At 64.1% G+C, this 111,499-nt stretch carries 105 protein-coding genes, 7 tRNA genes and 1 riboswitch (1 of these 113 cut by a window edge); of the genes, 71 read left to right on the top strand and 41 right to left on the bottom strand.

What is annotated here, in order from left to right; translation table 11 throughout:
* Nucleotides 1–193 carry the beginning of a TonB-dependent receptor gene (locus ACVOLQ_RS06425; protein WP_481527488.1) on the bottom strand. It extends 1,982 nt beyond the left edge of the window, so only the first 193 of its 2,175 coding nucleotides appear in the window; the start codon lies at nt 191–193; its stop codon lies beyond the left edge, outside the window.
* Between the two features lie 70 nt (nt 194–263).
* Nucleotides 264–359: riboswitch (TPP riboswitch) on the bottom strand.
* Between the two features lie 43 nt (nt 360–402).
* On the bottom strand, nt 403–1,539 hold the full coding sequence (locus tag ACVOLQ_RS06420) for a phosphotransferase enzyme family protein (protein ID WP_481527487.1): 1,137 nt from the start codon (nt 1,537–1,539) through the stop codon (nt 403–405).
* A 343-nt stretch (nt 1,540–1,882) separates the two neighbouring features.
* On the opposite strand from ACVOLQ_RS06420, the gene ACVOLQ_RS06415 reads away from it, so the two are divergent.
* The 3 genes from ACVOLQ_RS06415 (at nt 1,883) to ACVOLQ_RS06405 (ending at nt 2,967) form a co-directional block, all read left to right on the top strand.
* Nucleotides 1,883–1,958 (top strand) — tRNA-Gly (locus ACVOLQ_RS06415).
* Between the two features lie 72 nt (nt 1,959–2,030).
* Nucleotides 2,031–2,104, top strand: a tRNA-Cys gene (locus ACVOLQ_RS06410).
* A 491-nt stretch (nt 2,105–2,595) separates the two neighbouring features.
* Nucleotides 2,596–2,967, top strand: coding sequence for a hypothetical protein (locus ACVOLQ_RS06405; RefSeq protein ID WP_481527486.1), 372 nt, complete (start codon nt 2,596–2,598; stop codon nt 2,965–2,967).
* A gap of 24 nt (nt 2,968–2,991) precedes the next feature.
* Here ACVOLQ_RS06405 and ACVOLQ_RS06400 read toward each other — a convergent pair whose 3' ends face one another.
* The 3 genes from ACVOLQ_RS06400 to ACVOLQ_RS06390 form a co-directional block, all read right to left on the bottom strand.
* Nucleotides 2,992–4,191 carry a leucine-rich repeat-containing protein kinase family protein gene (locus ACVOLQ_RS06400; protein WP_481527485.1) on the bottom strand — a complete coding sequence of 400 codons (1,200 nt, stop codon included), beginning with the start codon at nt 4,189–4,191 and terminating at the stop codon, nt 2,992–2,994.
* Nucleotides 4,192–4,396: 205 nt separating this feature from the next.
* Entirely contained in the window at nt 4,397–5,479 is a 1,083-nt protein-coding gene (locus ACVOLQ_RS06395) for a 4Fe-4S dicluster domain-containing protein (RefSeq protein ID WP_481527484.1), read from the bottom strand.
* Entirely contained in the window at nt 5,476–5,763 is a 288-nt protein-coding gene (locus ACVOLQ_RS06390) for a hypothetical protein (RefSeq protein ID WP_313171387.1), read from the bottom strand. Before ACVOLQ_RS06390 ends, ACVOLQ_RS06395 begins: the two co-directional genes overlap by 4 nt.
* A gap of 181 nt (nt 5,764–5,944) precedes the next feature.
* Here ACVOLQ_RS06390 and ACVOLQ_RS06385 point away from each other — a divergent pair, with 181 nt between their 5' ends.
* From ACVOLQ_RS06385 to ACVOLQ_RS06365, 5 genes are all read left to right on the top strand, one after another.
* Nucleotides 5,945–6,328, top strand: coding sequence for a group III truncated hemoglobin (locus tag ACVOLQ_RS06385; RefSeq protein WP_481527483.1), 384 nt, complete (start codon nt 5,945–5,947; stop codon nt 6,326–6,328).
* Nucleotides 6,329–6,414: 86 nt separating this feature from the next.
* On the top strand, nt 6,415–7,827 hold the full coding sequence (gene hemN, locus ACVOLQ_RS06380; protein ID WP_481527482.1) for an oxygen-independent coproporphyrinogen III oxidase: 1,413 nt from the start codon (nt 6,415–6,417) through the stop codon (nt 7,825–7,827).
* An 82-nt stretch (nt 7,828–7,909) separates the two neighbouring features.
* Nucleotides 7,910–7,996 (top strand) — tRNA-Leu (locus ACVOLQ_RS06375).
* 22 nt (nt 7,997–8,018) lie between these two features.
* Nucleotides 8,019–9,308 (top strand): nucleotide sugar dehydrogenase, encoded by a 1,290-nt coding sequence (locus ACVOLQ_RS06370; protein ID WP_481527481.1) that lies wholly within the window; start codon nt 8,019–8,021, stop codon nt 9,306–9,308.
* A 31-nt stretch (nt 9,309–9,339) separates the two neighbouring features.
* A complete protein-coding gene (locus ACVOLQ_RS06365; RefSeq protein WP_481527480.1) occupies nt 9,340–10,962 on the top strand; it encodes an FMN-binding glutamate synthase family protein in 1,623 nt (540 codons plus the stop codon).
* 204 nt (nt 10,963–11,166) lie between these two features.
* On the opposite strand, the gene ACVOLQ_RS06360 is transcribed toward ACVOLQ_RS06365, so the two are convergent.
* Together ACVOLQ_RS06360 and ACVOLQ_RS06355 are read right to left on the bottom strand one after the other, a co-directional pair.
* Nucleotides 11,167–12,396 (bottom strand): TIGR03862 family flavoprotein, encoded by a 1,230-nt coding sequence (locus ACVOLQ_RS06360; RefSeq protein ID WP_481527479.1) that lies wholly within the window; start codon nt 12,394–12,396, stop codon nt 11,167–11,169.
* Nucleotides 12,380–12,811 (bottom strand): FKBP-type peptidyl-prolyl cis-trans isomerase, encoded by a 432-nt coding sequence (locus ACVOLQ_RS06355; protein ID WP_481527478.1) that lies wholly within the window; start codon nt 12,809–12,811, stop codon nt 12,380–12,382. Before ACVOLQ_RS06355 ends, ACVOLQ_RS06360 begins: the two co-directional genes overlap by 17 nt.
* A gap of 61 nt (nt 12,812–12,872) precedes the next feature.
* On the opposite strand from ACVOLQ_RS06355, the gene ACVOLQ_RS06350 reads away from it, so the two are divergent.
* The 3 genes from ACVOLQ_RS06350 (at nt 12,873) to ACVOLQ_RS06340 (ending at nt 15,448) form a co-directional block, all read left to right on the top strand.
* Nucleotides 12,873–13,238: a DUF6164 family protein gene (locus ACVOLQ_RS06350; protein ID WP_481527477.1), complete on the top strand. Its 366-nt coding sequence runs from the start codon at nt 12,873–12,875 to the stop codon at nt 13,236–13,238.
* Nucleotides 13,239–13,562: 324 nt separating this feature from the next.
* Complete coding sequence (locus ACVOLQ_RS06345; protein ID WP_313171906.1) at nt 13,563–14,318, top strand: sulfurtransferase; 756 nt, start codon at nt 13,563–13,565, stop codon at nt 14,316–14,318.
* 137 nt (nt 14,319–14,455) lie between these two features.
* Nucleotides 14,456–15,448: an LLM class flavin-dependent oxidoreductase gene (locus ACVOLQ_RS06340; protein WP_481527476.1), complete on the top strand. Its 993-nt coding sequence runs from the start codon at nt 14,456–14,458 to the stop codon at nt 15,446–15,448.
* Between the two features lie 208 nt (nt 15,449–15,656).
* Here ACVOLQ_RS06340 and ACVOLQ_RS06335 read toward each other — a convergent pair whose 3' ends face one another.
* Entirely contained in the window at nt 15,657–16,331 is a 675-nt protein-coding gene (locus tag ACVOLQ_RS06335; RefSeq protein WP_481527475.1) for an exopolysaccharide biosynthesis protein, read from the bottom strand.
* A complete protein-coding gene (locus ACVOLQ_RS06330) occupies nt 16,315–17,658 on the bottom strand; it encodes a hemolysin family protein (protein WP_481527474.1) in 1,344 nt (447 codons plus the stop codon). Before ACVOLQ_RS06330 ends, ACVOLQ_RS06335 begins: the two co-directional genes overlap by 17 nt.
* Nucleotides 17,659–17,933: 275 nt before the next feature.
* On the opposite strand from ACVOLQ_RS06330, the gene ACVOLQ_RS06325 reads away from it, so the two are divergent.
* Complete coding sequence (locus ACVOLQ_RS06325) at nt 17,934–18,560, top strand: DUF47 domain-containing protein (RefSeq protein WP_057628278.1); 627 nt, start codon at nt 17,934–17,936, stop codon at nt 18,558–18,560.
* Between the two features lie 12 nt (nt 18,561–18,572).
* The gene (locus tag ACVOLQ_RS06320; protein ID WP_313171518.1) at nt 18,573–19,694 is read left to right on the top strand and encodes an inorganic phosphate transporter; all 1,122 of its coding nucleotides are present in this window, start codon (nt 18,573–18,575) and stop codon (nt 19,692–19,694) included.
* Between the two features lie 263 nt (nt 19,695–19,957).
* Here ACVOLQ_RS06320 and parE read toward each other — a convergent pair whose 3' ends face one another.
* Complete coding sequence (parE, locus tag ACVOLQ_RS06315; protein WP_313494903.1) at nt 19,958–21,847, bottom strand: DNA topoisomerase IV subunit B; 1,890 nt, start codon at nt 21,845–21,847, stop codon at nt 19,958–19,960.
* A 158-nt stretch (nt 21,848–22,005) separates the two neighbouring features.
* On the opposite strand from parE, the gene ACVOLQ_RS06310 reads away from it, so the two are divergent.
* From ACVOLQ_RS06310 to truD, 7 genes are all read left to right on the top strand, one after another.
* The gene (locus ACVOLQ_RS06310; RefSeq protein WP_481527473.1) at nt 22,006–22,257 is read left to right on the top strand and encodes a hypothetical protein; all 252 of its coding nucleotides are present in this window, start codon (nt 22,006–22,008) and stop codon (nt 22,255–22,257) included.
* A gap of 129 nt (nt 22,258–22,386) precedes the next feature.
* Nucleotides 22,387–24,051: a CTP synthase gene (locus tag ACVOLQ_RS06305; RefSeq protein WP_313171524.1), complete on the top strand. Its 1,665-nt coding sequence runs from the start codon at nt 22,387–22,389 to the stop codon at nt 24,049–24,051.
* A 342-nt stretch (nt 24,052–24,393) separates the two neighbouring features.
* Nucleotides 24,394–25,686 (top strand): phosphopyruvate hydratase, encoded by a 1,293-nt coding sequence (gene eno, locus ACVOLQ_RS06300; protein ID WP_293707299.1) that lies wholly within the window; start codon nt 24,394–24,396, stop codon nt 25,684–25,686.
* 5 nt (nt 25,687–25,691) lie between these two features.
* Entirely contained in the window at nt 25,692–26,069 is a 378-nt protein-coding gene (ftsB, locus tag ACVOLQ_RS06295) for a cell division protein FtsB (RefSeq protein ID WP_293707297.1), read from the top strand.
* The gene (gene ispD / locus ACVOLQ_RS06290) at nt 26,066–26,764 is read left to right on the top strand and encodes a 2-C-methyl-D-erythritol 4-phosphate cytidylyltransferase (protein ID WP_313171529.1); all 699 of its coding nucleotides are present in this window, start codon (nt 26,066–26,068) and stop codon (nt 26,762–26,764) included. The genes ftsB and ispD overlap by 4 nt, the downstream gene beginning before the upstream one ends.
* A gap of 46 nt (nt 26,765–26,810) precedes the next feature.
* Entirely contained in the window at nt 26,811–27,311 is a 501-nt protein-coding gene (ispF, locus tag ACVOLQ_RS06285) for a 2-C-methyl-D-erythritol 2,4-cyclodiphosphate synthase (protein WP_313171530.1), read from the top strand.
* Entirely contained in the window at nt 27,308–28,399 is a 1,092-nt protein-coding gene (gene truD, locus ACVOLQ_RS06280; protein ID WP_481527472.1) for a tRNA pseudouridine(13) synthase TruD, read from the top strand. Before ispF ends, truD begins: the two co-directional genes overlap by 4 nt.
* Nucleotides 28,400–28,552: 153 nt before the next feature.
* Here the strand turns inward: truD and ACVOLQ_RS06275 are convergent, their stop codons facing one another.
* Nucleotides 28,553–29,092, bottom strand: coding sequence for a Smr/MutS family protein (locus tag ACVOLQ_RS06275; RefSeq protein WP_313171534.1), 540 nt, complete (start codon nt 29,090–29,092; stop codon nt 28,553–28,555).
* A 181-nt stretch (nt 29,093–29,273) separates the two neighbouring features.
* Here ACVOLQ_RS06275 and surE point away from each other — a divergent pair, with 181 nt between their 5' ends.
* The 4 genes from surE to ACVOLQ_RS06255 are packed head-to-tail and all read left to right on the top strand — an operon-like array spanning nt 29,274 to nt 32,134.
* Nucleotides 29,274–30,053: a 5'/3'-nucleotidase SurE gene (gene surE, locus ACVOLQ_RS06270; RefSeq protein WP_313171536.1), complete on the top strand. Its 780-nt coding sequence runs from the start codon at nt 29,274–29,276 to the stop codon at nt 30,051–30,053.
* Nucleotides 30,050–30,727, top strand: coding sequence for a protein-L-isoaspartate(D-aspartate) O-methyltransferase (locus ACVOLQ_RS06265; protein WP_313171538.1), 678 nt, complete (start codon nt 30,050–30,052; stop codon nt 30,725–30,727). Before surE ends, ACVOLQ_RS06265 begins: the two co-directional genes overlap by 4 nt.
* Nucleotides 30,728–30,746: 19 nt before the next feature.
* On the top strand, nt 30,747–31,361 hold the full coding sequence (locus ACVOLQ_RS06260) for a YqaA family protein (RefSeq protein ID WP_313171540.1): 615 nt from the start codon (nt 30,747–30,749) through the stop codon (nt 31,359–31,361).
* Complete coding sequence (locus tag ACVOLQ_RS06255; protein ID WP_313171542.1) at nt 31,358–32,134, top strand: peptidoglycan DD-metalloendopeptidase family protein; 777 nt, start codon at nt 31,358–31,360, stop codon at nt 32,132–32,134. The genes ACVOLQ_RS06260 and ACVOLQ_RS06255 overlap by 4 nt, the downstream gene beginning before the upstream one ends.
* Nucleotides 32,135–32,773: 639 nt before the next feature.
* Here ACVOLQ_RS06255 and ACVOLQ_RS06250 read toward each other — a convergent pair.
* The gene (locus ACVOLQ_RS06250; protein WP_313171544.1) at nt 32,774–33,154 is read right to left on the bottom strand and encodes an Mth938-like domain-containing protein; all 381 of its coding nucleotides are present in this window, start codon (nt 33,152–33,154) and stop codon (nt 32,774–32,776) included.
* Between the two features lie 16 nt (nt 33,155–33,170).
* A complete protein-coding gene (gene yhbY, locus ACVOLQ_RS06245) occupies nt 33,171–33,476 on the bottom strand; it encodes a ribosome assembly RNA-binding protein YhbY (protein ID WP_313171546.1) in 306 nt (101 codons plus the stop codon).
* A 64-nt stretch (nt 33,477–33,540) separates the two neighbouring features.
* Between yhbY and rlmE the strand changes: the two genes are divergently transcribed.
* From rlmE to ACVOLQ_RS06170, 15 genes are all read left to right on the top strand, one after another.
* Entirely contained in the window at nt 33,541–34,173 is a 633-nt protein-coding gene (gene rlmE / locus ACVOLQ_RS06240) for a 23S rRNA (uridine(2552)-2'-O)-methyltransferase RlmE (protein WP_313171548.1), read from the top strand.
* Between the two features lie 58 nt (nt 34,174–34,231).
* The gene (gene ftsH / locus ACVOLQ_RS06235; RefSeq protein ID WP_313171550.1) at nt 34,232–36,157 is read left to right on the top strand and encodes an ATP-dependent zinc metalloprotease FtsH; all 1,926 of its coding nucleotides are present in this window, start codon (nt 34,232–34,234) and stop codon (nt 36,155–36,157) included.
* Nucleotides 36,158–36,270: 113 nt separating this feature from the next.
* Complete coding sequence (locus ACVOLQ_RS06230; RefSeq protein WP_313171552.1) at nt 36,271–36,459, top strand: hypothetical protein; 189 nt, start codon at nt 36,271–36,273, stop codon at nt 36,457–36,459.
* Between the two features lie 95 nt (nt 36,460–36,554).
* Nucleotides 36,555–37,451: a dihydropteroate synthase gene (folP, locus tag ACVOLQ_RS06225; RefSeq protein WP_481527471.1), complete on the top strand. Its 897-nt coding sequence runs from the start codon at nt 36,555–36,557 to the stop codon at nt 37,449–37,451.
* Complete coding sequence (gene miaA / locus ACVOLQ_RS06220; RefSeq protein WP_481527470.1) at nt 37,451–38,404, top strand: tRNA (adenosine(37)-N6)-dimethylallyltransferase MiaA; 954 nt, start codon at nt 37,451–37,453, stop codon at nt 38,402–38,404. Before folP ends, miaA begins: the two co-directional genes overlap by 1 nt.
* Nucleotides 38,405–38,496: 92 nt before the next feature.
* Entirely contained in the window at nt 38,497–38,778 is a 282-nt protein-coding gene (gene hfq / locus ACVOLQ_RS06215) for an RNA chaperone Hfq (RefSeq protein WP_313171558.1), read from the top strand.
* Between the two features lie 14 nt (nt 38,779–38,792).
* Nucleotides 38,793–40,103, top strand: a complete 1,311-nt coding sequence (gene hflX, locus ACVOLQ_RS06210; protein ID WP_313171562.1) for a ribosome rescue GTPase HflX — start codon at nt 38,793–38,795, stop codon at nt 40,101–40,103.
* Between the two features lie 206 nt (nt 40,104–40,309).
* Complete coding sequence (locus tag ACVOLQ_RS06205; protein ID WP_481527469.1) at nt 40,310–40,804, top strand: CinA family protein; 495 nt, start codon at nt 40,310–40,312, stop codon at nt 40,802–40,804.
* Between the two features lie 35 nt (nt 40,805–40,839).
* Nucleotides 40,840–42,519 (top strand): 2-polyprenylphenol 6-hydroxylase, encoded by a 1,680-nt coding sequence (ubiB, locus tag ACVOLQ_RS06200; protein ID WP_481527468.1) that lies wholly within the window; start codon nt 40,840–40,842, stop codon nt 42,517–42,519.
* Nucleotides 42,520–42,570: 51 nt separating this feature from the next.
* Nucleotides 42,571–43,218 carry a transcriptional repressor LexA gene (lexA, locus tag ACVOLQ_RS06195; protein ID WP_481527467.1) on the top strand — a complete coding sequence of 216 codons (648 nt, stop codon included), beginning with the start codon at nt 42,571–42,573 and terminating at the stop codon, nt 43,216–43,218.
* A 232-nt stretch (nt 43,219–43,450) separates the two neighbouring features.
* A complete protein-coding gene (gene recA / locus ACVOLQ_RS06190; protein ID WP_313171569.1) occupies nt 43,451–44,488 on the top strand; it encodes a recombinase RecA in 1,038 nt (345 codons plus the stop codon).
* A 127-nt stretch (nt 44,489–44,615) separates the two neighbouring features.
* Nucleotides 44,616–45,107 (top strand): recombination regulator RecX, encoded by a 492-nt coding sequence (recX, locus tag ACVOLQ_RS06185; RefSeq protein ID WP_313171571.1) that lies wholly within the window; start codon nt 44,616–44,618, stop codon nt 45,105–45,107.
* A 109-nt stretch (nt 45,108–45,216) separates the two neighbouring features.
* Entirely contained in the window at nt 45,217–47,868 is a 2,652-nt protein-coding gene (gene alaS, locus ACVOLQ_RS06180) for an alanine--tRNA ligase (protein ID WP_481527466.1), read from the top strand.
* 139 nt (nt 47,869–48,007) lie between these two features.
* Nucleotides 48,008–48,211 carry a carbon storage regulator CsrA gene (gene csrA, locus ACVOLQ_RS06175; RefSeq protein ID WP_057628248.1) on the top strand — a complete coding sequence of 68 codons (204 nt, stop codon included), beginning with the start codon at nt 48,008–48,010 and terminating at the stop codon, nt 48,209–48,211.
* A gap of 76 nt (nt 48,212–48,287) precedes the next feature.
* Nucleotides 48,288–48,380: transfer RNA gene (locus tag ACVOLQ_RS06170), tRNA-Ser, on the top strand.
* A 640-nt stretch (nt 48,381–49,020) separates the two neighbouring features.
* Here ACVOLQ_RS06170 and ACVOLQ_RS06165 read toward each other — a convergent pair.
* From ACVOLQ_RS06165 to ACVOLQ_RS06125, 9 genes are all read right to left on the bottom strand, one after another.
* A tRNA-Arg gene (locus ACVOLQ_RS06165) sits at nt 49,021–49,097 on the bottom strand.
* Nucleotides 49,098–49,150: 53 nt separating this feature from the next.
* Nucleotides 49,151–49,227: transfer RNA gene (locus ACVOLQ_RS06160), tRNA-Arg, on the bottom strand.
* A 65-nt stretch (nt 49,228–49,292) separates the two neighbouring features.
* Complete coding sequence (locus ACVOLQ_RS06155; RefSeq protein ID WP_481527465.1) at nt 49,293–50,153, bottom strand: alpha/beta hydrolase family protein; 861 nt, start codon at nt 50,151–50,153, stop codon at nt 49,293–49,295.
* Nucleotides 50,150–50,959 carry a bifunctional hydroxymethylpyrimidine kinase/phosphomethylpyrimidine kinase gene (gene thiD, locus ACVOLQ_RS06150; protein WP_313492600.1) on the bottom strand — a complete coding sequence of 270 codons (810 nt, stop codon included), beginning with the start codon at nt 50,957–50,959 and terminating at the stop codon, nt 50,150–50,152. The genes ACVOLQ_RS06155 and thiD overlap by 4 nt, the downstream gene beginning before the upstream one ends.
* Before the next feature lie 34 nt (nt 50,960–50,993).
* A complete protein-coding gene (locus ACVOLQ_RS06145; protein ID WP_481527464.1) occupies nt 50,994–51,665 on the bottom strand; it encodes a YoaK family protein in 672 nt (223 codons plus the stop codon).
* 12 nt (nt 51,666–51,677) lie between these two features.
* Nucleotides 51,678–52,169, bottom strand: a complete 492-nt coding sequence (locus tag ACVOLQ_RS06140) for a hypothetical protein (RefSeq protein ID WP_481527497.1) — start codon at nt 52,167–52,169, stop codon at nt 51,678–51,680.
* A gap of 5 nt (nt 52,170–52,174) precedes the next feature.
* A complete protein-coding gene (locus tag ACVOLQ_RS06135; protein ID WP_481527496.1) occupies nt 52,175–53,575 on the bottom strand; it encodes a PhoH family protein in 1,401 nt (466 codons plus the stop codon).
* Between the two features lie 82 nt (nt 53,576–53,657).
* A complete protein-coding gene (locus ACVOLQ_RS06130) occupies nt 53,658–54,137 on the bottom strand; it encodes a peroxiredoxin (RefSeq protein WP_481527463.1) in 480 nt (159 codons plus the stop codon).
* 77 nt (nt 54,138–54,214) lie between these two features.
* A complete protein-coding gene (locus ACVOLQ_RS06125) occupies nt 54,215–54,841 on the bottom strand; it encodes a glycine cleavage system transcriptional repressor (protein ID WP_481514875.1) in 627 nt (208 codons plus the stop codon).
* A gap of 95 nt (nt 54,842–54,936) precedes the next feature.
* Between ACVOLQ_RS06125 and dapA the strand changes: the two genes are divergently transcribed.
* The gene (dapA, locus tag ACVOLQ_RS06120) at nt 54,937–55,830 is read left to right on the top strand and encodes a 4-hydroxy-tetrahydrodipicolinate synthase (RefSeq protein WP_481527462.1); all 894 of its coding nucleotides are present in this window, start codon (nt 54,937–54,939) and stop codon (nt 55,828–55,830) included.
* A 32-nt stretch (nt 55,831–55,862) separates the two neighbouring features.
* On the top strand, nt 55,863–56,378 hold the full coding sequence (locus ACVOLQ_RS06115) for a hypothetical protein (protein ID WP_313171581.1): 516 nt from the start codon (nt 55,863–55,865) through the stop codon (nt 56,376–56,378).
* Between the two features lie 87 nt (nt 56,379–56,465).
* Here ACVOLQ_RS06115 and fdxA read toward each other — a convergent pair whose 3' ends face one another.
* Both fdxA and ACVOLQ_RS06105 read right to left on the bottom strand, forming a co-directional pair.
* Entirely contained in the window at nt 56,466–56,789 is a 324-nt protein-coding gene (gene fdxA, locus ACVOLQ_RS06110) for a ferredoxin FdxA (RefSeq protein ID WP_054656826.1), read from the bottom strand.
* Between the two features lie 182 nt (nt 56,790–56,971).
* A tRNA-Glu gene (locus ACVOLQ_RS06105) sits at nt 56,972–57,046 on the bottom strand.
* A gap of 41 nt (nt 57,047–57,087) precedes the next feature.
* Between ACVOLQ_RS06105 and pcnB the strand changes: the two genes are divergently transcribed.
* From pcnB to pgi, 6 genes are all read left to right on the top strand, one after another.
* Nucleotides 57,088–58,470 (top strand): polynucleotide adenylyltransferase PcnB, encoded by a 1,383-nt coding sequence (pcnB, locus tag ACVOLQ_RS06100; protein ID WP_481527461.1) that lies wholly within the window; start codon nt 57,088–57,090, stop codon nt 58,468–58,470.
* Nucleotides 58,471–58,476: 6 nt separating this feature from the next.
* Nucleotides 58,477–58,965: a 2-amino-4-hydroxy-6-hydroxymethyldihydropteridine diphosphokinase gene (gene folK, locus ACVOLQ_RS06095; RefSeq protein WP_313171584.1), complete on the top strand. Its 489-nt coding sequence runs from the start codon at nt 58,477–58,479 to the stop codon at nt 58,963–58,965.
* Between the two features lie 31 nt (nt 58,966–58,996).
* Nucleotides 58,997–59,812, top strand: a complete 816-nt coding sequence (gene panB, locus ACVOLQ_RS06090; RefSeq protein ID WP_313171586.1) for a 3-methyl-2-oxobutanoate hydroxymethyltransferase — start codon at nt 58,997–58,999, stop codon at nt 59,810–59,812.
* Nucleotides 59,809–60,651: a pantoate--beta-alanine ligase gene (gene panC / locus ACVOLQ_RS06085; RefSeq protein WP_481527460.1), complete on the top strand. Its 843-nt coding sequence runs from the start codon at nt 59,809–59,811 to the stop codon at nt 60,649–60,651. The genes panB and panC overlap by 4 nt, the downstream gene beginning before the upstream one ends.
* A 195-nt stretch (nt 60,652–60,846) precedes the next feature.
* Nucleotides 60,847–61,227 carry an aspartate 1-decarboxylase gene (panD, locus tag ACVOLQ_RS06080; protein WP_282268181.1) on the top strand — a complete coding sequence of 127 codons (381 nt, stop codon included), beginning with the start codon at nt 60,847–60,849 and terminating at the stop codon, nt 61,225–61,227.
* Nucleotides 61,224–62,735: a glucose-6-phosphate isomerase gene (pgi, locus tag ACVOLQ_RS06075; protein ID WP_481527459.1), complete on the top strand. Its 1,512-nt coding sequence runs from the start codon at nt 61,224–61,226 to the stop codon at nt 62,733–62,735. The genes panD and pgi overlap by 4 nt, the downstream gene beginning before the upstream one ends.
* A 161-nt stretch (nt 62,736–62,896) precedes the next feature.
* Here pgi and ACVOLQ_RS06070 read toward each other — a convergent pair whose 3' ends face one another.
* Nucleotides 62,897–63,463: a response regulator transcription factor gene (locus ACVOLQ_RS06070; protein ID WP_313171592.1), complete on the bottom strand. Its 567-nt coding sequence runs from the start codon at nt 63,461–63,463 to the stop codon at nt 62,897–62,899.
* Nucleotides 63,460–64,686 carry an ATP-binding protein gene (locus ACVOLQ_RS06065; protein WP_481527458.1) on the bottom strand — a complete coding sequence of 409 codons (1,227 nt, stop codon included), beginning with the start codon at nt 64,684–64,686 and terminating at the stop codon, nt 63,460–63,462. The genes ACVOLQ_RS06070 and ACVOLQ_RS06065 overlap by 4 nt, the downstream gene beginning before the upstream one ends.
* 82 nt (nt 64,687–64,768) lie before the next feature.
* Here ACVOLQ_RS06065 and ispG point away from each other — a divergent pair, with 82 nt between their 5' ends.
* The 3 genes from ispG (at nt 64,769) to ACVOLQ_RS06050 (ending at nt 67,669) form a co-directional block, all read left to right on the top strand.
* A complete protein-coding gene (ispG, locus tag ACVOLQ_RS06060; protein WP_481527495.1) occupies nt 64,769–66,034 on the top strand; it encodes a flavodoxin-dependent (E)-4-hydroxy-3-methylbut-2-enyl-diphosphate synthase in 1,266 nt (421 codons plus the stop codon).
* Nucleotides 66,015–66,704, top strand: coding sequence for a phosphatase PAP2 family protein (locus tag ACVOLQ_RS06055; protein ID WP_313171598.1), 690 nt, complete (start codon nt 66,015–66,017; stop codon nt 66,702–66,704). The genes ispG and ACVOLQ_RS06055 overlap by 20 nt, the downstream gene beginning before the upstream one ends.
* 317 nt (nt 66,705–67,021) lie before the next feature.
* Nucleotides 67,022–67,669, top strand: coding sequence for a response regulator (locus ACVOLQ_RS06050; RefSeq protein WP_481527457.1), 648 nt, complete (start codon nt 67,022–67,024; stop codon nt 67,667–67,669).
* Nucleotides 67,670–68,019: 350 nt separating this feature from the next.
* On the opposite strand, the gene rne is transcribed toward ACVOLQ_RS06050, so the two are convergent.
* Nucleotides 68,020–71,184 carry a ribonuclease E gene (rne, locus tag ACVOLQ_RS06045; RefSeq protein ID WP_481527456.1) on the bottom strand — a complete coding sequence of 1,055 codons (3,165 nt, stop codon included), beginning with the start codon at nt 71,182–71,184 and terminating at the stop codon, nt 68,020–68,022.
* Nucleotides 71,185–71,594: 410 nt separating this feature from the next.
* Here rne and ACVOLQ_RS06040 point away from each other — a divergent pair, with 410 nt between their 5' ends.
* Nucleotides 71,595–72,566 (top strand): RluA family pseudouridine synthase, encoded by a 972-nt coding sequence (locus ACVOLQ_RS06040; protein ID WP_481527455.1) that lies wholly within the window; start codon nt 71,595–71,597, stop codon nt 72,564–72,566.
* Nucleotides 72,567–72,752: 186 nt separating this feature from the next.
* Here ACVOLQ_RS06040 and zupT read toward each other — a convergent pair whose 3' ends face one another.
* From zupT to ACVOLQ_RS06025, 3 genes are read right to left on the bottom strand one after another with little or no spacing between them, the layout of a single operon-like run.
* Nucleotides 72,753–73,562 carry a zinc transporter ZupT gene (gene zupT, locus ACVOLQ_RS06035; protein WP_313171604.1) on the bottom strand — a complete coding sequence of 270 codons (810 nt, stop codon included), beginning with the start codon at nt 73,560–73,562 and terminating at the stop codon, nt 72,753–72,755.
* 20 nt (nt 73,563–73,582) lie between these two features.
* Entirely contained in the window at nt 73,583–73,999 is a 417-nt protein-coding gene (locus ACVOLQ_RS06030; protein WP_296252265.1) for an energy transducer TonB, read from the bottom strand.
* A 1-nt stretch (nt 74,000) separates the two neighbouring features.
* Nucleotides 74,001–74,348: a 4a-hydroxytetrahydrobiopterin dehydratase gene (locus ACVOLQ_RS06025; protein WP_313171607.1), complete on the bottom strand. Its 348-nt coding sequence runs from the start codon at nt 74,346–74,348 to the stop codon at nt 74,001–74,003.
* Nucleotides 74,349–74,436: 88 nt separating this feature from the next.
* Between ACVOLQ_RS06025 and ACVOLQ_RS06020 the strand changes: the two genes are divergently transcribed.
* Complete coding sequence (locus ACVOLQ_RS06020) at nt 74,437–75,036, top strand: NfuA family Fe-S biogenesis protein (RefSeq protein ID WP_313171609.1); 600 nt, start codon at nt 74,437–74,439, stop codon at nt 75,034–75,036.
* A gap of 13 nt (nt 75,037–75,049) precedes the next feature.
* Nucleotides 75,050–76,855: a hypothetical protein gene (locus ACVOLQ_RS06015; RefSeq protein WP_481527454.1), complete on the top strand. Its 1,806-nt coding sequence runs from the start codon at nt 75,050–75,052 to the stop codon at nt 76,853–76,855.
* A gap of 219 nt (nt 76,856–77,074) precedes the next feature.
* Here ACVOLQ_RS06015 and ACVOLQ_RS06010 read toward each other — a convergent pair whose 3' ends face one another.
* Together ACVOLQ_RS06010 and ACVOLQ_RS06005 are read right to left on the bottom strand one after the other, a co-directional pair.
* On the bottom strand, nt 77,075–77,536 hold the full coding sequence (locus tag ACVOLQ_RS06010; RefSeq protein ID WP_481527453.1) for a c-type cytochrome: 462 nt from the start codon (nt 77,534–77,536) through the stop codon (nt 77,075–77,077).
* Nucleotides 77,537–77,545: 9 nt separating this feature from the next.
* Nucleotides 77,546–77,938, bottom strand: coding sequence for a c-type cytochrome (locus ACVOLQ_RS06005; protein ID WP_313171617.1), 393 nt, complete (start codon nt 77,936–77,938; stop codon nt 77,546–77,548).
* A gap of 220 nt (nt 77,939–78,158) precedes the next feature.
* Between ACVOLQ_RS06005 and ACVOLQ_RS06000 the strand changes: the two genes are divergently transcribed.
* Genes ACVOLQ_RS06000 through ACVOLQ_RS05990 form a run of 3 tightly spaced genes read left to right on the top strand, consistent with a single transcriptional unit; the run spans nt 78,159 to nt 85,838 of the window.
* Nucleotides 78,159–79,295 carry an efflux RND transporter periplasmic adaptor subunit gene (locus ACVOLQ_RS06000; protein WP_313171619.1) on the top strand — a complete coding sequence of 379 codons (1,137 nt, stop codon included), beginning with the start codon at nt 78,159–78,161 and terminating at the stop codon, nt 79,293–79,295.
* Complete coding sequence (locus ACVOLQ_RS05995) at nt 79,292–82,762, top strand: efflux RND transporter permease subunit (protein WP_481527452.1); 3,471 nt, start codon at nt 79,292–79,294, stop codon at nt 82,760–82,762. The genes ACVOLQ_RS06000 and ACVOLQ_RS05995 overlap by 4 nt, the downstream gene beginning before the upstream one ends.
* Before the next feature lie 4 nt (nt 82,763–82,766).
* The gene (locus tag ACVOLQ_RS05990; RefSeq protein WP_481527451.1) at nt 82,767–85,838 is read left to right on the top strand and encodes an efflux RND transporter permease subunit; all 3,072 of its coding nucleotides are present in this window, start codon (nt 82,767–82,769) and stop codon (nt 85,836–85,838) included.
* Nucleotides 85,839–86,252: 414 nt separating this feature from the next.
* On the opposite strand, the gene ACVOLQ_RS05985 is transcribed toward ACVOLQ_RS05990, so the two are convergent.
* From ACVOLQ_RS05985 to ykgO, 6 genes are all read right to left on the bottom strand, one after another.
* On the bottom strand, nt 86,253–87,485 hold the full coding sequence (locus ACVOLQ_RS05985; protein WP_481527450.1) for a TraB/GumN family protein: 1,233 nt from the start codon (nt 87,483–87,485) through the stop codon (nt 86,253–86,255).
* The gene (locus tag ACVOLQ_RS05980; protein ID WP_481527449.1) at nt 87,478–88,008 is read right to left on the bottom strand and encodes an N-acetyltransferase family protein; all 531 of its coding nucleotides are present in this window, start codon (nt 88,006–88,008) and stop codon (nt 87,478–87,480) included. The genes ACVOLQ_RS05985 and ACVOLQ_RS05980 overlap by 8 nt, the downstream gene beginning before the upstream one ends.
* Nucleotides 88,009–88,019: 11 nt before the next feature.
* The gene (locus ACVOLQ_RS05975; protein WP_481527448.1) at nt 88,020–88,907 is read right to left on the bottom strand and encodes a carbon-nitrogen hydrolase; all 888 of its coding nucleotides are present in this window, start codon (nt 88,905–88,907) and stop codon (nt 88,020–88,022) included.
* 595 nt (nt 88,908–89,502) lie between these two features.
* On the bottom strand, nt 89,503–90,540 hold the full coding sequence (locus ACVOLQ_RS05970; protein WP_481527447.1) for an agmatine deiminase family protein: 1,038 nt from the start codon (nt 90,538–90,540) through the stop codon (nt 89,503–89,505).
* Nucleotides 90,541–90,610: 70 nt separating this feature from the next.
* The gene (locus ACVOLQ_RS05965) at nt 90,611–90,940 is read right to left on the bottom strand and encodes a hypothetical protein (protein ID WP_313171633.1); all 330 of its coding nucleotides are present in this window, start codon (nt 90,938–90,940) and stop codon (nt 90,611–90,613) included.
* A 196-nt stretch (nt 90,941–91,136) separates the two neighbouring features.
* The gene (gene ykgO / locus ACVOLQ_RS05960; RefSeq protein WP_005409283.1) at nt 91,137–91,262 is read right to left on the bottom strand and encodes a type B 50S ribosomal protein L36; all 126 of its coding nucleotides are present in this window, start codon (nt 91,260–91,262) and stop codon (nt 91,137–91,139) included.
* A 189-nt stretch (nt 91,263–91,451) separates the two neighbouring features.
* Here ykgO and cmk point away from each other — a divergent pair, with 189 nt between their 5' ends.
* From cmk to galU, 8 genes are all read left to right on the top strand, one after another.
* Nucleotides 91,452–92,126 (top strand): (d)CMP kinase, encoded by a 675-nt coding sequence (cmk, locus tag ACVOLQ_RS05955; protein WP_313171635.1) that lies wholly within the window; start codon nt 91,452–91,454, stop codon nt 92,124–92,126.
* 193 nt (nt 92,127–92,319) lie between these two features.
* On the top strand, nt 92,320–93,999 hold the full coding sequence (rpsA, locus tag ACVOLQ_RS05950; protein ID WP_313171637.1) for a 30S ribosomal protein S1: 1,680 nt from the start codon (nt 92,320–92,322) through the stop codon (nt 93,997–93,999).
* A gap of 88 nt (nt 94,000–94,087) precedes the next feature.
* Nucleotides 94,088–94,393, top strand: coding sequence for an integration host factor subunit beta (locus ACVOLQ_RS05945; RefSeq protein ID WP_057628209.1), 306 nt, complete (start codon nt 94,088–94,090; stop codon nt 94,391–94,393).
* A 96-nt stretch (nt 94,394–94,489) separates the two neighbouring features.
* Nucleotides 94,490–94,789 (top strand): lipopolysaccharide assembly protein LapA domain-containing protein, encoded by a 300-nt coding sequence (locus ACVOLQ_RS05940; RefSeq protein WP_481527446.1) that lies wholly within the window; start codon nt 94,490–94,492, stop codon nt 94,787–94,789.
* 6 nt (nt 94,790–94,795) lie between these two features.
* On the top strand, nt 94,796–95,974 hold the full coding sequence (gene lapB / locus ACVOLQ_RS05935; protein ID WP_313171640.1) for a lipopolysaccharide assembly protein LapB: 1,179 nt from the start codon (nt 94,796–94,798) through the stop codon (nt 95,972–95,974).
* Nucleotides 95,975–96,949 (top strand): MraY family glycosyltransferase, encoded by a 975-nt coding sequence (locus tag ACVOLQ_RS05930; protein ID WP_481527445.1) that lies wholly within the window; start codon nt 95,975–95,977, stop codon nt 96,947–96,949.
* A gap of 14 nt (nt 96,950–96,963) precedes the next feature.
* Nucleotides 96,964–98,880, top strand: coding sequence for a polysaccharide biosynthesis protein (locus ACVOLQ_RS05925; protein ID WP_481527444.1), 1,917 nt, complete (start codon nt 96,964–96,966; stop codon nt 98,878–98,880).
* On the top strand, nt 98,880–99,758 hold the full coding sequence (gene galU / locus ACVOLQ_RS05920) for a UTP--glucose-1-phosphate uridylyltransferase GalU (RefSeq protein WP_313171646.1): 879 nt from the start codon (nt 98,880–98,882) through the stop codon (nt 99,756–99,758). The genes ACVOLQ_RS05925 and galU overlap by 1 nt, the downstream gene beginning before the upstream one ends.
* Before the next feature lie 320 nt (nt 99,759–100,078).
* On the opposite strand, the gene ACVOLQ_RS05915 is transcribed toward galU, so the two are convergent.
* From ACVOLQ_RS05915 to ACVOLQ_RS05905, 3 genes are all read right to left on the bottom strand, one after another.
* Nucleotides 100,079–101,287: an acetyl-CoA C-acyltransferase gene (locus ACVOLQ_RS05915; RefSeq protein ID WP_481527443.1), complete on the bottom strand. Its 1,209-nt coding sequence runs from the start codon at nt 101,285–101,287 to the stop codon at nt 100,079–100,081.
* Nucleotides 101,288–101,366: 79 nt separating this feature from the next.
* Nucleotides 101,367–103,739, bottom strand: coding sequence for a 3-hydroxyacyl-CoA dehydrogenase/enoyl-CoA hydratase family protein (locus ACVOLQ_RS05910; RefSeq protein WP_481527442.1), 2,373 nt, complete (start codon nt 103,737–103,739; stop codon nt 101,367–101,369).
* Between the two features lie 34 nt (nt 103,740–103,773).
* Nucleotides 103,774–104,427 carry a TetR/AcrR family transcriptional regulator gene (locus ACVOLQ_RS05905; protein ID WP_293706417.1) on the bottom strand — a complete coding sequence of 218 codons (654 nt, stop codon included), beginning with the start codon at nt 104,425–104,427 and terminating at the stop codon, nt 103,774–103,776.
* 210 nt (nt 104,428–104,637) lie between these two features.
* Between ACVOLQ_RS05905 and ndk the strand changes: the two genes are divergently transcribed.
* Genes ndk through der form a run of 7 tightly spaced genes read left to right on the top strand, consistent with a single transcriptional unit; the run spans nt 104,638 to nt 111,211 of the window.
* On the top strand, nt 104,638–105,063 hold the full coding sequence (ndk, locus tag ACVOLQ_RS05900) for a nucleoside-diphosphate kinase (protein WP_108749396.1): 426 nt from the start codon (nt 104,638–104,640) through the stop codon (nt 105,061–105,063).
* Nucleotides 105,064–105,078: 15 nt separating this feature from the next.
* Entirely contained in the window at nt 105,079–106,284 is a 1,206-nt protein-coding gene (gene rlmN, locus ACVOLQ_RS05895) for a dual-specificity RNA methyltransferase RlmN (protein ID WP_481527441.1), read from the top strand.
* Complete coding sequence (gene pilW / locus ACVOLQ_RS05890) at nt 106,271–107,062, top strand: type IV pilus biogenesis/stability protein PilW (RefSeq protein ID WP_481527440.1); 792 nt, start codon at nt 106,271–106,273, stop codon at nt 107,060–107,062. Before rlmN ends, pilW begins: the two co-directional genes overlap by 14 nt.
* A 6-nt stretch (nt 107,063–107,068) precedes the next feature.
* Nucleotides 107,069–107,905: a RodZ domain-containing protein gene (locus ACVOLQ_RS05885; RefSeq protein WP_313171658.1), complete on the top strand. Its 837-nt coding sequence runs from the start codon at nt 107,069–107,071 to the stop codon at nt 107,903–107,905.
* 55 nt (nt 107,906–107,960) lie between these two features.
* Nucleotides 107,961–108,602 carry a YfgM family protein gene (locus ACVOLQ_RS05880; protein WP_313171660.1) on the top strand — a complete coding sequence of 214 codons (642 nt, stop codon included), beginning with the start codon at nt 107,961–107,963 and terminating at the stop codon, nt 108,600–108,602.
* Nucleotides 108,602–109,798, top strand: a complete 1,197-nt coding sequence (gene bamB / locus ACVOLQ_RS05875) for an outer membrane protein assembly factor BamB (RefSeq protein ID WP_481527439.1) — start codon at nt 108,602–108,604, stop codon at nt 109,796–109,798. The genes ACVOLQ_RS05880 and bamB overlap by 1 nt, the downstream gene beginning before the upstream one ends.
* Nucleotides 109,799–109,810: 12 nt before the next feature.
* On the top strand, nt 109,811–111,211 hold the full coding sequence (der, locus tag ACVOLQ_RS05870) for a ribosome biogenesis GTPase Der (RefSeq protein ID WP_313171664.1): 1,401 nt from the start codon (nt 109,811–109,813) through the stop codon (nt 111,209–111,211).
* The last annotated feature ends 288 nt before the right edge of the window (nt 111,212–111,499 follow it).

Below are 111,499 nucleotides of genomic sequence, written 5' to 3'. Positions count from 1 at the left end.
TTTTCCAGTCGCCGCTGCCGAAGCTGTTGACGCGGGCGTTGTCCGCTTCCGGCTGACGGGCCTGCACGCGTACGGCGGCCAGCTCCGTTGGGGAATGTTCAACAACGGCATCAAGCCCGGTGTCGCTGGCGTACAGCGGCAGGGCGGTGCTCAGGGCGAGGGACAACAAGGTGGGGCGCAGGCAGCGGTTCATTCGATTCGTCTTCATACAAGCCAGGGAGACGAAGCGAAGGCGCGCATGCACAGCGCCGGCGAGGGCGCTGCGACTGCTGCTCAAAGCTCCCTACGCCGGTGCAAACCGGATCAGGTTCCAAGGGACTCTCTCAGCCTGGCAAATCCAGGCACCCCCGCTTCAGGGCGCCATTTCACTACAAATGCGAATGATTTGCGAGTCGGGCTGCTTCAGGCGGCGGCGTGCAGGGCCTGCAGCAAGGTTTGGCCGTGGTGGCTGGCGAACCATTCGGGGTGGCCGAGCATGAATGGCTGCCAGGCGACATCAGCATTGGCGGTGGAACCGGTGATGCCTTCGAAATACTCCACTTCGGACAGTGCAAAGTCGAAATGCACCATCGGCAGCAGGTCGGCCAGCAGGTGTACGCGCTCGGCTGACAAGGGCAGTACCTCGCGGTAACCGTCGAGCAAGGCCAATGCGATATCGATGCGTACCGCCTCGGCGCCGCGCTCCAGTTCCAGCCATGCGATGGCGTTGCGTTCGATGGCCGTCGCCAGATCGAACAGCGCGCTGGTAGGGGAGGCCAGGCCAAAATCGAGCACGGCGCTGACCTGGATCGCGTTCTCGCCATGCCCCCACAGCAGGTTGGAGACATGCCAATCGTTGTGCGCCCACAGCGGAGGTTCGGCCTGCAGGCGCGCGGATAGTCCGGTATGCCAGGGCAGGACGCTGCGCTGCAGTTGTTGCTCCCAGGGAATGCGGGCCAGATAGCGGGCAAGCCCGGGGCGGTTGTGCAGGTCGGCCTTGAGCGCGGCGATTGGGTCCTCGGCGCGGATCAGTTCATCGCGGGCGACCAGCAGATGGGTGCTGCGCTGGGGCGCGTGATAACTGGCCGAAGCGCGGTGCAGGGTGGCCAGCATGCGACCGGCAGCGCGCGCGCGTTCGACTTCGGTCAGCAGCGTCCACGACGGGGCGTCGCGGTACAGGTCCTGGCCCACGGCCAAGGCGTGCAGCTCGTAGGTCCAGTCGCCATGTTCGATGGCGGTTGCGCCGTGCTGGTTGCGCAGGAGTTCGGCAACCGGAACCCCTGCATTGGCGAGGTGGGTGATGAACCGGTGCTCCTCCTGCAGACAGGCGGCTGTACGGACCAAGCGATGATGCCGTTTGATGAAGACCTTGCCGTACGGGCCGGAGGCAATCGCGGCGGCCGACATCGGTCGCGGACTATGCCAAAGCAGGGCGCTGCCGGCATCCAGCTGCGGGTAGTGATCACATAGCCAGGCCAGTTCAGCCGCATCGATGGCGGGCCAGTCAGCGGCCACTTCATCATTGTTGAGGCCTTGCACGCGGTGTGATTGCTGGGTCATCGGAACAGGCTGGGGCAGGTGATGCGGCGGAGGCGCGATGGTACGCCAGCCCCGCCCAAGCTGCAGGCAGCACACACATGTAGTGCCGAGCCATGCTCGGCAAGGGCTTTACCAGCGTAAAGCTCCCCTCACCCCAACCCCTCTCCCGCAAGCGGGGGAGGGGCTAAAACCGTTGTGCCGAGCAATCCTCGGATGGGTACTTTCCCGTAAACGCCCCAGCCGAGAATGGCGGGGCTCTACAGGGATTGCAGAGCCGACGAAGACAGCCATCCAGCCTATGTGAAAGGAATTGTTAAAAAGCGCTGGCGCACCCCTGCCGAAGTCTGTATGATTCGCCCACACCGCGGGAATAGCTCAGTTGGTAGAGCGCAACCTTGCCAAGGTTGAGGTCGCGAGTTCGAGTCTCGTTTCCCGCTCCAAATTGGAAAGGGCCCCCTCAGTGGGGTCTTTTCATGTCGAGGTGATGTTGTGCTTCGACGACGCAGTTGTTTGGCCTGGTAGCAGAGTGGTTATGCAGCGGATTGCAAATCCGCGTACGCCGGTTCGATTCCGACCCAGGCCTCCAAGTAAAAAGCAAAAAGCCCTGAGAAATCAGGGCTTTTTTGTTTTCGGCCATTTGCACCGAAATCCCGGGGAGACCTGTTGAAGCGTGTGGGCTTATCCGCCACTCGCGTTCACGTGGCAAACCCGTGGGGGCATGCGTGCACTGCGTGTACCTGGGTTTGAGCGGCGACATCGTTTGTGCGGTTTGCTTGCCCAGCGCTATGCCTGCAAGCGGGAGTTGAGCGTGTGCGGCGTGGTTTGTTGGGCGCAGGCACTTCGGTCTATAGCACCTACGTTTGTCGACCTTCCGTAACTTAATGGCAAGCCAACTGAGAGTTTTCCGGTTCGTGGTATCCGCGGAACTCGGTAGGCATCAGTCCGCCAAGGTTGTCGAAGGGCTCTCGGCTTTGCATGGACGCGCCTATCCAAGCGGTCGTACGATGTCCGCTTGAAGTTGCCGGGGCATATGATTGTTTCCAGGATCTCAGTGAAGGCAGTTCAGTAGAGAACACCATGAAAGTGATTTTTGCTGTGTTGATCTTCAGCTGTTGCTCGCAATCAGTTCTCGCCCAAGAAATGGGGCTGTTGCCTCGTGCAGAGGATATCGCGACGGTGATTTCGTCTGAGCTCTCCAGGCAGGCAGAGCGGTCCCTGCCTGTCTTGTCCGCGCGCATCGATGTCGTTGACGCAAAGGCGCTGAAGCACGACTGTTCGCTGGTCTCACCGGGATTGGTCGACTGCATGGCGTCAGGGAGTTTTGATGGCTTCCTGTATCTGGATGGAAGTGCCACTTCCGTAGCGCCGAGAGTTTTCGAAGTGAGGCAAAAGCTTCGTCTCAGCATGATTGAAGGGGTCTGGGCTCTGGTGGATGGCGAGGAGGTTTAGCGCGCGACCGCTCCTTGCCGCCGCTCAGCTGCTTGTGCGCGCTGCGATCTCGGCCTCGAGGTGGGCAAATGCACGCCACTCGATGGCTTGCAGCAGTGCGCGATCTGCCGGTGGCAGGGTGTTGCTCAACATGGCTGCACCGAAGTCGCTCAAAACTGCTTCGCCGGTGGCCGGGTTCCACAGAATGTTGTGTGCATACAGGTCGCCATGCAGTACGCCGCGCACATGCAGGTGCTTCAGCGCGCCACGGACGCAGCCCAGCAGCCGCTCGGCAATGGTCGGCGTAAAGCGCGTATCTGCGGCATAGACATCACGCGTGCAACTGGCAAGGCTGGGTGGGCCGGCCAGATTGATGTAGTCCGGGGGGAGCAGGGGCATCGCCACCGCCAGGCGGCCTTCCGGGTGGCCTTCGACCGTTGCCAGCGGTGCAAGCAGGTAGGGATGCCCGGCGGCGGCCAGGCCGGCAGCCAGTTCCGACTGTGGCGTCCCATCGCTGGTAAATGCCGCCTTGAAGACCTTGATGGCCATCGACTGGCCGCTGCGTGTGTGGGTGGCGCGATGGATGTGGCCGCTTGCCCCTTCGCCCAGCAGCGCGCCGATCTCCAGTTCGTCGTAGCGGATGGCGTGGTGATGCGCCTCTGCCAATGCAGTCTGCTCGGCATTTGCAGTCAGTGGATTACCGGCCACCGCCGGCCACGCGAGGTTTGGCAATGCCAGCACGGTCGCGGGAATTTCCTGGAACCGGTTGCTGGCAATGCGCAGCAACTCCAGTGCCTTGCAATTGCCCAGGTCGGGCAAGGTGGCGAGCTGGTTGCAGGAAAGCATCAGTTTCTGCAGCCGCGGCCGCTGTCCCAGCGCAGCGGGCAGTTCAGCCAGCTGGTTGTCGGTGAGGATCAACCAGCGCAGCTGCGCTGGCAGGCTGCGCTCGCTTACCTGGGTAATCGCGCAAGCCTTGAAGCCGACCATCTCCAGCTGCGCGCAGTCGCCCAGCGCCGTAGGCAGTTGCGTAAACGGGTTGTTGGAGCAGAACAGGATGCGCAGCTTGTGCAGCCGCCGCAGGTCTTCAGGCAGTGAGCTGAGCTGGTTGCCGGAGAGGTCCAGTACTTCCAGAGTGTCAGCCAGGGCAAACAGCGCCTGAGGGAACTCGGTGAGGCCAAGGTTGACCAGCCGGACAGCCTGGGCGCCGGCGAGGGCGCCGTTGTTCAGATCTTCAAGGGTATGCATGCGTGGTGAGTGTAACGAGGCCGGCGGCAATGGCCTATGTGGAAGCGGCGCCAGCCGCGAAGCATGCGGATCAGCAGATGACGCTGCTGCCGGGTGTACGGTTGATGCCACTCCCGTTGAGCAGGAGCAGCCCTGTCTCATCGAAGTGAGCAGCATTGCGCGCGGGTAGGCATGCTTCGTGGTGTGCTGTACTCCTTCAAGTCGCTCAAGACAGGCTTGTGGCCGTGAAGGCCGCCAGGCCGATGCACAGCAGCATCAGCCCCGCAAACGCCAACGGCTTGATCCGCCATCCGGATGCGCTGCCGCCTGCTTGGCAGGCCGGGCGGGCGCGATGGATGAGATCCAGGGGGTAGTGTTTGGCGGCCATGGTGTCGTCACAGGCATCCATGCAGTTGCCGCATTCGATGCAGCTGTCCGAGCGACCATTGCGGATATCCAGGCCGATCGGGCAGGCCGCCACGCAGGCGCCGCAATCCGTGCAGTCACCCAGATGGGCCGGGCTGAAGTTGGGCATCGCACCGGCAATGGCGGGGTGCGCGGCGCGGAATACGTAGTCGGCGGCAGTGGTTGCATCAAGCAGGCCGCGGGAGCGATGCAGCACACTGGCGTTGTCCTGATCACGGGGGCCGCGCGGCTCACCGCGTGGCGCGTTGTACTGGATGCTGGGGGTGCGTCCATCGCTGATCAGGCGTTGTACGCGGCTGTAAGGGCACAGGTAACTGCAGACCTGTTCATGCAGATACGCCACGTTGGCCCAGGTCGCCAGGCCGTAAAAAATGATCCAGAAGCATTCCCAGCCGCTGAGCGTGAGCGTGAATACACCATGCACCAGTCCGCCGATTGGGGCGAAGTAGCCGACGAAGCTGATGCCGGTCCATAGCGCGATGGCTGCCCAGAGCGCGTGCCTCAGCGGGGTTCCCAGTGGCTTTGCCCAGCCCTGGAGATCAGTCAGGCGGGTCAGTCTGCGGAACAGGCGGGTCAGTACCGTTTGTGGGCAGGCGTAGGTGCACCACAGGCGACCGTACAGGCTGGTGACAAGGCAGAGCAGGGCCAGTGCTGCCAGCGCCAGCCATAGCAGCGGCAGCGACTGCTCGGGTTGCATCGAGATGCCGGCAATCCGGAACTGGCGCGCATCAATGTCCAGCAGCAGCCAGGGTTTGCCATTCCAGTGCAGCCACGGCAGCCCGTAGAACGCCGCCAGCATCATCGTGGTGGTGAACTGGCGGAGCGTGTCGCGTTTGCGGGCGGTGCCGGCGCAGGCTTCGCCGATGCTGCGCACCGGCTTCATTCGAAGGATTCCTCCGGTTCGCGTGCCGGGCGCAACAGCAGCGCGGTCACGCCGCAGGCGCACAAGGTGCCGGCCCAGAACATGAAGAATCCCAATGAATAGCCCAGTTCGCGGCTGATGACCTGTCGTGGGAAGCTGATCTGCTGCAGTTCCAACGGATCGATGAAGGCAAAGAACAACGCCGACATCACGGCAGCGGTGAAGAAGCTGGGCCAGACCACGGCGCCCAGGCGTTGGATCATCGGCAACGAGCGGCGGGTACTGGAGTCGACAGGGCTGGTCATTGAGGATTCCTGGGGGCCTCGTGGCGAAGGAATAGAATGGGCTGTGGCCACTGTGCGGGATGGCGGCAACTGGTGGCCCGGTGTGCAAGGCTAGGGGCTGTGCCGGTGGGCGTCGTTGATCCTGATCAAGCAGGGCACGGCCGGGTGTAGTCGATTCGGGTTAGGTGACAGGAGGTGTGTGGTGCGGGCTGGGCCGGATGTGTGCACGGAGGAAGAGGTCGAGCTGCTGGTGCGGCGCTTCTACGCGCGGGTGCGCGAGGACGCGGTGCTGGGGCCGATATTCGAAGCGCGGGTGCACGATTGGGAGGCGCACCTGCAACAGCTGGTGGATTTCTGGTCGGCCCTGCTGCGTGGGACCTCGCGCTTCACTGGCGCGCCGATGCCCAAGCATCTGGCTATTCCCGGACTGGAGTGGCCGATGTTCGAGCGTTGGCTGGGCCTGTTCGCGCAGACCACGGCGGAGCTGGGCAATCCGGCGATGCAGGCGCTGGCCGACGAAGCCGCGGCACGGGTTGCCGGTTCCATCTGGCGCCGCTATCACGCCCCATCGTTCCCGATACTCTGAACGGCAGGGCGGTTGGCTCCATTCATGAACGGGCCGAATTGATCTAACTCAAGGCAGGGGTATGCGGGCGCAGGCAAGCTGGCGCCATGAACATGCCGCTGCCGACCTCAAATACCCTGGGCTGGACCTTCGATGCAGACCTGCTGCGCCGGCATGATCGGCCAGGACCGCGCTACACGTCCTATCCAACCGCGCCCCATTTCCATGATGGCTATGGGCAGGCGCAATTCTGTGCGGCGGTGGCGCGCAGCAATGTGGTGGGGCGACCGATGTCGTTGTACGTGCATGTACCGTACTGCAGCAGCCCCTGCTTCTACTGCGGCTGCAACCGCGTCATCAGTCGTGATCGCAGCAAGGGTGAGCGCTACGTCGATCAGCTGTTGGTGGAGGCGGGCGGTTTGGCGCCGCTGTTCGCGCGCGAGCGTGAAGTGGTGCAGCTGCACCTGGGCGGCGGCACGCCCAATTTCCTGGAACCGGCACAGCTGCGCCGCTTGATTGGTGGCTTGCAACAGCTGTTCAACTTCAGCCAGAGCAGCGCACGTGATTTCTCGATCGAGCTGGATCCGCGTTCGGTAAGCGTGGAGGACATCGCTGTGCTGGCAGAGCTGGGATTCAATCGCGCAAGCCTGGGTATCCAGGACTTCGATCCACAGGTGCAGCAGGCGATCAATCGCGTGCAGGCGGTGGATGAAACGATGGCCATCATCCAGGCCTGCCGCGACAACGGCATGCGTTCGGTGAATGTTGACCTTATCTATGGCCTGCCGTTGCAGACGCTGGCCGGCTTCGGCCGAACGCTGGATACCGTGATCGACGCGCGCCCGGACCGGTTGGCGATCTACGGCTATGCGCACCTGCCGCACATGTTCAAGGCGCAGCGGCAGATCCAGGACCGCGACCTGCCTGACCCGGAGCAGAAGCTGGCGCTGCTCGGGCTGGCGGTCGAGCGACTGTCGGCGGCCGGTTATCAGTACATCGGCATGGATCACTTCGCATTGCCGGAAGAAGACCTGTCGCGTGCGCAGCGTGCCGGTAGTCTGCACCGCAATTTCATGGGCTATACCACCCATGCCGACAGCGATTTGTTGGGGCTGGGCGTCAGCGCGATCAGTCATATCGACAGCAGCTACAGCCAGAACCCGCGCGATCTCAAGGATTGGGAAGCAAAGATTGCCGAGGGTGGCGTGCCGGTGTGGCGTGGACTGGAGTTGGACAGCGACGACATGCTGCGCGCGGAGCTCATCCAGCAGCTGATGTGCCATGGCAGCGTGGACGGGCACACGCTGGCGCGACGGCATGGCGTGGATTTCGACAGTTATTTCGCCGAGGAGCTGATCGCCTTGCGGCATTTGCAGGACGACGGCCTGGTCAGCTACGGCGACGGCGTGGTCGCCGCCACCGAGCAGGGACGGCCCTTGCTGCGTTTGATTGCGATGTGCTTTGACCGCTATCTGAAAGCCGCGCAGCAGCCTGCGCGCTATTCGCGCGCCATCGGTTGAGGCCACGGTGGCGGCGGCGTTTGGCGCCGTCGCCAATCTTCGTGATTCACAATTGGGCCGCGATCAGGCACGCTATTGCGATGCCCGGATGGCGAAACTGGTAGACGCATCGGACTTAAAATCCGCCGGCCGCGAGGCCATGCCGGTTCGATTCCGGCTCCGGGCACCAGTTCGCAACCTCAGGGGATGGCATGAGCGCCGAGATCACCGCCGCGGCAGCGCCGCAGATTGCCATCATCGGGCTGGGCTATGTCGGCCTGCCATTGGCAGTCGAGTTCGGCAAGACGCTCGATACCCTGGGGTATGACATCGATACCGCCCGCGTTGCCGAGCTGCAGGCAGGGCACGACCATACGCTGGAGCTGGACGACATCGAGTTGAGTGCGGCGCTACATGCGCGCTATACCGCCGACAAGGCCGAGCTGGTCGCTCGCAATGTGTTCATCGTCACCGTGCCGACGCCGATCGACGCCTACGAGCAGCCGGATCTGGCCCCGCTGCGCAGTGCCAGTGCGTTGATCGCTGGTGTGCTCAAACGCGGTGATCTGGTGATCTACGAATCCACCGTGTATCCGGGTACCACTGAGGAAGTCTGCGTGCCCTTGCTGGAACAGGGTTCCGGGCTGCGTTTCAACGAAGATTTCTATTGCGGCTACAGCCCGGAACGGATCAATCCGGGTGACCGTCAGCGTCGCCTGCCGGATATCAGGAAAATCACCTCCGGTTCCACCCCAGAGGCCGCTGCGGTGGTGGATGCCTTGTACCGGCGCATCATCACCGCCGGCACCTGGCCGGCGTCGTCGTTGCGTGTGGCCGAGGCGGCCAAGGTGGTGGAGAACATCCAGCGTGATGTGAATATCGCACTGGTCAACGAGCTGGCGCTGATCTTCGACAAACTCGGCATCGATACCCTGGATGTATTGGAAGCAGCGGGCACCAAATGGAACTTCCTGCCGTTCCGGCCCGGCATGGTCGGTGGCCATTGCATTGGCGTTGATCCTTACTACCTGCTGCATAAATCCGAGAGCGTGGGTTACCACCCGGATCTGATCCATACCGCGCGACAGGTCAACAACCGTGTGGTGGCGCATGTGGTCAGCCGCGTGCGCGGTTTGCTTGAAGAACGGAACAAGCCGCTGCAGAAGGCGCGCGTGCTGGTGCTTGGGGTGACCTTCAAGGAGGATTGCCCGGACCTGCGCAACAGCCGCGGGCTGGACCTGGTACAGATGCTGGCCGCGGCCGGTGCGCAGGTGGATGCCTTTGATCCCTGGGCCGATCCGCGCAGTGCACATGACATGGGCGATGTGGAACTGGTGAAGGCACCGCAACCCGGTGTTTACGATGCGGTGGTGTTGGCCGTGGCGCATCAACAATTCCGTGCCTTCGACGAAGCGCAGATCCGTGCCCTCGGTGTGCCGGACATGGTGGTCTACGATGTGAAATCAGCCTGGCCGAGGCACCTGGTGGACGACCGGTTGTAGAATCCGCCATCCGTGTAGGTCGAGGACGGTAATGCATCGTTATCTGGTTTATGTGCTGGCGTTGATTCTGCTGCCGGTGTCGTTGGCGCTGGCTACCCATTGGCCTGCCTGGTATTGGGGGGTCGGCCTGTTCGGATTGATGGCCTTGCTGGGCACCTGGGACGTGCTGCAGCGCCGCAGCGTGCTGCGCCGCAACTATCCGGTGTTGGCGCATTTCCGTTACGGCTTTGAATCCATCGGCCCGGAAATCCGCCAGTACTTCGTGCAGAGCGATCTGGAAGACGTGCCGTTCTCGCGCCAGCAGCGCCAGCTGATCTACCAGCGCTCGCGCAACGAGATGGACGTGGTGCCGTTCGGCACCCTGCGCAGCGCCTACGCAGTGGACTACGAATGGATCAACCATTCGTTGTCGCCCACCAGCATCGCCCACCATGACTTCCGTGTGCTGATCGGCCCGGACTGCGCCAAGCCCTATTCGGCCAGTGTGTTCAACATCTCGGCGATGAGCTTTGGGTCCTTGTCGGCCAATGCGATCCGCGCGCTGAACAAGGGCGCCAAGCTGGGCGGCTTCTGCCACGACACCGGCGAAGGTTCCATTTCGCCCTACCACCGCGAGAACGGTGGCGACCTGGTCTGGGAAATCGGTTCGGGCTATTTCGGTTGCCGCGACGAGAACGGCCGCTTCAGCGAGGCGCGTTTCGTCGAGAACGCCAGCTCCGATCAGGTCAAGATGATCGAGATCAAGCTGTCGCAGGGGGCCAAGCCCGGCCACGGTGGTGTGCTGCCGGCGGCCAAGGTCAGCGCCGAGATCGCCGCGACCCGCGGTGTGCCGATGGGCGTGGACTGCGTATCACCTTCCAAGCACTCGGCATTCTCCACACCGATCGAACTGCTGCAGTTCGTCGCCCGTCTGCGTGAGCTGTCCGGCGGCAAGCCGGTGGGTTTCAAGCTGGCCATCGGCCATCCCTGGGAATGGTTTGGCATCGCCAAGGCCATGCAGGAAACCGGGCTGCTGCCCGATTACATCGTCGTTGATGGTGCCGAAGGTGGTACCGGTGCGGCGCCGGCCGAGTTCATCGACCATGTTGGCGTGCCGATGAACGAGGCGCTGATCCTGGTCCATAACACCCTGGTCGGCCTGGGCCTGCGTGACCGTATTCGCCTGGGTGCGGCCGGCAAGGTCACCACGGCCTTCGACATCGCCCGCACCATCGCGCTGGGCGCGGACTGGTGCAATGCCGGACGTGGCTATATGTTCGCGCTGGGCTGCATCCAGTCGCTGAGCTGCCACAACGACAAATGCCCGACCGGCATCGCCACCCAGGACCCGAGCCGCTGGCGTCACCTGGAGCCGGTCGACAAGGGCCAGCGCGTGTTCAATTACCACCAGAACACCATGCGCGCGCTGCGTGACCTGCTGGGTGCGGCTGGCCTGCATGATCCTTCCGAACTGGGCCCGGAGCACATCCTGCGCCGGGTATCGCCGGTGGAGATCCGCTCGTTGGCCAGCCTGTACCGCTATCTCGGGCCGGGCGAATTGTTGAACAAGGTGCCCGAGCACACCGTGTTCCGCGAGTATTGGGCCGAGGCGCGCAGTGATTCGTTCACCCCGCCGGCCCGCATTGCGGCGCTGCGTACCAGCAAGATGCGCTGATCACCGCCAGTTTGTAGGAACGGCGTCAGCCGCGAAGCCCGCAGCGATGAAACTGCGGGCTTTTTTGTGGTCGGATTGATTTTCAGCTTTGCGGCTGACGCCGCTGCTGCAAGGGGCGACGTTACCGGCAAGGCCCTTGCCGACCATGGGTCGGCACTACGGGGCGGCGTTATCGGTGAGGCCGCTGCCGAGCATGGCTCGGCACTACAGCCAGCGGATTACACCTTCTGCGGCGCGCAGGCCGCTGGCATAGCAGGCGGTCAGCAGGTAGCCGCCGGTGGGGGCTTCCCAATCCAGCATCTCACCCGCGCAGAAAACGCCTGGCTGGGCGGTGAGCATCAGTCCGTCATCCATCGCTTCCAGCCGCACGCCACCGGCTGTGCTGATGGTTTCGGCCATCGGGCGTGGCCGCAGCAACTTCAAGGGCAAGCGCTTGAGCGTGCGTGCGACGGCTGCCAGATCATTGCCGGCATCCTTGCCCAGTACTTCAAACAACAACCCGGCCTTGGCGGCGTCCAAACCGGCAGCGCGGCGCAGGTGCTCGCCAAAGCTGCGGCCCTTGCGTGAGCGCCCCAGGTCGGCGAGCAAGCGTGCTTCGTCGCGGCCGGGCACCAGATCCAGCTCCAATGTCACCGCGCCGTCGCGATTGAGGGTTTCGCGCAGATCGGCGACCAGCGCGTATATCAGGCTGCCTTCAATGCCGTACTGACTGACCACGCATTCGCCCTGCAGCGACTGCGCGCACCCTTGCAGATCGGTCCAGTGCGCAACCACCGGTTTGATCGGTGCACCGGCATGGCGGTCGCGGAAATGGGCAGTCCAATCAATGTCGAAGCCGCAGTTGGCTGGCTGTAGAGGTGCCGTATCTACGCCGCGTTGCTGCAGTACCGGCATCCAACTGCCGTCGGAGCCCAGCTCCGGCCAGCTACCGCCCCCCAGTGCCAATACCGTGGCATCGGTGCGAACAGCGATTTCGCCATCGGCGGTGGCCATGCGCAGGCTGCCGTCCGGGTTCCAGCCCAGCCAACGGTGCTGCACGTGGAAACGCACGCCTTGTTCCTTCAGCCGGCGCACCCAGCCGCGCAGCAGCGGCGCGGCTTTGCGGTCCACGGGGAACACGCGACCGGAACTGCCGACATAGGTTTCCACGCCAAGACCCTGCGCCCAACGGCGAAGCGCATCGGCATCAAAGCCGTCCAGCCAGGTCGCTACGGCGGACTGGCGTTCGCGGTAACGGCTGTCGAACAGCGGGCGCGGGTCGGAATGGGTAAGGTTGAGCCCGCCCTTGCCGGCGATCAGGAACTTGCGCCCGGGCGAGCCCTTGGCCTCGTACAGGTTGACCGCCACCCCGGCCGCGCGAAGGCGTTCGGCGGCGAACAGGCCGGCCGGGCCGCCGCCAATGACGGCAACCGTCTTGTCAGCGAGGTTTGACATCAAGCAGTTCTACATCGAAGACCAATGAGGAACCGGCCGGGATCGGGCCAACGCCGCGATTGCCATAGCCATACTCGGCCGGGATCATCAGGGTGCGCTTGCCGCCAACCTTCATGCCGGCGACGCCTTCGTCCCAGCCGCGGATGACCTGCTTGTCGCCCAGGTTGAAGCTGAACGGCTCGCCGCGGTCCACCGAGCTGTCGAACTTCTCGCCGTGCTTGTCGGGTTTGCGCTCGTCGTAGATCCAGCCGGTGTAATGCACGCTGACCTTGCTGCCGGCCACTGCTTCAGCCCCCGTGCCGGGCAGGGTGTCGATCTGCTCGAACTTGGCAATGGTGCCGCCCGGAGGCGGGCCCGGCGGGGTGCAGCCGGCGGCCAACAGCGACAGCAGCAGCGGGATGAACAGACGGCGCATGGCGCGCTCCGTTGGAAAAGGGCGTGCAGGGTAGCGCATCGCTGCCGGGTATCATGGCGGCATGGCCAAATTGCTGCTCAATCTACGTAATGTCGGCGACGACGAAAGCGCCGAGGTCGGCGAACTGCTCGACCGCAACGGCATCGCCTGGTACCGCACCGAAGCCAGCCCCTGGGGCATTTCCAGTGGCGGCATCTGGCTGCGCGACAACGACGACCAGCCCCGCGCGAAGGCCTTGATGGCGACCTATCAGGCTGAACGCGGGCAACGGGTGCGTGAAGAGCGGGAGGCGGCGCTGCGTGATGGCAGTGCCGAGACGTTCGGTTCGATGCTGCGGAGCCGGCCGTTGTTCGTGATGGCGGTGCTGCTGGGCATGGTGGTTGTCTCGGCCCTGGTGTTGCTGCCGTATTTCCTGCTGCGGGGGTGATTGCTCTCAGCTCCCTGCCTTGCTCCGCAGGGGTAGGGGAGGGTTAGGGGGGGCTTTTGGGTCTTTCGGGCATTGCCAGCTTCGCGGCTTACGCCGCTCCTACAAATCCCGTTCACGTATCGGCGGAGGCTTCACCTGTAGTGCCGACCCATGGTCGGCTGAGGCTTGACCGGGAACGCCCTTGCCGAGCATGGCTCGGCACTACACTCCCTCCCTTTGCCACAGGCAAGGGGAGGGGTTGTTTTTGGGCCTTTCAGGCGCTGCCAGCTTCGCGGCTAACGCCGCTCCTACAACGGCTGGGGGCCGCTCGTTTAAACTATGCCCATGATCGTCAATACCGCTGCCTACCTCTTCGTCCCGCTGGCTGATGCCGAAGCCTTGACCGCCACCTTGCATGAACGCGCAAAGGCGCTGGAGCTGCGCGGCACCATCCTGATCGCCGAAGAAGGCATCAACCTGTTCCTGGCCGGTAGCAGCGAAAGCATTGATGGCTTCTACAGCCAGCTCAAGGCCGATGCGCGCTTCGCCGACATGCGCATCAAGTACAGCCACAGCCAGATGCAGCCGTTCGCCAGGCTGAAGGCCAAGTTCAAGCCGGAAATCATCAGCTTCCGCCGTGACGATGGCCAGCCGCTGGATTACCCGCGCGCGCCCAGCGTGGCCCCGGCCACCGTGCAGCGTTGGCTGCGGCAAGGCCACGATGATGACGGCAAGCGCGTGGTGATGCTGGATACCCGCAACTGGCAGGAGTTCGCCCACGGCACCTTTGCGGGGGCGTTGACCCTGCCGATCGCCAAGTTCACCGATCTGCCGGCCGCACTGGAGCCGCACCGCGAGTCGCTGGCCGATGCCACTGTGGTCAGCTTCTGCACCGGCGGCATCCGCTGTGAGAAGGCAGCGCTGTGGATGCAGAACGATGGCATGCACAACGTGCTGCAGCTGGAAGGTGGCATCCTCGGTTACTTCGAGGAGGTCGGTGGTGAAGGCTATGACGGCCGCTGTTTCGTGTTTGATGAACGCGTGGCGCTGGATGCGCAGCTGCAGCCGCTGGTGGATCGGCAGGACGACGTCCAGGCCTGATCCAGGCCAAGGACCACGCCCACACCCACGCTCGGATGGGGGCGTGGGAAACAGTGTCCCGGCGCGCGCCGTGTTGCGCGCATGGAGAATGCAGGGACCAGCCCCATGTCCTTTGCATCGTCCATGGAGACCGCAGAATGATTCCCCTTTCCATCCTTGATCTGGCCCCGGTCTGCGAGGGTTCAACCCCGCAGCAGGCCTTCGCCAACATGCTGGAATTGGCCCAGCATGCCGACCGCTGGGGCTATCACCGCTATTGGCTGGCCGAGCACCACAACATGCCGGGCATCGCCAGCGCGGCAACCTCGGTGCTGATCGGGCACGTGGCCAGCGGCACCTCGCGGATCCGTGTGGGTGCCGGTGGGGTGATGTTGCCCAACCATTCGCCGTTACAGGTGGCCGAGCAGTTCGGCACGCTGGCGTCGTTGTATCCGGATCGCATTGATCTCGGTCTGGGGCGCGCACCTGGTACCGACCAGCCGACTGCGCGCGCATTGCGTCGCTATTTCGACAGCGCCGACCAGTTCCCGGAGGATGTGGCCGAACTGTTGCATTACTTTGCACCGGTGCAGCCGGGGCAGTCGGTACAGGCCGTGCCCGGTGGTGGCATTGCGGTGCCGGTGTGGTTGCTGGGCTCCAGTCTGTTCAGTGCGCGTTTGGCGGCGGCGATGGGCCTGCCGTTCGCGTTCGCCTCGCACTTCGCCCCGGATGCCATGGATGAGGCGCTGGCGCTGTATCGCCGCGATTTCCGTCCTTCCGAGCACTTGCAGGCGCCTTACGCGATTCTGGCGTTGAATGTGGTTGCCAGTGATTCGGAGGCCGAATCCAAGCGCCTGTTCACCAGCCAGCAGCAGGCATTCGTCAATCTGCGACGCGGTACGCCGGGACGAATTCCGGCACCGGTGGATGACATCGAAGCGTTCTGGGCGCCGCATGAGAAGGCCGGTGTCGAACGTGCGCTGGCCTGCAGCATCGTCGGTGATGCGGCACAGGTGGCCGAAGGGCTGGTGGCCTTCGTCGAGCGCCATCGTCCGGATGAAATGATGTTGGCCGCCAATATCTACGATCCGGCCGCGCGGTTGCGTTCGTTCGACCTGGCCATGCAGGCCTGGCAGCGGGTGGCGGCGTAAGCCGTTTGCCCCCTCCCTTTCGCGCAGCGAAGGGGAGGGCTGGGGAGGGGTGATTTTTTGGCTGTAAAGCCTCTGCCGAGCATGGCTCGGCACTACGCTTCTGCTCCCTCCCTTTGGCGTAGCCAAGGGGAGGGCTGGGGAGGGGTGCTTTTTTGCCTGTAAAGCCTCTTGCCGAGCATGGCTCGGCACTACCGACTGCTGGGGGCAGTCAACTGGTCAGGCGCTGGAACAATGCGATGCTTTCGCTGATCAGCTGGCCAGAGCCAAATCCGAAGAACAGGCCGGCAGCAATCGCTGCCACCCAATTGAACGCCATCAGCGCGCCATCGCGCTCGATCAGTGCCAACGCGAACAGCAGCAACTGGAAGCCGAACAGGTAGTTGGTGAACGGGATCGGCAGCGACAGCAGCAGGCCGACCAGCAGCAGCAGGACGCCGCTGAGCATGCGTGCCGGCAATGGCGCGATCAGTACAGCCAGGCGCGGCTTCAACATCCGGTCCAGCCGTTGCAGCGGTCGGCTGATCTTGCTCAGGAACTTGTGCACGGTGCTGCGCTTGGGGCCGCGCCGGGCAATGAAGCCCGGCAGCCAGGGGCGTGACATGCCGAACAGCAGCTGGCTGCCGATCAGGAAGACCAGGGGGCTGCTGACCGCGCCGCCGATGCCCGGGATCGGAATGAAAGCCGGCAGGATGGCGATGAACAGAAAGACGCCAAAGGCGCTTTGGTCCAGGCCTTGCAGCACCTTGCCCAAGGGCAGGTGCTCATCCGGATCGCCGCGCTCAAACATCGCCAGCAGGGTACGGATGCCTTCGTTGCGATAACCGCCGTTTTCTGTGCTGGCAGCGTCCGGCGCAGCGCCGTCCGGATCAACCGGTGGTGTCATCAGCGTCTTCTTCCGGTAGCCGGCGCAGCAGCAGCTTGTCGATGCGGGCACCGTCCAGGTCGACGATTTCGATGCGCCAGCCGGCCCAGTCGAAATATTCGCCCGCGTGCGGAATGCGACCGAAATAGTGCATGCACATGCCGGCCAGCGTGTAGTAATCGCCTTCCTCCGCGTCGGGCAACTCGGCGCCGTTCATCAGCTCCTGCAGGTCATCCACCGGCAGCGAGCCGTCCACCAGCAACGAACCGTCCTCACGGGCCACCACCAGGGCGTCGTCGTCGGTGTTTTCGGTCGCCTGCAGGCGACCGACCACGGCACCCATCAAGTCGGAGATGGTGACCAGGCCCTGGATTTCGCCGTATTCGTCCACCACCAGCGCCATTGACTGGTGCTCCTCGCGGAAGATTTCCAGCAGCTTCATTGCATGGGTGGACTCGGAGACGTACAGGGTCTCGCGCAGGTTCTCGAACAGGCTGTGGCTGCCGCCGCTGAGACGGGTGACCAGGCTCTTGACCTCGAGGATGCCAGCGATGTCCTGGTCATTGCCCCGGTATACCGGATAGCGCGAGAACGCGTGCTCACGCATGGCGTGCAGGTTCTTCTCGGGGTCGGCGGTGGTGTCCAGCCAGGCAATGCGGTTGCGTGGGGTCATCAGGCTGTCGGCGGTACGGTCGCCAAGACGCATGACGCGGTTCATCATGTCGCGCTCGTGGCTGTCGATGACGCCCTGCTCATGGCTTTCGGCCACCAGCATGCGGATCTCCTCTTCACTGACCGAGGCCGATTCGGTCTTGCCCAGGCCGAGCAGGCGCAGCACCAGCCGGGTGGAGTGCGACAGCAGCCAGACGCCGGGGGCGGCGATACGGGCCAGCCAGCTCATCGGCACCGCCACAATGCCGGCAATGTCTTCGGAGCGGGTCAGTGCAACACGTTTGGGTACGAGTTCGCCAAAGATCAGTGTCAGATAGGTGATCAGTGCGACCGCCAGAGTCTTGCCGATGAACTCCGACCAGGGTTGGGTGGCACCAAACAGCGAGAAGTTGGCCGACAACGCAGGGAACAAGGCCTGCAGCTGCTGGGCGATGGCGCCGCCGATGGCATCGCCGCCGTACACGCCGGTCAGGATGCCGATCAGGGTAATGCCGATCTGCACCGTGGAAAGGAAGTTCTCGGGCTTTTCCGACAGGGCCAGCGCGCGGGCGGCGCGCTTGCTGGAGCTGGCCAGCTGCTTGAGGCGGCTCTTGCGAGAGGTCATGACCGACATCTCGGACATGGCAAAGAACCCGTTCAGCAGAATCAGGGCAAGTACGATGAAAAATTCAAACACGGGTCTCTCCCCGGGTTGGTGGCAGGGAGGGCGGGTGCTTGCGGTGGCGGCGGCCGCTCAGGGGCGGGATCCGGCGCTGTGGCGGGGGATAAGGGTCGTCGTCCATAGGGTGCGCCACGAAGGCGCTGGGCAATCTTAGCAAACCCGGCGGGCCAGGTACGCCCGGCCGTTCACATTTCGGGGCCAAAAAACACGGTGGGAATACCCTGAATGCCATCAAACCGTCATAATTCGCCCTTGGTGCCGTCCCTCCCGCGACGGCGAATAGGCTCCCCATGTTTTCGTTGCAGACCATCTTTGGCTCCGGCAAGCAGTTCTATACCTACCTCGACGAGGCCGCGCAGGCCGCCTATGACGGTGCCAAGGCACTGCACAGCATGATGCGCGAGGCCGATCGTCAGCCGGCGCTGGATGCGTTCAAGCTCGCCCGTCTGCGCGAACGCGCCGCCTCGGACAAGATCAGCCAGGCGCTGGTCGACAGCTTCATGACCCCGATCGAGCGCGAGGACATCGAAGCGCTGGGTTCGGCGCTGTACAAGATCCCCAAGCAGATCGAGAAGTTCGCCGATCGCTATTCGCTGGCTGTGCAGCATTTGGACCAGATCGATTTCGCCCCGCGCGCGGCGATGCTGGAGCAGGCCGCAGGCGTGGTGGTGGAGATGGTCAACGACCTGCGCCACATGAACCTGGACCGCATGACCGCGCTCAACGAGAAGCTGCGTTCATTGGAGAACGAGGCTGACCGCCTGATGCTGGAGTTGTACCGCGACATCTACTCCGGTCGCCTGGACAACCTGCAGATGTTCCTGCTCAAGGAATTCTTCGAGATCCTGGAAAAGGCCATCGACCGTTGCCGCGAAGCCGGCGTGGTGGCTTACCAGATCGTGCTCAAGAACAGCTGACGGGGACGCTCTATGCTCACCCTCGTCCTGGTGGTGATTCTGGCCGCGCTCGTCTTCGAGTTCATCAACGGCTTCCACGACACCGCCAATTCCATTGCCACCGTGGTGGCAACCAAGGTCCTGTCGCCCGGTTGGGCGGTGATGTTGGCCGCTTTCATGAACCTGATCGGCGCGCTGACCGGCACCGCCGTCGCGCTGACCATCGCCAATGGCCTGCTCAACACCGACGTGGTCGATGTGACTCCGCAGGTGATCCTGTGCGCGCTGCTGGGCGGCATCGTCTGGAACCTGATCACCTGGTGGAAGGGCCTGCCGTCCTCCTCCTCGCATGCCCTGATTGGTGGCCTGTGTGGCGCCGGTCTGGCCGCTGCGCATAACAATTGGGATGCGCTGATCTGGTCGCAGAACCTTGGCAACTGGGCGCAGAACAAGGGCCTGTTGTGGAAGGTGTTCGTGCCGATGATCACCTCGCCGATCGCCGGCTTCCTGCTCGGCGTGGTGGTGATGTGCCTGTTGTGGGCGATCATCGCCGGCATGGCCCGCGTGGGCGGCATGCTTGGCCGGCTGGCGCGTCCGCGCTGGGTCAATGCCTTCTTCGGCAAGGCGCAGATTGTCTCGGCGGCGTACATGGGCTTTGCCCACGGTCATAACGATGCGCAGAAGACCATGGGCATCATCGCCATGACCTTGATCGGTGCCGAGGCAACCGGCGCACTGAATGACCTGCCGTCGTGGCTGGCCTTCATGCACCCGGATGCCCATGGTGGCGACGGTATCGCCATGTGGATCGTGCTGACCTGCGCGGTGGTGATGGCGGCCGGTACCGCTTCGGGCGGCTGGAAGATCATCAAGACCCTGGGTCACAAGATGGTCAAGCTGCACCCGATCCACGGCTTTGCCGCGGAGACCAGCTCGGCCACCATCCTGACCCTGGCTGCGCACTTCGGCATGCCGGTCTCGACCACCCACAGCATCTCCACCGCGATCATGGGCGTTGGCTTTGCCAAGAACCCGCGTTCGCTGCGCCTGGGCGTGATCGAGCGCATCCTGTGGGCCTGGATCCTGACGATCCCGGCGGCAGGTGGTTGTGCTTACCTGATCCTGCGCCTGTTCGAAATGGCGGGTTGGAACTGAGGTTATTGGTTCGCAGTCTGCAAACAGAAACCCGCCAGTGATGGCGGGTTTTTTGTTGGGTGGGGCGGGGTGTTGTTGTGTTGTTTGTGGGAGCGGCGTGAGCCGCGAAGCTCGCACACCATCAGGTGGCAAAAGGCCCTGTCTTGTCGGCAATGCCGGCTTCGCGGCTTATGCCGCTCCCACAAAAGAGAAAAATGGCGGCGCGCGGCCAACAAAAAGCCCGCCGGTGAGGGCGGGCTTTCGGTGCAGCGAGATTGCTTGGATCAGGCTTCCAGCGAAGCCAGGTCGCCCTTGCTCTCCAGCCAGCCCTTGCGGTCCGGGGCGCGCTTCTTTGCCAGCAGCATGTCCATCAATGCCGAGGTTTGCTCGCTGTCGTCCACGGTGAGCTGCACCAGGCGGCGCGTATCCGGATGGATGGTGGATTCGCGCAGCTGCGAGGGATTCATCTCGCCCAGGCCCTTGAAGCGGGTGACGCTGACCTGGCCGCGGATCTTCTCGCGCTCGATCTTGTCCAGCAGCGAGCGCTTCTCTTCCTCGTCCAGCGCGTAGAACACCTGTTTGCCCACGTCGACGCGGAACAGCGGCGGCATTGCCACGAACACGTGGCCGGCATCCACCAGTGACGGGAAGTGACGCAGGAACAGGGCGGTCAGCAAGGTGGCGATGTGCAGGCCGTCGGAGTCGGCGTCGGCCAGGATCACGATCTTGCCGTAGCGCAGGCCGGATAGGTCGTCCTTGCCCGGGTCGCAGCCGATGGCGATGGCCAGGTTATGCACTTCTTCCGATGCCAGCACGCTGCCCGAGGCGACTTCCCAGGTGTTCAGGATCTTGCCGCGCAGCGGCAGGATGGCCTGGAAATCCTTGTCGCGGGCCTGCTTGGCGCTGCCGCCTGCCGAGTCGCCCTCCACCAGGAACAGCTCGGTGCGCGACAGGTCCTGGCTGATGCAGTCGGCCAGCTTGCCGGGCAGGGCAGGACCCTGGGTGACCTTCTTGCGGGTGACCAGCTTTTCGGTCTTCAGGCGCGCGCTGGCACGCTCGATGGCGATCTGCGCGATCTTCTCGCCCAGTTCCACGTTCTGGTTCAACAGCAGGCTGAAGGCGTCGTGGGCGGCGCCTTCGACAAAGCCGGCGGCCTGGCGCGAGGACAGGCGTTCCTTGGTCTGGCCGCTGAACTGCGGATCGGTCATCTTCAGTGACAGCACGAAGGAGACGCGGTCCCAGACATCTTCCGGGGCCAGCTTGACGCCGCGCGGGAGCAGGTTGCGGAAGTCGCAGAACTCGCGCAGCGCCTCGGTCAGGCCGGTGCGCAGGCCGTTGGCGTGGGTGCCGTGCTGGGCGGTCGGGATCAGGTTGACGTAGCTTTCCTGCACCAGCTCGCCTTCCGGCAGCCAGGCCACCGCCCAGTCGACAATCTCGGTTTCCTTCTTCAGCGAGCCGGCAAACAGGTCGGCCGGCAGCATTTCACGCTCGCCCAGCTCGGCCTTCAGGTAGTCGCGCAGGCCGTCCTCGTAGTACCAGGTGTCGACTTCGCCGGTGGCTTCGTCGGTCAGCTTCACGGTCAGGCCCGGGCACAGCACGGCCTTGGCGCGCAACAGGTGGCGCAGCGCACGGACGTTGAACTTGGGCGTGTCGAAGTACTTGGGGTCCGGCCAGAAGCGCAGGCGGGTGCCGGTGTTCTTCTTGCCGACGCTGCCGACCACTTCGAGCGGGCTGGCGCGGTCGCCGTCGCGGAAGCTGATGCGGTGCTCGCTGCCGTCGCGGCGGATATGGATCTCCACCAGCGTCGACAGGGCGTTGACCACCGATACGCCAACGCCGTGCAGGCCGCCGGAGAAGGTGTAGTTGCGGTTGTTGAACTTGCCGCCGGCATGGAGCCGGGTCAGGATCAGTTCCACGCCCGGGATCTTTTCTTCCGGGTGGATGTCCACCGGCATGCCGCGGCCGTCGTCGCTGACTTCGCAGCTGCCATCCTTGAACAGGGTGACTTCCACGGTTTTGGCGTGGCCGGCCAGGGCCTCGTCGACCGAGTTGTCGATCACTTCCTGCGCCAGATGGTTCGGGCGGGCGGTGTCGGTATACATGCCAGGACGGCGTTTGACCGGGTCCAGGCCAGAGAGGACTTCGATGTCAGCGGCGTTGTAACGGGCGTTCATGAATCTCGGTAGGGCGCAAATCGACGTGGGAGTGTGCGGTCTGGCGGCGATTTTTGCACGCAGGGCATTCAGGGCCGGGGCAGCTGTGACGCGTTATGCTGTACACGGTTCCTAAACAGGCCCGCCGTGTCTGGCTGGGCAAGCCGAGGAGGTTTTGGATGAAAACATCAAAATTGCTGGCCCTGGGTGTTGTTGTCGCTGCGGTTGCCGCGGTTCCCTTCGTGATGGCGCAGAGCGCTGACAGGGGCAAGGCGGCCGAGGCTGCACAGGCGGCCCCCGTGGACAAGGCGCAGAGCGATGCCGAGCAGAAGGCCAAGCGCCGCGCTGCCGCCGCTGCCCAGGACAAGGCCAAGGCTGACCAGCCGGCGCCGCGTGAAGAAGAGGAAGAGGAAGCCCGTCGCCGTCGCTGACGCGGTTTCCCGGTGTTTCAAGGACGCCCCGGCGCAGGTCGGGGCGTCTTTTTTTTAATCCGCCGCATCCAGTGCTTGGGTGTTTTGGCGACAACCTTTAAACTAGGGCTTTCCGGGAGGCAGTGAGCCGTGACCCCCCTTATTTTTGTTACCGGTGGTGTGGTGTCCTCGCTTGGCAAGGGCATTGCGGCCGCGTCCCTGGCCTCGATCCTCGAGGCGCGTGGCCTGAAGGTCACCATGATGAAGCTGGATCCGTACATCAACGTCGATCCAGGCACGATGAGCCCCTTCCAGCACGGCGAGGTCTATGTCACCGACGACGGTGCCGAGACCGACCTCGATCTGGGCCATTACGAGCGTTTCGTACATAACCGCCTGAGCCGCAAGAATTCGGTGACCACCGGGCGCATTTACGAGAACGTGATCCGCAAGGAGCGCCGTGGGGATTACCTGGGCGCCACCGTGCAGGTCATTCCGCATATCACCGACGAAATCCGCCGCTGCATCGACGAGGCCACCGAAGGCTTTGACGTGGCGCTGGTGGAAATCGGCGGCACCGTCGGCGACATCGAGTCGCTGCCGTTCCTGGAGGCCATCCGCCAGGTGCGCACCGAGCGTGGCCCGGAGAAGGCGCTGTTCATGCACCTCACCCTGGTGCCGTACATCGGTGCAGCAGGTGAGCTGAAGACCAAGCCGACCCAGCACTCGGTCAAGGAACTGCGCTCTATCGGCATCCAGCCGGACGTGCTGCTATGCCGTTCCGAGCAGGCGATTCCGGATTCTGAGCGCCGCAAGATTTCGCTGTTCACCAATGTATCCGAGCGTGCGGTGATCAGCGTGCCGGACGTGGAAGTGCTGTACCGCGTGCCGATGGGCCTGCATGCGCAGGGCCTGGACGAGATCGTGGTCAATCAGCTCAAGCTGGGTGACAAGGCTGGTCCGGCCGACCTGTCCGAGTGGGAGGCAGTGCTGGATGCCGCGTTGCATCCGCTGGACGAAGTCACCATCGCCGTGGTCGGCAAGTACGTCGACCATCAGGATGCGTACAAGTCGGTGGGCGAGGCGCTCAAGCACGGCGGCCTGCGCCAGCGCACCAAGGTGAACCTGAAGTGGCTGGAAGCGCAGGAGCTGGAAGAGTCCGGCCTGTCCGCGCTGGACGGCGTGGACGGCATCCTGGTGCCTGGCGGCTTTGGTGATCGCGGCTTCGAAGGCAAGGTGCTGACCTCGCAGTACGCCCGTGAGCAGAAGGTGCCGTACTTCGGCATCTGCTATGGCATGCAGGCGGCGGTGGTCGATTTCGCCCGTCACGTGGCTGGCCTGGAAGGTGCCAACAGCACCGAAAACGACCGCCAGTCGCCGAATCCGGTGATCGGCCTGATCACCGAATGGCGTACCGCTACCGGTGAGATCGAGAAGCGCGACGAGAAGTCCGACCTGGGCGGCACCATGCGCCTGGGCCTGCAGGAGCAGCGCCTGAAGCCGGGTACCCTGGCCCGTGAGCTGTACGGCAAGGACGTGGTGGCCGAGCGTCACCGCCACCGTTACGAGTTCAACAACCGCTACCGCACCCAGTTGGAAGACGCGGGTCTGGTGATCGCTGGCAAGTCGATGGATGACACGCTGGTGGAAGTGGTTGAGCTGCCGCGCGACCAGCACCCGTGGTTCCTGGCCTGCCAGGCACACCCGGAGTTCCTGTCCACCCCGCGTGGCGGCCACCCGCTGTTCATCGGCTTCATCCGCGCCGCGCGCGAGAAGAAGGCCGGCGGCAAGCTGCTGCAGGAAGCCCGCGCCTGAAAAGGTAGTGCCGAGTCATGCTCGGCAAGGGCTTCCCCAGCAAAATGCCAACCCCTCCCCAGCCCTCCCCTTCGCTGCGCGAAAGGGAGGGGGCAACAGCGGTAGTGCCGAGCCATGCTCGGTAAGGGGCTTCACCGGTAACGCCTCTACCGAGCATGGCTCGGCACTACAGGAGGCATCAAACAAGGCCCGCCCCGCGCGGGCCTTGTCCGTTTCAGCGTCCCGGCCGCTTTCAGGCGAAAGCAACGCGCCGCGTTGGCCCGCGCTTCGGCTAAACTGCGGCACGGTTTTTGTGTTCCCCGTCGACAACCCGACGCACCTAGACGAGCCTGACCCCCAGACATGACCAATATCGCCAAGATCCACGCCCGTGAAATCCTCGACAGCCGTGGCAACCCCACGCTGGAAGCCGAAGTCACCCTGGCCGACGGCTCGTTCGGCCGCGCCGCCGTTCCGTCCGGTGCTTCGACCGGTACCAAGGAGGCCGTGGAACTGCGCGATGGCGACAAGACCCGCTACCTGGGCAAGGGCGTGCGCAACGCCGTTGCCAACATCAATGGCGCGATCGCCTCGGCCCTGGTCGGCTTTGATGCCGAAGACCAGCAGGGTCTGGACCGCCGCCTGATCGATCTGGACGGTACCGAGAACAAGGGCCGCCTGGGCGCCAACGCGCTGCTCGGTGTTTCGATGGCGGCCGCGCATGCCGCTGCGGCGTCGAAGAAGCAGGCGCTGTGGCAGTACCTGGGCGCCAAGACCGGCGTTGCACCGTCGCTGCCGGTACCGATGATGAACATCATCAACGGCGGCGCGCATGCCGACAACAACGTCGACTTCCAGGAGTTCATGGTGCTGCCGGTCGGCTTCAGCTCGTTCAGCGAATCGCTGCGTGCCGGCACCGAGATCTTCCACGCGCTCAAGTCGGTGCTCAAGGGTCATGGCCTGAGCACGGCGGTGGGTGACGAAGGCGGCTTCGCCCCGGACTTCCGCAGCAACGTCGAAGCGCTGGACACCATTCTGGAAGCGATCGGCAAGGCCGGTTACAACGCCGGTGAAGACATCCTGCTGGGCCTGGACGTGGCCTCCAGCGAGTTCTACGAGAACGGCAAGTACAACCTGGTCGGTGAGAACAAGCGCCTGACCTCCGAGCAGTTCGTCGACTTCCTGGCCGACTGGACCGCGCAGTACCCGATCATCACCATCGAAGACGGCCTGGCCGAGAACGACTGGGCCGGTTGGAAGCTGCTGACCCAGCGCATCGGCAACAAGGTGCAGCTGGTGGGTGACGATCTGTTCGTGACCAACCCGAAGATCTTTGCCGAAGGCATCGAGTCGGGCACCGCCAACGCCATCCTGATCAAGGTCAACCAGATCGGCACCCTGACCGAGACCCTGGAAGCGATCGCCATGGCCGACAAGGCGGGTTATGCCGCCATCGTCTCGCACCGCTCGGGTGAAACCGAAGACACCACCATCGCTGACATCGCCGTGGCCACCACCGCCACCCAGATCAAGACCGGCTCGCTGTGCCGCAGTGATCGCGTGGCCAAGTACAACCAGCTGCTGCGCATCGAGGAAGCCCTCGGCAGCGGCGCGCGCTACGCTGGCCGTGACGCGTTTGTCTCGCTCAAGCGCTGATCGTCATGCGTAATTGGCGCTGGCTGCTGCTGGTGCTGGCGGTACTGCTGGCATTGCTGCAGTACCGCTTCTGGTTTGGCCAGGGCAACTCGGGCGAAGTGATGATGCTCGAAGCGCAGGTGGCCAACCAGAAACGTGACAACGATGGTCTGCAGCAGCGCAACGATTCGTTGGCCGCCGAAGTCCAGGATCTGAAGGACGGCGAGGCGGCCATCGAAGAGCGTGCGCGCAGCGAGCTGGGCATGATCAAACCCGGTGAGAAGTTCTACCGGGTGGTCGAGGATGCGCCGGTGGCGGCCCCGGTTGCGCCCGCCGCCACGCCTGCCAATGCAGCGGCAGCAGGGCAGGGCGACCCGCAGTCGCCGCCGGAGAACATCCCATGATCGTGCAGACCTGGGCCGTGGTGCCGGCCGCCGGGCGCGGTACCCGCTTTGGCGGGCCGATGCCCAAGCAATATCTGTTGGCCGAGGGTGAGCCCCTGCTGGCGCACACCTTGCAGGCCTTGCTGTCGCATCCCGGCGTGGCCGGGGTGATGGTGGCCATTGCCGAGAACGACGCCGACTGGCCGGGCTGGAGCTCGTTCGCCGACAAGCCCGTACTGACCTGCGTGGGAGGAGAGACCCGCGCAGCGTCAGTGTTGGCTGGCCTGCAGGCTTTGCCGGACAGCGTGCGTGCCGACGACTTCGTGCTCGTGCATGACGCAGCACGGCCGAATCTGGCGGCCGCTGATCTGAGCCGCCTGCTGGAAGTGGGCCGTGCCGATCCTGTCGGCGGCATCCTGGCTGCGCCTGTGCGCGACACCCTCAAGCGTGCCGGCGACGACGGCGGCATTGATTGCACCGAGCCGCGCGAGCGTCTGTGGCGCGCGCTCACCCCGCAGCTGTTCCGTCGTCATCAACTGACCCGGGCCTTGCTCGATGCGGCTGCAGCCGGCGTCGACGTCACCGACGAGGCCATGGCGATGGAGCGTCAGGGCGTGCGGCCCTTGCTGGTCGAAGGCGCGGAAAGCAATTTCAAGGTCACCACGCCGGCTGACCTGGCCCGTTTCGAATTCGAGCTGTCGCGGCGCGGCAGCTGATCCCTTGCCGGCGCAGTGGCGCCGGCTCTGCCAAGAAGTACCTGCCATGAATTCTCCTGTTTCCTTCCCTCCCATCCGTATCGGCCAAGGCTATGACGTGCATGCCTTTGGCGAGGGTGACCACATCATGCTGGCCGGCGTGCGCGTGCCGCACAGTCGTGGCGTGCTGGCGCACAGCGATGGCGACGTCGCCTTGCATGCGCTGTGCGATGCCATGCTCGGCGCGCTGGCGTTGGGGGATATCGGCGTGCATTTCCCGCCTTCCGATGAGCGCTGGAAGGGGGCGGACAGCAGTCGCTTTGTCAGTCATTGCAATGAGCTGCTGCGCGCGCGCGGCTGGGTGGTTGGCAATGTCGACATCACGGTGATCTGTGAGCGTCCCAAGGTTGGCCCGCATGCGCAGGCCATGCGCGAGCAGGTCGCGCAGTTGCTGGCGATCGACCTGGACCGGGTCAGCATCAAGGCCACCACCAGCGAGAAGCTGGGCTTCACCGGCCGCGAGGAGGGCATTGCCGCGCAGGCCGTGGCCTTGCTGGTGGCGGCATGACCGCGCTGCCCTTGGCGTTTGGCGCGCCGGTGCTGAGCGCTGCGATCCGCAGCGTGCCGGAAGATTTCCAGGTCGACGAAATCCCCGCCTTCGAGGCAACCGGCGAAGGCGAGCACCTGCTGCTGGACATCCGCAAGCGCGGCGCCAATACCGTGGCCATCGCCAGGCAGCTGGCGCAGTGGGCGGGCGTGCCGGAAATGGGCGTGAGCTATGCCGGGCAGAAGGATCGCCATGCCGTGACCACGCAGCGTTTCAGCGTGCACCTGCCGAAGCGGGTCGCGCCGGATCTGGCCTTGCTGGAATCGGACGAATTGCACGTGCTGGCCTCGACCTGGCACAACCGCAAGCTGCAGCGCGGCGCGTTGGCGGGCAACCGCTTCAAGCTGGTGCTGCGCGGCGTGCAGGGCGACAAGGCAGCCATTGAGCAGCGCCTGCAGGTCGTTGCCGCGCGCGGCCTGCCGAACTGGTTTGGCGAGCAGCGCTTTGGCCGCGATGGCGGCAATGTGCCGGCAGCACTGCAGATGTTTGCCGGCCGCCGTGTGCGCAAGGACCAGCGTTCGATGCTGTTGTCGGCCGCGCGCTCGGCCTTGTTCAACCGCGTGCTGGCCGCACGGGTGGAGCAGGGCAACTGGGACACCGCGCTGGAAGGCGAGGTGTGGATGCTGGATGGCAGCCGCTCGGTGTTCGGTCCGGAGCCGATGACGGATGTGTTGGCCGAGCGTCTGGCACGTTTCGACATCCATCCCAGTGCGCCCTTGTGGGGTGTGGGCGAGCTGCGTTCGAGCGATGTCGCGCGGGCGTTGGAAGAACAGGCGCTGTCCGATGCGCAGGCCCTGGCCTTGCGCGCCGGGCTGGAGCAGGCCGGGCTCAAGCAGGAGCGACGCTCGCTGCGGCTCAAGCCTTTGTTGATGCAGCACCAATGGCTGGCCGAGGACGTACTGGAAGTGTCGTTTGCGCTGCCGTCCGGCTGTTACGCCACCGCGGTGCTGCATGAACTGGGCGTAGTGACCGATGCCAGCCGCAATGAAATTGCCGGTAGCGCGGCAGCTGACGCCGAACCATCCAGCGAAGAAAGCGCCGCCGACTGAAGGGCTGGCGAGCTTGTAGCCCGGGTAAGCGCAGCGCACCCGGGGTTGTTCACATGAAGCTTTGAAACACCATTGGACCTTGCCTCCCGGGTGCGCTGCGCTTACCCGGGCTACAAAGCTACGACGCGGCTCCCGCCGCCTGCCTTGGTCGTTTCAGCGGTTGGCCAGCAGCACCAGTACCGCGCCGGTGCCACCCTGGGTGGGCGGTGCGGAGTGAAATGCGAGCACATCATTGCGTTGACGCAGCATGCGGTCGACCAGGTTCTTCAACACCGGCGCGCCGCCATCTGACTGCAGGCCCTTGCCGTGGATGATGCGCACGCAGCCGTGTTCATGCGCCCGTGCCTCCAGCAGGAATTGGCGCAGCAGGTTTTCGGCCTGGGCGGCGGTGGCGCCGTGGAGGTCCAGTTCGTCCTGTACGGAATACTGGCCTCGCTTGAGCCGCTGGAACATCTGCGGCGGCAGATTGTCGCGGCGGTAGCTGGCATTGTCGCCGGCTTCCAGGGGTTTGCTGGAACGTAACAGGCGGGCGAATTCACCCAATGCCTCGGATTCATCCTGCTCGGCCATGCGCGCGCGCGGCTTGGGCCGTGGCTTGCCCGCAGCCGGTGCCTCCATCTGGCGCATCGGCGTTACCTCGCCAATGGCCGAACGGAACAGTGCGGCGTCATCTTCTTCATCTGGGTACGACATTTGTACAGCGTAACGTGCGCACAGTCGCAGGCAAGCCCTGCGGGGGTGGAAAGTGCCGCGGCGCATTCCGGTATCATGGTTGCTCAGGTCGGTCCGTCACGGTGATGTACTAACCGGAGGTTCCGGCGATTGCGGCGCTGAGTGGGAGCGTCGCGTGTTGATCCAGTAACCCAGGCCTTTAATGCGCGTACTTGTATCAAATGACGATGGTGTGGACGCCCCCGGCATCAAGATGTTGGCCGAGCAGCTCCGCAGCGCCGGACATGAAGTCACCGTGGTGGCACCGGACCGTGATCGCTCCGGCGCCTCCAACTCACTCACGCTGGATCAACCGGTGCGTCTGCGCCGCATTGACCATTACACCTGCGCGGTCGCGGGCACGCCTACCGACTGCGTGCACCTGGCGTTGACGGGCATGCTCGAGTACGAGCCGGACATCGTGGTGTCTGGCATCAACAATGCCGCCAACCTCGGCGACGACGTGATCTATTCGGGCACCGTGTCGGCAGCGATGGAAGGGCGCGGTCTCGGCCTGCCGTCGGTGGCGGTGTCGCTGGTCACGCACAAGCATGAAGCCAAGCATTTCCTCAGCGCCGCACGCGCCGCGGTGGAAATCGTGTCCCGGCTCATCGCCGATCCCCTGCCAGCCGACACCATTCTCAACGTCAACGTGCCGGACCTGCCCTGGGACGAGATCCGCGGCTTTGAAGTGACCCGGCTTGGCAACCGTCATCGTGCCGAAGCCTGCGTTCCGGCAACCGACCCGCGCGGCAACACCGTGTACTGGATCGGCCCGGCCGGCAGCGAGCAGGACGCTGGTCCTGGCACCGATTTCCATGCGGTGCGTACCGGGCATATTTCGATCACCCCGATCCAGGTCGACCTGACCCGCTATTCGGCGTTGGAAAAGGTCGCCAGTTGGGTGGGTGGGCTGACTGAAACCCTGGGGAAGCCTGAATGACGCCGCGCCTGCGCCTGCAGCCGGAGGCCGTGGGTATCGGCATGACCTCGCAGCGGGTGCGCGACCGTCTGGTGGATCGGCTGCGCGAAGTGGGCATCGCTGACGAGGCCACGCTCAACGCCGTGCGGGTGGTGCCACGCCATCTGTTCATTGATGAGGCGCTGGCCTCACGCGCCTACGAGGACACCGCTCTGCCTATCGGCCATGGCCAGACCATCTCCCAGCCTTGGGTGGTGGCGCGGATGACCGAGGTGGTGCTGGCGGTTGCGCCGAAAAAGGTACTGGAAGTTGGTACCGGCTCTGGTTACCAGGCCGCCATTCTCGGCGCGTTGGGCCTTGAGGTGTTCACTGTCGAGCGCATTGGCGACCTGCTGCGGCAAGCGCGCAAGCGTTTCCGGCATCTGGGCATGAACATCCGCACCAAGCATGACGACGGCCGCATCGGCTGGCCCGAACACGGGCCGTACGATGCCATCGTGGTGACCGCGGCTGCGCCGGCGCTGGTGGATGCCTTGATCGACCAGTTGGCCGTGGGCGGGCGCCTGGTGGCGCCGGTTGGCGGGCCGGGTGGACAGGTGTTGTTGCAACTGACCCGGCAGGCCGATGGCACCATTACCCAGGAAGAACTGGCACCGGTGAGTTTCGTACCGTTGTTGCCGGGCATGCTGGACTGAGAACAGGACTACTCACGGAATGAAGATCTTCGGGCCGTTATACGACCGCGCCATGGTATGGGCCGCCAATGAGCGCGCGCCTACCTATTTGACTGTGCTCAGTTTCATCGAGGCCATCATCTTCCCGGTGATGCCGGAAGTGATGCTGATGCCGATGTGCGTGGCGCAGCCGCGCAAGGGCTGGCGCTTCGCGACGCTGAGCCTGATTGGCTCGATGGCCGGTGCGATGGTCGGTTATGCACTGGGTCATTATGCGTTCGAGGTGCTCAAGCCGATGTTCGAGGCGATGGGCATGCTGCCGGCCATTGAAAGCGGCATCGCGACCCTGCAGGCCAAGATGGCGGAGTCGCCGTGGGCGGTGTTTACCTTCCTGGTGCTGGGCGGCTTCATGCCCATCCCGATGAAGGTCTTCACATGGGCCTCGGGTATCGTCGGCGTGCCGCTGCCGCAGTATGTGTTGAGCATGCTGGTTGGGCGCGGCAAGCGGGTTTATTTGTTGGCGGCGGTGATCCGCTTCGGCGGCGCACAGGCGGCTGAACGGTTGCGGCGCTGGATTGAGCCGCTGGGCTGGATTGCCACCGCATTGGTGGTGGGCCTGGTGGCATGGCTGGTCTGGAGGGCTAAATTCGCATGAATGCATTGATGTTGGGCAAGGGCTTGGGCAGGGCACTGGCTGTTCTGGCAGTGGTCTCGTTGGCGGCGTGCGGTACCGCCACGGTAGTGAAGCCCTCGGGCGGTAGCTCGGGCACGTCCACCTCGACCACGCCGCGCACCTCCGTGGCCAAGCCTGGGCAGACCGCAATCGTGCGACGTGGCGATACGTTGTTCGGCATTGCCCGGATCAACAACATCACCCCGCGTGATCTCGCGGCCTGGAATGGCCTGTCCGAGCCTTACACGATCTACCCGGGTCAGGCCCTGCGGCTGTACCCGGGCGGTGCGACGGCCAGTCGGCCGGCGGGCACCGGCTCGACGACGAGCACCACCCGTCCGGCTACGCCGCCGCCGGCAGCGACGCCTACGCCGGTCAACAGTGGCATTGCCTGGCGCTGGCCGGCTGACGGTGCCCTGGTCGGGCGCTTCGTCGCCGGTGAAGCCACCAAGCAGGGCGTGGATATCGCAGGCAGCAGTGGTCAGGCAGTGCGTGCCGCGGGCCCTGGCGTGGTGGTGTACTCCGGCGCTGGCTTGGTGGGCTATGGCGAGCTGATCATCATCAAACACAACGACCAGTGGCTGTCGGCCTATGGCCACAACCGCAAGCGCCTGGTCAATGAAGGTCAGAGCGTCAAGGCCGGTGACCAGATCGCAGAGATGGGCCGTACCGGCACCTCGCGCGACATGCTGCACTTCGAGATCCGCTACAACGGCAAGCCGGTTGATCCGCTGGTCTATCTGCCGAGCCGCTAGATGTCTGCGGTCCCGTCCTGATCATCGGGCGGGACCCGCAGCAGATGTGTCAGACCCAATAGTTGAGGGCGGTACCGGGATTGCTTCGGTGCCGTGATCGCATCCATGTTTGAAGAGGGGGCAGATGCAGAAGCCGAGGTACTGGTTCCAGGCCGCAAGTAATGGGCAAGGTTGGAGCTGGCCCCTGGCCTGGCAGGGCTGGGTGGTATACGCGCTGCTGGCAGTCCTGTTGCCGGCAGGCTTTCTGTTGTTTCCGCCCACGACCAGCCCGGTCGCGTTCGCCGGCTTCCATGCTTGTGTGGCCCTGTCGACGCTGCTGGTGTGTTGGCTGAAAGGTGAGCCGCTGGCTCGCTAGATCGCAACTCCTGTAGTGGCGAGCCATGCTCGGCAGCCGCTTTCCCGGTGGTGCGCCAGCACGCACCGGACTCGTGGGAGCGATGTAAGCCGCGAAGCTGATGAACCATCTGATGCATTGCCTGTAAGGCCCTTGCCGAGCATGGCTCGGCACTACAGGGAGGCGTTTGGCCTCGCCAGCAGGTGCTGCGGATCAGGCGTTGTTGGGATTGCCGACGGCCTGCACGCTGACTGATCGTCAGCTTCCGCTCCCACAATAATGCACCGGCGCAGCGTGGCTGCGCGCTACGGGGTGCTTTCCAGGATGATGGCCATCACCACGCGGCGGTTTTCGCCGGCCAGCACGTTGTACGTGCGTGCGGCCGAGGCGTTGTTCATCACCTCGATGCCAATGCCACGGGTCAGGCAGGCCGCCATGATCGCGGCCGGCGGGAAGATCTGCTTCTCGCCCGTACCCAGGATCACCAGCGCTGGATTCAACTCCAGTGCTGCCTCCAGATCCTCGGCACGCAACTCGGCCACCGACGCAACCGGCCAGTCCTCTATAAGGTTGTTCGGCGCAAGGATGAAGCTGCGACTCAGTGCGCGGTCATTCACCTGCGCATGGTGGCCATCGGCCGAGCGCAGGGAGTAGGTGTAATCGGGAAGTTCGCGACTGAACTGCATGGATATTCCTCGGCGATCAGCCGCGCGGCAGTACGATCTGGCGCTTTTCCTTGGCCGGGCGGTACAGCACGGCAACATGACCGATGCGCTGCACCAAGGCGGCGCCGCTGGCCTGGATCAGCTCATCGATCAGCGCGTCGCGGGCCTCGCGGTCTTCTGCTGCAACCTTCACCTTGACCAGTTCGTGGCGTTCCAGCACCTCATCCAGCTCGGCCAAAAAGGCCGGGGTGACCCCTTTGCCGCCGATCTGCAGCAGTGCTTTCAGGTCGTGCGCAATGCCGCGCAGGAATCGGTTCTGGGCCGAGGTCAGGACGATGGACATGCAGGACTACAGGTAATCAAGGGGGTTCAGGGTATCATGACCACCCCTGTGAGCCCCATTGCCGATGCCTTCCCGTAGCAAAAGCAGCCAGCGCTGGCTGAAAGAACACTTTTCCGATCCTTTTGTGAAAAAGGCCCAGAAGGAGGGCATGCGCTCGCGCGCGGCCTACAAGCTGGAGGAGCTGCTGGAGCGTGACCGCCTGCTGAAGCCGCACATGGTGGTGGTCGATCTGGGCGCCGCGCCCGGGGGCTGGTCGCAGCAGGTGCGCAGGCAGATGGGCGACACCGGTCGCGTCCTGGCCCTGGACATCCTGGAGATGCCGCCGCTGGCGGGCGTGGAGTTCCTTCACGGGGACTTCAGGGAAGAAACCGTCCTATCGCAGTTTGAAGCCATGCTCGGCGATCAGCCGGTGGACCTTGTGCTGTCGGATATGGCCCCCAATAAGAGTGGTATGGATGCGGTTGACCAGCCGCGGATGATGCACCTGGCGGAGTTGGCGATGGATTTTGCCGACAACCACCTCAAGCCCGGTGGGGCGTTCCTGATCAAGTTGTTCCAGGGCGTCGGCTTTGATGACTACGTGCGTGAACTGCGCCGTCGTTATGAAAAAGTGGCCATTCGCAAGCCGGATGCTTCGCGCAAGCGTTCACCTGAGGTTTATGCCCTCGGGCAGGGCAAGCGCAGCCAGATGAAGTAAGCTCAACCATACGACTTATCAGAAATTAGTATCTAGAGGGACACCGGAGCCGATGAGGATGAACGACCTGACCAAGAACCTCCTGTTGTGGGTGGTTGTCGCCGTCGTGCTGATGGTGGTGTTCCAGAGCTTTGCCCCGCGCAGCGGCGCAGCGGCTGCTGGCGACGCCCGCAATTACACGCAGTTCCTGCAGGAAGTGGACGCGGGCCGGATCAAGTCGGTCGAATACACCGACAAGACCACCCTCACCACCAACCATCTGCGCTTCAAGCGCGCTGACGGTTCCGACGGTGCCCTGTATGCACCGGCTGACCCCAAGCTGCTGGACCAGCTGTATTCCAAGAATGTTGAAGTTGCCCGTCAGGAACCGGCTGGCCCGAGTTTCTGGGGCATCGTGCTGCAGTTCCTGCCGATACTGCTGCTGATCGGCTTCTGGATCTTCATGATGCGGCAGATGCAGGGCGGTGGCGGCGGCGCCAAGGGCGCGATGTCCTTCGGCAAGTCCCGCGCCAAGCTGCAGGGCGAGGACCAGATCAAGGTCACCTTTGCCGACGTCGCCGGCTGCGACGAGGCCAAGGAAGAAGTCGGTGAACTGGTCGAGTTCCTGCGTGACCCCTCCAAGTTCACCAAGCTGGGCGGCAAGATTCCGCGCGGCGTGCTGATGGTCGGCCCGCCGGGTACCGGCAAGACCCTGCTGGCCCGCGCCATCGCCGGCGAGGCCAAGGTGCCGTTCTTCGCCATTTCCGGTTCGGACTTCGTCGAGATGTTCGTCGGCGTCGGTGCCAGCCGCGTGCGCGACATGTTCGAGCAGGCCAAGAAGCACGCGCCGTGCATCATCTTCATCGACGAAATCGATGCCGTGGGCCGTCACCGCGGCTCGGGCATGGGCGGTGGCCACGATGAGCGCGAGCAGACCCTGAACCAGATGCTGGTCGAGATGGACGGCTTCGAGGGCGGTGAGGGCGTGATCGTGATCGCCGCCACCAACCGTCCGGACGTGCTGGACAAGGCGCTGCTGCGCCCGGGCCGTTTCGATCGCCAGGTCATGGTCGGCCTGCCGGACATCAAGGGCCGCGAGCAGATCCTGCGCGTGCACCTGCGCAAGGTGCCAGCTGCCGATGACGTGCGTCCGGAAGTGTTGGCACGCGGCACCCCGGGTTTCTCCGGTGCCGACCTGGCCAACCTGATCAATGAAGGCGCCCTGTTTGCGGCTCGTCGCAACAAGCAGGAAGTCGACATGAAGGACTTCGAGGACGCCAAGGACAAGATCTACATGGGTCCGGAACGTCGCAGCATGGTCATGCGCGAGGATGAGCGTCGCAACACCGCTTACCACGAGTCCGGCCACGCCGTCGTCGCCATGTCGCTGCCCAAGGCCGACCCGGTGCACAAGGTCACCATCATGCCGCGCGGCTGGGCGCTGGGCGTGACCTGGCAGTTGCCGGAGCACGACCACATCAGCAAGTACCGCGACCGCATGCTGGAAGAACTGGCGATCCTGTTCGGCGGCCGTATTGCCGAGGAGATCTTCGTCGGTGAGATGTCGACCGGCGCTTCCAACGACTTCGAGCGGGCGACCAAGCTGGCCCGTGGCATGGTCACCAAGTACGGCATGTCCGATGTGATGGGCACCATGGTCTACGCCGATGAAGAAGGCGGCTATGGCATGCACAGCAAGACCATTTCCGAGGCGACCCAGCAGAAGGTGGACGCGGAAATCCGGCGCATCCTCGACGAGCAGTACCAGGTTGCCTACAAGATCCTGGAAGAGAAGCGCGATATCGTCGAGGCGATGACCGCTGCGCTGCTGGACTGGGAGACCATCGATGCCGAGCAGGTCAAGGCGATCATGGAAGGCCGCAAGCCGTCGCCGCCTGCGGGTTGGGTGGACAAGGGTGGCAACAACGACCGTACTGACGACGGCAAGGGTGGCGACGCTCCGCAGCCGGTCACGCCGATCACCGACCCTGCCGGCCAGCACTGAGCCGGCAGCGTCGAGGCAACAGCAACGGGCCGGTTCTCCGGCCCGTTTTCATATGCGCCTGCGGTCAGGCTGGGCGAGAATAGCGGGACTTTGGTTTTCTCTGGTTATGCCTCATGAATGATTCCGCGCCGCCGCCCAAGGCACCCTCGGCCAACGTGCCGGAGATGATCATCGCCACCGTGGCCGGCGTCGGTTTCGGGGTGAAGACCAACAACTTCCTGGCCGGCATCTTCATTGGCGTGGTGCTGGGCGTGATCCTCAGCCTGATCGGCAGCCGGATCCGCGCCCGCAACAAGGATTGAGCGGTTGCCGCGCTGTCCCGAGCCTGTCCATGCGCGCGTTTGGGCGTGGCTGCGCTGGCTTAAACTAGCGGCTGTTGCAGTGTGCTGGAGCGCCCATGTTTGATGTTCATCCCACCCTGGAGTGTGGCGACCGTACGCTGCGGCTGGATCGGCCGCAGGTGATGGGTATCGTCAATGTCACTCCGGATTCGTTTTCCGATGGTGGCCAGCATGCGGATACCGTCGCCGCCGTCACACATGCGTTGGCATTGGTGGAGCAAGGTGCCGATCTGCTTGATATCGGTGGCGAATCCACCCGCCCGGGGGCAAGCCCGGTATCCGTGCAGGAGGAGATCGATCGGGTCGTGCCGGTAATCGAAGCCTTGCTCCCGCAGGTGGCCGTGCCGCTGAGTGTGGACACCTTCAAGCCGGAGGTGATGCGCGCCGCGTTGGCCGCTGGCGCGCACATGATCAACGACGTGCAGGCCCTGCAGCAGCCTGGGGCAATGGAGGTAGTTGCCGCGTCGAAGGCGGCAGTGGTGCTGATGCACGCGGTGGGCGGGCCGTACGATGCAGGCGTTGCGCAGGCCTACGTTGACGTTGCCGGCGATGTGCAGCGTTTCCTCGCCGAGCGGATCTTTTCCGCCGAAATGGCGGGCATCGGGCGCAAGCGGTTGCTGCTGGACCCGGGTTATGGCTTCAACAAGGACACTGCGCAGAACTTCGCCCTGCTTGCTGCACAGGACCGCCTGAACGATCTGGGCGCACCGTTGCTGGCGGGTTTTTCGCGCAAGCGCTGCATCGGTGATGTCACCGGTCGGCTGCTGGCCAGCGAACGTGTGGCCGGTTCGTTGGCCGCGCACCTGCTGGCAGTGCAGAAAGGTGCGATGGTGGTGCGCGTGCATGACGTCGCTGCGACCGTCGATGCGCTCAAGGTGCTGGCTGCGTTTGATGCGGTGCCGGCCCCGCGGGCTGCCAGGCCGGCCATGCCGCGTTGGCCGGACGAGGATTGATGGGTATCGATCAGCGCCCCTTGGCCGTTGCCCTGATGGGGCCGACCGCCTCGGGCAAGACCGCTGCGGCCATTGCCCTGGCCAAGGCTTACGACGGCGAGATTGTCAGCGTCGATTCGGCCCTGGTCTACCGTGGCCTGGAGATCGGTGCTGCCAAGCCCGATGCCATCGAGCAGGATGGCATCCGCCATCACCTGCTGGATCTGCGTGATCCCTGGCAGACCTATTCGGCGGCTGAATTTTCGGCGGATGCGACCGAGGCCGTGCGTGACATCGTTGCGCGCGGCAAAGTACCGATCCTGGCGGGCGGTACCGGCCTGTATTTCCGCGCGCTGCTGCAAGGCCTGTCGCCGATGCCGGAGGCCGATCCCGGCCTGCGGGCGACCATTGCCGCCGAGGCGGAGGTCTGCGGCTGGCCGGCCTTGCATGCGCAATTGGCGGAGGTCGATCCGGTAGCTGCGGCGCGCATCCATGCCACCGACCCGCAGCGTATCCAGCGGGCACTGGAGGTGTATCGCCTGACCGGCAAGCCGATCAGCCATTGGCAGGCGATGCCGGGAATCGCGCGCCTGCCGGCGCGGGTGCTGAAACTGGTGCTGGCGCCGGCCGATCGCGCCGTGTTGCACCAGCGCATCGAGCGCCGTTTCGACCTGATGCTGGAGCGCGGTTTCCTGGATGAGGTGCGGGCACTGCGCGCGCTGCCGCAGATGGCAGCGGTGGCCGCTCCCTTGGACCTGCCAGCGGTACGTGCGGTGGGTTACCGGCAGGCCTGGCAGTTCCTGGACGGGCAGGGCACAGCCGCCGAGTTCCGCGACAAGGGCGTGTTCGCCACCCGCCAACTGGCCAAGCGCCAGCTCACCTGGCTGCGTGGTGAGCTGGATGCGCGCTGGTTTGACCCTGTTCGGGACATGTCTGGTGTGCGGAACGCGGTTTCCCGCTTTGTGGAAGGCTGAGCGGGCGCGCGGCGGTGTACCATCGGGGTTCCGGACGGGCAGGGGATGCCGCCATCGGTCCGGTCCATAAAAACAATAACGAGGAGTAGACGATGTCCAAGGGGCAGTCTTTGCAGGATCCGTTTCTGAATGCGTTGCGCCGCGAGCGCGTGCCGGTTTCGGTCTACCTGGTGAATGGCATCAAATTGCAGGGCACGATCGAGTCGTTTGACCAGTTCGTGGTGCTGCTGCGCAATACCGTCAGCCAGATGGTCTACAAGCACGCCATCTCCACCGTGGTGCCGGCGCGCAACGTGCGCGTGGGACCGGGTGGTGGCTACGTGCAGTCGGGTGATGGAACTCAGGCAAGCGATGACGATATCGACAACGAATAAGCAGGTGGCGGCGCATGTTTGACCGCTCGAAGAAGGGCGAACATGCGCTGTTGATCCAGCCGCATGTTGGCCGGCTGGAAGAAGATGTACTGGAGGAGTTCACCGATCTGGCGCGCTCGGCCGGGGCGAGCATCGCCGCGACCATCAGTGCGCGCATGGACAGGCCGAACCCCTCCACCCTGATCGGCAGCGGCAAGCTGGAGGAAGTGAAGGCTGCCGCCGATGCCACTGGCGCCGATCTGGTGCTGGTGAACCACCAGCTCAGCCCGGTGCAGGAGCGCAACCTGGAGCGCTACCTGGAACGCCGGGTCATTGATCGTACCGGGCTGATCCTGGACATCTTCGCCCAACGTGCGCACAGCCATGAAGGCAAGCTGCAGGTCGAGCTTGCCCAGCTGCGGCATATCGCCACGCGGCTGGTCCGTGGCTGGACCCACCTTGAGCGTCAGCGCGGTGGTTCCATCGGCCTGCGTGGCCCGGGTGAAACCCAGCTGGAAACCGACCGTCGCCTGCTGCAGAAGCGGGTGGAACAGCTGCAGAAACGGTTGGAAAAGGTCGAGGTGCAGCGCACCCAGATGCGGCGCGCGCGCGTGCGCAGCGAAATGCCGCGTATCGCGTTGGTTGGCTACACGAACGCTGGCAAGTCCACGCTTTTCAATGCCTTGACCGGCGCAGGTGCTTACGCGGCCGATCTGCTGTTTGCGACCTTGGACCCAACCGTGCGGCGTATCACGCTGCCCGGCGGCAACGCGATGCTGGCTGACACCGTCGGTTTCGTGCGCGACCTGCCCCACGATCTGGTGGCGGCGTTCCGCTCGACCCTGTCCGAAGCGCGTGAGGCGGATTTCCTGCTGCATCTGGTCGATGCCGCTGATCCGTTGCGCGAGGAGCGTATCGCCCAGGTCGATGAGGTATTGGAGGCCGTAGGCGCGGGTGACCTGCCGCAGTTGCTGGTGTTCAACAAGATTGATCGCATCGAAGGTGCGGAAGTGCGCCACGACGCACAGGATGGCGTGCCGGATGAATCACGGCGCGAGCGGGTATGGGTTTCCGCGCGCGATGGCCGTGGGCTGGAGCTGCTGCAATCGGTACTGGGCAAGCGTCTGGGCCTGCAGCATGTCACTGGCCAGATCCGTCTGCCGCCAAGTGCTGGCCGTCTGCGGGCACGCCTGCACCAGTTGGAAGTCATCCGCAGCGAACAGGCTGATGAGGAAGGTTGGCTGATCGACGTGGATATCCCGATTGCCGAAGCCGAGAAGCTGGCGGCAAGCGAAGACGGCGCGGTGATCCGGCCGCTGTTGCCGGAAAAGCTGCCCGAATGGTGATTCGGGCGGAAAGAGACAGCCGGCCTCGTGCCGGCTGTCTTGTTTAGCCGGAGCGGCGTGAGCCGCGAAGCAGGGGTTCCCGAAGCTGGTAGCACCCGTGCAATCTGATGATGTGTCGGCTTCGCGGCTTACGCCGCTCCTGCAACTCCCATGCGGGCGCCATCTGCGGTAAAACATAGGGGTTCTCGTCCAGCCCCCCTATCGCAATGTCCAATCCAACCGATGCCGATCTCAATGCCCTGGCCGCCGCGCTCGGCGAACGCCTGCAGCACGCCGCCCTGCAGTTGGTAACCGCGGAAAGCTGCAGCGGCGGCTGGATTGCCAAGAGCATGACCGATATCGCAGGCTCCTCTGCGTTCTTTGACTGCGGCATGGTGGTCTACAGCTACGAAGCCAAGCAGCGCCTGCTTGGCGTCCGCGCGCAGACCCTGGAGCAGTTCGGTGCGGTCAGTCGTGAAACCGTGCTGGAAATGGTGGCCGGCGCGTTGATCAACTCCGGTGCGGGCATCGCGGTGGCGGTGACCGGCATCGCCGGCCCCGGCGGCGGTAGCCCGGACAAACCGGTCGGCAGCGTCTGGATAGGCTGGAAGCGCCGCGGTGGCTATGCGCGTGCGCAGTTGTTCCAGTTCGATGGCGACCGTGATGCCATACGGCGGCAAACCGTGGCGGCGGCACTGCGGGGCATCGACGAGCATCTGTGACATGCTGGTCCGGCCACCAACCGGGATAAGTTGCGATGTGGGAAACACTGGGCACGGTACGTGATCTGGGCCGCTTGCAGGAGATAGCGGCAGTCCTGATCCGCTATGGCTTCGGCGACGTGGTGCGGCGTACGGGCCTGGCTTCGGTGCTGGAACGCGCGGGCCGGCTGGTGCGCTGGAACGACAGCCAGCAGATGCTGCGGATGACCGCGCCAGTGCGCGTGCGCAGCGCGATGCAGGAACTGGGGCCGACCTTCGTCAAGCTTGGTCAGGTGCTGGCCACGCGCGTGGACCTCTTGCCGCCGGAGTGGATCGCCGAGCTGTCCGAGCTGCAGAACGCAGTGCCTGCGCTGCCCTATGCCGCGATCCGCGAGCAGCTGGAGGCCGATCTGGGAGCGCCTCCAGCGCAGGTGTTCGCCTTCTTGGATGAAACCCCGATGGCTGCCGCCTCCTTGGCGCAGGCGCATCGCGCACGTCTGCACGACGGCCGCGAAGTGGTGCTGAAGGTGCGCAGGCCCGGCATTCGCGACGTGGTTGAAGCAGACCTTCGGCTGCTGGCGCGGTTGGCTGAGATCGTCGAGGCACGCCTGCCGGATCTGCGCCGCTATCGGCCGGCGGAAGTGGTGCAGCAGTTCACCCAGTCGCTGCGCAGCGAGATGGATTTCGCCGCCGAATGCCGCAATTCCGAGCGCATCGCACGCAACTTCGATGGCCGCGATGACATCCTGATTCCCGGCGTGCACTGGCAGTGGACCTGCGAAAGCCTCAACGTGCAGGACTTCGTTGATGGCATTCCCGGCCGCAAGCTGGAGGCCGTCGACGACGCCGGTCTGGATCGTGCAGCGCTGGCCCGGCGTGGCGCCGATATCGTGCTGAAAATGGTGCTGGAAGACGGCTATTTCCATGCCGATCCGCATCCCGGCAATATTTTCTACATGCGCGACGGCCGCATCGGCGTGATCGACTTCGGCATGGTCGGTGCGCTGTCCGAAACGCGCCGTTTCCAGGTCGCGCAGCTGCTGCACGGGCTGGTCGAGCAGGAGCCGCAGGTGGTTGCCGATGTGCTGCTGGACTGGGCTGGCGGTGTGGAAGTCGACGAAGGCCGCCTGCAACAGGACATCAGCCAATTCGTCGATCAATACCGCGGCGTGCCGCTGAAGGATCTGCGCATCGGCCTGATGCTCGGTGACATCACCCAGCTGCTGCGCAGCTATAGCCTGACCTTGCCGGCCGACCTGGCGCTGATGATCAAGGCCTTCCTGACCCTGGAAGGCATGGGCCGGCAGCTGGATCCGGACTTCGACATGGCCAGTGCGGCGCGCCCATTCCTGGAACGGGTGGTGCTGCAGCGCTATGCGCCCAAGGCGCTGCTCAAGCGTGGTCGCCGCAGCCTGCTGGGGATGTTGGATCTCGCCGGTGAACTGCCACGCGATCTACGCCGGTTGGTGCAGGCTGCAAGGCGCGGGCAGTTGAAGCTGCGCGTGGAAACCACGGCGTTGCAGGGCTTTGGCGATCAGGTGAACCGCGCCGCCAACCGCCTGGTGGTCGGTGTCATTACGGCTGCCCTGATCATTGGCTCCTCGATCGTGATGCACAGCGTAGGTGGGCTTTCCAGCCGCTGGTTCCTGGCGCTCGGCCTGGGCGGCTTCGTCGGTGCGGGCATTTGCGGGGTGTGGATACTGTTCTCGATCTGGCGCAGCGGTCGCCACCACTGATCTTCGCCGGGGGGCTTGCAGATCTTTTTGTTAGTAGTAATACTACTAACCATGAACCTCACCGACACCCAGCAGGCCATCCTCGACTTGATCGCTGAGCGCATCGAGGCCGAGGGCATGCCGCCATCGCAGACCGAGATCGCCCGCGCCTTTGGTTTCAAGGGTGTGCGCTCGGCCCAGTACCACTTGGACGCACTGGAAGCGGCTGGCGCCATCGAGCGCGTTCCCGGCCGTGCCCGCGGCATCCGCCTGCTGCGTCAGGAAGGCGAGGGCGATAACGAGTCGCATGCGCCGGCGCAGGCTGCCAATGACGATGTGCTGCGCCTACCGATCCTGGGTCGGGTCGCTGCTGGTCTGCCGATTGGCGCGGACATCGGCTCGGACGATTACGTCGTGCTGGACAAGGTGTTTTTCTCGCCGGCGCCGGATTACCTGCTGAAAGTGCAGGGTGATTCGATGATCGATGAAGGCATTTTCAATGGCGACCTGATCGGTGTGCATCGCACCCGTGATGCCGTTTCCGGGCAGATCGTGGTCGCCCGCATCGACGATGAGATCACGGTCAAGCTGCTGAAGATCGCCAAGGACCGGATCCGCCTGCTGCCGCGCAACCCGGACTACGCGCCGATCGAGGTCCTGCCCGACCAGGATTTCTCCATCGAAGGGCTGTATTGCGGCCTGCTCAGGCCAAATCGCTGAAACCGGCCGGTGTGAGGCGCGCGGAATTGAAACCAACTGAGCCCGGATCTGCGCATTCCGCAGCCGCAACTGACTGTTTTCCTTACTTAGGGCGGGTGTTTGGGCTGCTGTCGGTATCCTTGTCGGCCAAATAATTTTGTCGTCTCGGTTGCAGTCTCAGCCTGTGCGATACGACACCCCTACAGTGGACCCCATGACGAAATCAACGAAATCAACCCCGAGGACGAACACGATGGACGAGAACAAGAAGCGCGCACTTACCGCCGCACTGAGTCAGATCGAAAAGCAGTTCGGCAAAGGCTCGGTAATGCGTATGGGCGACCGTGTTGTCGAACCCGTCGAAGTGATCCCAACGGGCTCGTTGATGCTGGACATCGCACTGGGCATCGGCGGTCTGCCCAAGGGCCGCGTGGTCGAGATCTACGGTCCGGAATCCTCCGGCAAGACCACCCTGACCCTGCAGGCCATTGCCGAATGCCAGAAGCTGGGCGGCACCGCTGCCTTCATCGACGCCGAGCACGCACTGGACCCGATCTACGCCGCCAAGCTGGGCGTCAATGTAGACGACCTGCTGCTGTCGCAGCCGGACACCGGCGAGCAGGCGCTGGAAATCGCCGACATGCTGGTGCGGTCGGGCTCGGTGGACATCGTGGTGGTCGACTCGGTTGCCGCGCTGACCCCGCGTGCTGAAATCGAAGGCGAAATGGGCGACCAGCTGCCGGGCCTGCAGGCCCGCCTGATGAGCCAGGCGCTGCGCAAGCTGACCGGCAACATCAAGCGCTCCAATACGCTGGTCATCTTCATCAACCAGTTGCGCATGAAGATCGGCGTGATGATGCCGGGCCAGAGCCCGGAAACCACCACCGGTGGCAACGCGCTGAAGTTCTACGCCTCGGTGCGCCTGGATATCCGCCGTATCGGTGCGATCAAGAAGGGCGACGAGATCATTGGCAACCAGACCAAGATCAAGGTCGTCAAGAACAAGCTGGCGCCTCCGTTCAAGCAGGTCATCACCGAAATCCTCTATGGCGAAGGCATCTCCCGCGAAGGTGAGCTGATCGACATGGGCGTGGATGCCAAGCTGGTCGACAAGGCAGGTGCCTGGTACAGCTACGGCGAGGAGCGCATCGGCCAGGGCAAGGACAACGCCCGCGGCTATCTGCGTGACAACCCGCAGGTTGCGGCCCGCCTCGAGGCCGAGCTGCGCGAAAAGTTCCAGCCCACCGAAGCGGCGCGTGAAGAAGGCGACGACGAGGACGGCGAGGAGTGATTTTCCCGCGGGGGCGGGCGGCGCATCGTCAGTGACGTCGTCCGCTCCTGCGGCATTTTGTCCATGAAGATCCCGCGCCACGGATGGGGCGGGGTTGGTCGTGGCGGAATAGAGCGTGGTGGGCACGATGACGGAAATCGATGATCAGCCTGCGGGCAAAAGCAAGCGGGGGCGCCAGCAGACGCCGTTGCAGCGTGCCTTGGGGCTTTTGGTAAGGCGTGAACACTCGCGCAAGGAGCTTGGCCGCAAGCTCAAGTCCCGCGGTGTGGATCCTGATGCGGTCGATGCGGCGGTGGCCAAGCTGGCCGATGAAGGCTGGCAGGATGACACCCGTTTTGCCCAGTCGTTGGTTCACAGCCGTGCAGCAAGCGGCTACGGGCCGCTGCACATCCGCGCAGAGCTGGGCACCCACGGACTGGATAGCGAGTTGATCGAGGCCGCCATGGCCTCGTTTGAAGGCGATTGGACTGAAAACGCGCGTGAGCTGGTATGCCGCCGTTTTGGCGCCAGTGGCCCGGAAGATCTGGCACAGCGGCGCAAAGCCGCGGATCTATTGGCCCGGCGCGGGTTTGATGGCAACTGCATCCGTCAGGCCAGTCGCTACGATCCCGAGGACTGATGAGGACTGGGCGGGCTGGGCCTGATACCCTTTCAGGGTTTCGGTTGTCCCGAATTCCCGCGCCTGCACAGGCTGCCGGGACCCGTTTGCCAGCTTACCGCCAGTCCCCATGAATACACCTGCCAAATTTACTACTTCCCAGATCCGCGCTGACTTCCTCGAATTCTTCAAGGGCAAGGGCCACACCATCGTGCCGTCGGCACCCTTGGTGCCGGGCAACGACCCGACCCTGCTGTTCACCAATTCCGGCATGGTGCAGTTCAAGGACGTGTTCCTTGGCGCGGAAAAGCGCAGCTATGTGCGCGCGGCCGACGTCCAGCGCTGCCTGCGTGCTGGCGGCAAGCACAACGATCTGGACCAGGTCGGTTACACCGCCCGCCACCACACCTTCTTCGAAATGCTGGGCAACTGGTCCTTCGGCGACTACTTCAAGAAGGACGCCATTGCCTGGGCCTGGGAGCTGCTGACCCAGGTCTGGAAGCTGCCGGCGGATCGCTTGCTGGTCACCGTTTACCAGACCGATGACGAGGCCTACGCGCTGTGGCGCGACATGATTGGCATCCCGGAATCGCGCATCGTACGCATCGGTGACAACAAGGGGGCGCCGTTCGCGTCGGACAATTTCTGGCAGATGGCCGATACCGGTCCCTGCGGTCCCTGTACCGAGATCTTCTATGACCACGGCGAGCATATCGCCGGTGGCCCGCCGGGCTCGCCGGATGAAGATGGCGACCGCTTCATCGAAATCTGGAACCTGGTGTTCATGCAGTTCGATCGCCAGCCAGACGGTTCGCTGCAGCCGCTGCCGGCGCCGTGCGTGGACACCGGCATGGGCCTGGAGCGCCTGGCGGCGATCCTGCAGCACGTGCACACCAACTACGAAATCGACCTGTTCCAAGCGCTGATCCGCAAGGCTTCCGAGCTGACCGGCATGGCCGACCTGGAGAACAAGTCGCTGCGGGTCATCGCCGACCACATCCGTGCCTGTTCCTTCCTGATCGTCGATGGCGTGCTGCCGTCCAACGAAGGCCGTGGTTACGTCCTGCGGCGTATCATCCGCCGCGCCCTGCGCCATGGCTGGATGCTGGGCGTGCGCCAGCCGTTCTTCAACAAGCTGGTGCCGACCCTGATCGAGCAGATGGGCGAGGCCTACCCGGAACTGCCGGCGCAGGCCGACACCGTCGTGCGTGCACTGCTGGCTGAAGAAGAGCGTTTCGCTGAAACCCTCGATTCGGGCATGAAGATCTTTGATGACGTTGCGGCCAAGGTCAGCGATGGCGTCATCCCGGGTGTCGACGCGTTCCGTCTCTATGACACCTACGGCTTCCCGGTCGACCTGACCGCCGACATCGCCCGCGAACGTGGCATGACGGTGGACATGGCCGGTTTTGATGCCTCGATGGAGCACCAGCGCGAGACCGCGCGTGCTGCCGGCAAGTTCGGTGGCGGCGTGACGCTTTCCGCCGAACTTGTTGCCAGCCTCAGCCCGACGGTGTTCCTCGGCTACGACCGCCTGCAGGCTGATGGCCTGAAGGTTGTCGCGCTGATCAAGGACGGTCGTTCCGTCGACGCCGTGCAGGCGGGCGATGAGGTCATCGTGTTCACTGCGCAGACCCCGTTCTATGCCGAGTCCGGTGGCCAGGTCGGCGATACCGGTGTGCTGTCGGCTGACAGCGTCAAGCTGGCTGTCAGTGACACGCAGAAGTTCGCTGGGCAGTTCCACGGCCATGTCGGCAAGCTGGAGCAGGGCGCACTGAAGGTTGGTGACGTATTGGCGGGTGCGGTCGACGCTGCGCGTCGCAGCGCCACCATCCTCAACCACTCCGCTACCCACCTGTTGCACGCCGCCCTGCGCGAAGTGCTGGGCACCCACGTGCAGCAGAAGGGCTCGCTGGTGGCGCCGGATCGCCTGCGTTTCGACTTCTCGCACTTCCAGCCGATCAGCGCCGAAGAACTGGCCGTCATCGAGCGCAAGGTCAACGAACAGGTGCGTGCCAACAACGCGGCCGAAGTGCACAACATGGGCATGCAGGAAGCGCTGGACTTCGGTGCCATGGCACTGTTCGGCGAGAAGTACGGCGAGAACGTGCGTGTGCTGAAGATGGGCGAGTACTCCACCGAGCTGTGCGGCGGCACCCATGTTTCGCGGACCGGCGATATCGGCCTGTTCAAGATCACTTCCGAGGGCGGTGTGTCCTCGGGCGTGCGTCGTATCGAGGCGGTGACCGGGCAGGGCGCCCTGGACTATGTGGCCGACGAGGAGGCACGCCTGCACGAAGCGGCGCAGCTGCTCGGCGGCAGTGCCGGCGACGTGGTCGACAAGATCCGCCAGCTGGGTGAGCGGCAGAAGAAGCTGGAGCGCGAACTGGAAGCCCTGAAGGCCAAGGTTGCCTCTGGTGCCACCGCGGATCTCGGCGGCTCGGCGGTCGATGTGGCCGGCGTGAAGGTGCTGGCGGTGCGTCTGGAAGGTTTTGATGCCAAGGCGCTGCGGGACGCGATGGATCGCCTGAAGCAGCAGCTGGGCGACGCCATCATCGTGCTGGCCGGTGTGCAGGACAGCAAGGCCGCGCTTGTGGCGGGCGTGAATGGTGCGGCGCTGGGCAAGGTCAAGGCGGGCGAGCTGTTGGCCCATGTTGCCGCCCAGATCGGCGGCAAGGGCGGCGGTCGTCCGGACATGGCCCAGGGTGGCGGTGAGGATGGTCCCAAGCTGGTGGCGGCCCTTGAGGGCGTCGTGGCATGGGTCAAGCCGCATCTGGCCTGAATGTGACAAGTCGTGCACCTTGAAGGTGTTTGCGCCCTGACGGTAACATTGGGAGTCTTTTCCCCTTTGTCGTGGGGCGCATAGCTCGAAGCGCGCCAATGCCGGTGGGAAACCCACCGGTTCCATGGAGATTTACACAATGTTGATCCTGACTCGCCGAGTAGGCGAAACCTTGATGATCGGCGACTCGGTCAGCGTGACCGTGCTCGGCGTCAAGGGCAACCAGGTACGTATCGGTATTACCGCGCCGAAGGACGTTGCTGTCCATCGCGAGGAGATTTTCCAGCGTATCCAGCGTGGCGATGAGCCCGCGACTCCGGGAAGTGAAGAAACTTCCGAATAAGGGGTTTACCTTTCACCTCGTTTAACGTTATTCTTCGCGCCCCGCTTAGGAATACACGCAGCGGGGCAAGAGAAACGGAGTGATGCCCGAGTGGCTGAAGGGGCTCCCCTGCTAAGGGAGTATAGGGTTAAAAGCTCTATCGAGGGTTCGAATCCCTCTCACTCCGCCAGTTTCAAAAAAGCCCCTTTATCGGGGCTTTTTTGTGCCTGTGGGTTTTTCAGTTGCGGTTTCTTAGAGTTTCTTTCTCGGGGCTGTCGTGTGTGGCGCGAGCAATGGGGTTGCGCGACTGTGGGGTGCGGCGGGGCTGTGCTGGTGGTCGCACTGTAGTGCCGAGCCATGCTCGGCAGAGACCCTTCCGATAATGCCTCTGCCGCGCATGGCGCGGCACAGCGCTGCTTGCGCCGAAGCGCATTCGCTTCTTTGTAGCAGCGGCGTAAGCCGCGAAGCTGATGCTCGATCAGGTTGCGGGCCTGCGTGGGTGATTTCAGTGGTGTCAGCTTCGCGGCTTGCGCCGCTCCTGCAGGTGCTGATGCGCCTCTGGAGGTGTGTAGGGCGGGGTGGTGCTGTGCTGATGTGCTGCTGGGAAAGCCTCTGCCGAGCATGGCTCGGCACTACAGTGCTCGCGCTCCTGCGTCGCTGGTGCGCGCTGAAGGGCGTGCAGGGTGCGATGGGGTGCCGCTGTAGAGCCGAGCCATGCTCGGCTGGAGCTTTCCCGGTAACGCCTCTGCCGAGCATGGCTCGGCACTACGGACTTGTCTGCTAAAAACACGCATAAAAAAACAGCAGGCAATGCCTGCTGTTTTTGGTATTGGTGCGCTCGGAGAGATTCGAACTCCCGACCACCTGGTTCGTAGCCAGGTACTCTATCCAACTGAGCTACGAGCGCTCAACATTGCTGTTGTAGTTTGAAGCGGTGCAGATTGAATCTGCGTTCTGACATGGTGCGCTCGGAGAGATTCGAACTCCCGACCACCTGGTTCGTAGCCAGGTACTCTATCCAACTGAGCTACGAGCGCGTCGTTGCCAGGAGCGAGATTATGCGGATTTGAGATGTTTGCGTCAACGGTTTTGTGAAAATTTCTTAATCTTCGGGATGAATCAGTGCCGAAGCCACGTTCTGTGGTGATTTCATCCAATGAAAGTGGTCGGCACGTGCACCCAATTCGCATGATGACACTACTTTCAGGCGGTGTGCCGACGCTGGAAGCTTTGCCAGCAGTTGTTGCATCGAACTGACCGGCGCCAGCCAATCGTTGTCCAGCACCACGGCGCGCGTCGGTGCGCTGATACGACGCATGCCTGCTTCAAGATCGATCGGCATTCCCTGTGCCGCATAGTGGTTGCTGAGGCCCACGCGCGCCCAGTCGCGTATCAAGCCACGTGCCTCGGTGCCACCGAAACCGACGCGTCGGCCGGGCAGGGTGCCATTGCGTTGTGCGAGCCAGGGCAGGAAACGATAGGCCAGCGGTAGCAGCCAGCCGCGCGGTGGCGGAAAGCTGCGCCACCACGGCGTGCCGCTGGCGACCAGCCACAAGGCGTCGAGCCCGGCATCGCGCTGGCCGGCGTAGCAGCAGCTGAGCTGGCCGCCGAGGCTATGTCCGCCAAGCCGGAACGGCAGGCCGGGCAGGGTGGCATGTACAGCCGCTTCGGCGGCAGGAAGGTCGAGTTGCAGCAGCTCCCTGTAACCCCAATCGTGGCTGCGATCCGGGCGCAAGCTGCTGCTGCCATTGCCGCGCCATTCGTGCAGGAACACGGCAATGTCGTGGACGGCGAGCGCTTCGGCGAACGCCTGGTAATGGCGCGCTGCCACGCCCAGCGCTGGCAGCCACAGCAGGCAGGCGCGGGGTTGTGCGGGCAGGTAGGCCAGCAGTTCGAAACGGTGGCCATCGGCGCTGCTGACCTGCAGCGCCGATGTCTCATGCGCCGTCGTGTCTGCGCTCATGCCGGACGCGCCGCGCCGAAGTGATCGAGCACCATCACTTCGCTGCGGCCGGGGTGGTAGCCGCCCTGCAGGCCGCGCGCGACGTAGTCGATGGCTGCTTCGCAGGCGTTGGCCAGCGACAGTCCGCAGCAAAGCTGCGCAGCGATCGCCGAAGCCAGTGTGCAACCGGTGCCATGCGCATCCACCGGTAGCCGGCTGTGGCTGAATTCTTCGCGGCTGACGCCATCGAAATAACGGTCAATGACGCGGTTGCCTTCCAGCAGATGGCCGCCTTTGAGCAGCACTGCGCCAGCACCCATCTCGATCAGCGCGGCAGCTGCGTCTTCCGCCTCATCGCCATTGTTGATGCTACGACCAAGCAGCAGTTCTGCTTCAGGTGTATTCGGCGTCAGCAGGGTGGCCAAGGGCAGCAGACGTTCGCGCATCGCGCGTAGTGCGTTGTCCTCCAGCAGTTTGGCGCCGCTGGTGGCGACCATCACCGGATCGAGCACGATATGGGTGGGGCAGCGCTGCTCCAGGACATCGGCAACCAGGTGGATCACGTCGGCGTTGGCGAGCATGCCGAGCTTGACCGCATGGATGTCGAAGTCGTCGAAGCAGGCATCCAGCTGCGCCTGCAGGAACGGCAGCGGTGGCACGTGCACGGCTGTGACGCCGCGGGTGTGCTGTGCGGTGAGCGCGGCGATCGCTGACAGGCCATGCACGCGGTGTGCGGCAAAGGCCTTGAGATCGGCTTGGATGCCGGCACCACCGCCGGAGTCGGAGCCGGCGATGGTAAGGGCGGAAACAGGTGTTGAAGGACTCATGCGGTGATTGTGCAGGGTTTGTCCTTCGTCTGCCTCAGGCTTGCCGGCGCACTGCCCATTGGCGGTACAGCACGTAGCCCAGGCCGCTCAGTCCGGTCAGTACGGCTGGGACCAGTAGAGCATCGTACTGCCAGCGCGCGAACAGCCAGGCACCAAGTATGCCGCCAGCCAGGAAGCCACTGATGATCAGGCCATTCAGGGTCAGCCGGTGCATCGGCACCGGCAGGCCGCGCAGCAGGTGGCCCAGGCCGATTCCCAGGTCGGTGAACATGCCGCTCAGGTGGGTGGTGCGGACCACGGCACCGCTGAAGGTGGTAACCATGGCGTTCTGCAGCCCGCAGGCCATGGCAGCGGCCAGTGCGCCCCAGATCTGCTGCTGTTTGAACAGCGGGATGGCCAGCAGCAACAAGGCCGATTCCAGTGCCAGAGCGATGCCATAGCGCCGACCAAGCTGCAGGGTGCTGTCCTGGATGATCAGTCCACTGAACACTGCGCCAAGGGCGAAGGCGATCAGCAGGCCCCAGAGGTGGCCGACCGAGCGCCAGTCGGCATGCGCAAGGGCGATGCCGAGCTGGCTGGTGCTGCCGGTGAGGTGGCTGACGGCCTGGTGCTCAAACCCCAGGAAGCCGACAACATTGACGATGCCGGCCACGCAGGACAGCACGATCGCGCCAATCCAGACCCAGGTGGGCAGGCGGACCTTCATGCCGACGCCGGATCAGGGCGTGGACAGCGCGCCGTTGCGCTCGATGCTGGAGAACGTACCGGCCTGTGGGTCGTACACCGCACCCCAGAACTGCGCGCCGCCATCGCAGACCCGGATCGCTTCGCGGGCCGGGTTGATGTCGCTGTGGTCGGGCAGGGTAAAGGCGTTGATGTAGATCAGGCGCTTGCCGCTGGACTCGAAGCCCACGTACTGCCGGCCGGAGAGGGCCGGCTCGGCAATGCTGGGCTGCAGTTGTGCCAGCCGGCTCTCCAGCGCGTCGATATCGGCGCGGCTGGGTGCCCAGTAGCCGGTGACTTCACCGGCATGTTTGGCGGGGCTGTCGCGCGAGCAGGTGTCCAGCACCTGCGCGGCGACCACGGGGCGGGTGACGACCCAGGACTGTCCGGTCTTGACCGCCGTCGGCACGCTGCCGGGGCGCGTGTTCGACGGCGTGCAGGCTGCCAACGCAAGTGTTGTCGCAGCCAGCAGGGACAGTGTGCGCAGATGTTTCACAGGACCTCCGAAGCATAATCGGCCAGACGCGAGCGTTCGCCCCGGCGCAGTGTGATGTGTGCACTGTGCGGCCAATTCTTGAAACGGTCCACCGCATAGGTGAGGCCGGACGTGGTTTCGGTGAGGTAGGGCGTGTCGATCTGCTCGACGTTGCCCAGGCAGACGATCTTGGTGCCGGGGCCGGCGCGGGTGATCAGGGTCTTCATCTGCTTCGGGGTGAGGTTCTGCGCCTCGTCCAGGATCAGGTAGCGTGACAGGAAGGTGCGGCCGCGCATGAAGTTCAGCGAGCGGATCTTGATGCGGCTGGCCAGCAGGTCATTGGTGGCTGCGCGGCCCCAGGCGCCGCCGTCCTGGTTGTGGGTGAGCACTTCCAGGTTGTCGGTGAGGGCGCCCATCCACGGCGTCATCTTTTCTTCTTCGGTGCCCGGCAGGAAGCCGATGTCCTCGCCGACGCTGACCGTGGCGCGGGTCATGATGATCTCGCGGTAACGCTGGGTATCCATGGTCTGCGCCAGACCGGCGGCCAGGGCCAGCAGGGTCTTGCCGGTGCCGGCGGTGCCGAGCAGGGTGACGAAGTCGATTTCCGGGTCCATCAGCGCATTGAGGGCGAAGTTCTGCTCGCGGTTGCGCGCGGTGATGCCCCACACCGAATGCGAGCCGTGGCGGAAGTCGTTGACCACCGACAAGGTGATGCGGCCATCGCCCTCGACCTTGCTGACCTTGAGCTCCACTTCGTCATCGCCGGCCAGGTAGGCGTACTGGTTGGGATGCCAGTCCTCGTCGTCGGCGGCCTGGATCTCGTAGCTGGTGCGGCCCTTGTCGCTCCAGCTGCGCAGGCTTTCGCTGTGCTTCTTCCAGAAATCCTCCGGCAGCACGGTGGCGCCGGTGTAGAGCAGGCTGAAATCGTCCAGCGCGCGGTCGTTCTCGTAGTCCTCCGAATCGATGCCGGCGATGGCGGCCTTGATCCGCAGGTTGATGTCCTTGGAGATGAACACCACCGGGGTTTCCGGGTGCTGTTCCTTCAGGGCCAGGATGGCGCCGAGGATGGCGTTGTCCGGGATCACCTTGCCAAAGCTCTTGCCGGCCTCGAAATGGCTGGTCTGGAAGTAGAGGTTGCCGGCGCTCTGCGCGCCGCGCAGCTGCAGGCCCTTGGGGCGGGCCAGCGGCACGCCGTTCTGCACACTGCCGATGCCGGCCTGTTCGATCAGCTCGTTGAGGAAGCGGCTCACCTGGCGGGCATTGCGGCTCGCTTCGGTGGTGCCCTTCTTGCCGTTGTCCAGCTCCTCGATCACCTGCATGGGCAGGTAGACATCGTGTTCCTCGAATTTGAACAGCGCGGTCGGATCGTGCATCAGCACGTTGGTATCCAGTACGTAGATGCGCTTGCCTCGGGTCATCGTCGATTCCTGGTGGCGGGACAGGGTCACGCCATCGCACCTGCAGGGCAGGGCGATGGGGTGGGTTGGAACAGGAGGTGGGTCACTTGGTTTGAGCGGCCTTCAGTGCGTCGAGCACGGCATCGGCATGGCCGGCGACCTTGACCTTGCGCCATTCCTGCACGAGCTGGCTATCGGGCGAGATCAGGAAGGTGCTGCGTTCGATGCCGCGCACCTGCTTGCCGTACATGTTCTTCATCTTGATCACGTCGAAGGCACTGCACAGTGCTTCATCGCTGTCGCTGATCAACGGGAACTTGAAGCCCTGCTTGACGCAGAAGTTGTCGTGCGACTTCAGTGAGTCGCGGGAGACGCCGAACACCTGCGCACCTGCACGTTTGAACCTGGGTAGCAGTGCGTTGAAATCCAGGCCTTCGGTGGTGCAGCCGGGGGTGCTGTCCTTCGGGTAGAAGTACAACACCAGCCATTGGCCGGCCAGTTCGCCGAGGCTGGTAGTGGTGCCGCCGGACAGGGCCAGTGGCAGGGTGAGGGTGGTTCGGTCCAGGGTATCGCCGATGTTCATCAGATCCTTTCCGGAGCCTGGGGGTGTTCGGTTGCAATTGCATGAAACGCCGCGCGCCTGTGATGGGCGCGCGAATTTCAGAACTTCATCGGGTCCATGATCGCGTCCAGGTTGAGGTGGTCGCAGAACTCGAGGAAATCGTCGCGCAGGGCGGCGATGTGCATGTTGGAGGGTACGCCAATGGTGATCTGCGCAGAGAACATTTCCGCACCGGTCTGCATGGCCTGGTAACGGGTGCTCTGCAGGTTCTCGATGGTGATGCCCTGGCGGTCGAAGAAGTCGGCCAGCTGGAACAGGATGCCCGGCTTGTCGGCGGCAACCACTTCCACGATATACGGCAGCAGGTTGGACTGCGCCTGTTTGGCAGCGGTGCGATACCACACCAGTTTCAGGTTCTCCTCGCGCTCAAGCCGGGTCAGCATGGCTTCGAGCTTGGCGACGGCATCCCAGGAGCCGGTGGCCAGGGTGGTCACCGAGACATCGCGGCCAACCGTGGACAGGCGGGCATCGACCAGGTTGCAGCCGCTGTCGGCGATACGACGGGTAACGGACAGCAGGGGGGACTCCGGATGCGTCGTATAGGCGTTGATCAGGAGGTGGTTTTCGGTCGGCAGCGGCCGCGGCGTGGTGTCGGTCAAGGTGGTTCCGGGTGCTAGATGAGTCTGAACAACTCCATTTGGGGGCTGTTCGCTGGTGTCCAGCATACTTGCCCGTGCTTTCGACCGGCAAGTAACATGCTTTCGGTCACGAACCCGCCGCCCGGCGGGCTTCTCTACCCCCACGAAGAGCGACTGACCCTTTGTCCATATCTGGTCTCATCACCGCGTTGGCGACGCCTTTCAAGGCTGACGGCGCACTCGATCCTGACGGCTGGCAGCGCCTGTTGGCGCAGCAGCTCAAGGGCGGCGTCCAGGGTGTCGTGGTAGCCGGTTCGACCGGCGAAGCCTCGACCCTGTCTGACGATGAATACGATGGTTTGCTGCGCAGCGCCGTTGCCGCCTTCGGTGGCAAGGTGCCGGTGCTGGCCGGCACCGGCCTGTCCGGCACCGCCAGGACGATTGCCCTGACCAAACGCGCGGCGGCCAATGGCGCCACCCATGCGCTGGTGGTCACGCCGCCGTATGTGCGGCCCACCCAGGAGGGGTTGCGCCAACACTATCTGGCGGTCGCCGAGCAGGGTGGCCTGCCGGTGGTGCTGTACAACGTGCCCGGGCGCACCGGTTGCGACCTGCTGCCGGAGACCGTCGCCGAGCTGGCCGGGCATCCGAACATCATTGGCATCAAGGAGGCGGTGGGTGATACCACCCGCCTGAAAGCCCTGCTGGAGCTGCGCAGCGACAGCTTTGCCATTCTCAGTGGTGACGATGGCTCGGCCGCCCGTTCCATGCTGTCGGGTGCCGACGGCCTGATCTCGGTGGGCTCCAACGTGCTGCCGGGCGCTTACCGCACCATGTGTGACCTGGCCCGTGCCGGCCAGCACGAGGCGGCGGAGGCCTGGGACGCCCGTTTGCAGCCCTATCACGATTTCTGCGGTGTCGAGTCCAACCCCATTCCGGTCAAGGCGCTGCTGCAGCGCATTGGCATCGGCCATGGGCTGCGCCTGCCGCTGCTTCCGCTTTCCGCGCCGTACCACGCACATGCCGATCATCTGGCTGCTGACGTGGGTGCGTTGGAAGAACTATCCAGCCGCTGATCCGGCGGCCTTTGAACTCTGGAGATTCACCCATGCGTCAAACCTCTACCGTTCGCGTGTTCTCGCTGGTGCTGCTGGGCGTGGTTACCGCCGTGGCGACCTCAGGCTGTTTCTTCAAGCGCGGTGCGCGTGGTGACTATGCGCTGGCCCCGGAGGCGCGCCCGCTGGAAGTGCCGCCGGATCTGAACCTGCCCAACACCGCTGGCTCGGCGCCGATCCCGGCCCTGGCGTCGGCGGCCAAGCCGGCACCGGCTTCTGCAGCGACCGTGGCGTCGTCGCAGAGTGGCTTCACTGTCAGTGGTGGCCGCGATGAGGTGTTCGGCAAGGTCGGTGATGCGCTTGCTGGCGTTGAAGGCCTGACCATCGCCAGTCGTGCGCAGCTGCTGGGCTCCTACGATGTGGCCTACGAAGGCAGCAACTTCCTGGTCCGCGTAGTGGCGGTGGATGCCGGTGCCTATGTGTCGGCGGTGGATCCGCGTGGGATGCCGGCGACCGATGCCGCAGCGACCAAGCTGATCGCCGCGCTGAAGGCCAAGCTGGCGGGTTGATAGCGGCGGTCTGGGAGCAAAAAAAGGGCGCCTGCGTGAGCAGGCGCCCTTTTCATTGGCTGGCGGTTGGGCTGGCTATACGGCGGCTCAGCGTTCCAGCAGCTTCAGCTTGTCTGGCTTGCCGTCCCACTCGGCCGCATCGGCCGGCGGATCCTTGCGTACGGTCAGTACCGGCCAGGCCTTGGCCAGTTCGGCGTTGAGCGCGACAAACCCTTCCTGGCCGGCCGGCACATCGTCCTCGGGGAAGATGGCGTTGACCGGGCATTCGGGCTCGCACAGGGTGCAATCGATGCATTCGTCAGGGTCGATCACCAGGAAGTTGGGGCCTTCGTGGAAGCAATCCACGGGGCAGACTTCGACGCAATCGGTGTGTTTGCACTTGATGCAGTTTTCGGTAACGACAAAAGGCATGGCGGGGTCCGGCTTTGAACCCTGCAATTCTAGATCAGGATGCAGGGGGTGGGCGGGGGCATTCTCATTGGCCTTGGCGGCGGGCCCAATGAGACGTGCCGGAGCCAGCGCCTTGGGGCGCCGGCTGGTGCACAAAGCAAAAAACCCCGCTGGGCGGGGCTTTTTGGTTTCGCAGACGGAGTTGGCGCTCCCTAGGGGACTCGAACCCCTGTTTTAGCCTTGAGAGGGCCACGTCCTAACCACTAGACGAAGGGAGCGTTTGGTCGCGTCTGGCGAGCGCGCTAGTATATGCATCTGGTTGCCGCTCGGCAATCCCGTAAACCCAACTGGAAGCGCCAACATCAATTCCATAGTTACAACGCCGTTCACCGTCCGCGTGATCCCGCGCGACCAGCACACCATCTCGCGCCGGGATATCAGTCCCAATGCGCTGCGGGTGCTCTACCGTCTGCGCGAATCCGGCTTCGGCGCCTACCTTGTAGGTGGAGCCGTCCGTGACCTGCTGGTAGGTGGGCGCCCCAAGGATTTCGACGTGGCCACCGATGCCACCCCGGAGCAGGTCAAGCAGCTGTTCCGCAACTGCCGCCTCATCGGCCGCCGCTTCCGCTTAGCCCATGTGGTGTTTGGCCGCGAGATCATCGAAGTGGCGACGTTCCGCGCCAACAGTGATGATGGCAGCGGTGATCGCGAGGTCGAGAACGGCATGCTGGTCCGTGACAACGTCTACGGCACCATCGAGGACGATGCGGTCCGCCGCGACTTCACCTGCAACGCCCTGTATTACGCCATCGAGGATTTCTCGGTGCGTGACTACACCGGTGGCTTTGAAGACGTATTGGAACGCCGGATGAAACTGATCGGCGATCCCGAACAGCGCTACCGCGAAGATCCGGTGCGCATGCTGCGCGCGGTGCGGTTGGCAGCCAAGCTCAACTTCGAGATCGACGCGGCTACCGCCGAGCCGATCCCGCGCCTGGCATCCCTGCTGGGCGAGGCTGCGCCGGCCCGCCTGTTCGAGGAGGTGCTCAAGCTGTTCCTGTCCGGGCATGGCGTGGCCAGCTTCGAGGGACTGGAGCGTTACGGCCTGCTGGCGGTGCTGTTCCCGGAAAGTGCGGCAGCGCTGAAGAGCAACCGCAGCGGCGCGCTGCGCCGCATCCTGATCGAAGGTCTGCGCAATACCGACGAGCGTGTCGCCAACGAGGAGCCGGTATCGCCGGCCTTCCTGTTCGCATTGCTGCTGTGGCCAGCCTTCTGCCGCGCGCTGATTGGCCTGCAGAAGCAGGGGCTGGCGCCGGAAGAGGCGCAGCGCCGTGCGGCCGACCGGGTGACCCTGCATCAGTTGAGCACGATCGCGTTGCCGCGCCGCTTCTCGCTGCCCATGCAGGAAATCTGGTTGCTGCAGTCGCGCTTCAGTAGCCGCCAGCGCAAGCGCGTGCTACGTACCCTGAGCCACCCGCGCTTCCGTGCTGCGTTCGATTTCCTGGCCCTGCGCCAGGCCGCTTCCAGCGAACACCAGGAAGACATCGCGTTCTGGCGCGCGGCACAGGCCGAGGCCGGGCACGAAGTAGGCGTTGGTCTGGATTCGGTGCATGCCGATGGCGAGGCGGAGGAGGGGGCGGCCCCGCGTCGCCGACGCCGTCGTCGCCGTCCTGGTGGTGGTAGCGCGGCGGCGGGCGAGTAGGCAACGATGGTTGTAGCGTGTATCGGGCTGGGCGCGAACCTTGGGGACGCGCCGGCCACCCTGCGTTCGGCAATCCAGGTGTTGGCGCAGCTGCCGGGCGTGCAGCTGCTGGCCAGCTCGCGCCTGTATCGCACGCCGGCCTGGGGCAACGAGGCGCAGCCGGATTTCGTCAATGCCGCCGTGGCGCTGCAGACCGATCTGCCGGCGCCGCAGCTGTTGGAGCAGCTGCTGGCGATCGAGCAGCAGTTCGGGCGGGTGCGCGAGCCGGGCCAGCACTGGGGGCCAAGGTTGCTGGACCTGGACCTGCTCTTGTATGCCGAAGAGGTGATTGACCTGCCGCAGCTGCAGGTGCCACATCCCTTCCTGCACCAGCGCGGCTTCGCCCTGTTGCCGCTGGCGGATGTGGCGCCAGAGGCCCTTATCCCGGGCCATGGAACAGTGCGGGACGTATTGGTAGGCATCAATACCTGCGGTATCGACCCGATAGGGGGATAATGGTCGGCTCATAAGCCACCGTTATGACCACATGAGCACACACGCAGATAGCAAGCCCTGGACCGTCCCCGCTTTGGCCGAGGCCAAGCGCAATGGCCAGAAGCTGGTCATGTTGACCGCTTACGACGCCGGCTTTGCCCGTGCCTTCGACGCCAATGGCGTGGACCTGATCCTGGTCGGCGATTCGCTGGGCATGGTGGTGCAGGGGCACGACTCGACGCTGCCGGTCAGCGTTGACGACATGGTCTATCACACCCGTGCGGTCGCTGGCGTTCTTGAGCGCGCGCTGCTGATCTCCGACCTGCCGTTCGGCGCCGACGCCACTGCAGAGCGCGCGCTGGATGCCTCGCTCAAGCTGCTGCAGGCCGGCGCGGAGATGGTCAAGATCGAAGGTGCCGGCTTCAAGCTGGACATCATCCGCCACCTGGTCGAGCGCGAAATCCCGGTCTGTTCGCACCTGGGCCTGACTCCTCAGTCGGTGTTGCGCCTGGGCGGTTACCGCGTGCAGGGCCGTGGTGACGCGGCCAGGCAGCTGCTGGACGATGCCAAGGCCGTGGCCGAGGCGGGCGCCAGCCTGCTGGTGCTGGAATGCGTGCCGACCCCGATTGCCGGCCGCGTCACCGCCGAAATCACGATTCCCACCATCGGTATTGGCGCCGGCCCGGATTGCGACGGACAGGTGCTGGTGCTGCATGATTTCCTCGGTCTGGACAGCGGCCACCGGCGTCCCAAGTTCGTCAAGGATTTCCTTGCCGAAGGTGGCTCGGTGGCTGGTGCCGTCCGTGCCTATGCCGACGCCGTGCGCGCCGGCATCTTCCCCGACGCAGAACACGCCTACGCATCATGATCGAAACCGTTACCGAACTTTCCCGGCTGCGCGCCATTGTCAGCGGTTGGAAGCGCGAGGGCCTGCGCGTGGCGCTGGTGCCGACCATGGGCAACCTGCATGCCGGTCATTACTCGCTGGTGAAGCTTGCCCGCCAGCATGCTGACCGGGTGGTCTCCAGTGTCTTCGTGAACCCGACCCAGTTCGGGCCGAACGAGGATTTCACCCGCTACCCGCGTACGCCTGAAGCAGATACCAGCGGGCTGGAACAGGCTGGCTGTGACGTGCTTTGGCTGCCTACGGTCGAATCCATGTACCCGTTTGGCGTGGACCTGGCCGCCAAGGTGCATGTGCCGGGTGTGAGCTCGCTGCTGGAGGGGGCGCATCGTCCCGGCCACTTCGATGGCGTGTGCACGGTGGTCAGCCGTCTGTTCAATCAGGTGCAGCCGGACGTGGCCGCATTCGGGCGCAAGGATTACCAGCAGTTGGCGGTCATCCAGCAGATGGTGGTGGATCTGGCATTCCCGATCCAGATCGTCGGTGGCGAGATCGTACGCGAGGCCGATGGCCTGGCGATGAGCTCGCGCAACCAGTACCTGACTGCCGATGTACGGCCGCAGGCAACGGTGATCCGCAAGGTGCTGTTGGCCGCCCGTGATGCCTACCTGGGCGGCACCGAGCGTGCGGTGGTGGAGCAGCACGCCGCGGAACAGCTTCAGGCGGCTGGCTACCTGGTGGACTACGCGGTGGTGCGCATGCCCGACCTGAGTGAACCAGGCGCCAGCCACGAAGGTGCCCGGGTGGCACTGGTGGCGGCCAAGCTGGGCACGACCCGCCTGATCGACAACATCGAGTTCTGAAGCCGCGGGTTCTGAACAGGGCAGCCGGCGGACTTCAGCTGTCCGTCGACAGGCTCCCGGATGACAGCCAATGGCGCCCTCGTGGCGCCATTGCTGTATCGGCGCAGGCGCCGCTGGAAAGGTCATGTTGCGGTGCGGGCAAGGGCGCGTGCCGGTGCTAGACTGCGCTCTTTCTCACGCAGTTTCGGCATTGTCATGCAACTCTCCCTGCTCAAGACCAAGATTCACCGCGCCACCGTCACCCATTCGGAGCTGAACTACGAAGGCTCCATCGCGATCGACGACAACCTGCTGCAGGCGACCGGCATCCGCGAATTCGAACAGGTGCACATCTGGGACGTGACCAACGGCGCCCGTTTCACCACCTATGCACTGCGGGCAGAAGCCGGCAGTGGCGTGATCTCGCTCAACGGCGGCGCCGCGCGCCACGTGCAGGTGGGCGACATCATCATCATCGCTGCCTTCGCCGGCATGAGCGAAGAAGAAGCCAGCACGTTCAAGCCCAAGCTTGTCTACGTTGACGGCGACAACCGCATTTCCCACACCAACGACAGCATCCCCACACAGGCCGCATGATCACCAACAACGGATTCGACGTATTGCACGCCCACGCCCAGCGTCTGCAGGGCACCGGCATTCCCTCGCTGATGGCCGCAGAGCCTGACCGGGTGCAGCGCCTGGCGCTGAAAGTCGGTCCGTTGTATGTGAACTTCGCGCGGCAGAAATACGACCGCGCGGCCTTGGATGCCCTGCTGGAACTGGCCGCCGCGCGTGATGTCGCCGGCGGTTTCCAGCGCCTGTTCGCTGGCCAGAAAATCAACCACACCGAAGATCGCGCGGTGCTGCACAGCGCATTGCGCGGCGATGCCAGTGATGCGCCGTTTGCGGTGGCTGCGCGCGCTGAAGCAGTTGCTGTGCAGGCGCAGATGGGTGGCTTGATCAAGGCGCTGGAAGCCAGCAACGTCACCGATATCGTCAGTGTTGGCATTGGTGGTTCGGATCTGGGCCCGCGTCTGGTGGCTGACGCCTTGCGTCCAGTGGCGGGTGCGCGCTTCCGTGTGCATTTCGTTTCCAACGTCGACGGCGCGGCAATGCAGCGCACCCTGGCGACGCTGGACCCGGCGACCACCGCCGGCATTCTGATCTCCAAGACCTTCGGCACCCAGGAAACCCTGCTCAACGGCCGCATCCTCTGCGACTGGCTGGGCGGCAGCGAGCGCCTGTACGCCGTCAGTGCCAACCCCGAACGCGCCGCCAAGGCCTTCGACATCGCCGCCGAGCGCGTGCTGCCGATGTGGGACTGGGTTGGCGGTCGTTATTCGCTGTGGTCGGCAGTCGGCTTCCCGATCGCCTTGGCAATCGGCTTCGAGCGCTTCGACCAGCTGCTGGAAGGCGCTGCGCAGATGGACGCGCATGCGGCCAGTGCACCGTTGGCCAGCAACCTGCCGGTGCTGCATGCGCTGACCGATATCTGGAACCGCAATGTGCTGGGCTACGCCACGCATGCAGTGATGACCTACGACCAGCGCATGGCGCTGTTGCCGGCCTATCTGCAGCAACTGGTGATGGAAAGCCTGGGCAAGCGGGTCAAGCGCGACGGCAGCCCGGTCGATGGCGATACGGTGTCGGTGTGGTGGGGTGGTGCCGGTACCGACGTGCAGCACAGCTTCTTCCAGGCGCTGCACCAGGGCACCAGCATCGTGCCGGCCGATTTCATCGGCTGCGTGCACAATGACGATCCCTATGAAATCAACCACCAGGCCTTGTTGGCCAACCTGCTGGCGCAGACCGAAGCCTTGGCCAACGGCCAGGACAGCGAAGACCCGCATCGCCAGTATCCGGGCGGTCGCCCGAGCACGATGATCCTGCTGGACGCGTTGACTCCGCAGTCGCTGGGTGCGCTGATCGCGATGTATGAGCACGCGGTGTACGTGCAGTCGCTGATCTGGGACATCAACGCCTTTGATCAGTTCGGTGTCGAACTGGGCAAGCAGCTGGCCAGCCAGTTGTTGCCGGCCGTGCAGGGCGAGGCGGTGGAAATTGCTGATCCGATGACCCGGGAGCTGTTGGCGCGCCTGCGCTGATAGCAGATTGTTGCCTGCAAAAAAAAGCCGCGCAGAGATGCGCGGCTTTTTTTTGCCCCCTCCCTTTGCCGAAGGCAAGGGGAGGGTTGGGGAGGGGTAAGCCCTTTGCGCTACGGGTGAAGGCCCCTGCCGAGCATGGCTCGGCACTACAGGAAGCAGGGTCAACGGTTCGGGTCGCGTTCCGGGCTGGGCCGCTTGGTCAGCTTGCGCTGCAGCGAGCGGCGGTGCATGCCCAGCAGCCGCGCGGCTGCGGACACATTGCCGCCGGTTTCATGCAGCGCCTGCTGGATGTGCTCCCACTGCAGGCGACTGATGGGCGTCATCGCGTCCGGCGGTTCAACATCCTCCGGCTCCTCGCCGCCCTCGTCCTCCTCGCCAAGCGCGCGCAGGATCATCTGCACCGTTGCCGGCTTCGGCAGGTAGTCATCCGCGCCGAGCTTGATCGCTTCCACCGCGGTCGCGATGGAGGCATAGCCGGTGACCAGCAGGATGCGCATGTCCTGGCGCAGTTCGCGCAGCGGCTGGATCAGGTTCAAGCCGGATTCGCTGCCCAGCTTGAGGTCGATCAGCGCAAACGCCGGTGGTGTCTGCGTGGCCAACTGCAGGGCGCTGGAAATGTCGGTAGCGGTGATCGCTTCTATGCCACGGCGGGCCAGGGTGCGCTGCAGGGTGCGCAGATAGAGCGGGTCGTCATCGACCAGCAGGCCGTGGGTGGCAGGAGCATTCATGGGCTTACCTCGATAGTGTTCAACGGCAGGCGAAAGCCGACGCGTGCTCCCTGGCCTTCGGCCGGGCGCATCCACAACTCGCCGTGCAGGCGTTCAATGGTGGCATGCGACAGCGCCAGGCCGACACCCATGCCGCTGCTTTTGCCGCTGTTGAACAAGGTGCCGGGCAAGGCCGCGTCATTGGCGTTGAAGCCCGGGCCGTAATCGCGGACCTCGCCATACAACTGGCCTTCGTGGATGCGGAGGTCCAGGTCGATCTGCGCACGTCCGGCATGTTCGCCGGCATCGGCGGCATTGTTGAGCAGGACCTGCAGCAGGTGGCCGATTCCGGGGTCAAGCTTGAGCTGCAATGGCGCGTCGGGGTTGCGCCGTAGTTGGATGGTCGGGCGTACCAGCCGCCATTGTTCGAGCACGCTGGCGATGGACACCGGCGCGCGACTGTCGGCGCCTTGGGCCGGCGCGGCCAGGGCAAGTACCTTTTCCCGGCACTGCACCAGCAGTTCGCGCAGGGTTTCCAGGTCATCACGGATTTCCGGGGTGGCGGCGCCCTGCTCGACGATGTCATCGGTGAGCAGGGTCATCGTTGCCAGCGGTGTATTGAGCTCATGGGCAACGGAGGCGGCATGCGTGGCCAGGGCGACGATGCCTTCATTGCGGACGAAGCGTTCGCGCAGCATGGCCAGTTGGTTCTCGCGTTCACGCAGAGCGGCGGCCAGGCGTGTGGAGAAGACCAGCACCACCACACTGGAAAGCAGGAAATTGGCGGCGGCACCCCACAGGTGCAGGCTCATCGTGTCGAAGTAGCCGCCTTTCAGCGGAAGTCCGAACACTGCACTCAGCGCATAGCCGCCAACGCAGGCGGCGGCCACGGCGTGGGTCCAGCGTAGTGGCAGTGCCAGCGCGGCCAGCGCGATCAGGATCAGGAACAGCGAGCCGAAGGGATTGGCGATGCCGCCGCTCCAGCCCACCATCCAGGTCAGCACGGTGACGTCCACCAGGATGTGGCCGAAAGCCGTGACGGGGGCGGGATCGCTGTCGTGGACGCGCAGCTGCACGTACAGGTTGAACAAGGCCAGTACGGCGACGCCGGCCCATAGCGGCTGCTGTGGCAGCTCCAGCCCCAGCAGCCAGGTGGCCACCAGGATGGTGGCGGCCTGGCCGGCGGTGGCCAGCCAGCGCAGGCTGCACAGCGTGCGCAGAAAAGAGGTGTCTCGGGTTTCCATGGCGTAATCGTATGCTGTCGCGGTGGCTACCATGCAAACCAAGGTTCATGCCGTACAGGCGGCAGGCGCGCTAAAATGGGCCATGCATGACGCCGTGACCCGCCCAACCCCGCCCACCGACGCAACCGCGTGGCCCCGTCGCATCACCCAGTCCGTCGCTATCGGCGGCGTCAAGGTGGGCGGTGGGAATCCCGTGGTCGTGCAGTCGATGACCAATACCGATACCGCCGACGTGGCTGCCAGCGTCAAGCAGGTGGCCGAGCTTTGGCGCGCCGGCTCGGAGATGGTGCGACTGACCGTCAATACACCCGAGTCGGCCGCGGCGATCCCGCGCATCGTCGAGAAGCTGGCGATGATGGGTATCGACGTGCCGCTGATCGGCGACTTCCATTACAACGGCCACCAGCTGCTGAGCGGTGAACCGGCCTGTGCCGAGGCGTTGGCCAAGTACCGCATCAACCCGGGCAATGTCGGCTTCGGCAAGAAGAAGGACACCCAGTTCGCGCAGCTGATCGAATTCGCCATCAAGTACAACAAGCCGGTGCGCATTGGCGCCAACTGGGGTTCGCTGGACCAGGCCCTGGCCGCCAGGCTGATGGACGAGAACAGCCAGCGTGCCCAGCCCTGGGATGCGGGACGTGTATTGCGTGAAGCCCTGATCCGTTCGGCGCTGGATTCGGCCGAGACCGCGGTTGAGCTGGGCCTGCCGCGCGATCGCATCGTGTTGTCGGCCAAGGTCAGCGGCGTGCAGGAACTGATTGCGGTGTATCGCGATCTGGCGCAGCGCTCGGACTTCGCCCTGCATCTGGGCCTGACCGAAGCCGGCATCGGCAGCAAGGGTATTGTCGCCTCCTCGGCGGCGTTGGCCGTGTTGCTGCAGGAAGGTATCGGCGACACCATTCGCATCTCTCTGACGCCGGAGCCCGGCCAGTCGCGCACGCAGGAAGTCATCGTCGCCCAGGAGCTGCTGCAGACCACCGGGCAGCGTGCTTTCACGCCGATGGTCACGGCCTGCCCGGGCTGCGGGCGGACCACCTCCGAGTTCTTCCAGGAGCTGGCCAAGGTGGTGCAGAACCACGTACGCGAAAAAATGCCGGTGTGGCGCGTCAGCCACCCCGGCGCAGAGAACATGACGCTTGCGGTGATGGGCTGTATCGTCAACGGCCCGGGCGAATCGCGACACGCCAATATTGGCATCTCCCTGCCGGGCACCGGTGAAACCCCGGCTGCGCCGGTTTTTGTCGACGGTGAGAAAAAAGTCACCCTGCGTGGCGAGAACATCGCCCACGATTTCGTCGCGCTGATCGATGACTATGTCGAGACCCGGTATGCACGAAGCTCCGGTTGATTCCCGGAGCGAAGCAGCCGGTCTGCGCCGCTGGCTCGCCCACAATGCGTGGCGGCTGGTGGTGCTGTTCATCGGTGTGCTGCTGCCGCTGGCGGGCTTCGTGACGCTGGCCGACGAGATCCACGAGGCCGAGGCGTTCCATTTCGACGCAGCCTTGCTGCTGCGGATGCATGCGATGGCGAGCCCCGCCTTGAACGGCTTCTTCGTGCTGATGTCCAAGCTCGGCTATCAGTGGGGCGTCATCCCCGTGGACATCCTGATCGTCGCAGCGCTGCTGCTGCGTCGGCGCTGGCGCAAGGCTGCATTCGCGGCGACGGCATTCATCGGCTCGGCGCTGTTGAACCTGGGCAGCAAGCAGATTTTCCAGCGTGAGCGCCCCAGCCTGTGGGAGTCGATTGCACCGGAAAGCACGTTCAGCTTTCCCAGCGGGCATGCGATGGGCTCGATGACGCTGGCATTGACTCTGGTGTTCCTGACCTGGCGCACGCGTTGGCGCTGGCCCGTGGTGGCGTTGGTCAGTGGTTTTGTCGTTTCGGTCGGGCTGTCACGGGTGTACCTGGGCGTGCACTATCCCTCGGATATCCTCGGCGGCTGGTGTGCTGCAATGATCTGGGTAACAGGTGTGTATACGGTGATGTTTCGCCGGCGCTGGTCCTTGCCCACGCCGTGAGGCGTACTGCAATCGGGATTGTCGAAAGCGTAAGGGAAGTCCTAAGTCATTGGACGAATTGACCTGATGGATACAGTATTGGCCCCAGCGGCATAGTGAACTCGCCCGCCGCAGGCGCATAAACCGCATCATCCTGATGCTCAAAGCCACAGACACATTTCCTGCGAGCGGGTGTCCGATAGAGCCCAGATGGGCCACTTCTGCTTGATAATACGCATGGCCTTGCCATGAGGGGACGGGGGAGGGCCGTCGCCTCGCATGCTCGGATTTTGCCGCGCCCAAGGCTTCAACTATCACCTCGCCGCGAGGAATCCTTCATGACCATCAGTGTTTTTCTTATCGATGACCACGCCTTAGTGCGTACGGGCATTCGGATGATTCTTTCGGGGCAAACCGGGATTGAAGTCATCGGCGAAGCAGACAGCGGCGATATCGCGCTGCCGCAGATCCGCCGTCTGAAGCCGGACGTCGTGCTTTGCGATCTGCATCTGCCGGGACTGAGTGGGCTGGAAATCACCGAGCGCATCGTCAAAGGGGATCACGGTACCCGTGTGATCATCGTCTCGGTACTTGAGGATGGGCCGATGCCCAAGCGCCTGCTCGAGGCCGGTGCATCCGGCTACGTGGGCAAGGGCGGCGATTCTAAGGAGTTGATCCGCGCCATCCATGACGTCGCCATCGGCAAGCGCTATCTGGCCACCAGCATCGCGCAGAACCTGGCGTTGTCCAATCTTGAAGGGGGCGCGTCGCCTTTCGATCTGCTCTCTCCGCGTGAATTGGAGGTGGCGCTGCTGCTGATCCAGGGGCATCGCCAGGAAGAGATCGCACGCCGCTTGAGCCTTAGTGCCACGACCGTGAACACCCATAAGGCACGTCTGTTCCAGAAGCTGGGGGTGCAGGACAATATCGCGCTGGCCCGGCTCGCCGCGCAGTACGGCGTGGGTGATCCGACCAGGGCGATCTGAGTCCAGGGGGTTCTGGCAGGCATCGCTCTGCGGAACAGCGCCCTTCAACTGCAGCCCGAGCAAAAGGAGCACAGCGATCACGCTGTGCTCCTTTTGTTTGAGTGCGCGACAGTCGCATGCGACTCGATCTTGCAGGCATTGATTTGGCGACCGTCTGTTTGTGGGAGCGGTGTGAACCGCGAAGCTGGCACCACTGAAACGGCAGACGCCTGTGCCATCTGATGATCTGCTTGCTTCGCGGCTTACGCTGCTCCTACAACGGGGGGAACCTTCGTCGCTGTGATTGCGTGGCCCAGAAAAGCAGAAAGCGGCCCTAAGGCCGCTTTCTGCTTTCAAGCTGCTTGGTCGGATCAGACGCTGCGTGGCTGATCGTCTTCCTGCTTCTCGGCCTCGGCATTCGCTTCGGCTGCGACGCTTTCCGTGTCTACGGCAGGAGCGACAACGGCAGGCGTCGGTGCGACCACGGCGGTTGGCGCTGCAGTCTCGACGACCGGCTTTTCAGCAGTTTCTTCAACAGTCGGGGCCTGGGCGAACAGCTGCCCGTTCTCCGGTGCTGCAGGCTGTGCAACTACCGCCGCGACCGGTTCAGCAGCTGCCGGTGCGCTGGCAACTTCCGGAGCAGCCACGGGCGCTTCCACTGTGGCGACCACCGGTGCTGCGACGACTGCCTCAGCGATGGTTTCCCCCACGGGGCTGATCGCCTGCTCGGCCTTGACGACTACCGGCTCGGCGGCAGCTGCCACTTCGACGTGTGCGACTGGGGCCGGTGCGCTTGCTGCGACAACGGCTTGAGCAACCGGTGCCGCCGCAGCTGCTTCGATGGCAGCGGCAGGTGTTGCGGCAACCACAGCTGCGGCAGCCTGCGCGGGCGCCGCAGCAACCGGTTTGGCTGCTGCTACCGGAGCGGAAACGGGTGCGGCCGGGGTCGCTGGCTCGTCATCGAACTCGAACTCGGGCTGGCTGCTGGCGGACTTGGTCGCTGCGTCACCGATTTCGCCATCGGCGTCATCAAAAGCGTCCAGCGCGTCCTCGTCACCGCCCTGGTTCTCGGTGCCGGCAGTGCCTTCACCGTTGCCGCGACGACGACGACGACCACCGCGGCGACCGCGACGACGACGACCACCGGCTTCACCGGCAGCTTCTTCACCGGCTGCGGGCACGCCATTCTCATCGACGACAGCCATTGCGGGCTGCTCGTCGGAGACGACCGCCGGCTTGGCGATCTCGGCGGCCACGCTGTTGTCCTTCAGCACCGGATCGGCACTGGCGACGGCTTCGGTGGCAACGATGGTGGCTGCGGCAACGACCGGCGTTGCGACGACCGGGGCAGGTGCTCGAGCGGCTTCCGGCTGGACCTGCCGCTGGCGTGCGGGCTTGTCGCCCTGCACGTTCTGCTGCTGGGCCTGCTTGTCGGCATCCTGCTGCGGCTTGGGCTGCTCCGGCTGCTTGGGCTGCTTGCTCTGCTGCTGCTCGTTGTTGCGCTGCTGCTTGGCCTGCTGCTGGGTCTGATCGCCACGCTGCTGCTCATTGCGCTGCTGCTTGGGCTGCTGCTGGGCGTTGTTCTGCGCCTGCTGCTGGCCCTGCTGCTGCGGCTTGTCAGCGTTCTGGCGGCGATCTTCGCGGCGCTGCTCGTCACGGCGATTGCCGTTGGCGTTGCCGCCCGCATTTGCATTGCCATTGCCGCCGCGACCCTGCTGGCCGTTACGGCCGTCACGACGCTGGTTGCCACGTTCGTTGCGGTTGTTGCGACCGTTGTCCTGGCGCTGCTGCGGCTGGGCCGGCTGTGCTGCCGGTGCCGGCTCGCCGCCGAACACGCGCTTGAGCCAGCCCATCACGCCGCCAGCGGCCGGGGCTGCAGGTGCAGCGACCGGTGCCGGTGCTGGGGGGGCTTCGACCACTTCGCGCACGGGGGCCGGCTGGCTGTGCTTGACGTGGGTCACTGCCGGTGCCGGCGGGATGTTCAGCTGGGCCTTGGTCAGGGCATGCACCGGCAGCTTGCGCGGGGTGCCGCGCTGGTAGCTGGGCTTGTTCGACTCTTCACCCAACTCGTTGTCGCGCAGGCGCGTGACTTCGTAGTGTGGGGTGTGCAACTGCTCGTCGGCGACGATGACGATGGGCGCATCGTGGCGCTGCTCGATTTCCCGCAGGGCGCCGCGCTTCTCGTTGAGCAGGTAGTTGGCGATCTCGACCGGGGCCTGGACCAGCACCTGTCCGGTGTTTTCCTTCATCGCATGCTCTTCGGCAACGCGGATGATGGACAGCGACAGCGATTCGATGCTGCGCATGCGGCCCTGGCCGTCACAACGCGGGCAGACGATCTGGCTGGACTCGCCCAGGCTCGGACGCAGGCGCTGGCGGCTCATTTCCATCAGGCCGAAGCGCGAGATGCGGCCCAGCTGGACGCGGGCACGGTCGTACTTCAGCGCATTCTGCAGGCGGTTTTCGACTTCGCGCTGGTGCTTGCTGGAGGACATGTCGATGAAGTCGATGACCACCAGGCCGCCCAGGTCGCGCAGGCGCAGCTGGCGGGCGACTTCTTCGGCGGCTTCCAGGTTGGTCTGGAAGGCGGTGTCTTCGATGTCGCTGCCCTTGGTGGAGCGGGCCGAGTTGACGTCGACCGCGGTCAGCGCTTCGGTCTGGTCAACCACGATCGAGCCGCCGGACGGCAGGCGCACGTTGCGCTCGTAGATCGCCTCGATCTGCGATTCGATCTGGAAGCGGTTGAACAGCGGGATGTCGTCCTTGTAGTGCTTGAGCTTGCGCAGGGTCTGCGGCATCACCTGCTGCATGAAGTCGCGTGCGGTCTCGTACAGCTCTTCGGTGTCGACCAGGATCTCGCCGACGTCAGAGCGCAGGTAGTCGCGCAGGGCGCGCACGATCAGGCGCGATTCCTGGTAGATCAGGAACGGGGCCGGCTTGGTCAGTGCGGCTTCGGCGATCGAGCGCCAGACCTGCAACAGGTAGTCCAGATCCCACTGCAGCTCTTCGGCATCGCGGCCGACGCCAGCGGTGCGGATGATCACGCCCATGTCGTCGGGGATATTCAGCTTGTCCAGCGCTTCCTTCAGCGCGGCGCGGTCTTCGCCCTCGATGCGACGGGAAACGCCGCCGGCAGAGGGGGAGTTGGGCATCAGCACCATGTAGCGGCCGGCCAGCGAGATGAAGGTGGTCAGGGCGGCGCCCTTGTTGCCACGTTCTTCCTTGTCGACCTGGACGACGATTTCCTGGCCTTCGCGCAGGAGTTCCTTGATGCTGGCCTTGTTGTGGTCCACGCCCGCCTGGAAATAGTCGCGGGAGATTTCCTTCAACGGCAGGAAGCCATGGCGGTCACCGCCGTACTCGACAAAGGCAGCCTCGAGCGACGGCTCCAGGCGGGTGATGCGGCCCTTGTAGATGTTGGACTTCTTCTGTTCCTTGGACGGTTGCTCGATGTCGATGTCGTACAGGTTCTGCCCGTCGACGATGGCCACGCGCAGTTCTTCAGCCTGCGTGGCATTGATCAGCATTCGCTTCATTGTGCGTTCCTCGCGCGCTGCTACCGCGCGGAACGCCATGGGGTTTCGCCTCTGGACACGGTTCGCCGCCCATTCGCGCAGGCGCGGGCAGGGCGGCTTGGGTTTCCAGCGCTACGACACCACGGCAGGCCGCGGGAGCGCTTCTTTCTTGTTTTAGGTGTTTCAGGGCCGGCGTCCGCCCGCGGCCGGAGCCGATGGCGTCGCGCGGGACATGGGTTTCGTCCAGCACGGATGCTTTTTGGCATCCGGCGATGGCCGGGAACGCCGACGAGCCGCTAACATGGCCGCCCCGGGGGCGGTGGCCGCGCACTGTGCCGGATCCGTAGGGAGCGGGGCTTCTGGCCCTGACCAACTTCCAACGAAATCAAACCCTTATATCGCCCCCCGAGTGTAGCAGAATAAATAGGCCGATGACTGATTCCGACAAGCCCCAAGCAGCGCCCGCCGCCAAGAGCAGCGTGCGCATGATCAAAGTGCCCGAAGACAGGGCAGGACAGCGATTGGACAACTTTTTGTTGGGTCAGTTGAAGGGCGCGCCACGCAGCCTGGTCTACAAGTTGGTCCGTAGTGGCCAGGTCCGGGTGAATGGGGGTCGGGCCAAGGCTGACCGCAAGCTGGAGGGCGGGGAAGAGGTGCGCATCCCGCCAGTCAATCTCAATGAGCTTGGAGACAAGGCGCCGCCGCCGAGCAGCTTCCTGCAGCGCATGGAAGAGGCCATCGTCTTCGAGGATGCCAAGCTGTTGGTGATCAACAAGCCGACCGGCGTCGCCAGCCATGGTGGCAGCGGTATCAGCCACGGTGCGATCGAGACCATGCGTGCGCTGCGACCGAACATGAACCTGGAGCTGGTGCACCGGCTGGACCGGGACACTTCCGGCTTGCTGATCCTGGCCAAGAAGCGGTCGGCCCTGGTCGAGCTGCAGGCCTTGCTGCGTGAAGACCATGGCGGCATCCAGAAGCGCTACCTGACCCTGCTGGCCGGGCGCATGCCCGACGGCGTGATGAGTGTGGACGCCCCGCTGCACGTCGGTCTGCGCCAGGGCGGTGAGCGCCATGTTCAGGTGAATGCGATCGGCAAGCCGTCGCTGAGCCATTTCAAGGTGTTGGAGCGTCGCGGCGGGCAGTCCTATTGCGAAGTCCGGATTGAGACCGGGCGTACCCACCAGATCCGCGTGCATGCCCAGCACATCGGCCATCCGGTCGCTGGTGACGATAAATACGGCGATCCTGCAGTGAACAAGCGCTTTCGTGAGCAGATCGGGCTGAAGCGCTTGTTCTTGCACGCCGCCTCGCTGGAGTTTGCGCTGGACGGTGGCAAGACACCTTATGTATTGAATGCGCCGCTACCACCGGATCTGGTGGATGCGCTGAACAAGCTTTGAAGGTGTGAAGCCGGGATGGGGGCTATGCGGTGCAGGGATGTGGGAGCGGTGTAAGCCGCGAAGCTGGCCTTGCTTGGGTCCCCTGCATCCCGGTCATCTGGCGATGTGTGGGCTTCGCGGCTTACGCCGCTCCCACAAAGGATCCGATTTCAGGCTTGGCCGGGTTGCCGATCAGCCCCGGCTTCGCTACCACTTGAACAGCACCAGGCTCACCGCAATCGTCGCCATGCCGATCACCAGTCCGTAAACGGTCTCGTGGCCTTGGGCGTAGCGCTTGGCGGCGGGTAGCAGCTCGTCCAATGCCAGAAACACCATGATGCCGGCGATCAGCCCGAACACCGCGCCGAACGTGGCCGGAGACAGGGCATCCGCCAGCAGGAAATAACCGATGGCCGCACCGACCGGCTCGGCCAGTCCTGATAGCAGGCTGGCACCGAAGGCATAGGACTTGCGGCCGGTGGCCAGATACACCGGGACAGCGATGGCGATGCCTTCCGGGATGTTGTGGATGGCAATGGCAAAGGCCAGGGGCAGGCCAACCGAGGGACTTTCCAGGGTGGCGAAGAAGGTCGCCAGGCCTTCGGGGAAGTTGTGCGCGGTGATGGCGATGGCGCTGAGCAGCCCCACCCGGCGAATCTGGGTATGGCTGTGGTCGTGGAAGGCTGGGTCCTGCTTGTCCAGGCTGTCGTGTGGGTTCGGCACCAGATGGTCGATCAACACCACCAGCAGCACGCCGCCCAGGAACCACAAGGTTCCGTAGGTATAGCCGAGGCGGTCGCCATAGGCCTGGGTGAATGCGCCGATCGATTTGTTCAGTATCTCCGACAGCGAGACGTAGACCATCGCGCCGCCGGCGAACGCCAGCCCGAACGCCAGCAGGCGTGGGTTGGGGCGCCTGGAGAACAGCACCAGCAGGCTGCCGACGGCCGTGGCCAGGCCGGCAGCGAGAGTCAGGCTGAACGCAAGCCAGAGGTTGTCACTGGAGAATGCGTGCATGCGCGCCAGCCGTTGCCGGCTCAGCCACCCCGGCGTGCGCGTTCTTCAATAGCGAAGCATTCGTTCGGCTTGGGGTCCGGCGGGTTGAAGCTGACCGGTACCTGGATGGTGGTGGGCACCGGCTGACCGTTGCGGGTGGCCGGGTTGAACTTCCATTCGCGCACGCGGCGCGCGGCGGAGTCATCCAGCTGGCTGTTGCCGCTGCTGGTGACCAGCGAGACTTCGGTAGGCGTGCCCTGCGGGCCAACCACCACGCGCAGCACGCTCTTGCCGCCAACTCCGGTGCAGGCCAGTTCGGCCGGGTAGTCCGGTGGCGGGGTCTGCACGGCGGCCACTTCGGTCGGGGCGACGGTCGGCGCGGCTGGTTGGTCGGAGGAGTTGCAGGCGCTCAGTGCAGCCACGGTGCCCAATGCAGCGAACAGCAGACGCAGTTTCATGTCATTGCTCCGTTAGTGCGGATGCCTTGGCGGCACAGATGAAGTCGTTCTCGCTCAGGCCACCCACATCATGGGTGGAAAAGCGCACAACGGCGCGGTCGTAGTGCACGCCCAGATCGGGGTGGTGGTCTTCGCGGTGGGCAATCCAGGCCAGCGCGTTCACGAACGCCATGGTGCCGTGGTAGTTGTCAAAGCGGAATGTACGGGTCAGGGCCTGGCCGTTCTCGGCCAGCTCCCAGCCCGGGACCTGCGGCAGCAGCTCGGCGACGCGGGCCTGACCGAGGCGGTATTCGCTACCCCGGCGCGGGCTGCAGTGCGCTTGTGCCAGCGGGATGAGATCAGGGGCCATGCAAACCTCCATAACAGGTGACTGAACTGTGCCGCCGTTGGAATCAGTGTCCCATCGGTGGCAACCAAGACACGGCTAGAATACCCGCATGATCCAGATCTCAGATACCGCCCAAACGCATTTCCGCAAGTTGATCGAACGCGAGGCCGTGCCCGGAATGGGCGTGCGCCTGAGCGCGATGGACCCGGGAACCCCGAGCGCCGACGCGCGCCTTGAATTCGCCGAGCCGGCTGACCTGCTGGGTGATGAGTGGGCGGTGGACTGCGATGGCTTCACCTTGTATGTCGCTGCCACCAGTGTGGCGTGGTTGGATGGCGCCGAGATCGACTTCGTCACCCAGGCCACCGGCACCCAGCAGCTGACCATCAAGGCGCCGAAGATCAAGGGCGAGGCTCCCGGTGATGCAGCCTCCATCGTCGAGCGTGTGCGCTGGGTGATTGAAAATGAAATCAACCCGCAGCTTGCCTCGCACGGCGGCCGCGTCGCGGTGCAGGAAGTGTCGGCGGATGGCGTTGTGCTGCTGCGCTTCGGTGGTGGCTGCCACGGTTGCGGAATGGCCGATGTGACCTTGAAGCAGGGGATCGAGAAGACCTTGATGGGCCGGGTGCCGGGGATCACCGCCGTGCGCGACGCTACCGACCACGAAACCGGTCAGGCCCCGTATATTCCGCGCGACGGCGCGGGCTGAGCCGCGCCCCTGCATGCCGGTGGCATCGGTTACCGAGTTGATCGATCTGCTGGCCTCGCGCCGGCAGACCAGCATTCTGCATGATCGTCGCACTGGCATGCCGTACAGCTGGAGCAACTGGCTGCGCACGCGTGTCTCCAAGGGGCTTTCCGCCTTTGTCGATGCAGACGCCGCCGGGGTGATGGCGGCCCGACCGCCACGACCACGCGGGGGTGTACCTGCGCCGTTGCCGCTGTGGCAACACATCGTGTTGCTGTTCTGGAATGGAGGCGAACCGCCGCCGCGCGATCAGCGTGGCCTGCGTTGGTTTGCCGGTTTCTTCAGCGCCGGGCTGCATGTGCTGTTCGCGTTGCTGTTGCTGTGGGTGGCGTTGGTGCGCAGCAACGTGCCGGAACAGAACGCCGAACAGGGCGAGCGCGTGCAGGTGGCGTATGTCGGGCGCGGTACGCCGGCCGAAGAGGGCGGCGGTGCCCCGAAGGATGCCGAGGCGGCGGGCGCACAGGCGGAAGTTGCAGCGCAGTCTGGCGCTGTTGCGGCCGAGTCACCGGCACCCGCGGCGCAGGAATCGTCGGCATCCTCGGCTACGCGCGCAGCGCAAAGCGATGTCCCGCCTGCCGTCGAGCCTGCATTCGCGCCCGAGGCGATGCAGGTAGATGCATCCAAGCCCGTGCCGGAGCCGCCTGCCGTCAGCGAGCAGCCGCTGCAGGTGACCGAAACAAGCCAGCCGACCAGCGATTTTGTGGTGCCGCCGGTCACGGTTGTGGCCCCGGCACTGCGCATCAGTCAGGCGCAGGTGCGCGAACGCACGATTGAAACTGCGGTTGATCGTCCGCAGCCAATGCAGGCGCTGCGTCAGCCTGCGGAAGTAACGGTGCAGTTGCGTACTCCCCAGATGCAGGTGCGTGAACGCCAGATCGAGGTTGCCACCCAGCAGCCGATAGCGGTGACGCAGCCGCGCGCGCGCGAAACCCAGGTGCAGATTCGCACGCCCGAGTTTGGCGTACGCGAACGTCGGATCGAGACCGCAACGCAGGAATCGGTGGCGATGGCGACCCTGCCAGCGCGCGCAGCCCAGGTGCAACTAAAGACGCCGACAATGGCGGTGCGTGAGCGTGCGGTGCGTGGTGTGCCCGACAAGCCTGCGGCGCAGGCGGCGGCGAGTCCAATTGCCACGACGCAGGCATCAACCGGTACGCCGGCAGCCAGTGCATCGACCAGCCCGTCGCGGGCTGGCGGGCAGGCGGGGGCAGCCAATCCGAGCCCGCGCGGCGGGACCAGCACAGGTGCAGGCCCTAAGCCGGAGGATCGCAGCGGCGGTTGGGCGGCACCCAACCGTGGCGATGATTGGGGCGCAGCGCAGCGCCAGGTTGCCGGTAGCGCTGGCGGCCAGGCGGACAAGGGAACCGGGCTGTTCAATGCCGATGGCAGCGTAAGGCTGGGTGCCAACGAGGGGCAGGCGCAGGACGCGGACAAGCGCGGCGCACCGGGCGGTGATGCCGATACCTGGAGCCGCGAGCGCATCGCCGAGTCCGGCACCTGGCTAAAGCGCCCGCCGTATGACTACACGCCGACCTCCTTCGACAAGTACTGGGCGCCGAATGAGTCGCTGCTGGCCGAGTGGGTGCGGCGGGGCATCAAGAGTGTGGAGATTCCGATTCCCGGCTCAAACAGCAAGATCTCCTGCGTGGTGTCGATGCTGCAGTTCGGCGGCGGCTGCGGCCTGACCAATCCGAACATGCAGGAGCAGCCGGCAGAAGCGCGGCCACCACCGGATATCCCGTTCAAGAAAGAGCTGCAGGAAGACAACGGTAGCCGTTGAGGGCGCGCCATATGACTCGGTTTTTTGTAGGAGCGGCGTAAGCCGCGAAGCTCGTATCGAATCAGATGCCGCATATGCCTGAGGTTTCGGCGATGTCAGCTTCGCGGCTTACGCCGCTCCCACAAGCAGTCTCAAACGCATCGTGAGTTGACCAATAACCAACAAAGCCGCCCAAGGGCGGCTTTGTTGGTTCAAGCAGTGGTGCTGCGACAGCTGCCGTCAATCGACGCCGTGCAGGTCGCGCAGCTGGCTGGGACGTGAGCCGAAGTAGGCGGCGAGGTCGGCGATGTCCTGATCGCTCAGGTTCTGCGCCTGCGGAGTCATCAGCATGTGGTCGCGGGTGCTGGCACGGTAGGCTTGCAGTGCATGGGCGAGGTAGTCGCCGTACTGGCCACCGAGCTTGGGATAGGTGGGATCGATCGGGTTGTTGCCGTCGGCGCCATGGCAGTCGATGCAACTCTGCCCGGTGGCCTTGCCTTTGGCTGCAGCCAGATGCTCACCGGCGGCAATGCGGCCAGTGGGCAGGCCGGCTGAGGAGCTGGAGCCGTGTTCGCCGCTGGCATGACCGGGGTCGGCCGCGGACTTGCCGCTGGACTCCACCTCCGACTGCGTACAGGCAGCCAGACCCAGGGCGGCGAACAGGGCGATGGACAAACGCAGTGCGTGTGTGGCTTTCGTCATGGTCGGCGCTTATTTGAGGGTGGACAGGTAGGCGGAGAGATCAGCAATGTCCTGCGGGCTGAAACTCATCGATTGCGCCTGCATCGTCGGATGCTTGCGTTTGCCTTCGCGATACTCGGTAAGCGCCTGGGTCAGGTACTGCGATGACTGCCCACCGATCTTCGGCACGCGGTAGCTGGGGTAGGCATTCTTGTAGCCGGTGATGCCGTGGCAGCCCTGGCAGGTATAGGCCAGGGTCCTGCCGGTGGCGGCATTACCGGTGCTGGCCGCTGCCGGTGTGGCGCTGGAGGCAGCAGGGGCAGGGGCGACGGCGGGTGTAGCAGACTGCGGATCAGCTTGGGCGGCCCCGAAGGTCAGGGCAAAAGCCAGAGCGAAACAAGCGGCGAGCGGCTGCGAGCGCATGGTTTCCTTATCCGATGAGCGGGTCTGGGGTTCCGCCGTGGGATACGGAACGGCCCGAGTATAGCCCGCGTATTTACCCCTCCGGAACAGGGGTCGGATGCTGCAATGCGGTAGCTCATGCCTATAGGGTGGTACCCATGACTTTCGGGGCATGGTGTGGGCGTGGGGTGGTGCAATACTTTGCTACAACACCTGCCTACGCATCCCCAGGGACAAGACGATGTCGCGACTTTTCACTCTGCACGCCCGCACCGGAAGCTGCGCTGCTGCACTCCTGATCACCACCTCCCTGTTGCTCGGCGGTTGCAAGGCCGGTGGCGAGGAAGCCAAGGCCAAGACGCCGGATGAGCAGAAGGCCAGTGACGCCGTACCGGTGGAAGTGGCCAAGGCCGAGCGCCGTGCCATTGCCGCCAGCTATACCGGTACTGCCGCACTGGAGCCGCGCGCCGAATCGCAGGTGGTCGCCAAGACTTCCGGCGTGGCGCTGGCGGTGCTGGTCGAAGAAGGGCAGCTGGTTCGTGCCGGGCAGCCCTTGGTTCGGCTGGACCCGGACCGCGCTCGCCTGAGCGTGGCGCAGAGCGAGGCGCAGATGCGCAAGCTGGAGAACAGCTATCACCGCGCCGAGAAGCTGGTGCAGCAGCAACTGGTCAGCGCCGCCGACGTGGACCAGTTGCGCTATGACCTGGAGAACGCGCGGGCGATGTACCGGATGGCGACGCTGGAGTTGTCCTATACGACGGTGGTTGCGCCGATCAGCGGTGTGGTCGCCTCGCGGGACATCAAGCCGGGCAACTTCGTGCAGATCAACTCGCCGATCATCCGCATTGTCGACAGCGGCCAGTTGGAAGCCACCCTCAATGTGCCGGAGCGCGAGATCGCCAAGCTCAAGCCGGGCCAGGCGGTATCGCTGCAGGTCGATGCGCTGCCGGGCAAACCGTTCACCGGCACGGTGGACCGCGTTGCACCGGTGGTGGACAACGGCACCGGCACCTTCCGCGTGGTTACCACTTTCAGCGGGGAAGATGCGCTGCAGGCGGGCATGTTCGGCCGCCTGAGCATCAACTACGACCAGCGCGCCGATGCATTGGTGGTACCGCGTACCGCACTGCTGGAAGACGGTGGCAAGCCGGCAGTCTATGTGGTGCGTGACGGCAAGGCCGTGCGTACCGAGCTGGCCCTGGGTTACGACGATGCCGGCTTCATCGAGGTACGCAACGGCCTGCAGCTGGGCGATGAGGTCGTCATCGCCGGCAAGGCCGCACTGCGCGAAGGCAGTGCAGTGCAGGTGATCGGCAAGGAGAAGGCGGTCGCAGCAGCGGCCAAGGCACCGGCCGCTGCACAGGCGACCAAGCAATGAGTGACCACGGACCATCGGCTTCCAGCGGTGGCTTCGATCTGATCGAGTTTGCCACCCGCCGCCGCGTCACCATTGCGATGATGACGCTGACCCTGGTGTTGTTTGGCCTGATCTCGCTGTCCAGCCTGAAGGTCGAACTGCTGCCGGACCTGAGCTATCCCACCCTGACCGTGCGTACCGATTACGAAGGTGCGGCACCGGCCGAGGTGGAAACCCTGATTTCGCAGCCGGCCGAAGAGGCGCTGGGTATCGTCAAGGGCCTGCGCAAACTCAAGTCGATCTCCCGTACCGGTCAGAGCGATGTGGTGCTGGAGTTTGCCTGGGGCACGGACATGCAGCAGGCCGGGCTGGACGTGCGTGACAAGATGGAAACGCTGCAGTTGCCGCTGGAGGCCAAGCCGCCAGTGCTGCTGCGCTTCAATCCTTCCACCCAGCCGATCATGCGGCTGGCGCTGTCGTCCAAGCAGGAAGCCGGCAACGACGCCGATGCGGTGCGCCGCCTGATGGAGCTGCGCCGTTACGCCGATGAAGACCTCAAGCGCAAGCTGGAGCCGGTCAGTGGTGTGGCTGCGGTCAAGGTTGGTGGTGGTCTGGAGGACGAGATCCAGGTTGATATCGACCAGCGCAAGCTGGCCGCGCTGGGTCTGTCGCTGGACACGGTGATCCAGCGTCTGCAGCAGGAGAACGTGAACCTGTCCGGCGGTCGCCTGGAAGAAGGCTCGCAGCGTTACCTGGTGCGAACCGTCAACCAGTTCGCCACGGTCGAACAGATGCGCGAGATGCTGCTGACCACGGCCAGTGGCTCCAGCACCGCCAGCAGCTCTTCGGGTGAGAACCGCCAGCTGATGTCGGCCATCCTCGGCAGCAGTGATCCCAATGTGATCGCGGCGATGCGCAACGATGGCAGCAGCAGCGCGCCCAGCGTGCGCCTGAAGGATGTGGCTGAAGTACGCCAGGGCTACAAGGAACGCGAAGCGGTGATCCGCGCTGCTGGCCATGAAGCGGTCGAGCTGGCGGTTTACAAGGAAGGTGACGCCAATACCGTGTCCACCGCCGATGCGCTGGAAGCGAAGTTGGAGCAGATCCGCAAGGAAATGCCCAAGGACATCGAGATGACCACGGTGGAGGACCAGTCGGTCTTCATCCGCCACGCCATCAAGGACGTCAAGATCGATGCGGTGATCGGCGGCCTGCTGTCGGTGCTGATCATCTTCCTGTTCCTGCGCGATGGCTGGAGCACCTTCGTGATCTCGCTGTCGCTGCCGATCTCGATCATCGCCACCTTCTTCTTCATGGGTCAGCTTGGCCTGAGCTTGAACGTGATGTCGTTGGGCGGTCTGGCGCTGGCCACCGGCCTGGTGGTGGATGACTCGATCGTGGTGCTGGAATCCATTGCCAAGGCGCGTGAGCGCGGCATGGGCATCCTGGAAGCGGCGATCAAGGGCACCCGCGAAGTGTTCATGGCGGTGGTTGCGTCGACCTTGACCACCATCGCGGTGTTCTTGCCGCTGGTGTTCGTCGAAGGCATCGCCGGCCAGTTGTTCCGTGACCAGGCGTTGACGGTATCGATCGCCATCGCGGTGTCGCTGGTGGTGTCGATGACCCTGATCCCGATGCTGAGCGCGCTGAAGGGCCGTCCGCCGTTGGAGTTCCCGGCCGAGGACCCGCGTGAGCCGTGGCGTCCGCAGAGCCGCTGGAAGAAGCCGGCGGCCTATGCTGGCCGTGGCATCGGCGCGATGTTCCGTTACGGCTTCTATTTCCTGGCCTGGACCGTGGTGCGGATCTTCCGTGGCATTGCCGCGGTGGTCGGCCCGGTGATGCGCAAGGCCAGTGATCTGGCAATGGCGCCGTATGGCCGCGCTGAAGCCGGCTATCTGCGCGCGCTGCCGGCGGCATTGAAGCGTCCGTGGCCTGTGTTGGGTTTTGCGACGCTGGCGTTCGGCTTGACCCTGGCGGCGTTGCCGCTGCTGGGCGTGGATCTGCTGCCGCAGCTGGCCCAGGACCGCTTCGAGATGACTGCCAAGCTGCCGCCGGGCACGCCACTGGCGCAGACCGATGCACTGGTACGCGAAGTGCAGCGCAAGCATGCCGACGAAGACGGCGTGCGCCTGCTCTACGGCGTCTCCGGCACCGGTACGCGACTGGATGCCAGCCCGACCGAGAGCGGCGAGAACATCGGCAAGCTGTCGGTGGTGATGAATGACACCAAGCTGGAGCCGGCACTGACCGAGAAGCTGCGCGAGACCATGAAGGCCTGGCCGTCAGCGCAGGTGGATTTCGCCCGCCCGGAACTGTTCGCGCTGTCGCCGCCGCTGGAAATCGAAATCGAGGGCAATAATCTCGAGGACATCCGCGTCGCCGGCAATCGCCTGGCTGGCATGCTGCGCGAGAGCCCGCACTATGCCGACGTCAAGTCGACGGTGGAGCAGGGCTTCCCGGAAATCCAGGTGGTATTCGACCAGGACCGCGCCGCGGCACTCGGCCTGACCACCCGGCAGATCGCTGATGCGGTGGTCAACAAGGTCAAGGGCAATGTCGCTACCCGCTACAGCTTCCGTGATCGCAAGATCGACGTGCTGGTGCGCGTGCAGGAATCGGAGCGTTCCTCGGTCAACGACATCCGTCGCCTGATCGTCAATCCGACCGGTGCCAAACCGATCGAGCTGGGTTCGGTGGCCGATGTCATCGCCACCACCGGCCCGAGCGAGATCCACCGCGCCGACCAGCGCCGTGTGGCCATCGTCTCGGCCAACCTGCGCGACATCGACCTGGGCAAGGCCATCACCGAAGTGCAGAGCATGGTCGCCAAGAATCCGCTGGGCACCGACGTCGGCATGCATATCGGCGGCCAGGGCCAGGAACTGGGTGAGTCGATCCGCTCGCTGCTGTTCGCCTTCGCCTTGGCGGTGTTCCTGGTCTATCTGGTGATGGCATCGCAGTTCGAATCGCTGCTGCATCCCTTCGTCATCCTGTTCACCATCCCGCTGGCGTTGGTCGGTGCAGTGGCGGCCTTGCTGTTGGCGCGTTCACCGGTCTCGGTGGTGGTGTTCATCGGCTTGATTCTATTGGTCGGTCTGGTGGTGAAGAACGCCATCATCCTGATCGACAAGGTCAACCAGCTGCGCGAGGAAGGTGTGGCCAAGCGTGAGGCCCTGGTTGAGGGCGCACGTTCGCGTCTGCGGCCGATCATGATGACCACGCTGTGTGCGGTGTTCGGCTTCCTGCCGCTGGCCCTGGCCTTCGGTGAAGGTGCCGAGGTGCGCTCGCCGATGGCGATCACGGTGATCGGTGGCCTGCTGGTGTCGACCCTGCTGACCCTGCTGGTGATTCCGGTGGTGTACGACCTGCTGGATCGCAAGCCGGACGAGTACTACGCCGAGCGCGGCCGGCGTGCACGCCAGGCGATGGCCCAGGCCGAGCAGGTGCTGAGCCACGAGCAGGACCCCATTGGCGGCATCAAGGACTGAGCGGATGAATATCACCGAGCTGTCCATCCGCCGCCCCGTCACCACCATCATGTTGTTCGTGTCGATGGTGGTGATCGGCCTGATCGCCGCGTTCAAGCTGCCGCTGGAGTCGGAGCCGGAAGCATCGATCCCGTTCTTCTTCATCGCACTGCCGTATCCGGGGTCGACCCCGGAAGAAGTGGAGCGCAACCTGCTGCGGCCGGTTGAAGAGGCCATCGCCACGATGCCCGGCATCAAGACGATGAACTCGCGCGCCAACGCCGAAGGCGGGCAGATCCAGGTCGAATTCAGCGACTGGAACCGCGATATCGCCATGGCCGCGTCCGAAGCGCGTGAGCGTATCGACGCGGTGCGTGACGAGTTGCCGGACGACTTCCGCCGTTACTACGTGCAGCGCTGGAGCACCAGCGACCAGGAAGCGATCAGCCTGCGCCTGAACAGTGCCGAGGACCTGACCGCGCGCGCTGACATGATCGAACGTGCCATCAAGCAACGCCTGGAGCGTCTGCCCGGCGTGGCCCGTGTTGAAGTGGAAGGTGTTGCCAAGCAGGAAGTGCTGATCGCGTTGGACAAGGACCGGATCAGCGCGCATGGCGTTGCCCTGAACGATCTGGTGCAGAAGCTGCAGGCGGCCAATTTCGCGGTATCGGCCGGACAGATCACCGAGGACGGCCGCCGCCTTCGCGTGCAGCCCAAAGGTGAGCTGCTGGAGGTGCAGGAGCTGCGCGACCTGCCGGTCAACAACCGCGGTACCCGCCTGTCCGATATCGCCGAGGTCAGCCTGCAGCCGCAGCGCATGAGCTATGTGCGGCGCATGGAAGGCAAGCCCAGCGTGGGCGTGGACATCTACAAGGAGCGCTCGGCGAACCTAGTGGATCTGTCGCGCGCTGTAGGCAAGGAAGTCGAGAGACTGGGCGACGACCCGGCCCTGCGCGGGGTGGATATCGAAGTGGCCTGGGACTCGGGCAAGGCGGTCACCAGCTCGCTGCTGGCCCTGGCCGAGGCCGGTGCAATCGGTCTGCTGCTGTCAGTGATCGTGCTGTACGCCTTCCTGCGCCATTGGCCGTCGACGCTGATGGTGTCGATGGCGATCCCGATCTGTTTCATCATGACCTTGGGCTTCATGTACTTCACCGGCATCAGCCTGAACATCATCTCGATGATGGGCTTGTTGCTGGCGGTAGGCATGCTGGTGGACAACGCCGTGGTGGTGGTGGAGAGCATCTACCAGGAGCGCGAGAAATACCCCGGCAAACCGGAGATGGCCTCGATCATCGGTACCCGCCACGTGGCGATCGCGCTGTCGGCCGGTACCTTGTGCCACTGCGTGGTGTTCCTGCCGATGATGTTCGGCGAGAAGAACATCATCACCATCTACCTGACCCAGTTGGCGCTGACCATTTCGTTCTCGCTGCTGGCCTCGTGGCTGGTGGCGGTGAGTCTGATCCCGATGCTGTCCGCGCGAATGAAGACGCCGCCGGCCCTGAAGTCACCGTTCATCAGCCGTCTGCAGGCGCGGTATGCACGGATACTGCGTTGGACCTTGCAGAACCGGGGGTGGAGCGTAGCCGGCATCGTGTTGGTGTCGGTGCTCAGCGTCTGGCCGATGACCCACACCAGTGGCGGTGGCGATGACAATGATCCGGATGAGATCAACATCTTCTATCAGTGGAAGGGCTCCTATTCCAAGGAAGAGATGGGCAAGGAAGTGCAGCGTGTCGAGGACTTCGTCAACGCCAACCGCGACGAGTTCAAGATCAAGCGTGTATACAGCCGCTTCGCTGAGCAGGGCTGGGCGCAGACGCGCCTGTACCTGACCGTCGACGACCGCGAGCAGAGCAAGAAGATCGAGGAAGAAGTGCGCAAGGGATTGCCACAGTCCGCGCGTGCCAAGATCGGTATCGGCTGGCCGGGTGGCATGGGCAGCGAAGGGCAGGGCCTGCGTTTCAGTCTGGTCGGTGATTCAAGCCAGACCTTGCGCGAGCTGGCCGACGACATCGTGCCGATCCTGGCGCGCAATCCCAAGCTGCGCGATGTGCGCGTGGACGTAGGCGATGCCAATGCCGAACTGGCCGTGCGGGTCAACCGCGAACGTGCAGCATCGTATGGCTTCAGTGCCCAGCAGGTGGCGCAGTTCGTGGGCATGGCGCTGCGTGGCTCATCGCTGCGTGACTTCCACCGCGATGACGTCGAGATTCCGGTCAATGTGCGTTTCTCGGGCTCGGAGAACTACAGCATCGAGGACTTGTCGTCGTTCATGGTGCGCAGCTCCAGCGGCAAGGAGATCCCGCTGCTGGCGATGGTGGACGTCAACGTCAATCCGGCGGCCAACTCCATCCAGCGCTTGAACCGGCAGACCATGCTGCGTATCGAGGCCGGCCTGGCCAAGGATGTGCCGATGGACCAGGCACGCAAGTCGGTCGAGGAGACCCTGGACCGCGTGCAGTTCCCGCCTGGCTACGGTTATACGTTCAACGGGGCGGGCTTCAACATCAACTTCGACGGCATGGACCAGATGGTGAGCGCGATCTTCATCGCCCTGATCCTGATGGTGGTGATCATGGCGGCGGTGTTCGAGTCGCTGTTGTTCCCTGCGGCGATCATGTCCTGCGTGCTGTTCTCGATCTATGGCGTGTACTGGCTGTTCTGGCTGACCGGCACCGAGATGAACATCATGGCGGTGATCGGCATCCTGGTGCTGATGGGCGTGGTGGTGAACAACGGCATCGTGATGATCGAGCACATCAACAATCTGAGGCGACGTGGCGTATCGCGTACCGAGGCCCTGATCGAGGGCAGCCGTGAGCGTCTGCGGCCGATCATGATGACGATGGGCACGGCGATCCTGGCGATGGTGCCGATTGCCCTGAACACGACCACGGCCGATGGCATGCCGCCGTATTACCCGATGGCACGCGCGATTGCCGGTGGTCTGGCGTTCTCGACGGTGGTCAGCCTGCTGTTCCTGCCGACCATCTATGCGTTGTTGGATGATCTGCGTACCGGCACGGCGCGGTTGGTGCGGCGTGCGCGCGGTTTGCCTGCGTTGGAGAGGGGCACCGTTGCAGAGGGCTGATTGGCTGGAGGGCTGGGCGGCTGTAGCTGCTTCGACGACTGGCAGCGAAGGCAACAGCAACAGCTGAAGCAAGAGCTGCCCTCACCCCTACCCCTCTCCCGCATGCGGGAGAGGGGACGGCAGAAGCTGGATCAAAGGCCAAAGCCAAAGCAACAGCCAGAGCAGCAGCCGAAGCAGCAGCCGAAGCAGCAGCCGAAGCAGCAGCCGAAGCAGCAGCCGAAGCAGCAGCTGGCGATCAGGCTTCCGCTGCCGAAGCCAACGATGCAGCAGCAAAAGAAAAATGCAGGGGAGCTAGTCCCCTCTCCCGCATGCGGGAGAGGGGTAGGGGTGAGGGCGCTTCTAAGCTTTTAAAGCATTTACAGCTTTTAAACCAAAGCTCAAAGCAAAGGCCTCAAAGCCGAAGCCGCAAAGGCCTCACCCAGCCAACTTCCCATAAACACTGAAACCGGTAAGCCACAGTCCCAGCATGCTGCCGATATTGGTCAGCATGAAAGTCAGCACGACGCGGGTAACGCGATTCCGGTACCAGCCCTTCACGTTCTGCGCGTCATCACGCAGCTGCAGGAAGTCCTGATACGTCGGCTTGCGCAGACGCGTCTCCACCAGCGCCGCAAACGCACCGGTAGGAATGCTCAGGCGGAAGGGCTTGAATGGCGCAACCACGATCGCGGTCAGAATGCTCAACGGATGGCTGGCAGCAAGCAACGCACCCAGGCCAGCCAGGCCGCCGGTAAACATCGCCCAAGTCAGCAACATGTCGGCACCCATGCCCATGCCGCCCTTCCAGAAGCCAAACCCAATGCCGCCCAGCACGATGGCCAGAATGCCCAGGGTGATCCACGGGATGTTGCGCTTCTTCGGTACCGACTCCAACTGCTCACGCAGCGGTCCGGGTGCTTCGGTATCGGTTTCCAGATAGCGGGCCAACCCTGCAAGGTGACCCGCGCCAACCACCGCCAGTACATTGCGCTGCTCGCTGTTGTGTTCCTCGCGCAGACGCGTAGCCATATAACGGTCGCGCTCACCGATGATGGCTTGATACAGCGCCGGGCTTTCGTTGGCGAATTCGCCGAAGCTCGATTCCAGCATGTCGCCCTGCTTGAGCTTCTCGATCTCGTCTTCGCCCACATCCTCGGATGAGAACAGGCCGGCGCCCAGACCCATCACCAGCTTGATCTTGCCGAAGAAGCCCAGGCTCTGCGATGCGCGGCGGAAAGTCAGGCCGACATCGCGGTCGATCAGGTGGACTGGCAGATCATTGGCCTTGGCCAGTTCCACCGCACGCTTGAGTTCGGCGCCAGGTTCGATGCCGAGCTGCTCGGCCAGACGACGCTGGTAAGCGGCCAGGGCGAGGTTGGCGGCAAACAGCGCCACGCGCCCCTTGCGGATCACCTCGACCAGATCGAGCTGTGCCAAGGCATTCGGATTGGTCAGTGCCTGCAGGCGCTGTGGGTCCAGTTCAACCGCAACCGCGTCGTACTGACCGCTGGCGATCGCCTGTTCAACCGCTTGCACGCTGGCGAGGGAAACGTGGGCCGTACCCAGCAAGGTGTAGCGCACGCCATCGCGTTCAACCACGCGCACAGGCTGGCCGGCCAGCAGTTCGCCGCCGGTTTCAACAGAGGAGTCAGTCATTGCTTCATTCATTGGATGGGGCGCTGTCGGCACCGTCGCCGAGTGCGCGTTGCATCTGTACCGTGTCCAGCCAGCGCCCGTGTTTGCGGCCCAGGCCGCGGAACACGCCAACCAGCTCAAAGCCGAAACGCTCGTGCAGCTTGATCGACGCGGTATTGGTCGGTTCGCCGATCACCGCGATCATCTGCCGGAAGCCGCGTGCGGTGCATTCGTCGATCAAGGCCTGCATCAAGGCCTTGCCAACGCCTTTGCCCTGGAAACGAGCATCGACGTAGACCGAGTTCTCCACGGTCCATTGATAGGCGATGCGGGCACGGTAACTGTTGGCATAGGCGTAGCCGGCCACCTCGCCGTCGATGGTGGCGACGAGATAGGGGAAGCCGCGTGCGGTGATGTCCTGCATGCGCTGCGCCATCTCCGCCGCGGCGGGGACTTCGTACTCGTAGGTGTTGACCAGCTCGCGCACCTCCACCGCGTAGATCGCGGTGATGGCCGGGATGTCAGCGGGTGTTGCGGTGCGCAGCTGCAGGCTCATCTCGGGTCCGGTCAGTCGATGTAGCGCTTGAGCAGGTCGCCGTAGGCATCGATGCGGCGATCACGCAGGAACGGCCAGATGCGGCGCACGTGTTCGCTGCGTTGCAGGTCGATCTCGCAGACCAGCAGGGTCGCATCAGTGCCGGCTTCGGCGATGAACTCGCCCTGCGGACCCAGCACGTGGCTGTTGCCCCAGAAGTTGATGCCCGAAGCGCCCAGCGGCGAGGCTTCGTGACCCACGCGGTTGCAGCTCAGCACCGGCACGCCGTTGGCCACGGCGTGGCCACGGTGGCTCAGCACCCAGGCATCGCGCTGGCGGTTTTTCTCGTCCTGCACGTCGTCCGGGTCCCAGCCGATGGCGGTGGGGTAGAGCAGCAGCTCGGCGCCGGCCAGCGCCATCAGGCGCGCCGCTTCCGGGTACCACTGGTCCCAGCAGACCAGCACGCCGAGGCGGCCGACCGAGGTGTCGATGGGGGTGAAGCCGAGGTCGCCCGGGGTGAAGTAGAACTTCTCGTAGAAGCCCGGGTCATCGGGGATGTGCATCTTGCGGTACTTGCCGAGCAGGGTGCCGTCTTTTTCAAAGACCACGGCGGTGTTGTGGTACAGGCCGGCGGCACGGCGCTCGAATAGCGAGCCGACGATGACCACGCCGTGCTTTTTGGCCAGCGCGCCAAGATGTTCGGTGCTGGGCCCCGGGATAGGCTCGGCTAGGTCGAATTCGTCCACCGACTCGTGCTGGCAGAAGTACGGGCCGTTGTGCAGTTCCTGCAGCAGCACCAGTTTCGCGCCCTGCGCGGCAGCCTCGGCCACGCGTGCATCAATCACGGCCAGGTTGGCGGCGGCGTCACCGTGGTTGCGCTCCTGGACAAGGGCGACGGTAAGGGGGCTGCGCGAGTTCATGCTGCGATCCTGCGGTGGAAAACGCGCATGTTAACGCGGATGCGCGTCGGCTATGTGGTCAGGGCTGAACGGAAAGGGCTGTGGCGCCCATGCGGTTGCTTGCGCTTCCCAGGTAGCGCCGAGCCATGCTCGACTCCACGGCTTGAGCCCCTCTCCCGTGTGCGGGAGAGGGTTGGGGTGAGGGTGGCTTTTTTGCTGGTAAAGCCCCTGCCGAGCATGGCTCGGCACTACGCTCTGAGCCCCTCTCCCGTTTGCGGGGTGAGAAGGGCTGCTTGCGAACCAAAGGTTCGCAGCCATTCGAACGACCTTGCGCCAGCGCAAGGGCCGGGGCGCGGAGCGGGGGTTGGGGTGAGGGCGCTTTTCGCTCGTGAAGCCTCTGCCGAGCATGGCTCGCCATTACAGCTTTAGCCCCTCTCCCGCTGGCGGGAGAGGGGTTGGGGTGAGGGTGGCTTTTCGCTCGTGAAGCCTCTGCCGAGCATGGCTCGCCATTACGGCTTTAGCCCCTCTCCCGCTGGCGGGAGAGGGGTTGGGGTGAGGGTGGCTTTTCGCTCGTGAAGCCCCTGCCGAGCATGGCTCGGCACTACAGGTGGCGCGCCTAGTTTTTCAGAAGGCCGGCCGGCAGCTGCATGGTGATGCAGTGCAGGCTGCCGTTCTGCCAGATCAGCGAGCGGCAGGGCACCTGCACGATCTCGCGGTCCGGGAAGGCCTGTGCCAGCACGTCACGCGCAGCATCATCGGCGGCATCGCCATAGGCCGGCATCAGCACCGCGCCGTTGATGATCAGGAAGTTTGCATACGAGGCAGCCAGGCGGCGACCTTCGTCGAGAACCGGCTCGGCCCAAGGCAGCGGGAACAGGCGGTACGGCTTGCCCTCGGCGGTGCGCAGTGCGGCCAGTTCGGCGCCCATCGCCTGCAGCTCGACGAAATGCGAGTCCTGCGGGTCATCGCAGTTCTGGTAGACGATGCTGTCGACCGAGGCGAAGCGGGCGAGGGTGTCGATATGGGCGTCGGTATCGTCACCTTCCAGGTAGCCGTGGTCCAGCCACAGCACGCGATCCTGCTGCATCCAGCTGGCCATGTCGGCACTGAGCGAAGCTCGGTCGCGCTCCGGATGGCGTTCGTGCAGGCACTTCCAGGTGGTCAGCAAGGTGCCGGCACCGTCGGTGTCGATGGCGCCGCCTTCCAATGCGAATGGAATGCTGCGCACCTGGGCGTTGTCGAAGACCCGGGCCTGGTCGAGCACGCCGACCAGTTGGTCGTCGAGGCTGGCCTCGAATTTGCCACCCCAGCCGGTGAAACGGAAATCCAGCAACTGGAAGCTGCCGTCGGCGCGTTTAAGGGTGATTGGGCCGGAATCGCGCAACCAGGTGTCGTCATAGGGCGCAGTGACAAACTGCACGCGCTCCATGTCCACGCGGTTCGAGCGCAGTCGCATCTCCGCATAGGTCTCGACATCGTCGTCGGCCACGCAGATCAGTACCGGCTGGAAGCGGGTGATGGCGCTGACCAGCGCGATATAGGTTTCCTCGACCTCGGCCAGGCGCTCGGCCCAGTCGGTGTCGGCGTTCGGCCAGGCGATCAGGACGCCGGACTGGGTTTCCCATTCGGCTGGAAAGCGGAGCGTTTCGTTCATTCTTCTCGGAGTGCGATTGGCCCGGATGGGCGTTGAGGCAGCGGGTACAGGCCTGCTGCCTGGAAGGGATTCAGCGGATCGGTGGCTTCGGGCCGACTTCGTCGGGGCTGGCCTGGCGAGCGACCACATCGATCACGCGCTGCTTTTCAAAGTACACGGTGAAGGCGGGGTAGACCCAACGATTGATGGTCGGCCACTGGCGCTTCTGGCCGCCGCGTGGATCCATGCGTTCGCTCGGCGCACCGAAACGGGCTTCAACCTGTGCCATGGTCTGGCCGCGGGCCGGGATGGCTTCGGCCGGTTTTTCCTGTGCGCGCTCGATCAACAGCGTATCGGCCATTGCCGCCGGCGCTGCGGCCAGTGCAATGACCAGGCCCAGAATCTTCAGTGTTTGCTTCATTGGTCACATCTCCCCAGAGGACAAGCTGTGATTACAGCAAAAAAGACGGCAAAAGTACCGGTTGACCGCGGTTTTTATGTGCGCGCTCACCCTGTGCGGGTGCGGTGTGGGCGCAGCCAAGCAAAAAGCCGCCCAAGGGCGGCTTTTTGGCGTTGCCCGATCCTTGCGGATCAGGCCCTGGCTTGCGCCAGTTGGCTCAGCGCTGGCGAGCCTTGAAGCGCGGGTTCGACTTGCAGATCACGAAGATCTTGCCGCGACGGCGCACAACCTTGCAATCACGGTGACGGGCCTTCGCCGACTTCAGGGAGGACAGAACTTTCATGGCATACCTCGGCGGATAACTGTAGGAATATCAGGAGCGCGGCCGCGGATATGCAGGATAACGCTCGTTCAAGCCCGCCATTCTACCGGGTATTTCCATGCCGGTTCAAGTGCTTGCGTGCAAATACGTGCAGCGATGGCGGTGCAGGGCGCTAGAATAGCCTGATTCTCGCTCCAAACAGGCATCCAGATGAGTCAATTGCCCCCCGTTCTTACCATTGATGGCCCGTCCGGGGCTGGCAAGGGTACCGTCAGTCGCATCGTCGCCCGTCAGTTGGGTTGGCATTACCTGGACTCGGGTGCGCTGTATCGGGCGGTCGGCGTGGCTGCCAGTTGGGCGGACATCGATACCTCTGATGCGTCGGCGCTGGTGCGTTGCACCTTTGATACCAGAGTGCAGTTCGTGGAGCAGGGGGAAAGCCTGCGGGTGCTGGTCAATGGCACCGATGCCACCGACGAGTTGCGCCTGGAGACCACCGGGGCATTGGCCTCGGCCATTGCGGCCATTCCGGAGGTGCGGGCTGCCCTGAAGGAGCGTCAGCGCGCATTCAGGGTTTTGCCGGGGTTGGTGGCCGATGGTCGCGACATGGGTACCGTCATCTTCCCTGACGCCCCATTCAAGGTTTTTCTGACTGCGAGCGCCGAGGAGCGCGCCCAGAGGCGGCATAAACAGTTGAAAGAAAAAGGGGTTTCGGTTAACTTTGAAGACCTCCTGCGTGAGATCATGGCCCGCGACGCCCGTGATGCACAGCGCGCAGTGGCGCCCCTGAGGCCGGCCGAAGACGCCATCCTCATCGACACCAGCGGTATTGGCATCGACGACGTCGTTGCCAAGGTGCTGGATCTGGTTTCCAAGGAAGCCTGATCCTGGCTGCGTTGAGTGCGATCAGTTGACCGATCGCAGTCGCACCAAAGATGTTGCAACAACCCGCTGCGCAATGGTGCGTGGTGGGCTTTTTCATTCACATGCGGCTGCTTTCATGGGGTCGTCCAACAGGCTGGACGGTACGGGTTTTCGCAACAGATCCGCTGTCCATATGTTCAACTGAGTAAATCTAATGACCGAATCATTTGCAGAACTGTTTGAAGCCAGTCAGGCCAACCTGGCCAAGCTGAAGCCCGGTGCCATCGTTATCGGTACCGTCGTTGATGTCCGCGGCGACGTGGTGATCATCAATGCCGGCCTGAAGTCCGAAGGCATCGTGCCGATCGAACAGTTCCGTAACGACGCTGGTGAGATCGACGTGGGCGTGGGCGACCAGGTGAAGGTTGCCCTCGACTCGATCGAGAACGGCTTCGGCGAAACCGTCCTGTCGCGCGAGAAGGCAAAGCGCGCCATGGTGTGGGACGAGCTGGAAGAAGCGTTGGAAAAGAACGAAACCATCACCGGCCGCATCAGCGGCAAGGTCAAGGGTGGTTTCACCGTGGACATCAAGGATGTCCGCGCATTCCTGCCCGGTTCGCTGGTCGATGTGCGCCCGGTGCGCGACCCGGCCTACCTGGAAGGCAAGGAGCTGGAATTCAAGCTCATCAAGCTGGACCGCAAGCGTAACAACGTGGTCGTGTCGCGTCGTGCAGTTGTCGAGAGCGAGCACTCGGAAGAGCGCGAGCAGCTGATGGACAAGCTGCAGGAAGGCGCCATCCTGAAGGGTGTCGTCAAGAACCTGACCGACTACGGCGCATTCGTGGACCTGGGCGGTATCGACGGCCTGCTGCACATCACCGACATGGCATGGAAGCGCGTGCGCCATCCGTCCGAAGTCGTGAACGTCGGCGACGAGCTGGACGTGCGCGTGCTGAAGTTCGACCGCGAGCGCAACCGCGTTTCGCTGGGCCTGAAGCAGCTGGGCGAGGATCCGTGGGACAACATCGCACGTCGTTACCCGGCCAACAGCCGCGTGTTCGGCAAGGTCTCCAACGTGACCGATTACGGCGCGTTCGTTGAGATCGAGCCGGGCGTCGAAGGCCTGGTGCACGTGTCCGAGATGGATTGGACCAACAAGAACGTCAACCCGTCCAAGGTTGTCCAGGTTGGTGATGAAGTCGAAGTGATGGTGCTGGACGTTGATGAAGAGCGTCGTCGTATCTCGCTGGGCATGAAGCAGGTTGCTGCCAACCCGTGGGAAACCTTCGCCGCCATCTTCAAGAAGGGCGACAAGGTTTCCGGCCAGATCAAGTCGATCACCGATTTCGGTATCTTCATCGGTCTGGACGGCGGCATCGACGGTCTGGTGCACCTGTCGGACATCAGCTGGAACACCACCGGCGAAGACGTGGTTCGCAACTTCAAGAAGGGCGACACCCTGGACGCAGTGGTCCTGGCCGTCGATCCGGAGCGCGAGCGCATCTCGCTGGGCGTCAAGCAGCTTGAGCAGGATCCGTTCGGCCAGTACATGGCTGCCAACCCGAAGGGTTCGAAGGTCGAAGGCGTCGTGAAGGAAGTTGATGCCAAGGGCGCAACCATCGAGCTGGCTGACGGCATCGAAGGCTACGTTTCGGCACGTGACGTCGCCAACGAGCGCGTCGACGACGCCACCCAGTTCCTGAAGGTCGGCGACAAGGTCGAAGCCAAGTTCGTGGGCATGGACCGCAAGGGCCGTACTCTGCAGCTGTCGATCAAGGCCAAGGACGATGCCGAAATGCGCGAAGTGCTGGAGGAATACCAGTCCGCTTCCGGCGGCACCACCCAGCTGGGCGCGCTGCTGCGCGCACAGTTGAACGGCAACAAGTCCGAGTAATCGGCCTGCTGTAAGTAGTTGTGACCTGGCGGCCCGGACATCAGTCCGGGCCGTTTCAGGGTAAGACCCTGCCATTGACGAGTACGCAATGACCAAATCCGAACTGATCGAAATCCTCGCGCGCCATCAGGCGCACCTGAAGGCTGATGATGTCGATCTGGCGGTGAAGTCGTTGCTGGAAATGATGGGCGGGGCGCTGTCTTCCGGTGACCGCATCGAGATCCGCGGTTTCGGCAGTTTTTCCCTGCATTACCGTCCGCCGCGCCTGGGTCGCAACCCGAAGACGGGTGAGTCGGTTGCGTTGCCGGGCAAGCATGTGCCGCATTTCAAGCCGGGCAAGGAGCTGCGCGAGCGCGTCAGCTCGGTGGTGCCGCTGGAAAGCGATCCTGCCTGAGTGCTTCTGCCGGACCCGCTCGCAGTAGATTGAGTGCTGCCATTTGATCCGCTGAACGGTAAGCTACGGGCTCTTGTTACAGGAGTGAGCCGGCGCATGAAGATCGTTCGATTAGTGATCCTGCTGGCGGTATTGATAGGCGGCCTAGTGATCGGCTCGCTCAACTCGCAGCCCATCGAAATCAGCCTTGCGTTCTGGGTGCTCAAGACCACTTCCGGCGTCGCGATCATCGCCTCGCTGTTGCTGGGGGCGTTGGTGGGTGGCGGTATGGTCATGGCTGGCCTGGTGGTGCCGATGTACGCCAAGCTGCGCCGCGCCAACAAGGCTGCCGCTGCAACGGCGGTGGAACCGGCAGCGACTGCAGTGCAGACGCCTTCTCCCTTTGACGGACGCTGAGCAACGATGGCTTTCATCAGTGAATGGTTCTGGTTCTTCCTGTGCCTGCCGTTGGCCGCGCTGGCCGGCTGGGTGATAGGTCGGCGGGGAGGGCAGCGCCACAGTGAAAACCAGGTCAGCCGTCTTTCCAGTACGTATTTCCGTGGCTTGAACTATCTGCTCAACGAGCAGCCGGACAAGGCCATCGAGCTGTTCCTGCATATCGCCGAGCTGGACAAGGAAACCTTTGAAACGCAGGTCGCGCTGGGGCATCTGTTCCGTCGCCGGGGCGAAGTCGATCGCGCGATCCGTCTGCACCAAGGGTTGGTCAACCGCAATGACCTGAGCGACGCGCAGCGCGTCCAGGCACTGCTTGCGCTGGGTGAGGACTATATGAAGTCCGGCCTGCTGGACCGGGCCGAGACGGTGTTCACCGAGTTGGCGCAGTTGGACCAGCGTGCGCCGCAGGCCTTGAAGCACCTCATCGGCATCTACCAGGCTGAACGCGACTGGGAAAAGGCGATCGAGAACGCCACCCGCTACGAGGCGGTGACCGACGAGCCAATGGGCAAGCTGATTGGTCAGTTCGAGTGCGAACTGGCTGAGCGTTACCGCGCTGCAGGTCGTCTGGACGACGCGCGGGCCGCCATCAATCGGGCCAACGCGGCCGATGCCATGAGCGTGCGCGCCGGCATCATTGAAGGTCGGCTGGAGAGTGATTTCGGCAACGACGAGGCGGCGGTGCGGGCATTCGAGCGCGCCGCACGCAACGACCCGGATTACCTGCCGGAAATCCTGCCGCAACTGCTGCAGAACTACCGCAATGTCGGCGACATCGCCGGTGCCCGTGCGTTCCTGGCCGAGATGACCGAGCATTATCGCGGCATCGCGCCGGTGTTGGCGCTCACCCGTTTGATGGAGGAACAGGAAGGCACCGCGCCGGCGCGGGCCTATCTGGGGCGCCAGCTCAAGGATCGCCCGTCGGTGCGTGGCGAGTCGGCCTTGATCGACCTGACCTTGGCCGAGGGTGCGGATCCGGTAGCGACCTTGCAGGATCTGAAGCACATCACCGACCAGTTGCTGGTCCGTAATCCGGCCTATCGCTGCACCCGTTGCGGCTTTGGTGCGCGTACCCATCATTGGCAGTGCCCGAGCTGCAAGGAATGGGGCACGGTCAAGCCGCTATTGAACTACGCGGTGCTCTGAGTGCCACAGTCGCAGTATTGGTTGTTGCTGCTGGTGTTGACCACCGCAGCCGTGGTGACGTGGCTTGCAATCCGATATGCGCGGTGGCGGCAGCTCATCGACCAGCCGGGGGAGCGTCGTAGCCATGCGGTATCAACGCCACGTGGCGGCGGCATCGGCATCGTTGTATCGCAGTTGCTTGCCTGTGGGCTGGGCGCGATGTGGATGCCTGCGCATGCGGTGACGTTGCTGGTGTTCGCAGCGGGTCTGCTGCTGGTTGCGGGGATTGGCTGGTGGGATGACCACCGCTCATTGCCGGCGCTGCCGCGCCTGTGCGTGCACCTGTTGGCCGCCTTGTTGCTGGGCGCACTGGTCTGGGTTGGCACGGGCAGCGTTGTGAAGGCGGTGTTCTGCTTCGTACTGGCAGTGTCCTTGATCAACATCTGGAACTTCATGGATGGCATCAATGGGCTGGCCGCGACACAGGCAATTCTTGTCGGTCTTGGTGCGGCCTGGCTGCTGCCTTGGCCGTTCGCCATGGCCGGATGGGCTCTTGCGGCCGGCTGTGCGGGGTTCTTGCCTTTCAACTTCCCCAGGGCCCGTGTTTTCATGGGGGACGTGGGCAGCGGCGCGCTGGGCTATCTGGTGGCCGGCGTGTTGGCGCTGGGCTTGAGTGTTACCGAGACTGCGCCGGTACTGTGGCTGATGTTGCCGGCGGTGTTCCTGGCTGACGCAGGCTTCACCTTGCTTTCACGCATGCTCAGGGGGGAGCGCTGGATGCAGCCGCATACCCAGCATCTCTACCAACGTTTCGTGAAGCGTGAATGCAGTCACACGGCTGTTACGCTGGGTTATGCGTTCTTCAGCCTTGTGGGGCTTACACTTGCGACGCAATTTTCAAGGCTTCCCCTAGGTTGGGGGTGGGCAGGGGGCGTTACCTGGCTGGCTGCTACGGCAGCGGCGTGGATGTTCCTGCGTGCCACGGCACTTAAATAAGGACAAAGTTTTCTATGGCATCTTGGCACGAGCGCTTTGCAGGTGGCGGCCCGCGTTATGCGGTGATGCTGCACGACCTGGTCATGGTGTGGCTGTGTTGGCAGCTGCTGCTGATGGCCCGCTTCGCGCTGTTGGATGGTGGGCCGGCGCATGCGTGGTTCACGCTGGACGCAGTGATCGTGATCGGCATCCAGGCCGTTGCGTTCTGGAAGGTCGGGCTTTACCGCGGCCTATGGCGATTCGCCTCGGTCGCTGATCTGATCAACATCTTCAAGGCCTCGTTCATCGGCCTGTTGGCGATAGTTGTGGTGTTTTCCTATCGCCGTCTCGAGGGAATTCCCATTTCGGTATTGGTGGTTTACCCATTTGCGCTGTCCGCGCTTCTGGGAGGGCCACGTCTGCTGTATCGCGCCTGGAAGGACTACCAGGCCATGCATTCGGATGCCAGCGCGCGCCGTGTGCTGGTGCTCGGTGCCGGCCAGGCCGCTGAGTCGTTGATCAAGGACCTGCGCCGCTCCGGCGACTATGAGCCGGTCGGTCTGCTGGATGATTCGCCGCACCTGCAAGGTGCCTGGGTGCACGGTTCCGCGATCCTGGGAACCCTGGATGAGGTTGCCCAGGTGGCGAAGGAGACCAGCGCCAAGCTGCTGGTGATCGCCATACCCACCCTTGATGCTGCCGGCATGCAAAGGGTGGTTGGCTTGTGCGAGAGCACCGGCCTGCCGTTCCGTACGGTACCCCGCCTGACCGATATCCTTGAGGGCAGTTCGCTGCCTGGGCAATTGAAGGAAGTCGCGATCGAAGACCTGCTGGGGCGCAAGCCGATCCTGCCGGATTGGGAATTGCTGCGCAGCTGGTTGCGTGGGCGCACGGTGCTGGTGACCGGTGGCGGTGGTTCGATCGGCTCGGAGTTGTGCCGCCAGTGCGCACGGCACGGTATCACGCGCATCGTGGTGCTGGAGATGAGCGAACTGTTGATGCTCAACATCCAGGCTGAACTGCGCAGGAGCTTCCCGGACCTGGAAGTCCATGGTGTACTCGGTGACTGTGGCGACCCGGCGGTGATCCGCCATGCATTGCGCAGCTACAACCCGGATACCGTATTCCATGCCGCCGCGTACAAGCAGGTGCCGTTGCTGGAAGCGCAGCTGCGTGAGGCGGTCCGCAACAACACCTTGTCGACCGAGTGCGTCGCCACGGCCTGCATCGAGTCGGGCGTGGAGAATTTTGTCTTCATTTCCACCGACAAGGCCGTTGATCCGGCCAATGCCCTGGGCGCGACCAAGCGGTACGCCGAGATGATCTGCCAAAGCCTGAACCGACGCGCGCCGCACACCCGCTTCGTCACCGTCCGCTTTGGCAACGTGCTGGGTTCGGTGGGCAGCGTGGTGCCGATGTTCCGTGAGCAGATCCGCAAGGGTGGGCCCATCACGGTGACCCATCCGGACGTGAGCCGGTATTTCATGACGATTCCGGAGGCCTGCCTGCTGATCCTCCAGGCAGCGGCTTCCTCGTCGCGTGGCGCGATCTACATGCTGGACATGGGTGAGCCGGTGTTCATCCGCCATCTTGCAGAGCAGATGATCCGTTTGGCCGGCAAGCAGCCGGGGATTGATATTCCGATCATCTACACCGGTTTGCGGCCGGGCGAGAAGCTGCACGAGAGCTTGTTCTACGCCGACGAAAACTGCCAGCCGACTGCGCACCCGAAGGTGATGGCGGCAGGCGTGCGTGAATTTTCACCCGAGCTGGTGTTGAATAACGTGGCCGCACTGAGGAAGGCGGTAGCTGCCTACGATATCGAAGCGATGCGACATATCCTCGGCACTACCATCCCCGAGTTCATGCCGGCCGACGATGTCGCGGCGCAGACTGGCACTGCCAATATTGTTCCGTTTCCTACCTCCAAAGAAGCTGGAAGAAGCCACTGATGCACGGCCGAATAAAAAAAGCGGTATTCCCCGTCGCAGGACTTGGAACACGATTCCTGCCTGCCACCAAGACCGTGCCGAAGGAGATGCTGCCGATCATTGATCGGCCGTTGATCCAGTATGCGGTCGATGAGGCCATCGAGGCTGGCTGTGACACCCTGATCTTCATCACCAACCGCTACAAGCACGCGGTGGCCGACTACTTCGACAAGGCCTACGAGCTGGAGCAGAAGCTCGAGCGCGCCGGCAAGCAGGAGCAGCTGGAGCTGATCCGGCATGTGCTGCCCAAGGGCGTGCGCGCGGTGTTCGTGACCCAGACCGAAGCGCTGGGGCTGGGCCATGCGGTGCTGTGTGCCAAGGCGATCGTCGGCAACGAGCCCTTCGCGGTGCTGCTGCCGGATGACCTGATCTGGAACCGCGGCGACGGCGCGCTCAAGCAGATGGCTGACTTGAACGCTACCACTGGCGCCAGTGTCATTGCGGTGGAAGACGTGCCGCACGACAAGACCGGCAGCTATGGCATCGTAGCGACCGACAAGTTCGATGGCCGCAAGGGACATATCAGCCAGATCGTCGAGAAGCCGAAGCCGGAAGATGCGCCGAGCGACTTGGCGGTCGTTGGTCGCTATGTGCTCAGCCCGAAGATCTTCGAGTTGCTGGAGGCTACCGGTACTGGTGCGGGTGGCGAAATCCAGCTGACCGATGCGATTGCGCAGTTGCTCAAGATCGAGCAGGTGGACGCGTACCGTTTCGAGGGCACGCGCTTTGACTGCGGCACCCATCTGGGGTTGATCGAAGCGACCGTGCGCTTTGCGCTGGAAAACGAGAAGCTGGCCGGGCCGGCACGGGCGGCGATGCAGAAGATGCTGGCGGAGTAAGCGCCCGGGGGTATTCTGGAGGCTGACGCCCTCTGTCAGCCCGATGGACTGGAGGAGCAGCCGCAAGGCTGCTTTTCTGTATCTGGCGCAGGGCTGTCGCACGCGAGGTGCGCGCGAAGTGCTGCCCCTCTCCCCAACCCTTCTCCCGCAAGGGGAGAGGGGCTACAGCTGCAGTTGCGGAGAATGCCTGCGCTCGCAGTGATCCAAGCCCCTCTCCCCTTGCGGGAGAGGGGTTGGGGAGAGGGGGCTCTTCGCGATGAACATGCAAAGAGAAGGCGGCCATAAGGCCGCCTTCTTCAATCAAAGCAACAACGAACCACTTACAGCGATTCAAAAATACCCGCCGCACCCATGCCGGTGCCGATGCACATGGTCACCATGCCGAACTTCTGCTGGCGACGGCGCAGGCCGTGCAACAGGGTAGCCGTACGGATCGCGCCGGTAGCACCCAGCGGGTGGCCCAGGGCAATGGCGCCGCCCAGCGGGTTGACCTTGGACGGGTCCAGGCCGCAATCGCGGATCACCGCCAGCGACTGCGCGGCGAAGGCTTCGTTGAGCTCGATCCAGTCCAACTGGTCCTGGCTCAAGCCAGCCTGCTTCAATGCCTTCGGAATCGCTGCGATCGGGCCGATGCCCATCACTTCCGGGCGCACGCCGGCGACCGAGAAGCTGACGAAGCGGGCCAGCGGGGTCAGGCCGTAGTCCTTGATCGCCTGCTCGGAGGCCAGCAGTACCGCACCGGCACCGTCGCTCATCTGTGAGGAATTGCCTGCAGTCACCGAACCGCCGAACTGGCCATTGCGGAATACCGGGCGCAGCTTGGCCAAGCCTTCAGCCGACGAGTCCAGGCGCGGGCCTTCGTCGGTGTCGGCGATCTTGTTGCGGGTGATGATGCGCTTGCCATCGGCCAGGTCGGGCAGGTGCGAGACGATGTCGTAAGGGCTGATCTCGTCCTTGAACTCGCCGTTCTGGATCGCGGCGATAGCCTTCTGGTGCGAGGCCAGGGCGAAGGCGTCCTGCTCCTCGCGCGAGACCTTCCATTCCTCGGCGACCTTCTCGGCGGTGATGCCCATGCCATAGGCAATGGCGACGTGGTCGTTGTCGAACACGCTCGGTGCCATCGCGATCTTGTTGCCCATCATTGGCACCATCGACATCGATTCGGTGCCGCCGGCCAGCATCAGGTCGCTGTTGCCCAGGCGGATCTGGTCAGCTGCCATCGCCACGGCCTGCAGGCCGGACGAGCAGAAGCGGTTCACCGTCTGCGCGGCGATGGTGTTGGGCAGGCCGGCCAGCAACACGCCGATGCGCGCCACGTTCATGCCTTGCTCGGCTTCGGGCATGGCACAGCCGATGATGGCGTCGTCGATGCGGTTGACGTCCACGCCCGGGGCCTGTGCGACCACGGAGCGGAGCACGTGGGCGAGCATGTCGTCCGGGCGGGTGTTGCGGAACATGCCCTTGGGCGCCTTGCCAACCGGGGTGCGGGTGGCGGCGACGATGTAGGCGTCCTGGATTTGCTTGGTCATTGCAGTGATCTCTTCAATAGGTGTGAGCGTGAGGGCGGGCGAGGGCGGCGCTGACAGCGCCACCCCTAAGCACGCTCACTCAGTTCCGCAGCGGCTTGCCGGTGGTCAGCATGTGCGCGATGCGGGCCTGGGTCTTTTCCTGCTGGGCCAGTTCGACGAAGTGCTTGCGCTCCAGGGTCAGCAGCCACTCTTCGTCGACCACGCTGTTGCGGTCGACCTTGCCGCCGCACAACACGGTGGCGATGCGCTCGGCGATTTCGTAGTCGTAGGGGCTGATGAAGCGGCCTTCCAGCATGTTGACCAGCATCATCTTGAAGGTGGCAATGCCAACGTCGCCGGCCACGCGGATGCGGCGTGCCGGCATCGGCGGACGGTAGCCGCCTTCGGCCAGTGCGGTGACCTCGGCCTTGGCGATGTGCAGCAGCTCGAAGCTGTTGAACACCACCTTGTCGGTGCCGCGCATCAGGCCCAGTTCCTTGGCGTTGACCGCCGAGTTGGAGACCTTGGCCATGGCCACGGTTTCGAAGGTCTTCTTCAGTTCGGCGAACACGTCACCGTCCGGGCCGGCCGCCTGCGAGGCGCGCACGGCGATTTCCTTCAGGCCGCCGCCGGCCGGCAGCAGGCCGACGCCGGCTTCCACCAGGCCGATATAGCTCTCCAGCGCCGCTACCGACTTGGCCGCATGCATCTGGAATTCGCAGCCGCCGCCCAGCGCCAGGCCGCGCACCGCGGTGACAACCGGCACGGTGGCGTACTTGATGCGCTGGCTGGTGCGCTGGAAGTTGGCAACCATCGCCTCGAACTCGGCGAACTTGCCGGCCTTCAACGCGCCCAGTGCGCCCGACAGATCGGCACCTGCAGAGAAGGGTTCCTTGTTCTGCCAGATCACCACGCCCTTGAACTGCTTCTCGGACAAGGCAATCGCGTGCTGGATGCCGTCCAGGACCTGGTCGGAAACGGTGTTCATCTTGGTCTTGAAGCTGATGACGCCGATGCCGTCGCCGTCGGTCCACAGACGGATGCCGTCGTTCTCGAAAACGGTTTCGCCCTGCGCGAACTTCTCGCCCAGCAGCGCGTCCGGGAAGCGCTGGCGCTGGTAGACCGGCAGTGAGGAGCGCGGCACCAGGGCGTTCTGCGACGGGCTGTAGCTGCCTTCGGCGGCATGCACGCCGTCACGGCCGTCCAGCACCCAGGCCGGAAGCGGGGCATTGCTCATGCTCTTGCCGGCGGCGATATCGTCGGCGATCCACTGCGCTACCTGCTTCCAACCGGCGGCCTGCCAGGTCTCGAACGGGCCCAAGGACCAGCCGTAACCCCAGCGGATGGCCAGGTCCACGTCGCGCGCGGTTTCGGCGATGTCGGCCAGGTGGTAGGCGCTGTAATGGAACAGGTCACGGAACGTCGCCCACAGGAACTGCGCGTGCGGGTGCTGGCTTTCGCGCAGCTTGGCGAACTTCTCGGCCGGGTTCTTGATCTTCAGGATCTCGACCACTTCCGGTGCGGCGACGCGGTCGGCTGGACGGTAGTCCTGCTTCTCAAGGTCGACGACCATGATGTCCTTGCCGACCTTGCGGAAGATGCCGGCGCCGGTCTTCTGGCCCAGTGCGCCCTTGCTGATCAGCGCGCCCAGCCATGCCGGTGCGTTGAAGTACTTGTGCCACGGGTCGTCAGGCAGGGTGTCGCCCATGGTCTTGATGACGTGGGCCATGGTGTCCAGGCCGACCACGTCGGAGGTGCGGTAGGTGGCCGACTTCGGGCGCCCGACCAGCGGACCGGTCAAGCCGTCCACTTCGTCAAAGCCCAGGCCGAACTGCTGGGTGTGGTGGATGGTGGACAGGATCGAGAACACGCCAATGCGGTTGCCGATGAAGTTCGGGGTGTCCTTGGCATAGACCACACCCTTGCCCAGGTTGGTGGTCAGGAAGGTTTCCAGGCCTTCCAGCACGGCCTTGTCGGTGGTCTTGGCCGGGATCAGCTCGGCCAGGTGCATGTAGCGCGGCGGGTTGAAGAAATGCACGCCGCTGAAGCGGTGGCGGAGTTCTTCCGGCAGCACGTCGGCCAGCTTGTTGATGCCCAGGCCCGAGGTGTTGGAAGCCAACACCGCGTGCTCGTTCACGAACGGCGCGATCTTCTTGTACAGGTCCTGCTTCCAGTCCATCCGTTCAGCGATGGCTTCGATGATCAGGTCGCAGTCGCGCAACTGTTCCAGGCCGGAGTCGTAATTGGCCGGGGTGATGGCTTCGGCCAGTGCCTTGCTGGCCAGCGGGGCCGGGCTCAACTTGCCCAGGTTGGCAATGGCCTTGAGCACGATGCCGTCGGCAGGACCTTCCTTGGCGGCCAGGTCGAACAACACCGTGTCGACGCCGGCATTGGTCAGGTGGGCGGCGATCTGCGCACCCATGACGCCTGCGCCCAGGACGGCGGCGCGGCGGACAAGCAGGGAATTGGACATATCGATAAACCTTTGGTCTGCGATGACGGTTGGATCAGGGAACGGCGGGGGAGGCCGGGGTGCGCACGCTGGCGCGGAACCCGGCTTCGGCGAAATGGATCAATTCCTGCGCGGCCTTGCGGCGGTGCTCGGCCTCGCTGATGTTGTGTGGGCGCTTGATCAGTCCGAAATCGGCCATGGCGTAGGTCAGGGAACCGGCCAGGAAGTCCAGGCGCCAGTACAGCTCTTCCTTGCTCAGGCCCGGCACACAGGCACCGATGGCCTTGCCGAACTCGCGCAGCACGTGGCCGTAGTGGTCGGACAGGAACTTGCGCAGGTTGTCGTTCTTTTCGGCATAGGCGCGGGCGATGACGCGGACGAAGGCGCCGCCGCTCTGGCGGTCCTGGGCCAGCGCCAGCGCCGGCTCGACGAAGGCGGCCAGCACGGCACGCAGGTCGCCAGGCTGGGTGCTGCGGGCCTGTTCCAGCTGGCCCAGGCGGGCGGCGGTCATCTCGTCCATGCGGCGGCGGAACACTTCATTGACCAGGTTGTCCTTGGACCCGAAGTGATAGTTGACCGCGGCGATGTTTACGTCCGCGTGACTGGTTACCTGGCGCAGCGAGGTGCCGGCAAAGCCGTACTGGGCGAACAGTTCCTCGGCCGCGCCGAGGATGCGGTCCTTGGTGGAGAAGCTGGCGGGTTTGCCCATGGCTGGCTCAATCAATCAAACGATTGTTTGGATCCTACGCCCGTCGTCTCGTTCAGGTCATGCTGCTATGCAGCATCATTCATCTGACGCTGTGCAAAGCCGGGGGTCACCCGGTAGAATTAGCCACCGCAATTCAGGCTAAGCCCGCGTCCGCACGCGGGTTTTTTTAATGTACCCTCGGGCCAGCCGGCCCTTTACCGGAGAATTCCCATGGCGCTGGAGCGCACCCTTTCCATCATCAAGCCCGACGCCGTTGCCAAGAACGTGATCGGCGAAATCTACGCCCGCTTCGAAAAGGCCGGCCTGAAGGTCGTGGCTGCCAAGTACAAGCAGCTCTCGCGCCGTGAAGCCGAAGGCTTCTACGCCGTGCACCGCGAGCGTCCGTTCTTCAACGCCCTGGTCGAGTTCATGATCTCCGGCCCGGTGATGATCCAGGCCCTGGAAGGCGAGAACGCCGTGCTGGCCCACCGCGACCTGCTGGGCGCCACCAACCCGAAGGACGCTGCTCCGGGCACCATCCGCGCCGATTTCGCTGATTCGATCGACGCCAACGCCGCTCACGGTTCGGATTCGGTCGAGAACGCAGCCATCGAAGTGGCCTACTTCTTCGCCGCCACCGAAGTGGTTTCGCGCTAAGTAGAGGTTGAAGTCGTGAACGAGGTCGTACAGTCACCCGCCATCCAGCCGTTGCCGAAAACGGCAGCCACCGCTGGCAAGCAGAACCTGCTCGACCTTGATCGCGCGGGCCTGGAAAAGTTCTTCGTCGAAACCCTCGGCGAGCAGAAGTTCCGTGCCCATCAGGTGATGAAGTGGATCCACCATCGCTACGTCACCGATTTCGACCAGATGACCGACCTCGGCAAGTCGCTGCGCGCCAAGCTGCAGCAGCATGCCGAGGTCGTCGTCCCGAACATCGTGTTTGACAAGCCCTCGAACGACGGCACCCACAAGTGGTTGTTGGCGATGGGCGTGGATGGCAAGAACGCCATCGAAACCGTCTACATCCCGGACAAGACCCGCGGCACGCTGTGCGTGTCCTCGCAGGTTGGTTGCGGCTTGAACTGCACCTTCTGTTCGACCGCTACCCAGGGCTTCAACCGCAACCTGACCACCGCCGAAATCATTGGCCAGGTGTGGGTTGCCGCCCGTCATCTGGGCAATGTGCCGCACCAGATGCGCCGCCTCACCAATGTGGTGATGATGGGCATGGGCGAGCCCCTGATGAACTTCGACAACGTCATCCGCGCGATGAGCATCATGCGCGATGATCTGGGTTACGGCCTGGCCAACAAGCGCGTGACCTTGTCGACCTCCGGCCTTGTGCCGCAGATCGATCGCCTGTCGGTCGAGAGCGATGTGTCGCTGGCGGTGTCGCTGCATGCGCCGAACGACGAGCTGCGTGAGACGCTGGTACCGCTGAACAAGAAATACCCGATTGCCGAGTTGATGGCCTCCTGCGCGCGTTACCTGCGCGGCAACAAGAAGCGCGACTCGGTGACCTTTGAATACACCTTGATGAAGGGCATCAACGACCAGCCCGAGCACGCCCGCCAGCTGGCGCGGCTGATGCGCCAGTTCGACAATGCGGTGCAGGCCAAGGACTCGGGCAAGGTCAACCTGATTCCGTTCAATCCGTTCCCGGGCACGCGCTATGAGCGCTCGGACGAGGAACAGATCCGTGCGTTCCAGAAGATCCTGCTCGACTCGCAGGTGCTGACCATGGTGCGGCGTACCCGCGGCGACGATATCGACGCCGCCTGCGGCCAGCTCAAGGGGCAGGTGATGGATCGCACCCGCCGCCAGGCCGAGTTCAACCGGCTGCTGCAGGAACAGGAAGGCGGGGATGCGGTCGCCTGATCGCTGGCTGATTCTATTGGTTCTGGTCACGCTCACTGCGGCGTGCGGGCGGGACAATCTCAAGATCGGGCGCCCGCAGGTGGTTGCACCCGACTACAGCGTCAAGCAGGACAAGACCGCACACAAGCGGATGCGTTACCAGGAGTTCCTGCGCCTGTCGGCGGATCGCTTTGGTCGCGGCCAGTTGGACGAAGCGATGCAGTTCGCGCGCTCGGCGCAGAAGCTGCAGCCGGACACGCCCGATGCCTACACCCTGCAGGCGGTGATCGAGGGGCATAGGGGGCAGGTCGAGGCGGCTGGTGCGCTTTATCGCAAGGCTGCCGAGCTGGCGCCGCACCAGGGGGATGTTCTCAACAATTACGGCGCCTGGCTGTGCGGCAGCGGTCATCCAGCGGAGGCGCTGGTCTGGTTTGATCGCGCCTTGGCCGATCCGAATTACGGCGGGCGCGCCGATGCGTTGGCCAATGCCGGTGGCTGTGCGCTGGATGCCGGGCAGCGTGAGCGCGCCGAAGAGAATCTTCGCCAGGCCCTGGCGTTGGCGCCGGGCAACGCCTATGCGCTGGAGGCCATGGCCCGCAATGAGGTCCAGCAGGGGCGCTATTTCGAGGCCCGGGCCTTCTACCAGCGACGTTTGGCGGCTGCGCCAGCCACGGTTTCCGTGTTACAACTTGCCATTCAGATTGAAGAGCGACTCGGCGACAGGATGGCTGCCGGTCGGTTCCAACAGCGGTTGCGCGAAGAGTTTCCTTCTGCAGCAACCTCGAATCCCCAAGGCTGACGCATTGTGATCAATGATCCGGGTGTAAATGCTTTAGATGGTGTAATGGGTTGCGGCGAGCAGTTGCGCAAGGCGCGGGAGGCCGTCGGCTTGTCGCTTGACGAGGTCGCCGGCCAGTTGCGCATGCCGGTGCAGGTGGTTGCCGCGCTGGAAGCAGAGCAGTGGTCGCGGCTGGGGGCGCCGGTATTCGTGCGTGGCCAGCTGCGTAGTTATGCGCGACTGCTGAAGGTGGATCTGGGTGGATTGCTCGAACAGGCGCGTATCGCGCCGGTCGAGCCGCCCAAGCTGGTCAGTCATACCCATACGCCGCGACTGAAGCGGGTTGCCGAGAATATCGGCCGCCGCGCGGTCTATGTGGTGATCACCGCGGTATTGGCGGTGCCCGTCTGGTACGTGATCAGTGGCAATTCCAATAGCGCGCCGCCGAGTACGGCCTCGCTGGATGTGGTGCCGGCCCCGGTCGCCGGCGCACAGCCGGCGGCGCCTGTTCAGGCGCCGGCGCATGCGCCGAGCACGGACAACGGTCCCTATATTGCCTCGATGGCGCCCATGGCACGGCCGGCGGCTGCCCCTGCGCCGTCCACATTGACCCTGAATTTCAAGGGGGACAGCTGGGTGGACATCACCGCGCCAGACGGTGCCACCGTCGAAAAGGCCTTGGTGCGCGCCGGCGAGAGCCGCAGTTTCGCGGCCGGCCAGGTGGGGCGGATGGTGCTGGGCAATGCGGCCGAGGTCGAGGTTCAGCAGGCGGCAGGTAACGTCGACCTGGGCCCGTACAAGCGCGGCAATGTGGCCCGCTTTACGGTATCCTCTGACGGCTCCGTGGCGCCGGTTTCACACTGAAACCAGGCGTCGAACAAAACAACAAGGCTCCCCGCCAGGGTGAGCGAGAGTACGCATGGCGATTGACGACCTGCTCGACGAGCACGAACAAAGCGAACGTGTCCGCACGTGGCTGCGCAAGAATGGCGCCGGGATTATCGGCGGAGTAGTTCTCGGCATTGGCGCTATTGCCGGTTGGCAGTGGTGGCAGAAGGAGCAGGTTGGCAAGCTGGCCGACGCCAACGCCCGTTACGAAGCGGTGTCGCGCAGTCTGCAGTCCAAGAACCTTGAGGAAGCAGCCAAGGAGGTTGCGGCGCTGGGTGGCGGCAAGGCAGGCATCTATGCCGACCTGGCCGCGCTGGAGCTGGCCAAGGCGCAGGTCGAGGCCGGCAAGAGCGATGACGCGATCAAGACATTGCGCGCGCTCAAGGCCGAAGGCGAGTTCAAGACGCTGATCGACCAGCGCATCGCGCGCCTGCTGATTGAAACCGGCAAGCCGCAGGAGGCATTGACGCTGCTGGCCAACGCCGACGACAGCGCGGGGCTTGAGATCCGTGCCGACGCTCTGGTCGCACAGAACAAGCGCGATGAAGCGCGTGAACTGTACAACCAGGCACTGGCCAAGCTGGACGTGGCTGCCCCGCAGCGCCGCTTGCTGGAAACCAAATTGATGGACGCCGGCGGTACCGTGGCTGATCCTGCAGCGGAGAAGAATTGATGAAGTTCAAGCATGTTGCAGGGATTGCCTTGATCGCGGTGTCCCTGATCGGTTGTTCGACGGTCAAGGGTTGGTTCGCAGGCAAGGATGCAGCGGCAAAGAAGGCGCTGGAGCCGGCTGAGCTGACCAAGTTCGAACCTAGCGTCCAGGTCAGCAAGATCTGGTCGGCTAACGTCGGCAAGGGTGAGGGCCGTATTGGCCTGCGCCAGGCGCCGGTGGTGGCCGATGGCCGCGTTTACGCGGCGGCGGTGCAGGGAGGCGTGCACGCGCTGGACCTGCAGACTGGCAAGCAAGTCTGGGAATACAGCCCGGCCAAGGAAAAGAAGAAGCCCAAGCTCCGTCTTTCCGGTGGTCCGGGCGTTGGCGATGGCCTGGTGGTGATCGGCACGCTGGATGGGCAGGTGATCGCGCTGGACGCCGCCAATGGCAGCGAGAAGTGGAAGTCCAAGGTGACCGGCGAGGTAATCGCCGCGCCGGCGGTGGCCCAGGGCCTGGTGTTCGTGCGCAGCAATGATGGCCGCACCACGGCGCTGGATGCGGCTACCGGCGAGCAGCGCTGGTTCAATGCGCAGGAGCTGCCGTCGCTGACCGTGCGCGGCAATGCGCCGGTCGTGACCGGCCCTGGCGTGCTGTTCATCGGCAACGATGACGGTACCGTTGCCGCCTTGGCGATGCAGGACGGGCGTCCGCTGTGGGAGCAGATGGTAGGCACCCCGGAAGGACGTACCGAGCTGGAGCGCATGGCCGATATCGATGGCGCGCCGGTGTTGGAAGGCAATACGCTGTTTGTCACCAGCTTCAAGAACGAAACGATGGCCATTGAAGGCCCGACCGGTCGTCCGATGTGGTCGCGTGACCATGGCGGCGGCGGTGGTGTTGCGGTGTCCTCGGGTAATGTCGTGGTCACCGATGGCAAGGGTACGGTGTACGGCTTGGACAAGAGCTCAGGCTCTGCCATGTGGTCGCAGCAGGCGCTGGCGCGCCGCTCGTTGACCGGTGCTGCCATCCAGGGCGACTACGCCGTGGTTGGTGATTACAAGGGATATCTGCATTGGCTGCGGTTGAGCGATGGTGAATTGGCAGCGCGTGAGAAGAGCGGTGGTGATGCTCTGCTGGCGCAGCCGCTCGTCGCCGACGGCATCCTGCTGGTGCAGAACGTAGATGGGAAGCTGACCGCATTCCGGTTGGCCCAATAAGGAGTTAACGCGATGCTGCCTTTGGTCGCCCTGGTTGGACGGCCGAACGTCGGCAAGTCCACGATTTTCAATGCGCTGACGCGTACGCGCGATGCGCTGGTCCATGACCAGCCCGGGGTAACCCGTGATCGCAACTACGGCGTTTGCCGCACGGACGAGGACAATCCCTTCCTGCTCGTGGATACCGGCGGCATTGCCGGTGAAGAGGAAGGGCTGGCCGGCGCCACCGCGCGCCAGGCCCGAGCCGCCGCCGGTGAGGCGGATCTGATCGTATTTGTTGTTGACGCGCGTGATGGCACGTCGGCCCTGGATGACGAGATCCTGTCTTGGCTGCGCAAGCTTGCGCGGCCCACGTTGCTGTTGATCAACAAGATCGACGGAACGGACGAACATGCCGTTCGTTCGGAATTTGCCCGTTATGGGTTCAGCGAGATGTTGATGATCTCTGCCGCGCACCGGCAGGGTATCGATGACCTGGTTGATGAGATCGTCGAGCGCTTGCCGGAAGAGGGCACAGCCGAGACGCTGGACAACGACCCGGATCGCATCCGTATCGCCTTCGTTGGCCGCCCGAACGTGGGCAAGTCGACGCTGGTCAACCGCATCCTCGGCGAGGAGCGGATGATTGCCTCCGAAGTGCCCGGCACCACCCGCGATTCGATCGCGGTGGATCTGGAGCGCGACGGGCAGCTGTACCGTCTGATCGATACCGCCGGCCTGCGCCGCAAGTCACGCGTGGACGAGGTGGTGGAGAAGTTCAGCGTGGTCAAGACGCTGCGCTCGATCGAGCAGTGCCAGGTGGCGGTGTTGATGCTGGACGCCCACGAAGGTGTGACCGATCAGGATGCCAGCGTGTTGGGCGCGGTGCTCGATGCCGGTCGCGCGTTGGTCATTGCGATCAACAAGTGGGACGGTTTGAGCGAGTATGACAAGCAGCAGGCCGAGACCCTGTTGTCGTTGAAGCTGGGCTTCGTGCCATGGGCCGAGAATGTGCGGATTTCCGCACTGCATGGCTCGGGCCTGCGTGAGCTGTTCAAGGCAGTGCATCGCGCGCATGCCTCGGCGACGCACGAATTCAGCACGGCCGAAGTCAACAAGGCGCTGGAAGTGGCCTATGAAGCCAATCCGCCGCCGAGCATCCGTGGCCACGTCTCCAAGCTGCGTTACGTGCACCCGGGTGGCAGCAATCCGCCGACCTTCATCGTGCACGGCACGCGCCTGAAGGAGCTTCCGGATTCGTACAAGCGCTATCTGGAGAACTTCTTCCGCAAGCGTTTCAAGCTGGTGGGTACGCCAGTGACCTTCCTGTTCCGTGAGGGTGCCAACCCGTACGAGGGCAAGAAGAACGTGCTGACGGATCGCCAGGTCAAAGCCAAGCGACGCCTGATGAAGCACGTCAAGGGCAGGAAGTGACTCAGGCCCGGGACGCGGTTCAGGCGTACTGGGTGATGTAGACAAAAGCGGCCGGAAGGCCGCTTTTGTTTTTGGTGTATTGAGTGGGGTAGGGCGTTCGATTTGGGCGACGTTCCCACTAAATGATTTCGTCATTCCCGCGCTGGCGGGAATCGCTCTTGCTCTTGCTTGTAGAGAGACGGCGTGAGTGCAATTGGACGGGCTACGGTGGATATCAAAGCAAAACCAGCCGCAGAAGCAGGAGCGGGAGCACAACCTGGAGCGATCCCCGCCTGCGCGGGAATGACG

The organism is Stenotrophomonas sp. STEN031 (assembly GCF_056759975.1).
This window is presented reverse-complemented; position numbering and strand designations above follow the sequence as displayed.

Coding starts and splice junctions, on each gene's coding strand:
- ACVOLQ_RS06420 (WP_481527487.1), bottom strand. CDS start 1,539: ATGACCCAGCAATCACACCGCGTGCAAGGCCTCAACAATGATGAAGTG.
- ACVOLQ_RS06405 (WP_481527486.1), top strand. CDS start 2,596: ATGAAAGTGATTTTTGCTGTGTTGATCTTCAGCTGTTGCTCGCAATCA.
- ACVOLQ_RS06400 (WP_481527485.1), bottom strand. CDS start 4,191: ATGCATACCCTTGAAGATCTGAACAACGGCGCCCTCGCCGGCGCCCAG.
- ACVOLQ_RS06395 (WP_481527484.1), bottom strand. CDS start 5,479: ATGAAGCCGGTGCGCAGCATCGGCGAAGCCTGCGCCGGCACCGCCCGC.
- ACVOLQ_RS06390 (WP_313171387.1), bottom strand. CDS start 5,763: ATGACCAGCCCTGTCGACTCCAGTACCCGCCGCTCGTTGCCGATGATC.
- hemN (WP_481527482.1), top strand. CDS start 6,415: ATGAACATGCCGCTGCCGACCTCAAATACCCTGGGCTGGACCTTCGAT.
- ACVOLQ_RS06370 (WP_481527481.1), top strand. CDS start 8,019: ATGAGCGCCGAGATCACCGCCGCGGCAGCGCCGCAGATTGCCATCATC.
- ACVOLQ_RS06365 (WP_481527480.1), top strand. CDS start 9,340: ATGCATCGTTATCTGGTTTATGTGCTGGCGTTGATTCTGCTGCCGGTG.
- ACVOLQ_RS06360 (WP_481527479.1), bottom strand. CDS start 12,396: ATGTCAAACCTCGCTGACAAGACGGTTGCCGTCATTGGCGGCGGCCCG.
- ACVOLQ_RS06355 (WP_481527478.1), bottom strand. CDS start 12,811: ATGCGCCGTCTGTTCATCCCGCTGCTGCTGTCGCTGTTGGCCGCCGGC.
- ACVOLQ_RS06350 (WP_481527477.1), top strand. CDS start 12,873: ATGGCCAAATTGCTGCTCAATCTACGTAATGTCGGCGACGACGAAAGC.
- ACVOLQ_RS06345 (WP_313171906.1), top strand. CDS start 13,563: ATGATCGTCAATACCGCTGCCTACCTCTTCGTCCCGCTGGCTGATGCC.
- ACVOLQ_RS06340 (WP_481527476.1), top strand. CDS start 14,456: ATGATTCCCCTTTCCATCCTTGATCTGGCCCCGGTCTGCGAGGGTTCA.
- ACVOLQ_RS06335 (WP_481527475.1), bottom strand. CDS start 16,331: ATGACACCACCGGTTGATCCGGACGGCGCTGCGCCGGACGCTGCCAGC.
- ACVOLQ_RS06325 (WP_057628278.1), top strand. CDS start 17,934: ATGTTTTCGTTGCAGACCATCTTTGGCTCCGGCAAGCAGTTCTATACC.
- ACVOLQ_RS06320 (WP_313171518.1), top strand. CDS start 18,573: ATGCTCACCCTCGTCCTGGTGGTGATTCTGGCCGCGCTCGTCTTCGAG.
- parE (WP_313494903.1), bottom strand. CDS start 21,847: ATGAACGCCCGTTACAACGCCGCTGACATCGAAGTCCTCTCTGGCCTG.
- ACVOLQ_RS06310 (WP_481527473.1), top strand. CDS start 22,006: ATGAAAACATCAAAATTGCTGGCCCTGGGTGTTGTTGTCGCTGCGGTT.
- eno (WP_293707299.1), top strand. CDS start 24,394: ATGACCAATATCGCCAAGATCCACGCCCGTGAAATCCTCGACAGCCGT.
- ftsB (WP_293707297.1), top strand. CDS start 25,692: ATGCGTAATTGGCGCTGGCTGCTGCTGGTGCTGGCGGTACTGCTGGCA.
- ispD (WP_313171529.1), top strand. CDS start 26,066: ATGATCGTGCAGACCTGGGCCGTGGTGCCGGCCGCCGGGCGCGGTACC.
- ispF (WP_313171530.1), top strand. CDS start 26,811: ATGAATTCTCCTGTTTCCTTCCCTCCCATCCGTATCGGCCAAGGCTAT.
- truD (WP_481527472.1), top strand. CDS start 27,308: ATGACCGCGCTGCCCTTGGCGTTTGGCGCGCCGGTGCTGAGCGCTGCG.
- ACVOLQ_RS06275 (WP_313171534.1), bottom strand. CDS start 29,092: ATGTCGTACCCAGATGAAGAAGATGACGCCGCACTGTTCCGTTCGGCC.
- surE (WP_313171536.1), top strand. CDS start 29,274: ATGCGCGTACTTGTATCAAATGACGATGGTGTGGACGCCCCCGGCATC.
- ACVOLQ_RS06265 (WP_313171538.1), top strand. CDS start 30,050: ATGACGCCGCGCCTGCGCCTGCAGCCGGAGGCCGTGGGTATCGGCATG.
- ACVOLQ_RS06260 (WP_313171540.1), top strand. CDS start 30,747: ATGAAGATCTTCGGGCCGTTATACGACCGCGCCATGGTATGGGCCGCC.
- ACVOLQ_RS06255 (WP_313171542.1), top strand. CDS start 31,358: ATGAATGCATTGATGTTGGGCAAGGGCTTGGGCAGGGCACTGGCTGTT.
- ACVOLQ_RS06250 (WP_313171544.1), bottom strand. CDS start 33,154: ATGCAGTTCAGTCGCGAACTTCCCGATTACACCTACTCCCTGCGCTCG.
- yhbY (WP_313171546.1), bottom strand. CDS start 33,476: ATGTCCATCGTCCTGACCTCGGCCCAGAACCGATTCCTGCGCGGCATT.
- rlmE (WP_313171548.1), top strand. CDS start 33,541: ATGCCTTCCCGTAGCAAAAGCAGCCAGCGCTGGCTGAAAGAACACTTT.
- ftsH (WP_313171550.1), top strand. CDS start 34,232: ATGAACGACCTGACCAAGAACCTCCTGTTGTGGGTGGTTGTCGCCGTC.
- ACVOLQ_RS06230 (WP_313171552.1), top strand. CDS start 36,271: ATGAATGATTCCGCGCCGCCGCCCAAGGCACCCTCGGCCAACGTGCCG.
- folP (WP_481527471.1), top strand. CDS start 36,555: ATGTTTGATGTTCATCCCACCCTGGAGTGTGGCGACCGTACGCTGCGG.
- miaA (WP_481527470.1), top strand. CDS start 37,451: ATGGGTATCGATCAGCGCCCCTTGGCCGTTGCCCTGATGGGGCCGACC.
- hfq (WP_313171558.1), top strand. CDS start 38,497: ATGTCCAAGGGGCAGTCTTTGCAGGATCCGTTTCTGAATGCGTTGCGC.
- hflX (WP_313171562.1), top strand. CDS start 38,793: ATGTTTGACCGCTCGAAGAAGGGCGAACATGCGCTGTTGATCCAGCCG.
- ACVOLQ_RS06205 (WP_481527469.1), top strand. CDS start 40,310: ATGTCCAATCCAACCGATGCCGATCTCAATGCCCTGGCCGCCGCGCTC.
- ubiB (WP_481527468.1), top strand. CDS start 40,840: ATGTGGGAAACACTGGGCACGGTACGTGATCTGGGCCGCTTGCAGGAG.
- lexA (WP_481527467.1), top strand. CDS start 42,571: ATGAACCTCACCGACACCCAGCAGGCCATCCTCGACTTGATCGCTGAG.
- recA (WP_313171569.1), top strand. CDS start 43,451: ATGGACGAGAACAAGAAGCGCGCACTTACCGCCGCACTGAGTCAGATC.
- recX (WP_313171571.1), top strand. CDS start 44,616: ATGACGGAAATCGATGATCAGCCTGCGGGCAAAAGCAAGCGGGGGCGC.
- alaS (WP_481527466.1), top strand. CDS start 45,217: ATGAATACACCTGCCAAATTTACTACTTCCCAGATCCGCGCTGACTTC.
- csrA (WP_057628248.1), top strand. CDS start 48,008: ATGTTGATCCTGACTCGCCGAGTAGGCGAAACCTTGATGATCGGCGAC.
- ACVOLQ_RS06155 (WP_481527465.1), bottom strand. CDS start 50,153: ATGAGCGCAGACACGACGGCGCATGAGACATCGGCGCTGCAGGTCAGC.
- thiD (WP_313492600.1), bottom strand. CDS start 50,959: ATGAGTCCTTCAACACCTGTTTCCGCCCTTACCATCGCCGGCTCCGAC.
- ACVOLQ_RS06145 (WP_481527464.1), bottom strand. CDS start 51,665: ATGAAGGTCCGCCTGCCCACCTGGGTCTGGATTGGCGCGATCGTGCTG.
- ACVOLQ_RS06135 (WP_481527496.1), bottom strand. CDS start 53,575: ATGACCCGAGGCAAGCGCATCTACGTACTGGATACCAACGTGCTGATG.
- ACVOLQ_RS06130 (WP_481527463.1), bottom strand. CDS start 54,137: ATGAACATCGGCGATACCCTGGACCGAACCACCCTCACCCTGCCACTG.
- ACVOLQ_RS06125 (WP_481514875.1), bottom strand. CDS start 54,841: ATGCTGGACACCAGCGAACAGCCCCCAAATGGAGTTGTTCAGACTCAT.
- ACVOLQ_RS06115 (WP_313171581.1), top strand. CDS start 55,863: ATGCGTCAAACCTCTACCGTTCGCGTGTTCTCGCTGGTGCTGCTGGGC.
- fdxA (WP_054656826.1), bottom strand. CDS start 56,789: ATGCCTTTTGTCGTTACCGAAAACTGCATCAAGTGCAAACACACCGAT.
- folK (WP_313171584.1), top strand. CDS start 58,477: ATGGTTGTAGCGTGTATCGGGCTGGGCGCGAACCTTGGGGACGCGCCG.
- panB (WP_313171586.1), top strand. CDS start 58,997: ATGAGCACACACGCAGATAGCAAGCCCTGGACCGTCCCCGCTTTGGCC.
- panC (WP_481527460.1), top strand. CDS start 59,809: ATGATCGAAACCGTTACCGAACTTTCCCGGCTGCGCGCCATTGTCAGC.
- panD (WP_282268181.1), top strand. CDS start 60,847: ATGCAACTCTCCCTGCTCAAGACCAAGATTCACCGCGCCACCGTCACC.
- pgi (WP_481527459.1), top strand. CDS start 61,224: ATGATCACCAACAACGGATTCGACGTATTGCACGCCCACGCCCAGCGT.
- ACVOLQ_RS06070 (WP_313171592.1), bottom strand. CDS start 63,463: ATGAATGCTCCTGCCACCCACGGCCTGCTGGTCGATGACGACCCGCTC.
- ACVOLQ_RS06065 (WP_481527458.1), bottom strand. CDS start 64,686: ATGGAAACCCGAGACACCTCTTTTCTGCGCACGCTGTGCAGCCTGCGC.
- ispG (WP_481527495.1), top strand. CDS start 64,769: ATGCATGACGCCGTGACCCGCCCAACCCCGCCCACCGACGCAACCGCG.
- ACVOLQ_RS06055 (WP_313171598.1), top strand. CDS start 66,015: ATGCACGAAGCTCCGGTTGATTCCCGGAGCGAAGCAGCCGGTCTGCGC.
- ACVOLQ_RS06050 (WP_481527457.1), top strand. CDS start 67,022: ATGACCATCAGTGTTTTTCTTATCGATGACCACGCCTTAGTGCGTACG.
- rne (WP_481527456.1), bottom strand. CDS start 71,184: ATGAAGCGAATGCTGATCAATGCCACGCAGGCTGAAGAACTGCGCGTG.
- ACVOLQ_RS06040 (WP_481527455.1), top strand. CDS start 71,595: ATGACTGATTCCGACAAGCCCCAAGCAGCGCCCGCCGCCAAGAGCAGC.
- zupT (WP_313171604.1), bottom strand. CDS start 73,562: ATGCACGCATTCTCCAGTGACAACCTCTGGCTTGCGTTCAGCCTGACT.
- ACVOLQ_RS06030 (WP_296252265.1), bottom strand. CDS start 73,999: ATGAAACTGCGTCTGCTGTTCGCTGCATTGGGCACCGTGGCTGCACTG.
- ACVOLQ_RS06025 (WP_313171607.1), bottom strand. CDS start 74,348: ATGGCCCCTGATCTCATCCCGCTGGCACAAGCGCACTGCAGCCCGCGC.
- ACVOLQ_RS06020 (WP_313171609.1), top strand. CDS start 74,437: ATGATCCAGATCTCAGATACCGCCCAAACGCATTTCCGCAAGTTGATC.
- ACVOLQ_RS06015 (WP_481527454.1), top strand. CDS start 75,050: ATGCCGGTGGCATCGGTTACCGAGTTGATCGATCTGCTGGCCTCGCGC.
- ACVOLQ_RS06010 (WP_481527453.1), bottom strand. CDS start 77,536: ATGACGAAAGCCACACACGCACTGCGTTTGTCCATCGCCCTGTTCGCC.
- ACVOLQ_RS06005 (WP_313171617.1), bottom strand. CDS start 77,938: ATGCGCTCGCAGCCGCTCGCCGCTTGTTTCGCTCTGGCTTTTGCCCTG.
- ACVOLQ_RS06000 (WP_313171619.1), top strand. CDS start 78,159: ATGTCGCGACTTTTCACTCTGCACGCCCGCACCGGAAGCTGCGCTGCT.
- ACVOLQ_RS05995 (WP_481527452.1), top strand. CDS start 79,292: ATGAGTGACCACGGACCATCGGCTTCCAGCGGTGGCTTCGATCTGATC.
- ACVOLQ_RS05990 (WP_481527451.1), top strand. CDS start 82,767: ATGAATATCACCGAGCTGTCCATCCGCCGCCCCGTCACCACCATCATG.
- ACVOLQ_RS05985 (WP_481527450.1), bottom strand. CDS start 87,485: ATGAATGAAGCAATGACTGACTCCTCTGTTGAAACCGGCGGCGAACTG.
- ACVOLQ_RS05980 (WP_481527449.1), bottom strand. CDS start 88,008: ATGAGCCTGCAGCTGCGCACCGCAACACCCGCTGACATCCCGGCCATC.
- ACVOLQ_RS05975 (WP_481527448.1), bottom strand. CDS start 88,907: ATGAACTCGCGCAGCCCCCTTACCGTCGCCCTTGTCCAGGAGCGCAAC.
- ACVOLQ_RS05970 (WP_481527447.1), bottom strand. CDS start 90,540: ATGAACGAAACGCTCCGCTTTCCAGCCGAATGGGAAACCCAGTCCGGC.
- ACVOLQ_RS05965 (WP_313171633.1), bottom strand. CDS start 90,940: ATGAAGCAAACACTGAAGATTCTGGGCCTGGTCATTGCACTGGCCGCA.
- ykgO (WP_005409283.1), bottom strand. CDS start 91,262: ATGAAAGTTCTGTCCTCCCTGAAGTCGGCGAAGGCCCGTCACCGTGAT.
- cmk (WP_313171635.1), top strand. CDS start 91,452: ATGAGTCAATTGCCCCCCGTTCTTACCATTGATGGCCCGTCCGGGGCT.
- rpsA (WP_313171637.1), top strand. CDS start 92,320: ATGACCGAATCATTTGCAGAACTGTTTGAAGCCAGTCAGGCCAACCTG.
- ACVOLQ_RS05945 (WP_057628209.1), top strand. CDS start 94,088: ATGACCAAATCCGAACTGATCGAAATCCTCGCGCGCCATCAGGCGCAC.
- ACVOLQ_RS05940 (WP_481527446.1), top strand. CDS start 94,490: ATGAAGATCGTTCGATTAGTGATCCTGCTGGCGGTATTGATAGGCGGC.
- lapB (WP_313171640.1), top strand. CDS start 94,796: ATGGCTTTCATCAGTGAATGGTTCTGGTTCTTCCTGTGCCTGCCGTTG.
- ACVOLQ_RS05925 (WP_481527444.1), top strand. CDS start 96,964: ATGGCATCTTGGCACGAGCGCTTTGCAGGTGGCGGCCCGCGTTATGCG.
- galU (WP_313171646.1), top strand. CDS start 98,880: ATGCACGGCCGAATAAAAAAAGCGGTATTCCCCGTCGCAGGACTTGGA.
- ACVOLQ_RS05915 (WP_481527443.1), bottom strand. CDS start 101,287: ATGACCAAGCAAATCCAGGACGCCTACATCGTCGCCGCCACCCGCACC.
- ACVOLQ_RS05910 (WP_481527442.1), bottom strand. CDS start 103,739: ATGTCCAATTCCCTGCTTGTCCGCCGCGCCGCCGTCCTGGGCGCAGGC.
- ACVOLQ_RS05905 (WP_293706417.1), bottom strand. CDS start 104,427: ATGGGCAAACCCGCCAGCTTCTCCACCAAGGACCGCATCCTCGGCGCG.
- ndk (WP_108749396.1), top strand. CDS start 104,638: ATGGCGCTGGAGCGCACCCTTTCCATCATCAAGCCCGACGCCGTTGCC.
- pilW (WP_481527440.1), top strand. CDS start 106,271: ATGCGGTCGCCTGATCGCTGGCTGATTCTATTGGTTCTGGTCACGCTC.
- ACVOLQ_RS05880 (WP_313171660.1), top strand. CDS start 107,961: ATGGCGATTGACGACCTGCTCGACGAGCACGAACAAAGCGAACGTGTC.
- bamB (WP_481527439.1), top strand. CDS start 108,602: ATGAAGTTCAAGCATGTTGCAGGGATTGCCTTGATCGCGGTGTCCCTG.
- der (WP_313171664.1), top strand. CDS start 109,811: ATGCTGCCTTTGGTCGCCCTGGTTGGACGGCCGAACGTCGGCAAGTCC.